112 protein-coding genes and 3 tRNA genes (1 of these 115 only partly in view) are annotated in these 111,174 nt (G+C 64.0%); 69 read left to right on the forward strand and 46 right to left on the reverse strand.

Features of this window, described 5'->3' with window-relative positions; all coding sequences use genetic code 11:
- Window positions 1–100 precede the first annotated feature (100 nt).
- The 3 genes from RID11_RS01450 to RID11_RS01460 all read right to left on the reverse strand — a co-directional run bounded on the left by RID11_RS01450 (window position 101) and on the right by RID11_RS01460 (window position 2,241).
- Window positions 101–478 (reverse strand): hypothetical protein, encoded by a 378-nt coding sequence (locus RID11_RS01450; protein ID WP_350135328.1) that lies wholly within the window; start codon window positions 476–478, stop codon window positions 101–103.
- Window positions 479–802: 324 nt separating this feature from the next.
- Window positions 803–1,762, reverse strand: a complete 960-nt coding sequence (locus tag RID11_RS01455) for a DUF2971 domain-containing protein (RefSeq protein WP_350135330.1) — start codon at window positions 1,760–1,762, stop codon at window positions 803–805.
- 389 nt (window positions 1,763–2,151) lie between these two features.
- Window positions 2,152–2,241, reverse strand: a tRNA-Ser gene (locus RID11_RS01460).
- A gap of 118 nt (window positions 2,242–2,359) precedes the next feature.
- Between RID11_RS01460 and RID11_RS01465 the strand changes: the two genes are divergently transcribed.
- From RID11_RS01465 to RID11_RS01495, 7 genes are all read left to right on the forward strand, one after another.
- Entirely contained in the window at window positions 2,360–3,214 is an 855-nt protein-coding gene (locus RID11_RS01465; RefSeq protein ID WP_350135332.1) for a DUF2059 domain-containing protein, read from the forward strand.
- A 211-nt stretch (window positions 3,215–3,425) separates the two neighbouring features.
- Window positions 3,426–4,070: a 50S ribosomal protein L21 gene (locus RID11_RS01470; RefSeq protein WP_350135334.1), complete on the forward strand. Its 645-nt coding sequence runs from the start codon at window positions 3,426–3,428 to the stop codon at window positions 4,068–4,070.
- A gap of 11 nt (window positions 4,071–4,081) precedes the next feature.
- On the forward strand, window positions 4,082–4,351 hold the full coding sequence (rpmA, locus tag RID11_RS01475; protein ID WP_350135336.1) for a 50S ribosomal protein L27: 270 nt from the start codon (window positions 4,082–4,084) through the stop codon (window positions 4,349–4,351).
- 189 nt (window positions 4,352–4,540) lie between these two features.
- Window positions 4,541–5,080 carry a GNAT family N-acetyltransferase gene (locus RID11_RS01480; RefSeq protein WP_350135338.1) on the forward strand — a complete coding sequence of 180 codons (540 nt, stop codon included), beginning with the start codon at window positions 4,541–4,543 and terminating at the stop codon, window positions 5,078–5,080.
- Between the two features lie 38 nt (window positions 5,081–5,118).
- Window positions 5,119–6,156, forward strand: a complete 1,038-nt coding sequence (obgE, locus tag RID11_RS01485; RefSeq protein WP_350135340.1) for a GTPase ObgE — start codon at window positions 5,119–5,121, stop codon at window positions 6,154–6,156.
- Window positions 6,144–7,250: a glutamate 5-kinase gene (proB, locus tag RID11_RS01490; protein WP_350135342.1), complete on the forward strand. Its 1,107-nt coding sequence runs from the start codon at window positions 6,144–6,146 to the stop codon at window positions 7,248–7,250. Before obgE ends, proB begins: the two co-directional genes overlap by 13 nt.
- A gap of 24 nt (window positions 7,251–7,274) precedes the next feature.
- A complete protein-coding gene (locus tag RID11_RS01495; protein WP_350135345.1) occupies window positions 7,275–8,540 on the forward strand; it encodes a glutamate-5-semialdehyde dehydrogenase in 1,266 nt (421 codons plus the stop codon).
- Here the strand turns inward: RID11_RS01495 and RID11_RS01500 are convergent.
- The gene (locus RID11_RS01500; protein WP_350135347.1) at window positions 8,537–9,139 is read right to left on the reverse strand and encodes a histidine phosphotransferase family protein; all 603 of its coding nucleotides are present in this window, start codon (window positions 9,137–9,139) and stop codon (window positions 8,537–8,539) included. The genes RID11_RS01495 and RID11_RS01500 overlap by 4 nt on opposite strands.
- A gap of 29 nt (window positions 9,140–9,168) precedes the next feature.
- Between RID11_RS01500 and RID11_RS01505 the strand changes: the two genes are divergently transcribed.
- From RID11_RS01505 to RID11_RS01520, 4 genes are all read left to right on the forward strand, one after another.
- Window positions 9,169–9,351, forward strand: a complete 183-nt coding sequence (locus RID11_RS01505; RefSeq protein ID WP_050661273.1) for a DUF3553 domain-containing protein — start codon at window positions 9,169–9,171, stop codon at window positions 9,349–9,351.
- 106 nt (window positions 9,352–9,457) lie between these two features.
- A complete protein-coding gene (gene olsB, locus RID11_RS01510; protein ID WP_350135350.1) occupies window positions 9,458–10,225 on the forward strand; it encodes an L-ornithine N(alpha)-acyltransferase in 768 nt (255 codons plus the stop codon).
- Complete coding sequence (gene olsA, locus RID11_RS01515; RefSeq protein WP_350135352.1) at window positions 10,222–11,055, forward strand: lyso-ornithine lipid O-acyltransferase; 834 nt, start codon at window positions 10,222–10,224, stop codon at window positions 11,053–11,055. Before olsB ends, olsA begins: the two co-directional genes overlap by 4 nt.
- Before the next feature lie 120 nt (window positions 11,056–11,175).
- Window positions 11,176–12,327, forward strand: coding sequence for a hypothetical protein (locus RID11_RS01520; protein WP_350135354.1), 1,152 nt, complete (start codon window positions 11,176–11,178; stop codon window positions 12,325–12,327).
- Window positions 12,328–12,490: 163 nt separating this feature from the next.
- Here RID11_RS01520 and RID11_RS01525 read toward each other — a convergent pair whose 3' ends face one another.
- From RID11_RS01525 to rocF, 3 genes are all read right to left on the reverse strand, one after another.
- Entirely contained in the window at window positions 12,491–13,027 is a 537-nt protein-coding gene (locus RID11_RS01525) for an isochorismatase family protein (RefSeq protein WP_350135356.1), read from the reverse strand.
- A 150-nt stretch (window positions 13,028–13,177) separates the two neighbouring features.
- A complete protein-coding gene (ocd, locus tag RID11_RS01530; protein ID WP_350135358.1) occupies window positions 13,178–14,227 on the reverse strand; it encodes an ornithine cyclodeaminase in 1,050 nt (349 codons plus the stop codon).
- Window positions 14,228–14,236: 9 nt separating this feature from the next.
- Window positions 14,237–15,166 (reverse strand): arginase, encoded by a 930-nt coding sequence (gene rocF, locus RID11_RS01535; protein WP_350135359.1) that lies wholly within the window; start codon window positions 15,164–15,166, stop codon window positions 14,237–14,239.
- A gap of 119 nt (window positions 15,167–15,285) precedes the next feature.
- Between rocF and RID11_RS01540 the strand changes: the two genes are divergently transcribed.
- Window positions 15,286–15,714, forward strand: a complete 429-nt coding sequence (locus tag RID11_RS01540) for an Lrp/AsnC family transcriptional regulator (protein WP_050661268.1) — start codon at window positions 15,286–15,288, stop codon at window positions 15,712–15,714.
- Between the two features lie 309 nt (window positions 15,715–16,023).
- Here RID11_RS01540 and RID11_RS01545 read toward each other — a convergent pair whose 3' ends face one another.
- Window positions 16,024–16,443 (reverse strand): disulfide bond formation protein B, encoded by a 420-nt coding sequence (locus RID11_RS01545; RefSeq protein ID WP_350135361.1) that lies wholly within the window; start codon window positions 16,441–16,443, stop codon window positions 16,024–16,026.
- Window positions 16,443–17,021: a YqaA family protein gene (locus tag RID11_RS01550; protein ID WP_350135363.1), complete on the reverse strand. Its 579-nt coding sequence runs from the start codon at window positions 17,019–17,021 to the stop codon at window positions 16,443–16,445. The genes RID11_RS01545 and RID11_RS01550 overlap by 1 nt, the downstream gene beginning before the upstream one ends.
- Window positions 17,022–17,154: 133 nt before the next feature.
- Between RID11_RS01550 and RID11_RS01555 the strand changes: the two genes are divergently transcribed.
- Window positions 17,155–17,240: transfer RNA gene (locus tag RID11_RS01555), tRNA-Leu, on the forward strand.
- A gap of 710 nt (window positions 17,241–17,950) precedes the next feature.
- Window positions 17,951–20,425, forward strand: coding sequence for a Hint domain-containing protein (locus RID11_RS01560; RefSeq protein WP_350135365.1), 2,475 nt, complete (start codon window positions 17,951–17,953; stop codon window positions 20,423–20,425).
- 149 nt (window positions 20,426–20,574) lie between these two features.
- Here the strand turns inward: RID11_RS01560 and RID11_RS01565 are convergent, their stop codons facing one another.
- From RID11_RS01565 to RID11_RS01610, 9 genes are all read right to left on the reverse strand, one after another.
- On the reverse strand, window positions 20,575–21,651 hold the full coding sequence (locus RID11_RS01565; protein WP_350135367.1) for a 2'-deoxycytidine 5'-triphosphate deaminase: 1,077 nt from the start codon (window positions 21,649–21,651) through the stop codon (window positions 20,575–20,577).
- A gap of 79 nt (window positions 21,652–21,730) precedes the next feature.
- Window positions 21,731–21,807, reverse strand: a tRNA-Pro gene (locus RID11_RS01570).
- Window positions 21,808–21,863: 56 nt separating this feature from the next.
- Entirely contained in the window at window positions 21,864–22,766 is a 903-nt protein-coding gene (locus tag RID11_RS01575; RefSeq protein WP_350135369.1) for a MerR family transcriptional regulator, read from the reverse strand.
- 14 nt (window positions 22,767–22,780) lie between these two features.
- Window positions 22,781–23,083 (reverse strand): integration host factor subunit alpha, encoded by a 303-nt coding sequence (gene ihfA, locus RID11_RS01580; protein WP_050661265.1) that lies wholly within the window; start codon window positions 23,081–23,083, stop codon window positions 22,781–22,783.
- A gap of 390 nt (window positions 23,084–23,473) precedes the next feature.
- Complete coding sequence (locus tag RID11_RS01590) at window positions 23,474–23,845, reverse strand: hypothetical protein (RefSeq protein WP_350135374.1); 372 nt, start codon at window positions 23,843–23,845, stop codon at window positions 23,474–23,476.
- Window positions 23,846–23,919: 74 nt separating this feature from the next.
- Window positions 23,920–24,894: a beta-ketoacyl-ACP synthase III gene (locus RID11_RS01595; RefSeq protein WP_350135376.1), complete on the reverse strand. Its 975-nt coding sequence runs from the start codon at window positions 24,892–24,894 to the stop codon at window positions 23,920–23,922.
- Entirely contained in the window at window positions 24,891–25,997 is a 1,107-nt protein-coding gene (gene plsX, locus RID11_RS01600) for a phosphate acyltransferase PlsX (RefSeq protein WP_350135378.1), read from the reverse strand. Before plsX ends, RID11_RS01595 begins: the two co-directional genes overlap by 4 nt.
- A 22-nt stretch (window positions 25,998–26,019) precedes the next feature.
- Complete coding sequence (gene rpmF, locus RID11_RS01605; RefSeq protein ID WP_050661262.1) at window positions 26,020–26,226, reverse strand: 50S ribosomal protein L32; 207 nt, start codon at window positions 26,224–26,226, stop codon at window positions 26,020–26,022.
- 167 nt (window positions 26,227–26,393) lie between these two features.
- Complete coding sequence (locus RID11_RS01610; RefSeq protein ID WP_350135380.1) at window positions 26,394–26,951, reverse strand: YceD family protein; 558 nt, start codon at window positions 26,949–26,951, stop codon at window positions 26,394–26,396.
- An 88-nt stretch (window positions 26,952–27,039) separates the two neighbouring features.
- On the opposite strand from RID11_RS01610, the gene RID11_RS01615 reads away from it, so the two are divergent.
- The 19 genes from RID11_RS01615 (at window position 27,040) to RID11_RS01705 (ending at window position 43,461) form a co-directional block, all read left to right on the forward strand.
- Window positions 27,040–27,507, forward strand: a complete 468-nt coding sequence (locus tag RID11_RS01615; protein ID WP_350135382.1) for an outer membrane protein assembly factor BamE — start codon at window positions 27,040–27,042, stop codon at window positions 27,505–27,507.
- A gap of 77 nt (window positions 27,508–27,584) precedes the next feature.
- Entirely contained in the window at window positions 27,585–28,316 is a 732-nt protein-coding gene (locus RID11_RS01620) for a GNAT family N-acetyltransferase (protein ID WP_350135384.1), read from the forward strand.
- A 41-nt stretch (window positions 28,317–28,357) separates the two neighbouring features.
- Window positions 28,358–30,175, forward strand: a complete 1,818-nt coding sequence (locus tag RID11_RS01625; protein ID WP_350135386.1) for an ABC-F family ATP-binding cassette domain-containing protein — start codon at window positions 28,358–28,360, stop codon at window positions 30,173–30,175.
- Window positions 30,176–30,239: 64 nt separating this feature from the next.
- Window positions 30,240–31,004, forward strand: a complete 765-nt coding sequence (locus RID11_RS01630; RefSeq protein WP_350135388.1) for an ion channel — start codon at window positions 30,240–30,242, stop codon at window positions 31,002–31,004.
- A 160-nt stretch (window positions 31,005–31,164) separates the two neighbouring features.
- Window positions 31,165–32,358, forward strand: a complete 1,194-nt coding sequence (locus tag RID11_RS01635) for a phage portal protein (RefSeq protein ID WP_350135390.1) — start codon at window positions 31,165–31,167, stop codon at window positions 32,356–32,358.
- Window positions 32,351–32,590 (forward strand): GTA head formation protein, RCAP_rcc01685 family, encoded by a 240-nt coding sequence (locus RID11_RS01640; RefSeq protein WP_350135392.1) that lies wholly within the window; start codon window positions 32,351–32,353, stop codon window positions 32,588–32,590. Before RID11_RS01635 ends, RID11_RS01640 begins: the two co-directional genes overlap by 8 nt.
- A gap of 25 nt (window positions 32,591–32,615) precedes the next feature.
- Window positions 32,616–33,167, forward strand: coding sequence for an HK97 family phage prohead protease (locus RID11_RS01645; RefSeq protein ID WP_350135394.1), 552 nt, complete (start codon window positions 32,616–32,618; stop codon window positions 33,165–33,167).
- A 36-nt stretch (window positions 33,168–33,203) separates the two neighbouring features.
- Complete coding sequence (locus RID11_RS01650; protein ID WP_350135396.1) at window positions 33,204–34,382, forward strand: phage major capsid protein; 1,179 nt, start codon at window positions 33,204–33,206, stop codon at window positions 34,380–34,382.
- A 153-nt stretch (window positions 34,383–34,535) separates the two neighbouring features.
- Window positions 34,536–35,135: a head-tail connector protein gene (locus RID11_RS01655; RefSeq protein ID WP_350135398.1), complete on the forward strand. Its 600-nt coding sequence runs from the start codon at window positions 34,536–34,538 to the stop codon at window positions 35,133–35,135.
- Entirely contained in the window at window positions 35,135–35,470 is a 336-nt protein-coding gene (locus RID11_RS01660) for a head-tail adaptor protein (RefSeq protein WP_502949332.1), read from the forward strand. Before RID11_RS01655 ends, RID11_RS01660 begins: the two co-directional genes overlap by 1 nt.
- The gene (locus RID11_RS01665; RefSeq protein ID WP_350135402.1) at window positions 35,467–35,880 is read left to right on the forward strand and encodes a DUF3168 domain-containing protein; all 414 of its coding nucleotides are present in this window, start codon (window positions 35,467–35,469) and stop codon (window positions 35,878–35,880) included. The genes RID11_RS01660 and RID11_RS01665 overlap by 4 nt, the downstream gene beginning before the upstream one ends.
- A gap of 23 nt (window positions 35,881–35,903) precedes the next feature.
- On the forward strand, window positions 35,904–36,317 hold the full coding sequence (locus RID11_RS01670) for a phage major tail protein, TP901-1 family (protein ID WP_350135404.1): 414 nt from the start codon (window positions 35,904–35,906) through the stop codon (window positions 36,315–36,317).
- Between the two features lie 2 nt (window positions 36,318–36,319).
- The gene (locus tag RID11_RS01675) at window positions 36,320–36,643 is read left to right on the forward strand and encodes a gene transfer agent family protein (protein WP_350135406.1); all 324 of its coding nucleotides are present in this window, start codon (window positions 36,320–36,322) and stop codon (window positions 36,641–36,643) included.
- Window positions 36,640–36,846, forward strand: coding sequence for a rcc01693 family protein (locus RID11_RS01680; RefSeq protein ID WP_350135407.1), 207 nt, complete (start codon window positions 36,640–36,642; stop codon window positions 36,844–36,846). The genes RID11_RS01675 and RID11_RS01680 overlap by 4 nt, the downstream gene beginning before the upstream one ends.
- Window positions 36,839–37,498 (forward strand): RcGTA-type gene transfer agent tail tape measure protein, encoded by a 660-nt coding sequence (locus RID11_RS01685; RefSeq protein WP_350135409.1) that lies wholly within the window; start codon window positions 36,839–36,841, stop codon window positions 37,496–37,498. The genes RID11_RS01680 and RID11_RS01685 overlap by 8 nt, the downstream gene beginning before the upstream one ends.
- Before the next feature lie 13 nt (window positions 37,499–37,511).
- Window positions 37,512–38,144 carry a phage distal tail protein, Rcc01695 family gene (locus tag RID11_RS01690; RefSeq protein ID WP_350135411.1) on the forward strand — a complete coding sequence of 211 codons (633 nt, stop codon included), beginning with the start codon at window positions 37,512–37,514 and terminating at the stop codon, window positions 38,142–38,144.
- Complete coding sequence (locus tag RID11_RS01695; RefSeq protein ID WP_350135413.1) at window positions 38,141–39,016, forward strand: phage/gene transfer agent baseplate hub protein; 876 nt, start codon at window positions 38,141–38,143, stop codon at window positions 39,014–39,016. The genes RID11_RS01690 and RID11_RS01695 overlap by 4 nt, the downstream gene beginning before the upstream one ends.
- On the forward strand, window positions 39,013–39,456 hold the full coding sequence (locus RID11_RS01700) for an NlpC/P60 family protein (protein ID WP_350135414.1): 444 nt from the start codon (window positions 39,013–39,015) through the stop codon (window positions 39,454–39,456). Before RID11_RS01695 ends, RID11_RS01700 begins: the two co-directional genes overlap by 4 nt.
- A 3-nt stretch (window positions 39,457–39,459) precedes the next feature.
- Entirely contained in the window at window positions 39,460–43,461 is a 4,002-nt protein-coding gene (locus RID11_RS01705) for a baseplate multidomain protein megatron (RefSeq protein ID WP_350135416.1), read from the forward strand.
- 295 nt (window positions 43,462–43,756) lie between these two features.
- On the opposite strand, the gene RID11_RS01710 is transcribed toward RID11_RS01705, so the two are convergent.
- The 3 genes from RID11_RS01710 to RID11_RS01720 form a co-directional block, all read right to left on the reverse strand.
- The gene (locus tag RID11_RS01710; protein WP_350135418.1) at window positions 43,757–44,689 is read right to left on the reverse strand and encodes an ABC transporter permease; all 933 of its coding nucleotides are present in this window, start codon (window positions 44,687–44,689) and stop codon (window positions 43,757–43,759) included.
- A complete protein-coding gene (locus RID11_RS01715; protein ID WP_350135420.1) occupies window positions 44,682–45,689 on the reverse strand; it encodes an ABC transporter permease in 1,008 nt (335 codons plus the stop codon). The genes RID11_RS01710 and RID11_RS01715 overlap by 8 nt, the downstream gene beginning before the upstream one ends.
- Window positions 45,690–45,765: 76 nt before the next feature.
- Window positions 45,766–47,472, reverse strand: a complete 1,707-nt coding sequence (locus RID11_RS01720; RefSeq protein WP_350135422.1) for a peptide ABC transporter substrate-binding protein — start codon at window positions 47,470–47,472, stop codon at window positions 45,766–45,768.
- Between the two features lie 291 nt (window positions 47,473–47,763).
- Here RID11_RS01720 and RID11_RS01725 point away from each other — a divergent pair, with 291 nt between their 5' ends.
- Together RID11_RS01725 and argE are read left to right on the forward strand one after the other, a co-directional pair.
- Window positions 47,764–49,584 (forward strand): ABC transporter ATP-binding protein, encoded by a 1,821-nt coding sequence (locus RID11_RS01725; protein ID WP_350135424.1) that lies wholly within the window; start codon window positions 47,764–47,766, stop codon window positions 49,582–49,584.
- Between the two features lie 2 nt (window positions 49,585–49,586).
- Window positions 49,587–50,750 carry an acetylornithine deacetylase gene (gene argE, locus RID11_RS01730; RefSeq protein WP_350135426.1) on the forward strand — a complete coding sequence of 388 codons (1,164 nt, stop codon included), beginning with the start codon at window positions 49,587–49,589 and terminating at the stop codon, window positions 50,748–50,750.
- A gap of 65 nt (window positions 50,751–50,815) precedes the next feature.
- On the opposite strand, the gene RID11_RS01735 is transcribed toward argE, so the two are convergent.
- Entirely contained in the window at window positions 50,816–51,718 is a 903-nt protein-coding gene (locus RID11_RS01735) for a pirin family protein (protein WP_350135428.1), read from the reverse strand.
- 156 nt (window positions 51,719–51,874) lie between these two features.
- Here RID11_RS01735 and RID11_RS01740 point away from each other — a divergent pair, with 156 nt between their 5' ends.
- Complete coding sequence (locus RID11_RS01740) at window positions 51,875–52,357, forward strand: hypothetical protein (RefSeq protein ID WP_350135430.1); 483 nt, start codon at window positions 51,875–51,877, stop codon at window positions 52,355–52,357.
- A 9-nt stretch (window positions 52,358–52,366) separates the two neighbouring features.
- Here the strand turns inward: RID11_RS01740 and RID11_RS01745 are convergent, their stop codons facing one another.
- Genes RID11_RS01745 through RID11_RS01755 form a run of 3 tightly spaced genes read right to left on the reverse strand, consistent with a single transcriptional unit; the run spans window position 52,367 to window position 55,312 of the window.
- Complete coding sequence (locus RID11_RS01745) at window positions 52,367–52,975, reverse strand: TadE/TadG family type IV pilus assembly protein (protein WP_350135432.1); 609 nt, start codon at window positions 52,973–52,975, stop codon at window positions 52,367–52,369.
- Between the two features lies 1 nt (window position 52,976).
- A complete protein-coding gene (locus RID11_RS01750; protein ID WP_350135434.1) occupies window positions 52,977–53,513 on the reverse strand; it encodes a TadE/TadG family type IV pilus assembly protein in 537 nt (178 codons plus the stop codon).
- Window positions 53,510–55,312, reverse strand: a complete 1,803-nt coding sequence (locus RID11_RS01755; RefSeq protein WP_350135436.1) for a pilus assembly protein TadG-related protein — start codon at window positions 55,310–55,312, stop codon at window positions 53,510–53,512. Before RID11_RS01755 ends, RID11_RS01750 begins: the two co-directional genes overlap by 4 nt.
- Before the next feature lie 343 nt (window positions 55,313–55,655).
- Between RID11_RS01755 and RID11_RS01760 the strand changes: the two genes are divergently transcribed.
- The 10 genes from RID11_RS01760 to RID11_RS01805 all read left to right on the forward strand — a co-directional run bounded on the left by RID11_RS01760 (window position 55,656) and on the right by RID11_RS01805 (window position 67,411).
- Window positions 55,656–57,086: a Glu/Leu/Phe/Val family dehydrogenase gene (locus RID11_RS01760; RefSeq protein ID WP_350135438.1), complete on the forward strand. Its 1,431-nt coding sequence runs from the start codon at window positions 55,656–55,658 to the stop codon at window positions 57,084–57,086.
- Between the two features lie 132 nt (window positions 57,087–57,218).
- Window positions 57,219–58,472, forward strand: a complete 1,254-nt coding sequence (locus RID11_RS01765) for a sarcosine oxidase subunit beta family protein (protein WP_350135440.1) — start codon at window positions 57,219–57,221, stop codon at window positions 58,470–58,472.
- 9 nt (window positions 58,473–58,481) lie between these two features.
- On the forward strand, window positions 58,482–58,928 hold the full coding sequence (locus RID11_RS01770) for a hypothetical protein (protein WP_350135442.1): 447 nt from the start codon (window positions 58,482–58,484) through the stop codon (window positions 58,926–58,928).
- Between the two features lie 15 nt (window positions 58,929–58,943).
- Window positions 58,944–59,201: a sarcosine oxidase subunit delta gene (locus RID11_RS01775; protein ID WP_350135444.1), complete on the forward strand. Its 258-nt coding sequence runs from the start codon at window positions 58,944–58,946 to the stop codon at window positions 59,199–59,201.
- A complete protein-coding gene (locus RID11_RS01780) occupies window positions 59,198–62,128 on the forward strand; it encodes a sarcosine oxidase subunit alpha family protein (RefSeq protein WP_350135446.1) in 2,931 nt (976 codons plus the stop codon). The genes RID11_RS01775 and RID11_RS01780 overlap by 4 nt, the downstream gene beginning before the upstream one ends.
- Window positions 62,106–62,678, forward strand: coding sequence for a sarcosine oxidase subunit gamma (locus tag RID11_RS01785; RefSeq protein ID WP_350135602.1), 573 nt, complete (start codon window positions 62,106–62,108; stop codon window positions 62,676–62,678). Before RID11_RS01780 ends, RID11_RS01785 begins: the two co-directional genes overlap by 23 nt.
- 61 nt (window positions 62,679–62,739) lie before the next feature.
- Window positions 62,740–63,027 carry a DNA primase gene (locus RID11_RS01790; protein ID WP_350135448.1) on the forward strand — a complete coding sequence of 96 codons (288 nt, stop codon included), beginning with the start codon at window positions 62,740–62,742 and terminating at the stop codon, window positions 63,025–63,027.
- Between the two features lie 39 nt (window positions 63,028–63,066).
- Entirely contained in the window at window positions 63,067–65,016 is a 1,950-nt protein-coding gene (gene dnaG / locus RID11_RS01795) for a DNA primase (protein ID WP_350135449.1), read from the forward strand.
- A gap of 120 nt (window positions 65,017–65,136) precedes the next feature.
- Entirely contained in the window at window positions 65,137–67,122 is a 1,986-nt protein-coding gene (rpoD, locus tag RID11_RS01800; protein ID WP_350135451.1) for an RNA polymerase sigma factor RpoD, read from the forward strand.
- A 10-nt stretch (window positions 67,123–67,132) separates the two neighbouring features.
- Complete coding sequence (locus tag RID11_RS01805) at window positions 67,133–67,411, forward strand: HlyU family transcriptional regulator (protein ID WP_350135453.1); 279 nt, start codon at window positions 67,133–67,135, stop codon at window positions 67,409–67,411.
- 51 nt (window positions 67,412–67,462) lie between these two features.
- Here RID11_RS01805 and RID11_RS01810 read toward each other — a convergent pair whose 3' ends face one another.
- The 4 genes from RID11_RS01810 to RID11_RS01825 all read right to left on the reverse strand — a co-directional run bounded on the left by RID11_RS01810 (window position 67,463) and on the right by RID11_RS01825 (window position 71,860).
- Complete coding sequence (locus tag RID11_RS01810) at window positions 67,463–68,806, reverse strand: pyruvate dehydrogenase complex dihydrolipoamide acetyltransferase (protein ID WP_350135455.1); 1,344 nt, start codon at window positions 68,804–68,806, stop codon at window positions 67,463–67,465.
- A 13-nt stretch (window positions 68,807–68,819) separates the two neighbouring features.
- The gene (locus RID11_RS01815; protein WP_350135457.1) at window positions 68,820–70,196 is read right to left on the reverse strand and encodes a pyruvate dehydrogenase complex E1 component subunit beta; all 1,377 of its coding nucleotides are present in this window, start codon (window positions 70,194–70,196) and stop codon (window positions 68,820–68,822) included.
- 15 nt (window positions 70,197–70,211) lie between these two features.
- On the reverse strand, window positions 70,212–71,222 hold the full coding sequence (gene pdhA / locus RID11_RS01820) for a pyruvate dehydrogenase (acetyl-transferring) E1 component subunit alpha (protein WP_350135459.1): 1,011 nt from the start codon (window positions 71,220–71,222) through the stop codon (window positions 70,212–70,214).
- Between the two features lie 341 nt (window positions 71,223–71,563).
- The gene (locus RID11_RS01825) at window positions 71,564–71,860 is read right to left on the reverse strand and encodes an FtsB family cell division protein (RefSeq protein ID WP_074786008.1); all 297 of its coding nucleotides are present in this window, start codon (window positions 71,858–71,860) and stop codon (window positions 71,564–71,566) included.
- 130 nt (window positions 71,861–71,990) lie between these two features.
- Here RID11_RS01825 and RID11_RS01830 point away from each other — a divergent pair, with 130 nt between their 5' ends.
- A complete protein-coding gene (locus tag RID11_RS01830; protein ID WP_350135461.1) occupies window positions 71,991–73,613 on the forward strand; it encodes an acyl-CoA dehydrogenase family protein in 1,623 nt (540 codons plus the stop codon).
- Between the two features lie 118 nt (window positions 73,614–73,731).
- Window positions 73,732–74,169 carry a DsrE family protein gene (locus RID11_RS01835; protein ID WP_350135463.1) on the forward strand — a complete coding sequence of 146 codons (438 nt, stop codon included), beginning with the start codon at window positions 73,732–73,734 and terminating at the stop codon, window positions 74,167–74,169.
- Window positions 74,170–74,340: 171 nt separating this feature from the next.
- Here RID11_RS01835 and RID11_RS01840 read toward each other — a convergent pair whose 3' ends face one another.
- Window positions 74,341–76,029, reverse strand: coding sequence for a chloride channel protein (locus RID11_RS01840; protein WP_350135465.1), 1,689 nt, complete (start codon window positions 76,027–76,029; stop codon window positions 74,341–74,343).
- 87 nt (window positions 76,030–76,116) lie between these two features.
- Between RID11_RS01840 and RID11_RS01845 the strand changes: the two genes are divergently transcribed.
- Window positions 76,117–77,493, forward strand: coding sequence for an FAD-binding oxidoreductase (locus RID11_RS01845; RefSeq protein WP_350135467.1), 1,377 nt, complete (start codon window positions 76,117–76,119; stop codon window positions 77,491–77,493).
- Window positions 77,494–77,733: 240 nt separating this feature from the next.
- Here the strand turns inward: RID11_RS01845 and RID11_RS01850 are convergent, their stop codons facing one another.
- The gene (locus RID11_RS01850; protein WP_350135469.1) at window positions 77,734–78,075 is read right to left on the reverse strand and encodes a DUF427 domain-containing protein; all 342 of its coding nucleotides are present in this window, start codon (window positions 78,073–78,075) and stop codon (window positions 77,734–77,736) included.
- 60 nt (window positions 78,076–78,135) lie between these two features.
- The gene (locus RID11_RS01855; protein ID WP_350135604.1) at window positions 78,136–79,938 is read right to left on the reverse strand and encodes an aminopeptidase P family protein; all 1,803 of its coding nucleotides are present in this window, start codon (window positions 79,936–79,938) and stop codon (window positions 78,136–78,138) included.
- Between the two features lie 184 nt (window positions 79,939–80,122).
- Between RID11_RS01855 and RID11_RS01860 the strand changes: the two genes are divergently transcribed.
- Window positions 80,123–81,088: an NAD(P)H-binding protein gene (locus tag RID11_RS01860; protein ID WP_350135471.1), complete on the forward strand. Its 966-nt coding sequence runs from the start codon at window positions 80,123–80,125 to the stop codon at window positions 81,086–81,088.
- A gap of 10 nt (window positions 81,089–81,098) precedes the next feature.
- Here RID11_RS01860 and RID11_RS01865 read toward each other — a convergent pair whose 3' ends face one another.
- Window positions 81,099–81,707 (reverse strand): cytochrome b/b6 domain-containing protein, encoded by a 609-nt coding sequence (locus RID11_RS01865; RefSeq protein ID WP_350135473.1) that lies wholly within the window; start codon window positions 81,705–81,707, stop codon window positions 81,099–81,101.
- Entirely contained in the window at window positions 81,707–82,000 is a 294-nt protein-coding gene (locus RID11_RS01870) for a PepSY domain-containing protein (RefSeq protein ID WP_350135475.1), read from the reverse strand. The genes RID11_RS01865 and RID11_RS01870 overlap by 1 nt, the downstream gene beginning before the upstream one ends.
- A 133-nt stretch (window positions 82,001–82,133) precedes the next feature.
- On the opposite strand from RID11_RS01870, the gene RID11_RS01875 reads away from it, so the two are divergent.
- From RID11_RS01875 to RID11_RS01920, 10 genes are all read left to right on the forward strand, one after another.
- A complete protein-coding gene (locus RID11_RS01875) occupies window positions 82,134–82,427 on the forward strand; it encodes a PepSY domain-containing protein (RefSeq protein WP_350135477.1) in 294 nt (97 codons plus the stop codon).
- Complete coding sequence (locus RID11_RS01880) at window positions 82,427–83,092, forward strand: response regulator transcription factor (RefSeq protein WP_350135479.1); 666 nt, start codon at window positions 82,427–82,429, stop codon at window positions 83,090–83,092. The genes RID11_RS01875 and RID11_RS01880 overlap by 1 nt, the downstream gene beginning before the upstream one ends.
- A complete protein-coding gene (locus tag RID11_RS01885; protein WP_350135481.1) occupies window positions 83,089–84,432 on the forward strand; it encodes a sensor histidine kinase in 1,344 nt (447 codons plus the stop codon). The genes RID11_RS01880 and RID11_RS01885 overlap by 4 nt, the downstream gene beginning before the upstream one ends.
- 196 nt (window positions 84,433–84,628) lie before the next feature.
- On the forward strand, window positions 84,629–85,702 hold the full coding sequence (locus RID11_RS01890; RefSeq protein ID WP_350135483.1) for an MHYT domain-containing protein: 1,074 nt from the start codon (window positions 84,629–84,631) through the stop codon (window positions 85,700–85,702).
- Window positions 85,703–85,837: 135 nt separating this feature from the next.
- Entirely contained in the window at window positions 85,838–86,671 is an 834-nt protein-coding gene (locus tag RID11_RS01895) for an FAD binding domain-containing protein (protein WP_350135485.1), read from the forward strand.
- A gap of 8 nt (window positions 86,672–86,679) precedes the next feature.
- A complete protein-coding gene (locus tag RID11_RS01900; protein WP_350135487.1) occupies window positions 86,680–87,177 on the forward strand; it encodes a (2Fe-2S)-binding protein in 498 nt (165 codons plus the stop codon).
- Complete coding sequence (locus RID11_RS01905; RefSeq protein WP_350135489.1) at window positions 87,174–89,594, forward strand: aerobic carbon-monoxide dehydrogenase large subunit; 2,421 nt, start codon at window positions 87,174–87,176, stop codon at window positions 89,592–89,594. Before RID11_RS01900 ends, RID11_RS01905 begins: the two co-directional genes overlap by 4 nt.
- Before the next feature lie 45 nt (window positions 89,595–89,639).
- A complete protein-coding gene (locus RID11_RS01910) occupies window positions 89,640–90,509 on the forward strand; it encodes an AAA family ATPase (RefSeq protein ID WP_350135606.1) in 870 nt (289 codons plus the stop codon).
- Entirely contained in the window at window positions 90,509–91,696 is a 1,188-nt protein-coding gene (locus RID11_RS01915; RefSeq protein WP_350135491.1) for a vWA domain-containing protein, read from the forward strand. The genes RID11_RS01910 and RID11_RS01915 overlap by 1 nt, the downstream gene beginning before the upstream one ends.
- Before the next feature lie 10 nt (window positions 91,697–91,706).
- Complete coding sequence (locus RID11_RS01920; RefSeq protein WP_350135493.1) at window positions 91,707–92,510, forward strand: XdhC family protein; 804 nt, start codon at window positions 91,707–91,709, stop codon at window positions 92,508–92,510.
- A gap of 212 nt (window positions 92,511–92,722) precedes the next feature.
- On the opposite strand, the gene RID11_RS01925 is transcribed toward RID11_RS01920, so the two are convergent.
- Window positions 92,723–92,977 (reverse strand): LysR substrate-binding domain-containing protein, encoded by a 255-nt coding sequence (locus RID11_RS01925; RefSeq protein ID WP_350135608.1) that lies wholly within the window; start codon window positions 92,975–92,977, stop codon window positions 92,723–92,725.
- A gap of 5 nt (window positions 92,978–92,982) precedes the next feature.
- Between RID11_RS01925 and RID11_RS01930 the strand changes: the two genes are divergently transcribed.
- Window positions 92,983–93,111 carry a hypothetical protein gene (locus RID11_RS01930; RefSeq protein ID WP_350135495.1) on the forward strand — a complete coding sequence of 43 codons (129 nt, stop codon included), beginning with the start codon at window positions 92,983–92,985 and terminating at the stop codon, window positions 93,109–93,111.
- A gap of 95 nt (window positions 93,112–93,206) precedes the next feature.
- Window positions 93,207–93,755 carry a hypothetical protein gene (locus RID11_RS01935; protein WP_350135497.1) on the forward strand — a complete coding sequence of 183 codons (549 nt, stop codon included), beginning with the start codon at window positions 93,207–93,209 and terminating at the stop codon, window positions 93,753–93,755.
- On the opposite strand, the gene RID11_RS01940 is transcribed toward RID11_RS01935, so the two are convergent.
- Together RID11_RS01940 and RID11_RS01945 are read right to left on the reverse strand one after the other, a co-directional pair.
- Window positions 93,681–95,159, reverse strand: a complete 1,479-nt coding sequence (locus tag RID11_RS01940; RefSeq protein WP_350135499.1) for an ABC transporter substrate-binding protein — start codon at window positions 95,157–95,159, stop codon at window positions 93,681–93,683. The genes RID11_RS01935 and RID11_RS01940 overlap by 75 nt on opposite strands.
- Window positions 95,160–95,239: 80 nt before the next feature.
- A complete protein-coding gene (locus RID11_RS01945; RefSeq protein ID WP_350135501.1) occupies window positions 95,240–96,025 on the reverse strand; it encodes an IclR family transcriptional regulator in 786 nt (261 codons plus the stop codon).
- Between the two features lie 98 nt (window positions 96,026–96,123).
- On the opposite strand from RID11_RS01945, the gene RID11_RS01950 reads away from it, so the two are divergent.
- Complete coding sequence (locus RID11_RS01950; protein ID WP_350135503.1) at window positions 96,124–98,253, forward strand: malate synthase G; 2,130 nt, start codon at window positions 96,124–96,126, stop codon at window positions 98,251–98,253.
- 14 nt (window positions 98,254–98,267) lie between these two features.
- Window positions 98,268–98,693 (forward strand): GlcG/HbpS family heme-binding protein, encoded by a 426-nt coding sequence (locus RID11_RS01955; RefSeq protein WP_350135505.1) that lies wholly within the window; start codon window positions 98,268–98,270, stop codon window positions 98,691–98,693.
- A gap of 103 nt (window positions 98,694–98,796) precedes the next feature.
- On the opposite strand, the gene RID11_RS01960 is transcribed toward RID11_RS01955, so the two are convergent.
- From RID11_RS01960 to RID11_RS01975, 4 genes are all read right to left on the reverse strand, one after another.
- Entirely contained in the window at window positions 98,797–99,303 is a 507-nt protein-coding gene (locus RID11_RS01960) for a hypothetical protein (protein WP_350135507.1), read from the reverse strand.
- Window positions 99,303–100,298: a DUF4123 domain-containing protein gene (locus tag RID11_RS01965; protein ID WP_350135508.1), complete on the reverse strand. Its 996-nt coding sequence runs from the start codon at window positions 100,296–100,298 to the stop codon at window positions 99,303–99,305. Before RID11_RS01965 ends, RID11_RS01960 begins: the two co-directional genes overlap by 1 nt.
- Window positions 100,288–100,695, reverse strand: a complete 408-nt coding sequence (locus RID11_RS01970; protein WP_350135510.1) for a PAAR domain-containing protein — start codon at window positions 100,693–100,695, stop codon at window positions 100,288–100,290. The genes RID11_RS01965 and RID11_RS01970 overlap by 11 nt, the downstream gene beginning before the upstream one ends.
- A 135-nt stretch (window positions 100,696–100,830) precedes the next feature.
- Complete coding sequence (locus RID11_RS01975) at window positions 100,831–101,211, reverse strand: carboxymuconolactone decarboxylase family protein (protein ID WP_350135512.1); 381 nt, start codon at window positions 101,209–101,211, stop codon at window positions 100,831–100,833.
- 317 nt (window positions 101,212–101,528) lie between these two features.
- Here RID11_RS01975 and RID11_RS01980 point away from each other — a divergent pair, with 317 nt between their 5' ends.
- The 5 genes from RID11_RS01980 to RID11_RS02000 all read left to right on the forward strand — a co-directional run bounded on the left by RID11_RS01980 (window position 101,529) and on the right by RID11_RS02000 (window position 107,493).
- Window positions 101,529–102,785 carry a DUF4123 domain-containing protein gene (locus RID11_RS01980; RefSeq protein WP_350135514.1) on the forward strand — a complete coding sequence of 419 codons (1,257 nt, stop codon included), beginning with the start codon at window positions 101,529–101,531 and terminating at the stop codon, window positions 102,783–102,785.
- A 168-nt stretch (window positions 102,786–102,953) separates the two neighbouring features.
- A complete protein-coding gene (locus RID11_RS01985) occupies window positions 102,954–104,756 on the forward strand; it encodes a hypothetical protein (RefSeq protein WP_350135516.1) in 1,803 nt (600 codons plus the stop codon).
- A gap of 1 nt (window position 104,757) precedes the next feature.
- Entirely contained in the window at window positions 104,758–105,780 is a 1,023-nt protein-coding gene (locus tag RID11_RS01990) for a hypothetical protein (RefSeq protein WP_350135518.1), read from the forward strand.
- Between the two features lie 19 nt (window positions 105,781–105,799).
- Entirely contained in the window at window positions 105,800–106,582 is a 783-nt protein-coding gene (locus tag RID11_RS01995) for a hypothetical protein (RefSeq protein ID WP_350135520.1), read from the forward strand.
- A gap of 23 nt (window positions 106,583–106,605) precedes the next feature.
- Window positions 106,606–107,493, forward strand: a complete 888-nt coding sequence (locus RID11_RS02000; RefSeq protein WP_350135522.1) for a hypothetical protein — start codon at window positions 106,606–106,608, stop codon at window positions 107,491–107,493.
- Between the two features lie 10 nt (window positions 107,494–107,503).
- Here RID11_RS02000 and hemA read toward each other — a convergent pair whose 3' ends face one another.
- The 5 genes from hemA to puhC all read right to left on the reverse strand — a co-directional run.
- Window positions 107,504–108,718, reverse strand: coding sequence for a 5-aminolevulinate synthase (gene hemA, locus RID11_RS02005; RefSeq protein ID WP_350135524.1), 1,215 nt, complete (start codon window positions 108,716–108,718; stop codon window positions 107,504–107,506).
- Complete coding sequence (gene puhE, locus RID11_RS02010; protein WP_350135526.1) at window positions 108,708–109,520, reverse strand: putative photosynthetic complex assembly protein PuhE; 813 nt, start codon at window positions 109,518–109,520, stop codon at window positions 108,708–108,710. Before puhE ends, hemA begins: the two co-directional genes overlap by 11 nt.
- 90 nt (window positions 109,521–109,610) lie before the next feature.
- Window positions 109,611–110,735 carry a magnesium-protoporphyrin IX monomethyl ester (oxidative) cyclase gene (gene acsF, locus RID11_RS02015; protein WP_350135528.1) on the reverse strand — a complete coding sequence of 375 codons (1,125 nt, stop codon included), beginning with the start codon at window positions 110,733–110,735 and terminating at the stop codon, window positions 109,611–109,613.
- On the reverse strand, window positions 110,732–111,028 hold the full coding sequence (locus tag RID11_RS02020) for an O2-dependent cyclase accessory protein (RefSeq protein WP_297770323.1): 297 nt from the start codon (window positions 111,026–111,028) through the stop codon (window positions 110,732–110,734). Before RID11_RS02020 ends, acsF begins: the two co-directional genes overlap by 4 nt.
- A 15-nt stretch (window positions 111,029–111,043) precedes the next feature.
- Window positions 111,044–111,174, reverse strand: the final stretch of a protein-coding gene (gene puhC / locus RID11_RS02025; protein WP_350135530.1) for a photosynthetic complex assembly protein PuhC. Its footprint extends 337 nt past the window's final position; 131 of the gene's 468 nt are visible here — the last part of the coding sequence; its start codon lies off the right edge, out of view — the gene reads right to left on this strand; its stop codon occupies window positions 111,044–111,046.

Here is a 111,174-nt window from a genome sequence, read left to right on the forward strand (position 1 = left end):
GCGCACTTCGCGCCGGCCTCATGCTCGGTCAGGATGCCGATGATCTGTTCTTCGCTGTATCTCGTTCGCTTCATTGTCCGTCCCTTCGTTGGGTCGGACTCTAATTCCAAATGGAGGAAAAATCCCGTGGCAGGTCAGTTGCACTCACGCTTCCTACATATTGCCCGACGGTATTTGGTTGGAAGCCCACCGTTATCAAGCAGTTGTCAAAGGAGCCCACACAACTCCCTCCGAACGCGGTTTCTTGAGAAACAACCCAAAAACCCGATACGTCGATAGAAAGCCATACATCGAGAAAGGTACTAGGGTCGTCGATAACTGGAAAGATTTCAAATGTGAGTTCAGCACGCTCACCCAATTTAATGTTTCCGAAATCAAGTGGATCTGGATCCGACGAAATCGTCGCCGCCTGTCCTGCGGTAGCAAAGCTCAGAAACAATGCAGTTAACGTAGCAGTAAGAGCAAAACGTAAGCCCACGTCAATCCTCCTTTTAATCACTTCGATCCCGAGGCTACTGCTGAGCTGCTGCTACGTCAACGGCAGAGACAAAACCCGAAGTTTCTCTATATTAAGCAAGCGTTTATTTGTGTGGTGCTTGATGTGGGGTGTTCGCATTTAATGCCAAGATTTCTGTTTGACAACGAATTTAATTGGCGGAGCGGACAGGACCGGGGTCGAACGTTCTTTCGGCGGTCGAGAAGAAGCGCAGGCACTTGCGGTGATGCTCAATGGCTTGGGTGCCATCAAGCATTTGTTGCTCTGTCGGATTGAGCAGCGGCGGCCCAAGCTGGCCACGGCCAGCTACGACCTCATATCTACAACTTGAAACTCAGATTCACCCGGTAACACTTCAATCTTTGCGAACTTGAGTTGTCCAGAAAACTCACCGGTTATTTCCGTGATTAGGTCATCAGGAGTTGCCGCTCCGAATATTATCCTGCGCAGTTTCAGAAATGGCCACTGCTTGTAACCACTCTCATTTCCGAAGTCGACGACGCGGAATTCTTTTTGATAACTCCAATCTTCAGATTTGGTCAGTAACAGCTTTTTAACGGCTGTGACTCTCGGATCATCGATGGAAGAAATAGAAAAAGGCCCAGCTTCTATTCTGCTAGAGTAGTTCAAGAATGCCAAGGCCTCCCAAATGTCATACCTATCCAATATTCTTTTGCTGCTCGAGTACTCTACTGGCTTTGGCGAAAGCAAATTGAAGATCTGGAAGTCATAGTTGTAATAATCGTTATACTCAAGGCAGCACCCTTGATGCTCGGACGCATAACTAGCCCACATGGGCTGCGAGAGCGGCGTTGGCGCGAAACAAGCACAACGAAGGTTCGAACGCGCTTCCTGAATAAGGTCAGGCAAGCGCTCGTCTTCTGCAGTCAGGAATTGATCTAACATTTCAGTTCTAAACGATGATTTGATTTCTTCATCTACCCAAGAATTCAGTTCAGCACCAGAAAACGCAGATCCGGATTTTTGCTTTTCCATCATCGTGTTGGACTGGATAATGAAAGTTATCAGCCTCCTAGTGGCCCGCAATGTTCTTTCTTGTTCCTCAGAAAAATCTGTGGGCCGCCTTTTTGCTACTGAAGCCTCAAGAAGATCATCTTGAGATGAAAGCGGTGTCATCCAGAGCGCTTTCCGTTTCAATGCTTTCTCGATTGAATCCACCAAATGTTCGTTTTTTGGGCGATATCTATAGGCGGCAATTGGGTGCTTAACTGTCAACCCACCCCACCAGTTTGCGTTCTTTGGCATGGTTTCTATCCCCAGTCTTGGTCGGAAACATATCGAGTACACGCAGCGAAGTGAAACGAATGGTGTTGGAATTTAAAAGCGAAACACTCATGCCGTCCGGATCGAGACCGCCCAATCGCTGCACATCCCGCGCACCAGCTGACTAATCAGACCTCCACGTTACCGCGCGTAACTTGTCCTGAAGCGTTACGGTAAGCCGCCGAGAGGCCAGACAGGGGGCCTTCTAAAATTCACAAGGTGACAAACTGGAACCGGCGGCAATAGTCATTTTTTCTTCCGGGCAGTTTGAAGGAAAAAAGCAAAACACCCTTAAGCGCTTTTTCTATGTGGGGCTTAATGTGGGGAATCGTTATAATTTGCCAATTTTACCCAGTAAAATCAAGGGTAACTGGCGGAGAGACAGGGATTCGAACCCTGGGACCCCGTGAAGGGTCATCGGTTTTCGAGAACGCCCAGTTCGACCACTCCTGCACCTCTCCGCGGGGGTCTGGACGTGGCGTTTAATCGCCTTTGGCTGGAGGGGCAAGGGGGATTTGCATTGTTTGGCATAGGAATTTGCCTAGGTTGAACACCGTGACTGGAAGAAAGGAATCTGTGATGCAAAACCCGCTCCTTGCTACGAAGCCACTTTTGCGCGCGGTGGTCTTTGCCGTGGGTTTTGTGGCCGTTGTGGGCACTATCGCCGCACTGCCCGCGCGTGCCGCTGATCGCGACCGGCTGGAGGCCTATCTGGAGGTCACCGGCTTTGGCGTGGCGCTCGATTCCATCGCATTGGCTGCGGCCGACGCGCCCGCGATGCTGGGCCTCGAGGCCAGCGATTTCGGGTCCGAGTGGGAGCGCGTGGCCAAGGAGGTGTTCGACACCGACAGGATGCGCGAGATGGCGCTCGACATGCTGAGCGAGACGCTGAGCGACGAGATGCTGAGCCATGCAGCCGAATTCTACGCGTCTGATCTCGGGCAACGGCTGGTGGCGGTCGAGAATGCCTCGCACATGCGCGAGGACGACGATGCCAAGCGCGCCGACGGACTGGATCTGATGACCGAGATGCCGGAGGATCGGCGCGAGGTTTTGCGCGACATGAACGCCGCCGTGGACAGTGCCGGGACGGGGGTGCGCGCGGTGCAGGAAATCCAGGTGCGGTTCCTCTTGGCCGCGTCCTATGCCGGCGTGCTCTACTACGACCTCGACGAACAGGCGCTGCGCGCGCTTATGGCCGAGGGCGAGGCGGAGTTGCGGGCGCAGATCGAGGCCTCGGCGCTGGCCAATGCTGCGGCGACCTATGCGAGCCTCTCGACCGAGGACTTGCGCGCCTATGTCGAGGCGCTGGAGCATCCCACTATGGCGCGTGTCTATGAGCTGATGAACGCGGTGCAGTACGAGATCATGGCCAACCGCTTCGAGGTGCTGGCGGCCCGGATGGCCGAATTGCAGCCCGCGCAGGAATTGTGAGACCGCGCGCGCCCGGATTTACGCAGCTTTGCCCTGACCGGGCCTTGACTTTGCGGCCCCGCTGTCGCATACGCCCGCAACCCGGCGGGATGATCTTGCCGGGTTCGTTGTTCATGACACCCTTGACGGGTGCGCCGTTCGAGGTGGCCAAGGGGCCGGAAACGCCTGCCAGGGCAGGGACCACAGAGCGCGGAAGAAAAAGGAAGAGCCCATGTTTGCGGTCCTCAAGACCGGTGGCAAGCAGTACAAGGTGCAGTCGGGTGACATGCTCCGTGTCGAAAAGCTTGCAGCGGATGCCGGTGAGACAGTTCAATTCAACGAAGTTCTGATGCTGGGCGGTGACGCGCCGGTGATCGGTGCGCCGCTTATCGAAGGTGCCGCCGTTCAGGCCGAGGTCGTCGATCAGGTCAAGGGTGACAAGGTCATCCACTTCGTCAAGCGGCGCCGCAAACACGGCTCGCAGCGCACAAAGGGCCACCGTCAGCAGCTGACCCTGCTGCGCGTGACCGAGATCCTCGCCAAGGGTGGCGACAAGTCGGGCGTCAAGGCCGCCATCGGTGCCGGGTCCGTCGGGGCCGTGGCCGTGGCCGCCACCGAGACGAAGGCACCCGCCAAGAAGGCAGCCGCCAAGGCCGAGGCGCCCAAAGCCGCAGCCGGTGATGACGATCTCAAGAAACTGTCGGGCGTTGGCCCCGCGCTTGAGAAGAAGCTGCACGAGGCCGGTGTCACGTCCTTTGCCCAGATCGCGGCATGGACGGAGGCCGACGTTGCTGATATGGACGAAAAACTGTCGTTCAAGGGTCGGATCGAGCGTGAAGGCTGGATCGCGCAGGCCCAAGATCTGGCCAAAGGCTAAGGAGAGACCAAATGGCACATAAAAAAGCAGGCGGTTCATCCCGTAACGGTCGCGACTCTGCCGGTCGCCGCCTTGGCGTCAAGAAATACGGCGGAGAAGCCGTGATTCCCGGGAACATCATCGCGCGTCAGCGCGGCAACAAGTTCTGGCCGGGAGCGGGCGTAGGGCAGGGCAAGGATCACACGATCTTTGCCACGGCCGAGGGTGCCGTGAAATTCCACAAGGGCATCAAGGGCCGCACCTTCATTTCGGTTCTGCCAGTGGCGGAGGCCGCCGAGTAAGCCGTCCTTGACAGGTCAATGACACGAGGGGATCGGCGAAGCTGCCGGTCCCCTTTTCCGTCTAAGGGCCAAGGCGCGGTCAAGGATGCGTCACAATCGGGTGCGAAGAGGAGCGCGCATCTTGTGACGCGGGCCGGAGTCCCCAACTGGATGAGACACGCGACGCGCCCGAAGCATGAGGAGGAGCGCATGAAACTGGACACAATCGTCAATCAGCCGGTGATCGAGGCCGAGCGGTTTGACCTGCGGCCCTTGCGGGTGTCGGATGCAGGGCTGATCTCGCACAATGCAGGTGACGAGCGGGTGGCGCGGGCCACGTCTTCGATCCCGCACCCCTTGCCGCCGGGCAGCACCGAGGCGCTGATCGCGAGGGCGCAGGCCGAGGGCTGGGTCGAGGATATCTGGGCCATCGACGGCACCAAGTCGGGCCGCACCGAGGTGATGGGGCTGATCAGCCTCGCCCGCGTCGATGTGGGCCGGTCGGAGATAGCCTATTGGGTGGCCCCGGCCTATTGGAATACAGGCGTCGCCTCGGCGGCGGTGGAGGCGGTGCTGGCCGCCAATCCGCACGAGGCGCGGGCGATTTTCGCTAGCGTATTTCAGGACAATGCCGCCTCGGCCCGGGTCTTGACGAATTGCGGCTTTCAGTATCTTGGGGATGCAGAAAGCTATTCCGTGGCCCGTTGTGCCAATGTGCCGACATGGACCTATAGCAAGAAGATGACATGAGGCGCGCCCGCGGCGTGGCCTTTGCGTAAGGACGACACATGAAATTTCTCGATCTCGCAAAGGTTTATATCCGCTCCGGTTCGGGCGGTGCGGGCTGTGTCAGCTTTCGGCGCGAAAAGTTCATCGAATATGGCGGGCCCGACGGCGGCGATGGCGGGCATGGCGGTTCGGTCTGGGCCGAGGCGGTGGACGGGCTCAACACGCTGATTGATTTCCGCTATCAGCAGCATTTCTTTGCCCAGAACGGTCAGCATGGCATGGGCCGTCAGCGCACCGGTCATACGGGTGATGATATTGTTTTACGGGTGCCGGTGGGCACCGAGATCCTCGATGAGGACGAAGAGACGGTGATCGCCGACATGACCGAGATCGGCCAGCGTGTGCAACTGGCCAAGGGTGGCAATGGCGGCTGGGGCAACGTGCGTTTCAAGACCTCGACCAACCAGGCCCCGCGCCGGGCGAATCCGGGGCAGGAGGGGGTTGAGCGCACGATCTGGCTACGGCTCAAGCTGATTGCCGATGTCGGGTTGTTGGGGCTGCCCAATGCGGGCAAATCGACCTTTCTTGCGACCACGTCCAACGCCCGGCCCAAGATCGCGGATTATCCGTTCACCACGCTGCATCCCAATCTGGGCGTTGTTGGCGTGGACAATGTCGAATTCGTCGTGGCCGATATTCCGGGGCTGATCGACGGCGCGTCCGAAGGACGGGGGCTGGGCGATCTTTTCCTCGGCCATGTCGAGCGTTGCGCCGTGCTCTTGCATCTGGTGGATGGAAGTTCGGGTGATCTCGTGGCCGATTATCAGACCATTATCAATGAGTTGGAAGCCTATGGTGAAGGGTTGGCGCACAAGCCGCGCCTGACCGTGCTCAACAAGATCGACACGCTGGACGGGGAGGAACGCGCCTTCCTGAAGGAGGAGTTGGAGGCCGCCTGCGGCACGCCGGTGATGCTGATGTCGGGGGTGTCTGGCGAGGGTGTCACAGAGGTGCTGCGCGCGTTGCGGGAGCGGATCGACGCGAACCGGCTGCGCCACAAGACGGTAGAGGACGACGACGCGCAGTGGCAACCGTAAGAGACGCGAAACGGCTGGTGATCAAGATCGGCTCGGCCCTTTTGGTGGACCGGGCGAGCGGCGCGTTGCGAGCCGAGTGGCTGGCCTCACTGGCCGAGGATGTGGCACGGCTGCGGGCCCGGGGCACGGATGTGATCCTAGTCTCGTCCGGCTCAATCGCGCTCGGGCGCGGGGTTCTGGGACTGCCTGCGACCGACCTGAGCCTGGAGCAAAGCCAGGCTGCTGCTGCCGTGGGGCAGATCCGCCTTGCCGGGGCCTATGATGCGGCGCTTGCGCGACACGGGCTGACCTCGGCGCAGGTGCTGGTCACGCTGGAGGATAGCGCCGACCGACGCCGCTATCTCAATTCCCGCGCCACGCTGGAGCAGTTGTTGCGTCTTGGGGCGGTGCCGATTGTCAATGAGAACGACACCGTCGCCACCGATGAAATCCGCTATGGCGACAATGACCGGATGGCGGCGCAGGTGGCGGTTACGGCAGGGGCGGATCAGCTGATCCTGTTATCGGATGTGGACGGGTTCTATTCCGCAAACCCGATGCAGGACGCGGCCGCTCATCGGCTTGATGTGATCGACGCGATCACCCCCGAGATCGAGGCGATGGCGGGCGATGCCGGATCGGGTTTGAGCAAGGGCGGGATGAAGACCAAGCTGATGGCCGCCAAGACCGCTACGGCGGGTGGCTGCGACATGGCGATCACCCAAGGGGCGGTGCTGCATCCGGTGCGGGCCCTGGAAGAGGGGGCCCCGGCGACGTGGTTTCTGGCGCAAGGCGATCCGCAGCAAAAGCGCAAGGCGTGGATCGCGGCGATGAAGCCCAAGGGGCGGATCACCGTTGACGCAGGCGCGGCGGGCGCGTTGGCCAAGGGCAGCAGCCTCTTGCCTGCCGGTGTCATGCAGGTCACGGGCCGGTTTGGCCGGGGTGATCCGGTCGAGGTCGCCGATGAGATGGGCCGCGTGCTGGGACAGGGTCTCACGCGCTACGACGCGGGCGATGCCGACCGGATCAAGCACCTGCGCTCGGACCAGATTGAGGAGGTGCTGGGTTATCCGGCGCGCGGCCCTTTGATCCACCGCGACGATATGGCAATCTGAAACGTGTTTGCAGGGGGCGAGACCATGAAGGACCAGACCGATATTGCCGCGCTGATGGCCGGGATCGGCGCGCGGGCGCGTGCCGCCGCCGCAGAACTGGCCGTGGCCGATCCCGCCACCAAGCGCCATGCGCTGGAGGCCGCCGCCGATGCGGTCTGGCAGAGGCGTGAGGCGATCCTGACCGCGAATGCAGAGGATCTGGCGCTTGGCCGCGACAAGGGGCTGTCAGCGGCAATGATGGACCGGCTGGCGCTCGATGAGGCCCGCATCAAGGCCATGGTCGAGGGGCTGCGCGCCGTGGCTGCACAAGAGGATCCGGTGGGCGAGGTTCTGGCGGAATGGGACCAGCCGTCGGGTATTCATATCCGCCGCGTGCGCACGCCCCTGGGCGTGATCGGGGTGATCTACGAGAGCCGCCCCAATGTTACGGCGGATGCCGGGGCGCTCTGCCTGAAATCCGGCAATGCGGTGATCCTGCGCGGCGGTTCCGAGAGCTTTCATTCATCGGGCGCGATCCATGCCTGTCTGGTCGAGGGGCTGCGCGCGGCTGGCCTGCCAGAGGACGCGATTCAGCGTGTGCCGACCCGGGATCGCGCGGCGGTGCAGGAAATGCTGACCATGACCGACACGATTGATGTGATCGTGCCGCGTGGCGGCAAGGGGCTGGTCGGCCTCGTGCAGCGCGAGGCGCGGGTGCCGGTCTTTGCCCATCTCGAAGGGATCGTGCATATCTATCTAGATGCGGCGGCGGACCCGGAGAAAGCCCTGCGCGTCGTGCTCAACGCCAAGACGCGGCGCACCGGGATTTGCGGCGCGGCGGAATGCCTGCTGATCCACCGCGATGTGGCGGGCACCATCGGGCAAGGGGTGATCCGCGCGCTGATCGACGCGGGCGTCGAGGTGCGCGCCGAGGAGGCGCTGTTGGGGATCGACGGCACGGTGCCCGCTAAGCCTGAGGATTGGGGCTGCGAGTATCTCGACAGCATCATCGCGGCCAAGGTGGTCGAGGATATCGATGGCGCGATTGCCCATATCCGGCTCTACGGCTCGAACCACACCGATTGCGTCATCACAGAGGATGACGCGGCGGCGGAGCGGTTCTTTGCCCGGCTCGACAGCGCGATCCTGATGCGCAACGCCTCGACGCAATTCGCCGATGGGGGCGAGTTTGGTATGGGGGCCGAGATCGGCATTGCCACCGGTAAGATGCACGCGCGCGGCCCGGTTGGTGCGGCGCAACTGACGAGTTTCAAGTATCTTGTCGAGGGTGATGGTGCGACGCGGGCCTAAGCCGAGACGGTGAACGCCCCCTCGGTCAGCGCGTGGTCAAGCGCCAGCCCCTGCACGGTAAGGCAGTAATGCAGCATGTTGAATTGCGCGGTGCGGGGGTCCGGTGCGGGTGGGGTGTTGCCAAACTTCATACCATCCCAAAGTGTCAGATCCGGGGTCAGCGTGTTGCCGAAGGCCGAGACTTCAATGCGCGGGTGCGCGCTTGCTGCGCGAAGTTTCCCGCCACGCGGCAAGGCCCGCTCCACACCCAGGCAGATTAGCGCGATGATCTGTGCATGGGTGCGGACGAGAGGGCCGGACACTTGCCATTCCAGCGTCAACCTGGGCCGGCTGGCATAGTAGGCCGCGAGGGTGGCGTGCAGATCTTGCGCATCCATCATGTCACCCGGGTCGGCGCGGCCAAAGGCAAGGCGAGACAAATCAAGCGTGGCCATGGCACCGCGCAGGCTGTCCTGAATGAGTGCCATTTCTGCGCTCTTGCCGAGGCCGGAAAGCGAGAGCAGTTCGAGGCCATTGGCAATCGCGCCAAGAGGGCTTGCCAGATCGTGACAGATGCGCGAGCCTATCATCGCGGAGAGCGGTGGATCATCCTGCACCATGCGGTCGGGCTTTCACGTCAGGGGGTGGCATGAGCGATATGAATTCGATTCTCGAGCCAGGGATGCTGGTCGAGCACCCCGGTCGCCCGGATTGGGGCGTGGGACAGGTGCAATCGAATATCGGCGGGCGCATAACGGTCAACTTTCGTGAAGAGGGCAAGGTTGTGATCGACGGATCACGAGTGGAACTGCTTCCCGTTCTTGATCCCTGATCAAGGTTATCAAATCGTTAACATCCGCCAAGCCCGCATGCGCGGGCGGCGTTGCACTTTGTCGTGAGCTTGCCTAGAACCGCGACAGAGCGCAGAGACGAGGCCGATGACTGCCAACGCCCCCCAATTCCGTGTCAAACTCGCTGAGACCGAAGACGACGTGCGCGCCGCGCAACGGCTGCGATACGAGGTTTTCGTGGCGGAACTGGGCAGCGACGGGCCGATGGTTGATCATGATGCACGGCTGGAGCGGGACCGGTTCGACGCCTATTTTGACCACCTGCTGCTGCTCGACACGGCGCAGGCGGATGCTGTGGTGGGTGTCTACCGGCTGCTGCGCGCCGATCAGGCCACCGGCGCGGGGCAGTTTTATTCCGAGGACGAATATGATTTGAGCGCGTTACGGCAGAGCGGGCGGCGTTTGCTGGAACTGGGGCGGTCGTGCCTGGCCAAGTCCTATCGTGGCGGGCCCGGCATGTATCACCTCTGGCAGGGTCTTGCCGATTATATCGAGGCCCACGGGATCGAGATCCTGTTCGGCGTGGCAAGCTTTCACGGTACAGATCCGATACAGTTGGCGCAACCGCTATCGCTGCTACATCACCGTCATCTGGCACCGGTCGAGTTGCGGGCGCGTGCCCGGCCCGACCATTTTCAGCGGATGGATCTGATTGCGGAAGACGCGCTCGACCGACGCGCCGCGATGTTGCAGGTGCCGCCGCTGATCAAGGCCTATCTGCGGCTTGGCGGCCATGTCGGCGAGGGGGCTTATGTGGATCATGCCTTCAACACCACCGATGTGTGCCTGATCATGGACACCGCGCGGCTGAGCCCGACGCAACGCGCGATCTATGCCAAGGGGGCGACGCGGTGAGCGTGACCTGGCGGTCGGGCGCGCCGCCGCCCGTGGTGCCGCGCGGCGCGGGGCACTGGCCTCGGGTCGCGTTGCGCGGGACGCTCTTGATGCTTTTGCTGCTGGCCGGTGTGCTGGTCACCCTGCCGCTGCGGCTAATTGAGCGGCCGGTCTATGGTCAGCACAGGCCCTGGACGCCCTCAATCACCAAATGGGTAAGCCGCTGTGTTTTCGCGATCCTCGGCATGGCGCATCGCATCGAGGGGCAGCCGATGACCGGCCCCGGCGCGGTGGTCTGCAACCATGTCTCCTGGCTTGACATCTTCGCGCTCAACGCGCGCAAGCGGGTGTATTTCGTGTCAAAATCTGAGGTCGCAGGCTGGCCCGGTATCGGCGCGTTGGCGCGGCTCACCGGCACGGTTTTCATCAAGCGTGACCGACGCGAGGCGCGCGGGCAGACCACGATTTTCGCAGAGCGTTTGGGGCTGGGGCACAGGCTGCTATTTTTTCCGGAAGGAAGTTCGACCGACGGCATGCGAGTTCTTTCTTTCAAATCAACGCTTTTCGAGGCGTTCTTCACCCTAAACAAGGCGCAGACTATGCAGGTACAGCCGGTGACAGTGATTTACCGTGCGCCGTCTGATCAGGATCGCCGGTTCTATGGCTGGTGGGGTGACATGAGCTTTGGCGGGCATCTTGTGCAGGTGCTTGGCGCAGCAAGGCAGGGCGGCGTGACTCTGCTCTATCACGCGCCGCTGCGGGTTACGGATTTCACGGATCGCAAGGCGCTTGCGGCGGCGGCGGAGGCTGCGGTGCGCGGCGGCATGCCGCAGGACCGCCGCGGGGTGTGAAACATCTCGTTAGCACGCGGAAGTAGATCGAATTCTGCCGTTAGCATGGCGTTCTGCGTGGACTGGTGCGAGAAATTGCGATAGTTGCTCAACGTCCTGAGTAAGGGAGTACCACGGCAAATGATAGTATTTGAGAAGTATCTGGGCGTTTCTGGAGGCCATGAACACACGCAAATGAATGCGATCCATTCTTTGACACCGGAACGTGAGAAAATCTACGTGACAGGCACCGATTTCTCTCCCCTTGCAAGTGATCAATGCCGAATTGCCAATATTCTCTCGACGCGCAAAGACCACAAACACCGTCCGGAGTGGTCAGTCAAACATGATGCCGATGCGATCCGGCGACTGGTTTCTGAGCGCTATGGTGACCGGTGGCCACCGATAGTTGTTCCGACTGTTGGCGCGCACGATTTTCTTGTATTTCTCAACGTCGTTGCTCAAGCACCAGATCACTTCAAGGTCAGTTTTAGAGTGCTTGAAGAGCGGCATATTCTAGATCTTTCCAATGACGAACGTAGGCAAGTGTCCGTGCTTGTCGAAAATGGAAAGTTCGTCTTGGTTACGGAGACCTCCAACCTTTCCGAGCACCTGTCGCGTTGCTACGGCCTGAAGAGCGATGACTGTCTCATGCTTCCGGGGATTATGTCTCTGGACAGTGATCAGGAGTCGCTCGAGCCTGGGAGATCTGCGCGGCACCTCCGGGTTGGCTGCCTTGGGGGGTTTCGCAAGGAAAAGGGCGGTTTTATCCTTCCCAATATAATACACCAACTCAGTAATGCCCTGAACGGGCATCCGTTAGAAAAACGCGTTGAGTTCTTGATGCAGCAGCCTCCGGTTAAAATGAGAAAGCGCTATATCCGCTATCATTCAAAGTTTCTCAGACTGCGGACAACGACCTTTATCTCTGGCGCTTTGTCGATACGAACCCTGCCGTTGGCAATGGACGCTGCTGCTTTTCGGATGGCTATGGCGGAAGTGGATGTGCTCTTATTGCCGTATGATGGACTTGCTTATAGCAACCGAGGATCTGGAATTGTGATTGACGGGGTCTGCGCACGGAAACCTTTCGTTCACACTGCCACTATGAAGATGTCTGATCTTTTGGACCATGGAAATGCCGAGCCCTGTGACGGATCAATCACTGATTACGTGGGCAAAACCCTCAAGGTTCTCAGTCATCTTGACCAGTATGACGATCCAACGCGTGAAGCGGCTAAATCCTTGCGACATCACTTTCAGCGATCAAGAGATTTCTTGCTATCATTGTAAGAGCTGATCTGACCTTTTGGACAGTCTGCGTGAACCTTGCCACTAGAGAAGAACATATGAACTACGCTTGAACGTCGGCAGTGGTCTCTCGACGTTAGAGGTAAGCCAGAAAGTTTCACTGCCATTTTGTTATGCCGCAGGACCCGTACGTGGGTTGAGATAGTTACTTGATCAGCTGCTTAATGTCGCGGAATTTGCTGTGTTCAGCGGTGCCCAGCCATTCGAAGAGCACCATTTCGGTTGTCACGATCTCAGCCCCATGCGCGGCCATGCGGGCAAGTGCTGCGTCGCGGTTGGCGGGCGTGCGTGAGCCTGTGGCGTCTGCCGCTACCGCTACGCGTTTACCCCGGTCCAGCAGGCCCAGAACCGTTTGCAGCACGCAGACATGTGCCTCACAGCCTGCGACGATCAGGGTCGCGTTATCTGAGAGGTCTTCGGCAACTGCGCTATCGCGACAGGCATCGAAACTCATCTTTGAGAGCACGGTTTCGCCCTGCTCCGGTGCGAGACTGGTCACGGTGCCGCCCAGTTTTTCGGAGTTCTGTTCGGTATAGCTGCGCGGCAGGTCCAGGAGACGCGCCGCCGAGAGCAGTTTCGACGCCTGCGTGGTCACCGCATCGCCGTCATGGATCGCGGGCATCAAACGTGCCTGAAAATCGATGAGCAGGAGGTGGGAGGAGGACGCATCAAGGATCGGCATGGGGTGTCCTTAAGCTTTGGTTTGACATCGGATCGCTGTGGCCGGGTTGTGGACCAGAGTGTGTGCAATCCGGGCAGGTTGCAAGTTCTGTCCGGCGTGGCAGTTTGGTCAGATTGCAATCTGTGGCGTTTGATCGCTGTCCTTGATCGTTCAGGGCGCGGCGCGTTGCAGCATGCCGAACAGGTCGCGCGGATCGTCCGGGTCGGCCAGCAGGTCGAGATTCATGTAGTAATCGGTGCCGCCGATATGGTCGCGGATATAGCGCAGGGCGCTGAAATCCTCGATCGCGAAACCGACGCTGTCGAAGAGCGTGATCTGCTCGGCAGAGGTGCGGCCCGGGGCCTCGCCCGAGATGACCTGCCACATCTCGGTCACCGGGTGGTCCGGGTCAAGCTGCTGGATCTCGCCCTCGATGCGGGTCTGTTCGGGATATTCCACAAAGATCGTGGAGCGGTGCAGCACCCCCGCCGCCAGTTCCGTCTTGCCCGGGCAGTCGCCGCCGATGGCGTTGATATGCACGCCGCTTCCCACCATGTTGTCTGACAAGATCGTGGCATATTGCTTGTCGGCGGTGCAGGTTGTGATGATCTGCGCGCCTTCCATGCTTTCCTCCGGCGTGCGGCATTGCACGACCTTCAGCCCCATGCCGGTGAGATTACGCGCGGCCTTTTCGGTTGCCTTCGGGTCGATGTCATAGAGCCGCACCGATTTCAGCCCCACCAGTGCCTTCATCGCGAGGCTCTGGAATTCCGACTGCGCGCCGGCGCCGATCATCGCCATCGTGTCAGCCCCCTTGGGTGCCAGATGCTTTGCCACCATCGCCGAGGTGGCCGCCGTGCGCAGCGCGGTGAGCACGGTCATTTCCGACAAAAGCACCGGATAGCCATTGCCGACATTGGCCAGCAGCCCGAAGGCGGTGACGGTCTGCAAGCCGGCCTTGGTGTTCTTGGGGTGGCCGTTGACGTATTTGAAGCCGTAGACCTCGCCATCCGAAGTGGGCATCAGTTCGATCACACCTTCCTCGGAATGCGAGGCGATGCGGGGGGTCTTGTCGAAGAGCGCCCAGCGGCGGAAATCGGCCTCGATATAGTCGGCGAGGCCCGCAAGCATCGGCTCGATCCCGATGTGATACACGAGTTTCATCATGTTGTCGACGGACACAAAAGGCACGAGCGCCTTGTCGGAGGGGGCGAGTGTCATGGGCTATCCTCAGCTATAGGCCAATGTGGGGCGGTCAAAGACACGGCGGCCAAGCGCCGAGGCCGCAAGATCGACCATCACCTGCGCGGTGCGACCGCGATCATCGAGAAAGGGGTTCAACTCCACGAGGTCGAGCGAAGTCATGAGGCCGCTGTCGCAGATCATCTCCATCACTAGATGCGCCTCGCGGATGGTGGCGCCACCCGGCACGGTGGTGCCGACGGCGGGGGCGAAGGAGGGATCGAGAAAATCCACGTCGAGCGAGACATGCAGCGCGCCGCCCATGGCCGCGACATGATCGAGAAAGGCGGCGAGCGGGCGTGAGATGCCCTGCTCGTCGATCACCCGCATGTCGTGATACCGGATCTGCGTGGCCTGCAGCGCCTCGCGTTCGGCGGCATCGACCGAGCGCAGCCCGAGAATGCAGATGTTCTCCTCTGGCACCGGATGGGCGACGGGCGGAAAGCCGTGAAAGCCCGCGCGCCCGGTGACATAGCCGAGCGGTGTGCCGTGCAGGTTGCCCGAGGCGGTTGTCTGCGGGGTATGGAAATCGCTATGGGCGTCGAGCCAGAGGACGAATTGCGGGCGGCCCGCTTGGGCGGCGTGATTGGCCGCACCCGCGACCGAGCCGAGCGACAGGCTGTGATCGCCGCCGAGGAACACCGGCAGGCCGCTTTGCAGCGCGTCCTGCGCCGCCTCGGCAAGCGTCGCGGTCCAGCCTGCGGTCTGCTCTGGCGCGTAGACATGCGGTGGCAGCGCCGGATCGGGCGTGGCAGGCCGCGGCGTGAGATTGCCGGTATCAGAGACGCGGTGGCCGAGATCCATCAGCGCCTCGGCAAGGCCGGCGGTGCGATAGGCGTCGGGACCCATCAGGCAGCCGCGCCGATCCTTGCCGCTATCGACGGGGGCGCCGATCAGGATGATGTCTTGGGGGATCATGGAAACCTCTGATGATTTGCGTATCTTGGTTAGGGTGCTGCCGAAACGGGTTGAATTGAAGCGGCTGTTTTGCACTAATCGGGGGATATCTGTGCGAAACGAAATCAAGGACCTGCAAAATGGACGATACCGACCGGCGGCTTATCTCGATGCTGCGCCACGATGCGCGGGCCTCGCTGTCGGATCTGGCGATCGGGCTGGGGGTGTCGCGCACCACGGTGCGGGCGCGCATCGAGCGGCTGCGGCAGAGTGGTGAGATCGTCGGTTTCACGGTGGTGCTGCGCGGCGATACGGCGCGCGACCCGGTGCGCGGGCTGATGATGCTGGGGATCGAGGGGCGCGGCACCGAGCGGGTGATCCGGCAGCTCAACGGGTTGAGCGCCGTGCGCGCGACGCATACCACTAACGGTCGCTGGGACGTGATCGTGGAGATCGGCACCGAGACGCTGGAAGAGCTTGACCGCGTGCTGGCGCAGATCCGGCGCTTCGACGGGATTGCGAGCTCGGAGACGAGCCTGCTGCTGAATACCTGGAAATCGGGGGGGTAGGTGGGGTGCAAATGGCCTCGGGCGGACATTGGATTGGCAGACCCGGCGCGGAATCGAGGGCGAAGCCCGCCGCGCCATCGCATGTCCGCCCCCCGGACAGGCGATGTGTCGAAGTCTGCGCGCCGGTTAGATCTTTTGCGGGAAAGCAGACATAAAGCGCACTGAAATACTGTCGGATCGCCTGCCCGCGGACATGCGATGGCGCGGCTCACTCCAACTACCGCGACGGGCCCGCACAAGACCCGTTCGCGCCGGACGCATCTATCTCAGCGCGCGCAGGGCCATCAGCCAGAGTGCCGCGAGACCGAGCTACACCAGCATCTTCCCCCTTGCCATCCCCAGGCCGAGCATCTCCCACGGCACCTCGTCGCAGCGCACCAGTGGCGCGGCCATGATCTGGTTGAACAACTCATCGGAGCTGAGCCCCGCCGCGCCGGACGAGGAGCATTCCGATGGCCCCTCCCACCAGCCACGCTCGACCCCGGTGTGATAGCCACCGAGCGCCGCCGTGGAGAGGGCGGCGAGCAACCCGCCAAGCGCCATCAGCCGGGGCAGGGCGAGCAAGGCCGCTGCCCCGAGCGCAATGGCTATGACATGCGGCCAGCGTTGCCAGAGACAGAGCTTGCACGGGGCCATGCCGCCTATGTGCTGAAAGGCGAGCGCGCCCAGCATCAGCGCGGCAGAGCCGCAGGCGGCGAGCAGGATCAATTGGCGTTGACTGAGGCGCATCACAGGAACCTTGTGGCATAAAAGCCGCCGAAGAGCAGCAGCACAAAGAGAATGGTCATCAGCCCCAGGCGGCGTTCGATGAAATCGCGCACTGGCGTACCGAACTTCCAGAGCAGGCCGGCCACGAGAAAGAAGCGGATGCCGCGCGCCAGGATCGAGGTGGCGATGAAGGTGCCGACCGGCATCGCCGTCCAGCCTGACATGATGGTGATCACCTTGTAGGGAAAGGGTGTCACCCCCGCCGTCAGAACTGCCCAGAAGCCAAAATCGTTGAATCTTGTGCTGAACGCCTCCATCGCGTCGCCCTTGCCCAATGCGGCCAGAATGGGCTGGCCAATTTCCTGATAGGCGAAGGCGCCGATAGCGTATCCAAGCATGCCGCCGAGGACCGAGGAGAGGAGTGCTATGCCCGCGATCAGCCAGGCGCGCGAGGGGCGGGCGAGAATCATCGGGATCATCAGAACATCTGGCGGGATCGGAAAGATCGAGCTTTCGATGAAGCTGATAAAGGCCAGCACCCAGAGCGCGTGGCGATGTTCGGCCATGCGCAGTGTCCAATCATATAGGGATCTGATCATATGGCCTGTCCTGAGCGGGTTTTCTGCGAAACAGCATGGGTGGCCCCCCGGGGTCAAGCCCTGTACAGAAAGCGATCTAAAATCACCGGGGCCTCTGGACGAAGCCTCTGCGCTCGGCTAAGCACTGCGCCGGGCCCAAGTGGCGGAATGGTAGACGCAGGGGATTCAAAATCCCCCGGTAGCAATACCGTGCGAGTTCGAGTCTCGCCTTGGGCACCAGCCTCTCAAATTCGATGACGTGGTGACGGCAGCACGCGAATCAGGCGCGCCACGTATTGCGCCTTTCAGATTGTTGATCCTTTGGAAACGTTTCGCCCCAGAAGTGAAAATTGATCAATGATCAGAATAAGTCTGTTTGACCGAATTTCGCCACGATTTGTCAGATATATGGCCTGCGGGTCTGAGCCCGTTATTGAAACAATGTATGACCGGCGCGAGGAAAACTGCGCCAGAAAATGCGTATCACAAGGCCGTTAGTGCTAATTTCAACGCAGTTTGATGCAAATTTCGAGAAACAATGCCGAATCAAGATTGTGGCGAAGCCATGGTAAATGCGGCGAATTTTGGGGTGCGCGAACATTGTTTCGGCACTTTTTGGCCCAAATTCCCCTTGGGCGTTCGCGAGGGCTGACGTAGAAAGAATGCAGCCCAACTGGGGGGTGATGTTGCTAGGTCTGGGGGCGACCGCACGTAATCGGCGCGTGAATGTCACGTGTGCAAAAGTGTGATCGCTGTGTAGTTGGTTGGATAACCGACATTTCGATGGGACGTCGGGATCCGAAAGAGACCCGTTCGGTCATGGGCTATGCTGTCATTCTCCTTGCAATTCGGTTGCGACGGTCGTCCCGCGTGGTGGCATCGCCAGCTTTGGGAAATTGATTTTAGCACTTCGGGGCACGTGCCGACCCCGGGAATAGTGGGAGAAGAACATGGCGACGAACAGGGTTGAAGGCGATAACAGCGACAACCGCATCGATGCGACATTTGCTGCCGATCCGGAAGGTGAGGCCATTGATGCAGGCAATGGTCCGGGTGGCACGAACAACGACGTCGTCGATGGTTTCGGCGGATCGGATACCATCCTTTCGGGGGACGGCGATGATTCTGTTTTCGCAGGTTCCGGCAGCGACTCGGTCGAGGGCGGCGCTGGCAATGACCTTCTGGTCGGGGACAGCAGCGACCCCGGGGCCGGGCGTGAGGTGTTTCAATGGGACCTCGCACCCGACCCGAACGACGCCGACCCGATCGAGATGGGCGATCCGATCAACGGCTTTGTGCAGGATACCGGAAGCGTAGATGTGACGTTTTCCGTGTTGCAGGCCACTGGACCGGTGAGCACCACCTTTGCCGACAACCCTCAGAACGTGGACCGCGTCGAGACCGGCGGCACTCCGGCCGATGCCAGCAGTTCGATGGCAGCGTCCTTGCCGAGTGCGGGGACGACCGACCTCAAGCTGGAGTTTTCGGCCCCGGTCAATGATGTGTCTTTCCAGATCAATGACCTCGACGGCACTGAAAACGTGCAGATATTCGCCTTTGATGGCGATGACAACCTGATCCCGGTGGCGTTGACTGGTGGCACCGATGTCTCGGTCTTGAGCGGTGAAGAGGCGACCGGCAGCGGGTCTGGCACGGATGCCGATGCGGCCAACGCGCTTTCAGTCAGCATTGCCGGGCCGGTCGCGCAGGTCGTCGTCCGCTACACGGATGCGGATGGCAGCGGTGATGGCATCAACCTGACGGATGTGTATTTCAACCCGATCGGCGGTGTGGTTGATGGCGGCGCGCCGGGCGACGACACGCTGATCGGCGAGGACGGTGACGACACCCTGCTTGGCGAGGACGGCAATGACGTTCTGGATGGCGGTCCCGGCAACGACTCCATTGAAGGCGGCCCCGGCGACGACACGATCACGGGCGGTGCGGGCAACGATACGGTGTTTGGTGGTGACGGCAACGATCTGATCGATACAAGCGCCCCTGTATCGGGCACCCCGCCGCCATTGCCTGACCTCGGCTTTCCGGGGCTGTTTCCGGCCGACAGCGATCCCGAGGATGACAGGGATTTCGTATCTGGCGGTGACGGCAACGACACCATCTTTACCGGTGATGATCGCGACACGATTTTTGGTGACGCAGGGAATGATTTCATCGACGGCGGCATTGATGCAGATGAGATTGATGGCGGCGACGGCAATGATACGATAATTGGCGGTGAAGGCTCCGACACGATTACAGGCGGTGCCGGGGATGATCTTATTTTCGGGGGACTCGACCCGAGTTTGCCGGACGAGTTGAACATCCCCGATGACACGGACCTCGTCACCGACAACGGGCGTGATTTCATTGACGGCGGGGATGGCAATGACACCATCTTCGGCCAAGATGATGATGACACGATTCTCGGTGGTGCCGGAGATGACATGATCGACGGTGGAATCGATGATGACTCGATCGGTGGCGGGTCAGGCAACGATACGCTTATCGGTGGTACCGGTGATGACACAGTACTGGGGGGAGCCGGCAATGACCTGATCAGCGGCGGAGAGGGCGCTGACAGCCTCATGGGCGGTGATGACCGCGACGTGTTCCTCGATGTTGGCGCGGGTGACACGATCGACGGTGGCACCGGGGACAGCACCGATGACGGTATCGACGATGATTTCGACACGCTTGATCTGCGCGGTCTTGGCCGGTTCGAAATCGTGGGTGAGACGGTTGATCCGGATGGTGACTCGACCAGCGGAACGGTGAATTTCCTTGCCGCTGATGACAGCGTCAGCGGCACGCTGGAATTCAGCGAGATCGAGAACCTGATCCCCTGCTTCACGCCCGGCACGCTGATTGCCACGCCGCGTGGGGAAAAGCTGGTGGAGGAGTTGCAGCTTGGCGACCGGGTGATCACCCGCGACAATGGCTTGCAGGAAATCCGCTGGATCGGGCATCGGGCGCTTGGCATGCAGGATCTGCAGAATGCGCCGCATCTCAAGCCGGTTCAGATCCGGGCCGGGGCGCTTGGTCATGGCCTGCCCGAGCGCGATATGCTGGTCAGCCCGCAGCACCGTCTGCTGCTCAATTCCGAGCGCGCCGCGCTCTATTTCGAAGAGCGCGAGGTTTTGGCGGCCGCCAAGCACCTGACCGGTATGGAAGGTGTCGATCAGGTCGATGCCAGCGGCACGACCTACATCCACTTCATGTTCGACCAGCACGAGGTGGTCCTGTCGAACGGCGCTTGGACCGAAAGCTTCCAGCCCGGTGAGCAGGTGCTGGATGGCATGGGAATCGAGCAGCGGGATGAGATTTTCGACCTGTTCCCGGAACTGCGCGAGGCGCACGGCATCGAAGCCTATCAGGCCGCACGCCGCTCCCTCAAGAAGCACGAGGCGCGTCTGCTCGTGGAATAACGATCCTTTGCAGCCGGTCGGCCCTCCATAGGGGCCGACCAAAGAAATCGGTTGCGGGGGCTTACCCGGTTTCGAATGGGAACAATCCTGGCCAATGCGCCGGGATTGTTTCTTTATGGGAAACAAAGTCGCTGTGGCTGGCGCGGGGCTCAGCTTTTGAAGTGCTTGGACAGCTTCAGGCCCTGACCCTGATAGTTGGACGCGATCCCCGCCCCGTATAGCTGATCGGGGACCTGATCCATCTTCTCATAGACAAGCCGTCCGACGATTTGGCCATGTTCGAGCACGAACGGGGCCTCGTGGCAGCGCACTTCGAGCACACCGCGCGATCCGGCCCCGCCTGCGGCCGCATGGCCGAAGCCAGGGTCGAAAAAGCCTGCGTAATGCACGCGGAACTCGCCCACCATGGCCACGTAGGGGGCCATCTCGGCTGCGTATTGGGGCGGGATATGCACTGCCTCGCGGCTGACGAGGATGTAAAAGGCGCCAGGGTCGAGGATGATGTGGCCATTCTCGGCATGCACCTCCTCCCAGTAGTCCGCAGGTGCATAATGTCCGATCCGGTCCAGGTCGATCACGCCTGCATGTGGTTTGGCCCGGTAACCTACAAGGGTGCCGGTTGCAGGTCGCAGATCGACTGAAAAGCCGAGACCTTCATCGATCACGGCGCTGTCTCCATCGACGAGCGGTGTGGCGGAATGCAGCGCACGCAGCGCGTCGTCACAGAGCACCGCCTGACCTGCGCGAAACCGGATCTGGTTGAGCCGCATGCCGGGGCGGACGAGTACGGAAAAGGAGCGCGGGCAGATTTCAGCGTAAAGCGGTCCTGCATAGCCCGGCGCAACGCGGTCAAATTCCACTCCGCCGTCGGTGATGACCCGAGTCAGAAGGTCGAGCCGCCCGGTGGAGGATTTGGCGTTTGCCACGGCTTGCACGCCTTCGGGCAACGCGAGCTGTTCCATCAGCGGGACCACATAGACGCATCCCTTTTCCAGAACAGCCCCCGGTTCAAGGTCGATGCGATGCATCTCGAATTCGCCGATCCGGTCGGTGACGGTGCGGCCGGTGCCGGTCAGGAAGGATGCGCGCACGCGGTAGGCGACGGGCCCGAGACGCAGATCAAGGCTGGCCGGTTGGATCTGTTCAGGAAGTATCTCGGAAGAGGCCGAGAGTATGCCTGCGGTGATCATGTCCCTGATCTGCTGGCTTGAAACAACCCCGGTCATCGCCGTCACCCTCTCGTCATGCCCCGCATCCGTGTTGCGGTGCCCGAGGGGCCGAGGCGGGCGGGATCGTCGGTAAATTTGGTCGGGCTAGCAGGACTCGAACCTGCGACCTTCCGTCCCCCAGACGGACGCGCTACCAGGCTGCGCCATAGCCCGACGATGCGCTGTTCATACTGGTTTTCCGGGTAGGGACAAGGGGGGAATCCCAATTTTTATTCCTTGCCTGCCCTGTAAGCGCCTTTTGACGTCCCGCTTTTGCGCAGGCGGACCGCCAAGCTCGCGAGTTCGGCGGCGAAATCGCTGGACACTGGCCTTTTGAGCGTTCCGAGTGACGTCAGAGCACCGGTCGGACAGGGTGTGCTGTCCGACGGGTCGTCGGGCAGGGTGGGCAGCGGCGCGAGCGTGGCCGGTGGCTCACCCGCGTTGTCTTGGGGGGCGGATGCGTTCCCGGGCGCTTTGAAGAGGTTATCCGATTCTGCCGACAGCCCCGGTTCAGAAGCTTGCTCCTGTTCGTAGGTCGGAGGCGGTTCGGGCGATGTCGTGTCTTCTGAGAACAAGTTGGGTGTCGGTTCGTTGGCGCCGTGTTCGGTTTCGGCATCCGTCGGCTCAGACGTGTCGTCCGTTGTTGCCTCAGTCGCGGCGTCATCCTTCTCGACTTGGTTCTCAGAGGGCGCGTGCTCTTCAGGCTCCGTCTCCGGCTGCTGACGGATATCTGCGGTAACCCCACGCGTGTCCTTGGTGCTCGCGCTTTCTGTCGGGCGCTCGAATGAGAGGACCTGCGCGGGTGGCTGGGGCTCAGGGTTAGCGGCGATATCGAGTGCTTGGTCGTCGGCCTCGTCGCCCAGCCCTCGCGACAGCGCCGCAACGTGCTGCACCCCCTCTTCGCGCAGGATTTTTTGCACGCCCTTGATGGTCATGCCCTCATCATGCAGTAGTAACTTGATGCCGCCCAAAAGCCGCATGTCGGCGGGGCGGTAATAGCGTCGCCCGCCCGCGCGTTTCACGGGTTTGACCTGCGTGAACTTGCTCTCCCAGAACCGTAGCACATGCGCCGGAACCTCCAGCCATTCGGCAACCTCGCTTATGGTTCGAAAGGCGTCGGCGGATTTTGCCATATTGGGCGGTGTCCTCAGCTCTTGTTGCCGGCAGCGACCCGGTCTTTCATCAGATGCGACGGCCGGAAGGTCAGCACGCGGCGCGGGTTGATCGGAACCTCTTCGCCGGTCTTTGGGTTACGGCCCACGCGAGCGGTCTTGTCTCGGACCGAGAACGTGCCGAAGGAAGAAATCTTGACCTGCTCCCCCTCGACGAGCGCATCGGACATATGGTCCAGAACGCTCTCGACCATTTGGGCTGCGTCATTGCGCGAAAGGCCCACTTCGCGAAAAATTGCTTCGCTCAAATCCATTCTTGTAAGTGTCTTGTGTCCCATTACATCCCCGCTGTTTTTCGCAATACTTTGCGGCGAAGCAATTTCCGAGTCAATGTCAACGACTTAGCCGTTGCCGTTCAAGTGCGGTTTTTTGCGCGTTTTTGTGGAATCCTACGGCTGAGACGCGGCCCGCGCGGCCAAAATGCGGTTGAACGGGGCGCGGACGGCAAATCTCAGGCCGGGCCCGGCGCGACCATGGGTCGATCTTCCTGGATCCGATCCGGGTCGGAGATGTCATTAAGCACCGCCAGGTCTGATGTGATCGTGCCGGTGCGGCGGGCTATGCCCGAGAGCGTATCTTCTTTTCGAACGGTGCAGGCTCCTTCCGGCATGTCGCGCGACTGTTCTTGCTCGAACCGTTTGAACTACGCCGCGTCTTTGGTGAGCAAGTTAGCCGAGTCCCGTCCATTGCAGCCAGGCAAACACAACTGCGGCACTTGTGAACAGCCCCATCAGAACGAAACCGAGCGTCTGTGCCGTGTCGCGCAGTTCGGTGCGCAACAGCCACTGTGCCATATCGCTATGGGAGCCGCCCTGCGCCACGCGGGTTTGCACGAGATGCGACAGGCCGCGCCAAAGCGCCGGTTGCGCCAGAGCGAGGGCCAGCCCCCCGAACAGGCTGAACGTGGTCAGCATCACGCGGGCCGCAAGGGACCTGTCGCCACCAAAGAGTGGCAGCGTTCGTTCGTTCAGAGCGGCAAGTACGATCAGGACGCCGATCAACGCGCCCGAGACGATCAATAGCTTTCCGGCGATGCTCACCCGCGCGCTCCTGCTGTGCCTAGCAAAGTCGTAGCAGGACGGGCCGGGCAAAACAACTCAGAGCATGGCCGGGATCACCATCGCAGGACGACGGCACCCCAGGCCAGGCCGCCGCCGATCGCTTCGGAGAGTACTAGGTCGCCGGGTTTGATCCGGCCTTCGGCGACACCCACCGACATGGCCAGCGGGATCGAGGCGGCAGAGGTATTGCCGTGATCCTGCACGGTGACGATCACACGGTCCATAGGCAAGCCCATCTTCTTGGCGGTGCCCTGGATGATGCGGATATTTGCCTGGTGGGGTACGATCCAGTCGACGTCGGGGCCGGTGAGACCTACCTCCGCAAGGGCTGTCTCAGCGGTTGAGGTGAGTTTCTCGACGGCCTGCCGGAACAGCGGGTTGCCCTGCATCCGCAGTTTCCCCGCTGTGCCGGTTGTCGAGACGCCGCCATCGACATAGAGCATGTCGCGATACCGCCCGTCGGAATTGAGATCGGAGGACAGGATGCCGCGATCCGCGTTGGTGCCATCGCCGTCTTGCGCCCCGAGCACAATCGCGCCTGCACCGTCCCCGAACAGCACGCAGGTGGAGCGATCCGTCCAGTCCATGATGCGGCTGAAGGTCTCGGCACCGATGACCAGAAGCCGGGTGGCCTGACCCGTGAGAATGAGCGCGTTGGCGGTGGTCAGCGCGTAGATGAACCCGGCGCAGACCGCCTGTACGTCGAAACCAAAGCCGTGCGTCATGCCCAAATCCTTCTGCACCATCGTGGCGACAGAGGGAAAGGTCAGGTCGGGCGTAGAGGTGGCGACGATGACACCGTCGATGTCCTCGGCCGTCAGCCCCGCCTGTGCCAACGCGGCCTTTGCGGCGCGAAGGGCGAGATCCGATGTTGTCTGGCCTTCGGCGGCGAAGCGCCGACGCTCAATGCCCGACCGGGTGCGAATCCATTCGTCCGACGTATCGAGTGTCTTTTCGAATTCGGAATTGGGAACGATGCGGTCCGGCAAGTAATGACCGATCCCCTCGATGACGGCACGGCGGGTCATTGGGCCTCCTCATCCGGGGTGTTCTCGGCACTGTCGCCCTGATCCAGGAGCGCCGCAGATGCCACGCGCGCGGCAAGTCTCTCGGTGAAATTCGATTGCGCCAACTCAAACGCGAGCTTGATCGCCGAACTGACGCCTGTTGCGTCTGCCGATCCGTGCGATTTGACGACGGTGCCGTTGAGGCCGAGGAACACGCCGCCATTGGCGCGGCGCGGATCGACCCGTTTCTTCATGCGGCGCAGCGACGTGTAGGCCAGCACCGACGCAAGGCGGGAGAGCGGCGAATAGGCGAACGCCTCGCGCAGCAGATCGCCGACCAGCTTGGCGGTGCCTTCGCCGGTCTTGAGCGCCACGTTGCCGGTAAAGCCGTCGGTCACGATCACGTCGCAGACGGTGCCGGGCAGGTCGCGCCCCTCGACGAAGCCGACGAACTCGAAATCCGCAATGCGGGCGTTGGCCGCGATGAGGTCATACGCTTCGCGCAGTTCGGCACGGCCCTTGTGTTCTTCTGTGCCCACGTTCAGCAGGCCGATGCGCGGCCGCTCCAGCCCGAAGCCGTTGCGCGCGTAGGACGCCCCCATCAGCGCGTATTGCATGAGATCCTTTGCGTCGGCGCGAATATCCGCGCCACCGTCAAGCATGATGTTGTGTTCTTGGGGGTTCTGAGATGGCCACATGACGGCGATGGCCGGGCGGTAGATGCCGGGCAGTTTGCGCAGTCGCAGCACCGACATCAGCATCAACGCTCCGGTATTGCCGCAGGATACGCAGACCGTGGCCTCGCCGTTGCGCACCGATTCGAGGGCAGACCACATCGAGGTCTCGCGTCCGTGTCGCACGACGCTGCTCGGCTTGTCATCCATGGTGACGACGTCCGGGGCGTGGCGGATTTCGCAGCGGTTCGCCAAGCCCTTACGCTTGGCGACAAGACGCTCCAGCTCGTCGCCCGGGCCATGGACGATAAAGCCGATTTCGGAGTTCTTCTGTGCGGAATAGGCAATGCCCGCGACCACTGCCGCGGGCCCCTGATCGCCGCCCATGGCGTCAACCGAGATGATTGTGCGGGCAGGGCCCGTCCTCGTCTGGTCTGTCCGAGCGGTCATTCGGCATATCGCCTTCGAGTGCTTAAGCCGCGTCGTCTTCCAAGTCGATCTCGTCAACGAGGCTCACGACTTCGCGATCAGCGTAGTGGCCGCAGGCGGCACAGACGTGATGCGGGCGCTTCAGCTCGCCGCAATTGGGGCATTCGTTCGGGTTGCCCGCAACCAGCGAGTCATGCGCGCGGCGGTTGTTGCGGCGCGATTTCGATACTTTGTTCTGTTGGACGGCCATGTCACAACCTCAATTCCTGTGGGCCAGATGGCCCGGTTTCACGGGTGTCCGCGGCTCTTAATCCGTAGTGAGCCGCCGGTTCAACCCTCAATTCCGATGAGAGCGCGAAAATACAGAGATTTGTTGCCGGGGCAAGCGATTCTTGACGCGTCGCAGCGAAGCTATCGTCACTCTTCCCCCTTGAGTTGATCGCGCAGTGTCTTGAGGCCGGCAAAGGGTTTGGTATCCTCATCGGTAAGAGGTTCTGCGCCCTCGGCGGTTGCGGTCATCTGGCCCAGTTCCGCGCCATCACTGCGCGGCCATGGCGGCAGTGCAAGGCTGAGCGCCTCGATCATCACGCGGCGCAGATCGATCTCTTGACCCAAGGGTTCCAGCGTGTCGTCCTCGGGCATCTCCATCTCTTCTCCGGGGGCGAGCTCCGGCGCTTCGGCGTCGGGTGAGAAGCGGCGTGTGACAGGCTCGTCGATGCGGGTCGTGACGGGATCGAGCGTCACGACGCAACGCTGCACGACTGTGGCCCCCAACGAGGCCGTGAGGAGCCAATCTGTGCTGCCCTCTGCCGAAATGCTCCCGCTGAGGCGCAGTTTGCGCAGGTCGAGAAGCCCGAGATCCTCTGCGATCTGCGTGCGCGCGGCGGCATCCGGTGTGATCTCGAACGGCACCTCGTCCTTGCCGCGCAGGTGCGCGACGCGGACCACTTCGGGATTTTGCGTCTTATCCGGCATGTTTCCCTCTGCTTCCTTTCTTGAACCTGCAGGCCACCTTGATGTAAGCGGGATAAAAGCCGCGCGCGGCCATGACAAGAGGGCAGACATGACAGGTAACACATCCCGACTGCTTCGCGGCCTTGTGCTGTGTGGTCTGCTGACCGTTGCGGCGTGTAGCGCCACCTACAAGAACCACGGCTATGTGCCGCCCGAAGACGACCTGCAGAACCTTATCGTCGGTGTGGATACACGCGCTACGGTGGATGACGTCGTGGGTCCGCCGTCGCTTTCGGGGATGTCGGACGAGGGTGATTACTACTATGTCCGCTCGCGCAAGCGCACCTGGGGCATGTTCCGCCCGCAGGTGGTGGAACGGACCGTGCTCGCGATTTCCTTCAACGATGATAACACCATCGCCAATATCGAGACATTCGGGCTCGAGGACGGCAAGGTTGTGCCGCTCACGCGCCGTGTCACCGATAGCTCGGTCGTCGATAACGGCTTCTTGCGGCAGATCCTTGGCAACCTCGGGAACATCAATCCGTTCGCGAACGACACCGAATTTGGCAGCTAGCGCCGTCACGCGCCTGTCATGGCTTGTGTGCTAGCGGGGGCTTGGCTAGGCTCACGCTGGCATGTGAAGAGGCTGCGATGACAGGCGAGAGGCGGTATCTGGCGCGGCGGGGCGCCGGCGGCGAGGATACCCGGCGGGCACAAGCCCTGCGGGCAGTCGCCTTTCTGGGTCAGGACGGCGGGCTCGATGTCGATCCCTTCGATGATATCTGCGAACACATATTGGTCGAGGAGAGTGCGACGGGACGTCTGGTCTGCTGTTTCCGTATTCTGACCCTCAACGATGGCTGCGAGATAGCGCAGAGTTATTCGGCGCAGTTCTACGAATTGTCGGCCCTTGAGGAGTTTGACGGCAAGATGGCCGAGATGGGCCGGTTTTGCATCGCACCGGGCCTGAACGACCCTGATATCCTGCGCGTTGCCTGGGCTGCGATGACGCGGTTCGTGGATGAGCAGGGCATCGGGATGCTGTTCGGCTGCTCGTCGTTCAAGGGTGTGGATACGGGCGATTATCTCGACGCTTTTGCTGTGCTGCGTGAGCGGCATCTGGCCCCGCGGCGCTGGTGGCCGCGCGTCAAGGCGCCAAGCGTCTTTCGATTCGCGCAACGCCTGAAGCGGCATAAGCCCGATCTGAAACTGGCGATGCGCCACATGCCGCCTTTGTTGCGCACCTATCTGATGATGGGGGGCTGGGTCAGCGATCATGCGGTGATCGACCGCAACCTTGGCACGTTGCATGTCTTTACCGGGGTCGAGATCGGGGCCATTCCCGATACCCGAAAGCGGCTGTTGCGGGCGATGGCGGGCTGAGGGTGCTTGACCGCGACGGGGCGGCGGGATAGCCCGCGCTCATGGCACGTGCACCGCTTCTCCAACTCAACGACATTTCCCTCACCTTCGGCGGTGAGCCGATCTTTGACGCGCTGTCGCTGGTGGTGCAGCCCGGTGACCGGGTGGCGCTGGTCGGGCGCAACGGATCGGGCAAATCGACGCTTATGAAGGTCATGGCTGGGCTGGTGGAGCCGGACCGGGGCGAGCGCATCGTGACGCCGGGCACGAGTGTGGGCTATATGGAGCAGGAGCCCGAAATGAAGGGCTTTGCCACCCTGGGCGAGTTCGCGATGAGCGAGCTTGACGCGGGCGAGATGTACCGGGTGGAGATGGCCGCCGAGGGGCTGAAATTCGACCCCGACCGTCCTGTCGAGACCGCCTCGGGCGGGGAGCGGCGGCGCGCGGCGCTGGCCAAGCTGATGGCCGAAGCGCCCGAATTGATGCTGCTCGACGAGCCGACCAACCACTTGGACATTGAGGCCATCGGCTGGTTGGAGACGCAATTGCGCGAGACGCGCAAGGGCTATGTCCTGATCAGCCATGACCGTGCGTTTCTACGTGAACTTAGTCGTGCAACCCTCTGGATTGACAGGGAAATGGTGCGCAGGCAAGAGCGCGGCTTCGAGGGCTTTGAGGCCTGGCGCGACAAGGTCTGGGAGGAAGAGGACCAACAGCGCCACAAGCTCAACCGCAAGATCAAGGCCGAGGCCCGATGGGCGGTCGAGGGCATCAGCGCGCGGCGCAAGCGCAATCAGGGCCGGGTGCGCGCCTTGCAGGAGCTGCGGGCCGAACGCAGCAGTCAGATCCGTCGTCAGGGCACGGCGGCGATGGCGCTCGACTCGGGTCCTTCCTCGGGCCGCAAGGTAATAGAAGCGGACGGTATTTCAAAGCGTTACGATGACAAGCTCATCCTGAGTGAATTCAGCATCAAGATCCTGCGCGGCGATCGCGTGGCCTTTGTCGGGCCCAACGGGGTGGGCAAGACGACGCTCTTGAAGATGCTGATGGGCGAGGTCGAGCCGGATACTGGGCGGGTGACGCATGGCACCAACCTCATGCCCGCCGTGTTCGATCAGGCCCGCGCGCAGCTTGCGCCCGAGATGAGCCTGTGGGAGAGCCTGACGGGCGATATCGACATGCGTGTTTCGGGGCAGGCGGATCAGGTGCTGGTGCGCGGGCAGCCGCGCCATGTGGTGGGCTATCTCAAGGATTTTCTGTTTGACGAGCGGCAGGCACGCGCGCCGGTCAAGTCCCTGTCCGGTGGGGAAAAAGCGCGGCTCTTGCTGGCCAAGCTGATGGCGCGCGAGAGCAATCTGCTGGTGCTGGACGAGCCGACCAACGATCTCGATATCGAGACGCTGGACCTGTTGCAGGAGCTGCTCGACGATTATGACGGAACGGTGCTGCTGGTCAGCCACGACCGGGATTTCCTCGATCGGGTGGCGACCACGACCATCGCGATGGAGGGTGACGGGCGCGCCACCGCCTATGCTGGCGGCTGGAGCGATTACCGGGCGCAGCGGGGCCGGGACGGGGCCGCGCCGGTTGAGAGAAAAGTAGAGAAAACAGAGAGTAAGGCGGCGAAGTCAAAGCAGGATAAAGCCGCGAAGTTGAGCTTTACCGACAAGCACCGGCTGGAGGAATTGCCGGGGGTGATCGCGCGGCTGGAGGCCGAGATCGCCAAGCTGGAAGGGCTGCTTGCCGATGCCGATCTCTTCACTCGAGAGCCAGTGAAATTCAAGAAGGCGACCGAGGCGCTGACCGCACGACAGGAGGCTTTGGCGCAGGCCGAGGACGAGTGGCTTACGCTGGCGGAAAAGGCCGAGACCGAGGGCTGATTTCACCTGTAAGTCGCGGGGTTGCGCGGCTATGCTCGACCTCATGAGTGCATCGGATCGCAGCATGAAAGATCGTGTCAGGCTTCTCTACGAGGGCCGCTCAACACGTGCGACGCGGTTTCGTTATGCGCTTTTGACCTTTGATGCAGTCACCATTATCTTTTTCCTCGCCACAGCGACCATGCCGCTCGGCCCGGGGCTGATTGCGGCGGATGCGGGGATTGCCGTGATCATCCTTGCGGATTTTGCCTGCCGGTTGTGGATCGCCGAGAACCGGCTGCGGCATTTACGGCAAGTCTATGTTATCATTGATGTTCTGGTTCTGGCCTCGCTGATCGCGGCGCCGTTTCTTGGGCAGGGCTGGGCGGCGCTGCGGTTGTTGCGGGCGCTGCGGCTGGTGCATTCCTATCACCTGCTCAAAGACCTGCGGCGCGATGTGCGGGTCTTTCGGTTGCACGAGGATGCGATTGTCGCGGCGGTCAATCTGCTGGTGTTTATCTTTGCGATGACGGCGCTGGTGCTGGTGCTGCGCGGTGGGCAGGAGCCCGGGCTAAACACTTATGTTGACGCGCTTTATTTCACGGTGACGACGCTGACCACGACCGGCTACGGCGACATTCTGATGACCACCGGCATCGGCAGATTGCTGGCTGTCGGGATCATGGTGGTCGGGGTCGGGCTGTTCCTGCGATTGGCGCGGGCGATCTTTCTGCCGGCCAAGGTGCGGCAGAAATGCGAGGGCTGCGGGCTGCTCAGGCATGACCCGGATGCGATCCATTGCAAGCATTGCGGGCGTGAAATCAAGATCGAGACCGAAGGCTCTGATTAGCGGGCTGTATCGCGTCGGTATTCTGTCGGTATTGCGTCGGTGCGTTTTGGCGGCGCGCGGTGCGCGCGCTCCGGTTCACTTTCCTTAAACCTTTCGGGGTCTGATCCTCATCAAGCGGGCAAGAGGCCTGAACCGATGCGGGATCAAGGAGAGTGGCGCGATGATACTGGATTTCTTCCGGCAGGGGGGTGAGGCCGAGGCGCAGGCCGTTCCCGAGCAGAAGGCGAGCGCCACGGGTCGCGTCGTCGCCTGGGGCGGGGCCGGTCGTGTGGCCTGGAGCCCGCGCGACGTGGTGAGCCTTGCGCGCACCGGCTTTGCGGGCAATCCGGTGGGGTTTCGCTGTGTCAAGATGATCGCCGAGGCCGCCGCCGCCCTGCCGCTGGTGCTGCAGGATGCCGAGCAACGCTTTGCAGTGCATCCCGTGCTGAGCCTGATCAAGATGCCGAACCCGGCGCAGGGGCGGGCGGAGTTGTTCGAGGCGCTTTATGGTCAGTTGTTGCTGACCGGCAATGCCTATGTCGAGGCCGTGGGTGCGGGCGGCGTTCCGGTGGAGTTGCACGTGCTGCGCTCGGACCGGATGAGCGTGGTGCCGGGCGCGGATGGCTGGCCGGTGGGGTATGAATATGCCGTGGCCGGGCGCAAGCATCGGTTCGATGTCACCGAGGGTGCGCCCTCGATCTGCCATATCAAGAGCTTTCATCCGCAGGACGATCATTACGGGCTGTCGCCGTTGCAGGCGGCGGCGCAGGCGGTAGATGTGCATAATGCTGCGAGCCGCTGGTCGAAGGCGCTGCTGGACAATGCGGCGCGGCCGTCGGGGGCGATCGTCTACAAGGGGGCCGAGGGGCAGGGTGCGCTTGGCTCTGATCAGTATGACCGGCTGGTCGCCGAGATGGAGGCGCATCATCAGGGCGCGCGCAATGCGGGCCGCCCGATGCTGCTGGAAGGCGGGCTTGACTGGAAGCCGATGGGGTTCAGCCCGTCGGACATGGAATTCCAGAAAACCAAGGAGAGTGCGGCGCGCGAGATCGCACTGGCCTTCGGGGTGCCGCCGATGCTGCTGGGCATTCCCGGCGACGCGACATTCGCCAATTACCAAGAGGCGAACCGGGCGTTTTACCGCCTGACGGTGTTGCCGCTGGCCACGCGCGTCAGTGCTGCCGTGGCGGCGTGGCTGGCGCGGATGGCGGGGGAGGCGTTCGAGCTGCGCCCCGATCTCGATCAGGTGTCGGCGCTGTCGGCGGAGCGTGATGCGCAATGGGCGCGGGTGGCGCAGGCGGAATTCCTGACCGCAGCGGAAAAGCGCGACTTGCTGGGCCTGCCCGCATTGGCACCGGGGGATGCGGATGGCTGAGGGGGCGCCGCCGCCGCGCTATGGGTTCGAGCCGTTCGATTGCGCGCCCGCGCTGCGGCTGGAGGCTCATGAACGGGTCTCGGAATTGCAGGTGAAGGCGACGCAAGAGCGGCTGGAGCGGCTGGAGGCGGCGCTGGAGCGGTTGGAGCGGCGGCTGTGGCTGGCGGTTTATGGCGTGGTCGCGGCGATATTGGTGCAGGCGTTTCAGCCGATCCTGGCGGCGTTGCCGTGAGTTTGACAAAGAAAGGATGAGGTGGATGGAGAACGGACTTGAGCGCAAGTTCGCGCGCGCCGAAGGTGCGGCGCTGAGCGTGACCGAGGAGGGGCGGATCGAGGGCTATGCGAGCCTCTTTGATGCGCCCGATCAGAGCGGGGACGTTGTGGCCAAGGGGGCCTATGCCGCGAGCCTGAAGCGGTTGGCCGCCGAGGGGCGGCGCGTCAAGATGCTGTGGCAGCACGATCCGGCGCAGCCCATCGGCATCTGGGACGAGGTGCGCGAGGATGCGCGCGGCCTGTATGTGAAAGGCCGCTTGCTGGAGAGCGTGGGCCGCGCGCGCGAGGCGGTGGCGCTGATCGCGGCGGGGGCGATTGACGGGCTGAGCATCGGCTACCGCACGCTGCGCGCGACCAAGGGGGACAAGGGCCGCAGGCTCTTGCAGGAACTGGAGCTTTGGGAGGTGTCGCTGGTGACCTTCCCGATGCTGCCCAGTGCGCGGGTGGCGGCCAAGGGCGAGCGCCCGGCGGACGAAACCTTGCGTGATTTGGCGGCTGTGTTCGACGCGGCCCGCCGGGAGATGGCGCGGACGTAACCCCCGCGCGACCAGACCAAGCTGAAGGGAAAAACGATGACAACCCAAGCGCAGGCTCGGGCCGGGGAAGATCTGTCTCCGGCGGCAGAGGTGGGCACCGCCGTGGCGGGGTTCCTGAGCGAATTCAAGGGCTTTCAGTCCGATATTCACAAACGGCTTCAACAGCAGGAAGAGAAGATGACCATGTTTGAACGCAAGACAATCGCCATGGCGCGCCCGCATCTGGTCGCGGCTGCCGAAGCAGGTGCCCCGCATCGCAAGGCGTTTGATGCCTATCTGCGGGCGGGCGACGATGACGGGCTGCGGGGGCTGGAGCTCGAGGGCAAGGCGCTCAACACCTCGGTCGCCGGTGAGGGTGGGTATCTCGTCGATCCGCAGACCGCCGAGACGATCCGCTCGGTGCTGAGTTCGACCGCGTCGATCCGTGCCGTGGCCAACGTGGTGGCCGTCGAGGCGACAAGTTTTGACGTGCTGATTGACCATGCCGATGTGGGCCATGGCTGGGCGACCGAGACCGGCCCCGTGGCCGAGAGCGACACGCCGGTGATCGACCGGATCAGCATCCCGCTGCACGAATTGAGTGCGCTGCCCAAGGCGTCGCAGCGGCTGCTTGATGACAGTGCGTTCGACGTCGAAGGCTGGCTGGCGGGGCGCATCGCCGACAAGTTTGCGCGCGCCGAGGCGGCGGCGTTCATCGCGGGCGACGGGGTGGACAAGCCGCGCGGGTTCCTCACGCATCCGGCGGTCGATAACGAGGTCTGGGCCTGGGGCAACCTCGGCTATGTGCCAACCGGCGTGGATGGGGATATCGGCGGGCCCGATCCGATCATCGACCTGGTCTATGCGCTGGGCGCGCAGTACCGCGCGCATGCGACCTTTGTTATGAATTCGCGCACCGCCGGTGCCGTGCGCAAGATGAAGGATGCCGATGGGCGGTTCCTGTGGTCGGACGGTCTGGCCGCCGGAGAGCCTGCGCGTCTGCTGGGCTATCCGGTGCTGATCGCCGAGGACATGCCGGATATCGCGAGCGGGGCGGATGCGATTGCATTCGGTGATTTCGGCGCGGGCTACACGGTGGCCGAGCGCCCCGATCTGCGGGTGCTGCGCGATCCCTACAGCGCCAAGCCGCATGTTCTGTTCTACGCGACCAAGCGCGTGGGCGGTGATGTGAGCGATTTCAAGGCGATCAAGCTGTTGCGCTTCGCCGTCTCGTAAGGGGCGGTGATCGGGGCGGGGGCGGTTTGGCCCCCGTCCGGGGCGCGCGTGGCCTGTGATACGGCGTTGTTCAGTCACCCCCCTCCGTCCGTGCAACGCCGGGCGGCGCGCGCCTCACTCACCGGAGGGGTCCGGGATATATGGAGTAGGTCCATGATGTTGATGGAAGAGACCGCGGTGCCCCTGGCCGCGCTGCCGCTGGCGGAATTCAAGGCGCATCTGCGGCTGGGGACGGGGTTTTCGGATGGCGATATCCAGGACCCCGTATTGGAGAGTTTCCTGCGGGCCGCGCTGGCGGCGATCGAGGCGCGCACCGGCAAGGTGCTGCTGGAGCGCGAGTTTTCCTGGGTGCTGAGCGGCTGGCGCGATGCGCAAGGGCAGGCCTTGCCGGTGGCCCCGGTGAGTGCGATCCTGCGGCTGGCGTTGCGCAATCGCGACGATGAGGAAGAGGTGATCGCGCCTTCGCTCTACCGGCTGGAGCGGGACGCGCATCGCCCGGTATTGCGCCCGGCGGGCACGCTCCTGCCGTCGATCGCGCCGGGGGGCGTGGCCGAGATCGTGTTCCGCGCGGGCTATGGCGCGGGCTGGAAAGATCTGCCGTCGGATCTGGCGCAGGCGGTGCTGATGCTGGCGGCGCATTACTATGAGTATCGCCACGAGACCGGGTTGAGCGGCGGCTGCATGCCCTTCGGCGTGTCGAGCCTGATCGAGCGCTATCGCACCGTGCGTTTGCTCGGTGGGGGGGCGCGGTGATGGCGGTGCGGCTCAACCGGCCGCTCGTGCTGGAGGTGGCGGCGCGCAGCCCCGACGGGGCGGGCGGGTTCATCGAGACCTGGGAGGCGCGCGGCACGCTTTGGGCGGAAGTGCGCGCGCGCACGGGCCGCGAGGCCGAGGGCGAGGGGGTGAGCGTCGCGCGGACGGCGTTCAGGATCACCGTACGTGCCGCGCCGCAGGGCAGCCCGCAGCGCCCCGAACCGGGGCAGCGGCTGCGCGATGGCGCGCGGATCTTCACCATCCTGTCGGTGACCGAGCAGGACGCAGGGGCGCGGTTTCTCACGCTCTGGGCCGAAGAGGAGGTGGTGACATGAGTTACGGCGTGGCGGCGGCGTTGCAGCAGGCGCTGTTCGAGCGGTTGCGCGGGGATTCGGCCTTGGCGGCATTGGTGGGCGGCGCGATCTATGACGCGGTGCCCAACGGTGCTGTGCCGCCGCTTTACGTGACGCTTGGCCCCGAGGATGCGCGGGCGCGCGGTGATGGCACTGCGGCGGGCGCATGGCACCGGTTGACGGTGACGGTGGTCAGCGAGGCGGCGGGGTTTCTGGAGGCAAAACAGGTGGCGGGTGCGGTGAGCGACGCGCTGGAGGGGGCGGAGATGACGCTGGCCCGGGGGCGCGCCGTGGCGGTGCAGTTCTGGCGGGCCCGGGCCCGGCGCGAGACCCGTGGCAGCCGTCGTCGGATCGACCTGACTTTTCGTGCGCGTGTCGATGACGGCGCCTAACCCAAGATGATGGAGTAAGACCAATGGCAGTGCAGAACGGCAAGGACCTGCTGATCAAGATCGACATCAACGGCAGCGGCAATTTCCAGACGGTGGCGGGGCTGCGGGCGACGCGGGTGAGCTTCAACGCCGAAAGCGTGGATGTGACAAGCCTCGAGTCGGCCGGGGGCTGGCGCGAATTGCTGGCGGGCGCCGGTGTGAAATCGGCGAGCATCAGCGGCTCGGGCATCTTTCGGGATGCGGCAAGCGATGAGCGCGCGCGGCAGATCTTCTTTGACGGGGAGATGCCGGATTTTCAGGTGGTGATCCCGGATTTTGGCACCATCGAGGGGCCGTTTCAGGTGACGGCGATCGAATATGGCGGCACCCATGACGGCGAGGCGACCTATGAGCTGGGCCTCGCCTCGGCGGGGCGGCTGAGCTTTACGGTGCTCTGAGCATGGCGAACCCCTGGGCAGGCGAGGTGGCGCTGGTGATCGGCGGCGAGCGGCATGTGATGCGGCTGACGCTGGGGGCGCTGGCCGAGTTGGAGGCGGCGCTGGAGCAAGGCTCGCTCGTCGATCTGGTGGCGCGGTTCGAGGAGGGGGCGTTTTTGACGCGTGATGTGCTGGCGCTGATCGTGGCGGGGCTGCGTGGCGGCGGCTGGCGCGGGTCAGCGGCGGACCTGCTGAGCGCCGAGATCGAGGGCGGGCCACTGGCGGCGGCGCGGGCGGCGGCGGAATTGCTGGCGCGGGCCTTTGCCCTGCCCGAGGTGGGCGGATGAGGGACCGGTTCGACTGGCCTGCGCTGATGCGGGCGGGGATGCAGGGGCTTGGCCTGCGACCGGCTGAATTCTGGGCGCTGACGCCGGTGGAGTTGCGGCTGATGCTGGGCGAGCGGGAGGGCGTGCGCCCGATGGCGCGGGACGGGCTGGAGGCACTGCTGCGCGCCTTTCCCGATGAGCAAGGAGAGATGAGCGATGGATGAGCTGGAGCGCGCCGACGATCTGGAGGCGCAGATCACCGCCCTTGATGATGCCCTGGGGCAGGCCACCGGCATGGCGGCGGCGTTCAACGCGGAACTGGGCCGGGTGCGGGGCGGCTTTGCGAGCGCGGGCCAGGATGTGCAGACCCTCGACCGGGGGCTGAGCCGGGGCCTGCGCTCGGCCCTGCGGGGCGCGGTGGTGGAGGGGGACAGCCTGTCCGACAGCCTGCGCAGGCTGGCGACGATCATGGTCAACACCGCCTTCAACGACGCGACGCGGCCCGTGACGGACCAGTTGGGCGGGCTGATCGCGCAAGGGGTTGGGGGCCTCGTGCAGGGGCTGTTCCCGTTTGCCAAGGGCGCGAGTTTTTCGCAAGGCCGGGTGCAGCCCTTTGCCACTGGCGGGGTGGTGAGCGGGCCGGTGAGTTTTCCGATGCGCGGCGGCACCGGGCTGATGGGCGAGGCGGGGCCGGAGGCGATCATGCCGTTGAGCCGTGGCCCGGACGGGCGGCTGGGCGTGCGTGCGCAGGGCGGCGGCGGCGTCAGCGTGGTGATGAATATCCAGACGCCCGACGTGGACGGGTTTCGCCGCAGCCAGGGGCAGATCGCGGCGCAGCTGGGCCGCGTGATCGGGCGCGGCGGGCGCAATCGCTGAAAGGGAGCGGGACATGGGATTTCACGAAGTCAGATTTCCGGCGAGCCTGAGTTTCGGCTCGCTTGGCGGGCCGGAGCGGTTGACGGATATCGTCACGCTCGCCAACGGGTTTGAGGAGCGCAACACGCCCTGGGCACAGGCGCGCAGGCGCTATGACGCAGGGGTTGCGCTGCGCTCGCTCGATGATGTCGAGGCGCTGATCGCGTTTTTCGAGGCGCGGCGCGGGCAGTTATTCGGGTTTCGCTGGAAGGACTGGACCGATTTCAAATCGGGCCGGGCCAAGGCCACGCCGGATTACCGCGAACAGGAGATCGGGGTCGGCGACGATGCCACCGTGGCGTTTCAACTGGTCAAGACCTATCGCTCGGGCGAGCAGGTGGCGGTGCGGCCCATCGTCAAGCCGGTGCAGGGCAGCGTGCGCATGGGGCTCTCGAATGTCGAGATGCGCGAGGGCGTGCATTACGAGGTCGACATCACGACCGGCACTGTCACGTTTTCAGAGCCGCCCAATCGTGATGTGGCAATCACCGCGGGCTATGAGTTCGACGTGCCGGTGCGGTTCGATACCGACCGTATCCAGACCAGCCTTGCCAGTTTTCAGGCCGGAGAAGTGCCCAATGTGCCGGTGGTGGAGATCCGGGTATGAGCGGGCTTTTGGCGCATCTCGGGACCGGGGTGACGACGACCTGCCGCTGTTGGGCGCTGACCCGGCGCGACGGGGTGGTGATGGGGTTCACCGATCACGACCGGGCGCTGGCGTTTGAGGGCATCGCGTTTCGCCCCGATACCGGGCTGAGCGCGCTGGCGTTGCAGCAGACGACGGGGCTGTCGGTGGACAATACCGAGGCGCTGGGCGCGCTGAGCGACGCGGCCATCCGTGAGGTGGATATCGAGGCCGGGCGCTATGACGGGGCAGGGCTGCGCGCCTGGCTGGTGAACTGGCAGGACGTGGCGGCGCGGGCGCTGATCTTTGCCGGCACGATGGGCGAGTTGAGGCGCGCGGGTGGGGCGTTCGAGGCGGAACTGCGCGGGTTGACCGATGCGCTCAACGTGCCGCTGGGGCGGGTCTATCAGAAGAGCTGCAGCGCGGTTTTGGGGGATCGCGACTGCACGTTCGATCTGGATACGCCGGGGTATGTTGCGGAGCGGCCTGCCGAGGTGGTGGAGGAGACCCGCGTGTTTCGCTTTGGCGAGATGGGCGGGTTTGAAGAGGATTGGTTTCGCCATGGCGTGATCCGGGTGTTGAGCGGGGCCGCCGCGGGGCTGATCGGGTTGATCAAGCGCGACCGTATGGAGGGCGCGGGCCGGGTGATCGAGCTGTGGCAGCCGCTTGGGGCGACTGTGTTGCAGGGCGATGCGCTGCGGATCGAGGCGGGCTGCGATAAGCGGATGTCCACCTGTCAGTTCAAGTTCGACAACCTGCTGAATTTTCAGGGCTTCCCGGACATTCCCGGCGATGACTGGACAATCACCGATCCCACCAAGAGCCCGGCACTGGATGGCGGGAGCCGCAGATGAGCGGGCAGGGCGCGCGGATTGTTGCGGCGGCGCGGGGCTGGCTGGGCACGCCCTACCGGCATCAGGCGGCCTGTCGCGGGGCGGGTTGCGATTGCCTGGGTCTGGTGCGGGGGATCTGGTGCGAGGTCAAGGGGGCCGAGCCCGAGCGCCCGCCCGCGTATTCGATGGACTGGGCGGAACCGGCCCGGCAGGAGGCGCTGTGGCAGGCCGCCGCGCGGCATCTTTGGCTCAAAGACGTGCGCGACGAGGCGGCGGGTGACGTGATCCTGTTTCGCATGCGCGAGGGGTCTGTGGCCAAGCATCTGGGCATCGTGGCCGAGACCGGCGCGAGTGCCACGTTCATCCATGCCTATTCGGGGCATGGCGTGGTCGAGACCGCACTGAGCGCGCCCTGGCGGCGGCGTGTCGTGGCGCGATTTCAATTTCCCGAGGAGGGCTGAACCATGGCAACCATTCTGTTATCCGCCGCAGGGGCGGCGATTGGCGGGGCCGTGGGCGGCTCTGTCCTGGGGCTGTCATCGGTGGCGATCGGGCGGTTTGCCGGGGCCGTCATCGGCCGGTCGATCGATCAGCGGCTGCTGGGGCAGGGCTCTGAGGTGGTCGAGACAGGCCGCGTCAGCCGGTTGCGCCTGACCGGTGCGGGTGAGGGCGACGCGATCCCACAGGTTTACGGGCGCATGCGCGTGGGCGGGCAGGTGATCTGGGCCACCGAGTTTCGAGAGAATGTCACCGTGACGCAAGGCAACCGGGGTGGCGGCAAGGGCACTCCGCGTCCCGCCACGCCCGACACGCGACAGGTCAGCTATTCGGTGAGCCTGGCACTCGCGCTGTGCGAGGGGGAGATTGCCCGCGTGGCGCGGGTCTGGGCGGATGGGACGGAAGTGTCGTTTTCGGGGCTGAACATGCGCGCCTATCCGGGCACGCGCGATCAACTGCCTGACCCGCTGATCGAGGCGGTGGAGGGGGCGGGCAATGTGCCTGCCTATCGCGGCACCGCCTATGTGGTGATCGAGGATCTGGATATTAGCCAGTTCGGCAATCGCGTGCCGCAATTCAGTTTTGAGGTGTGCCGCCCGTCGCAGGCCGAAACACCGGGCGCGGACCTTGATCCGGTGCGCGCGGTGCGCGGCGTGGCGCTGTTGCCGGGGAGCGGGGAATATGTGCTGGCGACCAGCCCGGTCACGATGAATTTCGGGTTCGGGGCGTCGGGCGTCGCCAATGTCAACACGCCCTCGGGGCAGCCTGATTTCGTGACCGCCCTCGAAGCGCTGACCGGGGAATTGCCCGCTTGTCATGCCACGTCGCTGATCGTGAGCTGGTTTGGGGATGATCTGCGTTGTGGAGACTGTCGCATTCGCCCGCGCGTGGAGCAAAAGCAGTTCGATGCCTCAAACATGCCGTGGGAGGTGTCGGGGCTGCGGCGCGCGCAGGCGGGCGAGGTGCCGAAGGATGCCGAAGGCCGCGAGGTCTATGGTGGCACGCCCACCGATCAGGCGGTGATCGAGGCCATTCTCGCCCTGCAACAGGCGGGGCAGGAGGTGCTCTATTATCCGTTCATCCTGATGGAGCAGATGCCGGGCAACGGCTTGCCCGATCCGTGGAGCGATGCAGGCGATCAGCCGGTGCTGCCCTGGCGCGGGCGGATCACCACCTCCAAGGCACCGGGGCAGGACGGCAGCCCGGATCAGACCGCGGCGGCGGAGGCCGAGGTGGCGGCGTTTTTCGGGACCGCGCGGGCGGTGGATTTTACCGTGACGCCGATTGCAGCGCAGCCGGTGGAACAGGCGGGGACCGGGGTGCTTGACCTGCTGAGCTTTGGTGGCGCGGTAAAGCGCAGCCCGGTGGCCTATCACGGGCCGGAGGAGTGGTCCTACCGGCGGTTCATCCTGCATCAGGCGGCGTTATGTGCCGCCGTGGGCGGGGTGGAGAGCTTTTGTATCGGCTCGGAAATGCGCAGCCTGACGCAGATCCGGGGGGAGGCGAACAGCTTTCCGGCGGTGGCGCAGTTGGTTGATCTTGCCGCCGAGGTGCGCAGCCTGTTGGGGCCGGAGGTGAAGATCAGCTATGCCGCCGACTGGTCGGAATATTTCGGCTATCAGCCGGGGGGAGGCGACCGGTTCTTTCACCTTGATCCGCTGTGGGCGGACGAGAATATCGATTTCATCGGGATCGATAATTACATGCCGCTGAGCGACTGGCGTGAGGGGTATGAGCATTTTGACGCGCAGGACTGGCCGTCGATCCATGATCTCGAGTATCTGCAATCGAATATCGAGGGTGGCGAGGGCTATGACTGGTTCTATCCCAGCCCCGAGGCGCGGGCGGCGCAGCGCCGCGTGCCGATCACCGACGTGGCCTATGATGAGCCGTGGATCTGGCGGTTCAAGGATCTGCGGGGCTGGTGGGCAAATCGGCATTTCGACCGGGTGGGCGGCGTGCGCGCGTCCGAGCCGACTGCATGGGTGCCGCAAGCCAAACCGATCCGCTTTACCGAATATGGCTGTGCGGCGGTGGACAAGGGCACGAATCAGCCCAACAAGTTTCTCGACCCGAAATCGTCGGAGTCGAGTCTGCCGCGTCATTCCACCGGGCAGCGGGACGAGTTGATCCAATTGCAATATCTGCGGGCGATGGCGGGGTATTGGGGTGATCCCGCGCGTAACCCTGTGTCAGAGGAATTCGAAGGGCGCATGATCGACATGGATCACGCCTATGTCTGGGCCTGGGACGCGCGGCCCTATCCCTATTTTCCGGCCAATCTCGACCTGTGGTCGGATGGGGAAAACTATGCGCGGGGGCACTGGATCACGGGCCGGGTGAGCGGGCGCAGGCTGGCCGATGTGATCGCGGAAGTCAGCGGGCGGGCGGGGCTGGATGCGCCCGAAACCGGCGCGGTCCCCGGCTTTGTGCGGGGCTATCTGGTCGATCAGGTGAGCGAGGCGCGCTCGGCGTTGCAACCGCTGATGCTGGCGCATGGGGTGGATGCGATCGAGCGCGGCGGCGTGCTGCAATTCCGCCGCCGCGACGGGCGGGCCGATCACATGGTCGATCTGGCGCGCGTGGTGCGCGACCCGGAACTGGGCGGCGTGATCGAGGAGACGCGGGGCAGCGATCTGGAACTGGCGGGCCGGGTGCGGTTGCGGTTTCTGGAGGCGGACGCTGATTTTGAGGCGGTCTCGGAAGAGGCGATCCTGCCGGATGAGGCGACCCATGCGGTGGCGATGTCGGAAATGCCGCTGGCGCTGACCCGAGCCGAGGGGCGGCAGGTGGTCGAGCGCTGGCTGTCGGAGGCGCGGGTGTCGGTGGACACGTTGCGGCTGACTTTGCCGCCGTCGCAGCTGGCCACCGGGGCGGGAGATGTGATCGCATTGCCCTTGGCCGAGGGCGGTGCGCGGTTTCGCATCGACCGGGTGGAGCAGATGGGCAATGCGCAGCGCGTCGATGCGGTGAGGGTCGAGCCTGAGAGTTTCCGCCCCATCCTGATCGAGGACGCTCCGGCCCGCTTGCGCCCGTTCAGCGCGCCGGGCCCGGTGACGCCGCTTTTCCTCGATCTGCCGTTGCTCACGGGCGAGGAGGTGCCGCATGCGCCGCATATCGCGGTGACCGCCGATCCCTGGCCCGGCACGGCGGCGGTTTATGCCTCAAACGAGGATGCCAATTACCGGCTGAATACGCTGATTGCGGCGCGCAGCACGGTGGGGCTGACCGAGACGCCGCTTTTCCCGGCCTGTGCTGGGTTGGTGGACCGGGGCGCGGGGCTGTTCGTGCGGATGCGTCACGGCACGCTGGAGAGCGTGAGCGAGGCGGCGCTGCTCAATGGGGCCAATCTCTGTGCCATCGGGGATGGCACGCCGGGGGGATGGGAGCTGTTTCAGTTCCGCGATGCCGAACTGGTGGCGCCCGAGACCTATATCCTGCGGCACCGGCTGCGCGGGCAGTTGGGGACGGAAGGGGCCGGGCCATGGCCGGTGGGCTCGATCCTCGTGCGGATGGATGGCGTGCCGCAGCAGATCGAGCTCAACGAGGCGCAGCGCGGGCAGGCGCGGCATTTCCGGATCGGGCCGGGCGCGCGCCCGGTGGACGATCCGAGTTTCGGCCATGCGGTGATTGCCTTTGACGGGGTTGGGCTGCGGCCCTATGCGCCGGTGCATCTGCGGCTGGTCGAGGCGGCAGGGGATTTGCGGGTGACGTGGATCAGGCGCACGCGCATTGGTGGCGACCGGTGGGATACGCCCGAGGTGCCGCTTGGTGAGGAGAGTGAGGCGTATCTGCTGCGGGTGCGGCGGGGGGGGCAGGTGTTGCGTGAGGACACGGTGCCGGTGGCGGAATGGATCTACACCGCCGCTGCGCGGGCTGGGGACGGGCCGGAGGCGGGCAAGCGGATCGAGGTGGCGCAGCTCTCGGCCAGTTTCGGGCCGGGGCGGTTTGCGGGGCGGGATCTGTGAGGAGGCGGGTCGGATGGGATGGGATGGCCTGAAGCTGGCATCCGATTGAATCACCTTGCGCGGAACGCGGCCGAAGGCCGCCGCGCATCGCCGTGCCGCCCCCCGGCGCGGCGATTTGGCTGCAACCTGCTCTGCGATCTATTCTTTTTCGGACTGGGCTGGCATAAAGCACTGTCGAATGGACGTTGGATCGCCACACCGCGGCACGACGATGCGCGGCTTACGACAACGGCAGCAACAGGCCAGAACCGCCCCGCGCCCGGCACTATTGGCCCTGTGCCAGGCATCATCCCCGTCAGCGCCCCCGGATGCGCGGGTCGAGCGCGTCGCGCAGGCCGTCGCCCATATAGTTGATCGACAGCACCGTGAGCGAGATCGCGAGGCCGGGCCAGAACACCCGTTCGGGGTAGTCCTGCAGATATTGCGTTGCGTCGTTCAGCAGACGCCCCCAGGTTGGGAAATCGGGCGGGAAGCCTAGGCCTAAAAACGACAGCGCGCTTTCGGTGATGATCGCGTTGGCGATGCCAAGCGTGGCTGAGACCATGATCGGCGACATCACGTTGGGCAGGATATGCCGGGTGATGAGGTTGAAATTCGTGGTCCCGATGGAGCGCGCGGCGAGTATGAATTCGCGCTCCTTGAGGGCCAGAACATCGCCGCGCACGATCCGTGCCGTGGGCATCCAGCTGGTGACGCCGATGGCCACCACGATCAGGATGAAGATGCCCATTTCCGGGCCGAACATGCCGTTCAGCGCCTCGCGGAACAGAAGCACCATCACCAGCAGAAGCGGCAGCAGCGGCAGCGACAGGAAGAGGTCGGTAAAGCGCATGAGCGGCCCGTCGAGGCGGCGGAAGAACCCGGCCAGAACGCCGATCAGAGAGCCCAGCACCAGCGCCAGCAGCATCGCCGTCAGCCCGACGGCGACGGAGGTCCGGCCCCCCTCCAGCATCCGTGCCAGCGTGTCGCGGCCCAGCTGATCGGTGCCGAAAGGATGCGCGAGGCTCGGCCCCTGATTGCGCGAGCGGATGTCGATATAGGTGGCGTCATAAGGCCAGATGTACGGCCCCAGAAACACAGCGAGGATGATGAAGAGCAGCACGATACCACCCGCAAGCGCGCCGCGATGCGATTTGAACTGGTCCCAGACATCTCGCCAGTGGCGGCGCGGCGGGGCGGTCGGGCCTTCGTCGGCGAGGGCGGTGATCGGTTTGGGGGTCTCAGTCATAGCGGATCCTCGGGTCGAGCACGCCATAGAGCACGTCGGCGACGATATTGAAGAACACGATGAGCACCGCGATCATGAAGGTCACGGTCTGCACCATCGGCAGGTCATTGGCCTGAATGGCGGTGATTAGCAGCTGGCCAAGCCCGTTCACCTTGAAGATCTGCTCGGTGATGATCGCGCCGCCGAAGATGTAGGGCACCCCGAGCGCGATCACCGTGACCACCGGGATCATCGAGTTGCGCAGCACATGCACCATGACGACCGCCCATTCCGACAGCCCCTTGGCGCGAGCGGTGCGCACGTAATCCTGGTTGAGTTTGTCGAGCATCGTGGCGCGCATGAAGCGGCTGATCTGCGCCGTGGTCTGCAAGGCCAGCACCATCACCGGCATGACCATTTGCAAGATCTGTTTCTTGAAGGTCTCCCAGTCGACCACCTCGAGCGTGGTGTCGTAGATCGAGGGCAGCCAGCCAAGCTGCACCGAGAAGATCACGATCACCAGCACGCCCGAGAAGAACGGCGGCACCGAATAGCCCACCATGGTGATGAACGTACCCGCCTGATCGAAAAGCGAGTATTGCCGGTAGGCGGAATAGATTCCGATGGGCATGGCAATGAGGATGCCCACCACGTAGGACATCGCCACGACCCAGAGCGTCTGCGGCATGCGCTGCACGATCACGTCCATGACCGGCGAGCGGAACTGCCAGCTGAGCACGCGCTGCTGGCCTTCGGCCAGGGCCGTGCCGAAGATATGGTCGAAGAGCAGCATCGGCTCGACCACGAAGAACTGGTACATCCATTTGAAAAAGCGCACATGCGTCGGCTCGCCCAGGCCAAGCGCCTCGCGCATGCGTTCCTTGACCTCGGGCGGCACGGTCAGCGGCACCTGCGCCATCGGGTCGCCGGGGGCAAGCTCCAGCAGCAGGAAGATCACGAGGCTGATGAACAGCAGCGTCGGAATCGAGAGCACGAGCCGTCGGATCGTATAAGTCAGCATGCGCGGCGCCTCTGCGGGGTATTCAATGAAAAGAGGGGCCGGGCATGCGCCCGGCCCTTATCCGGCAATGGCCGGATCACTCCTCGATGCGGTACCAGTCGGCTGCGTTCCACAGCTCGGTATCCCACACGTTCAGGATCACGCCGCCCAGGGTGTTGGACTTGGCAGAGACCCGGCCACGGTGGACGAGGGGGATGATCACGTTTTGCTCTTTGGTGATCATGTTGTTGAGCTTGATGGCGATCTCGGCCCGCTCGTTCAGGTCCGCCGTGCGGCCCAGTTCCTTGACCAGTTCGTCATATTCCGGGTCGCAGAAGCGGTTGATGTTCTCGCCCTGCCACTGGCTCTCGGGGCGCGGGGCCTTGCCGCAGGTGCGCGAGGCGAGATAGTTCTGCGGGTCGGTGCCGTCGAAGAGGTTCGCATACATCTCCACGTCGGCATAGAACTTCTGGAAGGTGTCCGGGCTGCCCGGATCGCCGCCGAAGAAGACGGAAGCTGAAACATTGCGCAGCTCGGTCTCGACGCCGATTTCCGACCACCACTGCTTGATCAGCGCCTGGAAATCCTGGCGCACGGCATTGGTCGAGGTCTGGAACAGCAGCGAGAGTTTCACGCCGTCTTTCTCGCGCACGCCGTCGCCGTTGCTGTCGGTCCAGCCAGCCTCTTCCAGAAGCGCCTTGGCGCCCTCGAGGTCGTGCTCGAGGCAATGAGTGTTGTCGGCGGCGTAAATGTCGGGGCCGGGCACCCAGTCACAGGTTGGGCGGCCCGCCTTGCCATAGCCGATCTCGGTCAGCAGGACGCGGTCGATTGCCATCGAGAGCGCCTGGCGCACGGCCGGATCGGTCAGGATGGGATGCGGATGCGCCGCGGTGGCGCGCTCGCCCTCGGGCAGGTCGGGGGACGGGTCGGTCAGGTTGACCTCAATCCGCTCGACCAGAGTGCCGAAGGCGGCAAGCGCCTCGCCTTGCCCCGCCTCCTCCATGTTGGCGATCACGTCGGGGGCGAGTTGCAGGTTCCAGGCGTAGTCGAACTCGCCGGTTTCCAGCACAGCGCGGCCCGCCGCCGTGGCGTCGCCGCCGCCCTTGAAGGTCATGGTTGCGAAGGCCGGCTTGTCGGGGTCGCGATACTCGGGATTGGCCGAGAGCGAGATCACATCATTGGGGCGGAATTCGTCCACCACGAAGGGCCCTGTGCCGATCGGGGCAAAGTTCTCCTCGGCGCATTCCGAGGCGCGCGCGCCGGTGCATTCGGCGTATTGCGCAGCCTGAATGATCGGGGATTGGCCGCCCATGAAGGGACCGTAGGGGTTGGGCTGGGCATCGGCGAAATTGACCTTGACGGTCAGGTCATCGATCACCTCGACCGAACTGACGCCCTCGTATTTGGCCAGCTGGGCGCAGCCGCCTTCGGGATTCATGCAGTACTCGGCGGTGAATTTCACGTCCGTGGCGGTAAAAGGCGTGCCGTCGGACCATTTCAGCCCCGGCTTGATCTTCCAGGTGATCGACTTGAGGTCTTCGGCCACGCCGCCGTTTTCGACGGTGGGAATTTCCTCGGCGAGGTAGGGGACCATCTCGCCCTTTTCATTGTAGCGCCCGAGCGGCTCGATCACGAGGCTTGCCGCCTCGATCTCCTTGGTGCCGCCGGACAGGTAGGGGTTCATGATCGACGGCGCCTGCCAGTAGATCACGTTGACATGGCCATCCGACCCGCGTTCGGCATGTGCCGCAAGGCCAAGGCACGACGCGGCGGTTGCCCCGAGAAGTAAGGATTTCAGGGTCATGGGGTTTGATTCCTCCGGTGTTGGACAGCTCTGGTTCGGCCATCTCGTTTTCGGTTTTGCCGACTTGTGCCGGGCTTGGTGTGGCGGAAAAAGGCTGTCGGGCGCATGTAAGCACCCGCACCGCATCCCCGCCGGTTCGCGCATCACAGACCGGATTCGGGCAAAAAGCAAGGGGCGCATTCCGCGAATTCGACAATCGCGCGGGATCACCCGGACATGGTTTGACACTGGTGCGTCAAAGTGAGTAGCGTTTCACCATTGCCCGTCATGGATGAGAAAAGGCCGCGCCGCATGCTGGACACCCCGATTGCCCGGATCGAGAATCTTCGGGTCACCTTCGAGACCAAGGATGGCCCCGTTGTGGGGGTCGAGGATGTCTCTTTCAAGGTCAATCCCGGCGAGACCGTCTGCATCGTGGGCGAATCGGGATCGGGCAAGTCGGTGTCGTCGCTGTCGCTGATGCGGCTTATCGAATATGGCGGCGGCACCATCGCGGGCGGGCGGATGCTGTTCGACCGCCGCGAGGATGGCGAGGTCGATCTTGCGCAAACCGAACAGGGGTTGATGCGCACGATCCGGGGCAACGAGATCGGGATGATCTTTCAGGAGCCGATGACCGCGCTCAACCCTGTGTTCACCGTGGGGCGGCAGCTGTCCGAAGGGCTGCGCGTGCATCGCGGGATGGACAAGCGGCAGGCCCGTGCGCGGGCGCTGGAACTCTTGAAGGAGGTGCGTATCCCCGAGCCGGAGCGCCGCCTCGATCAGTATCCGCATGAGCTGTCGGGGGGGATGCGGCAGCGGGTGGTGATTGCCATGGCATTGGCCTGCAAGCCGCGACTGCTGATCGCGGACGAGCCGACGACGGCGCTCGACGTGACCATTCAGGCCGAGATCCTGGCGCTCATGGACCGCTTGAAGCGCGAGACCGGGACGGCGGTGATCTTCATCACCCATGACATGGCCGTGGTGGCGCAGATGGCCGACCGGGTGGTCGTGATGTTCCGAGGCAACAAGGTCGAGGAGGGGCCGGTCGAGCAGATATTTGAGTCGCCTCAGCATGATTATACCAAGGCGCTGCTGGCCGCTGTGCCCAAGCTGGGCGAGATGCAGGGCAAGGCCTATCCCGAGCCGATGAAGCTGGTGGGCGCGGATGCGCAGGAGATCAAGCCGATCAAGGGCCAAGACGAGGAACTGTTGCACGTCAAAGGGCTGACCACGCGGTTCGCCGTCAAGGGTGGCTTCTTTCGCCGCACGGTGGCCAATGTGCATGCGGTCGAGGATCTGTCCTTTTCGCTTGCCAAGGGCCGCACGCTGAGCCTTGTGGGTGAATCGGGCTGCGGCAAATCAACCGCCGGGCGCTCGATCCTGCGGCTGGTGGAGCCGATGGCGGGCGAGGTGGTGCTGGATGGCACCGATATCATCGCGCTCGATCCCGGCGCGCTGCGTAAGGCGCGCGTCGATATGCAGATGGTGTTTCAGGACCCGTTTGCGAGCCTCAATCCGCAGATGAAGCTGGCCGATCAGGTGGCCGAGCCGATGCGCAATTACGGCCTTGTGAGCCGCTCGGAAATGGATGACCGCGTGGCGATGCTGTTCGACCGGGTGGAATTGCCGCGCTCGTTCCTGCGGCGGTTCCCGCATGAGCTCTCGGGCGGGCAGCGGCAGCGGGTGGCGATTGCGCGTGCGCTGGCATTGAACCCCAAGCTTATCGTGGCTGACGAGGCGGTGAGCGCGCTTGACGTGAGCGTGCAGGCGCAGGTGCTGAACCTGATGATGGAATTGCAGGCCGAACTGGGGCTGAGTTATCTCTTCATCAGCCATGACATGGCGGTGGTCGAGCGTGTGAGCCATGATGTCGGCGTGATGTATCTGGGCCGGATCGTCGAACGCGGCCCGCGCGCCGCCGTCTTCGAGAACCCGCAGCACCCCTATACGCAGGCCCTGATGAAGGCCGTACCGGTGGCCGATCCGCGCCGCCGCAAATCCGAGAAGGATCTGAATTTCAAGCCGATCCCCTCGCCGATCCACCCGGTCGGATACGAGCCGGGGCCGTCGGAATATCAGGAAGTGGACCCGGGCCATTTCGTGCTGACCTCGGAAAGCGGCTATTGATCATGACCCAAAGACTGACGCCGGTCGAGCTGATGACACAGCTCGTGAGCTTTCCCACCGTGAGCCGGGACAGCAATCTGCCGTTGGTGGATTGGGTCGAGGATTATCTGCGCGGACATGGCATCACCGCGCATCGCCATTATGACGAAACCGGCGAGAAGGCCGCGCTGTTCGCCCATGTCGGACCTCAGGTCGAGGGCGGTGTGGTGCTTTCGGGGCATACCGACGTGGTGCCGGTGGATGGCCAGCCCTGGACCTCTGACCCGTTTACCGTGACGGAGCGCGACGGCAAGTATTTCGGGCGTGGTTGCGTCGATATGAAGGGCTTTGACGCGCTTGCCATCTGGGCGCTGGTCGAGGCGCATCATGCGGGTGTTGCGCGGCCCCTGCAACTGGCGCTGAGCTATGACGAGGAAGTGGGCTGCGTCGGTGCGCCACCGATGATCGAGCGGATGCTGGAGGTGTTGCCGAAGGCGGAGCTGGCGATCATCGGAGAGCCGTCGACCTTGCAGGCGGTGACCGGCCACAAGGGCGGGCTGGGCTATGACGTGCATGTGGTGGGCTTTGAGGTGCACAGCTCGATCATGCACCGGGGCGTCAACGCGATCATGGCTGCCGCGCCGCTGATCGACTGGGCCAATCAGCAGAACGCCGAGAACCGGGCGCGCACGCCGTCGGAGCTTGGGTCAATGTTCGAGCCGCCCTGGACGACGCTGCATGTGGGCACGATCTCGGGCGGCACGGCGCATAACATCACCGCCAAGGATTGCCGCTTCGGGATGGATTTCCGGGTCGTGCCGGGCGAGGACCCCGAGGAGTGGGGCGCGCGGTTCGAGGCGAGGGTCGCCGAGGCCGAGGCCGAGATGCAGGCGGTGCATCCCGATACGCGGATCGAGTTGCGGCGCAAATTCCGTGTGCCAGGGTTGCAGCCGGAAGAGGGCGGTGCCGCGGAAGGGTTGGCGCGGCAGATCACAGGCGACAATGGCCGTCACGTGGTCAGCTACGGCACCGAGGCGGGGCAGTTTCAGGAGCGCGGCTATTCGGCGGTGATCTGCGGGCCCGGCGACATTGCGCAGGCGCATCAGCCGGATGAGTTCATCACCGTGGCGCAGTTCGAGGCCGGGCATGATTTCATGCGGCGGCTGGTGGAGAAACTGCGCGGCTGAGGCCTGCCCTGGTCGATGCGCGAATGGCCCGGAAATCCCGGGACCGATCCGCCGCATCAAACGCGTTACTTGATGAAACTGCCATTGCGCAACTCTCGCATGGCCTGACGCAATTCATCTTGTGTGTTCATCACGATCGGGCCATGCCATGCCACCGGCTCTTGCAGCGGTGCGCCAGAGATCAGAAGAAAGCGCACGCCGTCTTCGCCCGCCTGCACGGTAACCTCGTCTCCGGTGCCGAAGCGCACCAGCGTGCGGTCGCCGGACGGGTCGCGCAGATGGAGTTCGCGGCCCGCCACTTCCTTTTCCAGCAGCACGCCGGTCGGCGTCGAGGCATCGGCAAAGGCCCCGGACCCGGCAAAGACATAGGCAAAGCTGCGCCGGTAGGTATCGACCCGAAAGGTCTTTCGCACCCCCGGCGGCACCGAGATGTCGAGATATTGCGGATCGGCGGCGATGCCGTCCACCGGGCCGCGCTTGCCCCAGAATTCGCCCACGATCACCCGCACGCGGGTGCCGTCATCGTCGATGATCTCGGGGATGTCGGGGGATTTCACATCCTGATAGCGCGGTGCGGTCATCTTGAGCGAGGCGGGCAGGTTGGCCCAGAGTTGAAAGCCGTGCATCTGTCCGGAGGCGTTGCCGCGTGGCATTTCCTGATGCAGGATGCCCGACCCGGCGGTCATCCACTGCACATCGCCCGCGCCCAGAGTGCCCGTGTTGCCGAGGCTGTCGCCATGCGCGACGTCACCCGCGAGGACATAGGTGATCGTCTCGATGCCGCGATGCGGATGCCATGGGAAGCCCTTGGCATAGCGCGCCGGATCGTCGTTGCGAAAATCGTCGAACAGCAGGAACGGGTCCAGCTCCGACGGGTCGTGAAAGCCGAAGGCGCGGTGCAGGTGAACGCCGGCACCCTCCATCGTGGGCTGCGCGGGGCGGGTTTCGAGAACGGGTCTGATCGACATGAGCGGTCTCCTTTCACCCGATTAGATAAGCATGCGCGCCGCGCATGGGCAGGGGGCGGTCTGTTCGCAGGCAAAGAGAGGCTGTGCGTTTTTGACGATCCCCCTCGCCAAGCCGGAATAGGCGGGGTAGATGCGCGGGGCAAAGGGAGACGCGCGATGATTGACGATGATGACGTGCAGGTGGTTCTGGCTGCCTCGGCAGGGCGCAGGATGATCGGTGTGGGATCGGTGGCCGGGCTTGGCCTGATCCTGCTTTATCTCGCGCTGGTGCAATCCCCGAGCCTGGGCTGGCAGGTCTTCATGGTGGGGTTCGGAACCGGGGCGCTGTGGCTGGCGCAGCGCATGTGGCGCGCGACCACGTTGCGGCTGGTGCTGTCGCCTGCGGGCCTGCGGTGCAGCGATGGGCGCGTGTTGGCCGAAATGGACGAGATCATCGGGGTGGACCGGGGGGCGTTCGCCTTCAAGCCGTCCAACGGATTCATGCTCAAGCTCAGCCGCAAGGGGCCGTTTGCCTGGGAGCCGGGCATCTGGTGGCGGATCGGGCGGCGCGTGGGGGTGGGGGGTGTCACACCCGGCACCCCGGCCAAGGTCATGGCCGAGATGATTCAGGAACGTATCACGCAGCGCGGCAACGACTGACCCGGAGGCCTAGCTGGTCGTATTGCTGGTGTTGCAGATGTCGATGTGGCATAGCTGCGGTGCGAAACGCAGCGTCATGAACATCCGCGCCTCGATCGGAAATTCACGGAACACACCGCCGAGCGTGACGGACGGTCGGTAGAGCGACCGGCTCTCAACGAGAATCATCTCCTGCCCGTTGAGCATGGCCGGAAAGAAATCATCCGCATTCTCGACCATCTCCTGCGTCATCTCCTCGAACGCACCCTGGCCGCGCAGTTCGGACCAGCGCAATTCGAAGAAATCGACATTGTTGTCAGGGTCGAGGTGACGGCGCACGACGGTGATCCGCAACTGGCCGATATCGGAACGTGTCAGATCGTTGAACAGCGTCTTTGCGTTGTCGATATAGGTGTCGTCGATCGGCGAACTGTTGTTCTGCTCTCGCGAGAGGATGTCGGCGATCGTGTAGGTCGCCTTGTCGGTCAGGCTTTGCTGGCGGTAGGCACCATAGGCCTCATACGAGAAGAACAGGCCAATCGTCAGGAACGGGGCCATGATCACGGTCTCGAGGGCGGCGGTGCCGCGTTCGTCCGACCAGAATGATCCGAACAGTCGCTTCAAAAGGGAAGGTTTCATATCAAATCGGCTCCTGCACAAAGGCACTGGTGGCAACGATAAGCGCCTCGCCATTGGGATCCTTGAATACCGCGCGTCCCAGCCATTGCGACGGGTAAATCGGTGTGTACTTGGCGCAGGCGCGCAGCATCATCAGCTGGTTTTCGCCGCCGGATGTAAATTCACGCAGCGGCTTGGATTCGTCGGCGGCATCGGTGCAATCCGGGGAGGGATCAAGCTGGGTAAAGTTGCGCAGATCGGTCGGGATCATTTCGAGGCGCAGCTTGTTCGCGCAATCGGGGATGATCAGCGAGTTGTCGCAGATGATATCCTTGATGTCGTCATGCTGCGGTGCGCTTCCGGTGCCGAGGCGAATTTCGCGGACCGCGATGTCCAGACCGCGCTCGAGCATGGTGGCGCGCAGGGTCACGAAACCCAGTTCAATCGAAAAGAACATGAACGAGAAGAAGAGCGGGGCCACCATCACGAATTCAAGTGAGGCGGTGCCCTTTTCGTCCCGCAGGTATCGGCGTACCCGCCGTGCGAACGACCGGATCATTGGGTCAGCCTCAACTGTTTGACGTTGACCGCGATGGTGTTGAACACGGTCTTGATGTTGAACGTGGTTGCGTTGAAGTGGTGCGATGTGGTGGAGGCACAGGCCCGCAGTTTGTTCGCCGCGCTGGCCTGACTGCCCATTTCGAAGGCCACTGTGTAGATCGTGATACCCGCAGCGTTGGCGGCGTCGCAGATGTCCTCCATCTGCGCGTCCTTCTTGCCCGGGGTGATCGCTTTGCTCCCGGAGGACCCGAATTCGTTGTAAGGGCCCCAGCTGCCTGTCTTGTTCTTGTAGTATTCGGGCGTCATCAGGCCCCACGCGATATCCCAGTCAATGCGCTCATGCGAGATGTAGCCAGGCATGCTGGTAATGTCGCTGTTCTGGTAGGTCGCGCCGGTTTCCGTGTTGTAAAAGTCATTATAGTGCGGGCTGTAGAGAAAGAAGGAGGTGGTTTCACCGCCAGATGCCCGATACTTGCAGTCGTAACGTGACCAGCTGCAGTATTGCTCGTACTGGCTTCCATACCAGCGGCGGCTGGTATCGTAACGGTCATAAAGGTAGTGAAACTCCTGGTCCTGGTAGGTCACCTCGTAGAGGTTGGAGTTTGCGCCACGATACTGAGCCGGTAGCCGGTAACTATAGTCGTTCTTGCCGTCGCTCATGACCAGCATCACCTTGAGGGTGTCGCCGGTGTCATAGGTGGCGGGCATGTTGCTCAGCAGCGGATCAACATCGTGATATGCCACCGTATTTCCGTATTCGTCGATCTTGGTCTTGGCGGCCTGCAAGGCGGTCACGACCGGTGCGAAAGCGGGGTCGAGCAGGGCAGAGCCCCATTTTATGCCCTCATTCGTGCTGGTACTGCCGGCGGCCTGCAAGGCATTGATCTTGGTTTCGAGCACGGACTGCTTTGTGGCGTAGGGCAGGATCTGAAAGAAGTCCTCGGGGTAGCAGGTCTGGTTGTAGGTGTCGCCTGACCCCCACGCGAACGAATCGTTGGACAGATCCCCGAACGTGGTGCCTCGCTTGGAGGTGTAGAGCATCTGTTGATAGATCGCGTTCGGATCCATTGCGGCGTTGTCGTAATCCGCGTCGCTGAATTCGAGGCACCGCGAATATTGATGGGTCGTGCTGACGTTGAGCGCCTCGAAAAGGCTCTTCGGGGGCGACACGGACCAGCTATACGGCACGATGGAAATAACAGCATCCCGTTCTTCGGTATTTTCCATCACAGTCTGGATGAACTCGATCGCGGCAGGACGAAGGGCTTCGATGCGCGTGCCTTGCATCGAGCCGGAGTTGTCGAGCACCATTGCGACCTCGAGTTTCGGGATCGTGACCTCGGCGGTGGCACCGGCGGCGGATTGGAGCTGGTCGACATTGGCGAATTTCATCAGATAGGTGTCGACGATGCGTTCCGCGCGGGCGCTGACCTTGGCGGAGTTGAGCTTGATGTCGATTTCATCTTCCTGTTCGGCCAGCAGGTACGCGCCGAGCCCGGCCTTGTCGAAGTAATCCTCGATCACGTCGCGCGCCTGGGCGTTGGTACTGGCCTGTGCGCCGGCAAGCACCGCCCGGTCGAGCGTGGCCTGGAGACTGGCACGGGCCGTTTCCTGACGCATCGTATCAAGGGCGATCCCGCCCATCACGAGCATCATGATGAACACGACGAACGAGAAGGCCGTGACGGTGCCGTCCTCGTTGTTCAGAAACTTGTGAACGGGCCGCGAGGCAAGTGCGGTCCCATTTTTCAACAGGGCGGTCAGGCCCGGTTTCCTCGGAGCTTGCTCTACACGCATTCTGATCACCTCTTAATGACCTCAAGGGCCCCCGAAACCATAAATCGGCACACCCAATGCACCATTAATCTCTATCCCAGTTCATTATGGTCGAATTATGGCCGAAAGGGGACAGAAATCGAAAGTTAACGCATTTAAATCAACAATATAGAATGGCGAGCCGTATCGTTTCCGGGGGCGCGACAAACCGGGCGTTTCGGGATTGTGAAAGACCACAGGCACCGTGGATCAGGTTACGGGTGGACAATCGTGGCTCAGCCCTTAACCATCCCATCAGCCACATGCCAGAGACTCGGAGCCTATAGTGTTCGCGCGACTGTGGCACAAAAGGGAGGGAGTTGTAATGACCGCCAAGAGAGAACCGACATTCCGCGAAAGCGTGGATCTGATGTTCAACCGCGCCGTGGCACTGATGGAATTGCCGCCGGGGCTGGAGGAAAAGATCCGCGTCTGCAATGCCACCTACACCGTGCGATTCGGCGTGCGGCTGCGCGGGCAGATCCACACGTTCACCGGCTATCGCAGTGTCCATTCCGAGCATATGGAGCCCGTCAAGGGCGGCATCCGCTATGCCATGGGGGTCAATCAGGACGAGGTCGAGGCGCTGGCGGCGCTGATGACCTATAAATGCGCGCTGGTCGAGGCCCCGTTCGGTGGCTCCAAGGGGGGGCTGCGCCTCGATCCGCGCGAGTGGGAAGAGCATGAGCTTGAGATGATCACCCGGCGCTTTGCCTATGAGCTGATCAAGCGTGATCTGATCCACCCCGCGCAGAACGTGCCCGCCCCCGACATGGGCACCAGCGAGCGCGAGATGGCCTGGATCGCGGATCAGTACAAGCGCATGGCCACCACCGATATCAACTACCGCGCCTGTGTCACCGGCAAGCCCATTCATGGCGGCGGCATCCAAGGCCGGACCGAAGCGACCGGACGCGGCGTGCAATACGCCCTGCGCGAGTTCTTTCGTCACCCCGAGGATGTCGCGGCGGCGGGCATGTCGGGCAAGCTCGACGGCAAGCGGGTGGTGGTGCAGGGCCTTGGCAACGTGGGCTATCACGCGGCGAAGTTCCTGAGCGAGGAGGATGGCTGCAAGATCACCGCGATCATCGAGCGCGACGGTGCGCTGATCGACGAGAGTGGTTTTGACGTGGAGGCGGTGCGCAACTGGATTGCGCGGCATGGCGGCGTCGATGGCTATCCCGACGGCAAATATATCGCGGACGGCACCAAGGCGCTGGAGAACGAGTGCGAGATCCTCATTCCGGCGGCGATGGAAGGGGTGATCAACCTCGAGAATGCCGATCGCATCAAGGCGCCGCTGATCATCGAGGCGGCGAACGGGCCGGTCACCGCCGGGGCCGACGATATCCTCCGCCAGAAAGGCACCGTGATCATCCCCGACATGTTTGCCAATGCGGGCGGTGTGACGGTGTCCTATTTCGAATGGGTCAAGAACCTCAGCCATATCCGCTTTGGTCGCATCGGGCGGCGTCAGGAAGAGGCGCGCCACCAGCTGATCGTGGACGAGTTGGAGCGGCTCGACGCGCATCTGGGCGACAACTGGCAGATGAGCCCGCATTTCAAGCAGCAATATCTGCGCGGTGCGGGTGAGTTGGAACTGGTGCGCTCCGGTCTCGACGACACCATGCGCAGCGCCTACCAGTCGATGCGCGAGGTCTGGCACAGTCGGCAGGACGTGACCGATCTGCGCACGGCGGCGTATCTGGTGTCCATCGCCAAGGTCGCGGCCAGCTATCGCGCCATGGGTCTGTAACGGGGCTCTGACGCGCGCAGGTCGCGCATGGGCCGGGAAATGGCGGGAAAGATGGCAGAGCTTCGGCTCTGCCATTGCTATTGAAGATGAGACTTGGTTCAGTCGCATCACATCACGGGCAAGGGGGCAGGCATGCGGTTTTCGGGGCTGCGGGTTCTGAAGGAAGGGCTGACCGGCAACAAAGGCTGGCAGGCGCATTGGCGCGATGCGGTGCCCAAATCCGACTATGACGTGGTGATCATCGGTGGCGGCGGGCATGGCCTCTCGACCGCCTATTACCTGGCCAGCCGGTATGGGATCACCAATGTCGCGGTGCTGGAAAAGGGCTATCTTGGCGGTGGCAACGTGGGCCGCAACACCACCATCGTGCGGGCCAATTATTTCCTGCCGGGCAATTCTGAATTCTACAGCCATTCGCTGAAACTGTGGGAGGGGTTGGAAGAGGATCTGAATTACAACGTCATGCACTCGCAGCGCGGGCAGATCGTGCTGTTTCACTCCGACGGGCAGCGCGATGCGGCGGCACGGCGCGGCAACGCGATGCGCAATCAGGGCGACGATGCGGAACTCTTGAGCGTGGCGGAGCTCAAACGCATGGTGCCCTATCTCGATTACGAGCAGGCGCGGTTTCCGATCTATGGCGGCCTCTTGCAGCGGCGCGCGGGCACCGCACGGCATGACGCGGTGGCCTGGGGCTATGCGCGGGGTGCCAGCGACCGGGGCGTCGACCTCATCCAGAATTGCGAGGTCACGGGGATCGATATCGAGAATGGCCGGGTGAAAGGCGTGCAGACCACGCGCGGTGCCATTCGCGCCAAGAAGCTGGCCATTGTCGTCGCTGGGCGCTCAAGTCAGGTGGCGGCGATGGCGGGCATGCGCCTGCCGATCGAGAGCCACGTGCTGCAAGCCTTTGTCACCGAGGGGCTGAAGCCCTGCATCGACCATGTGATCAGTTTCGGCATGGGGCATTTCTATATCAGCCAGTCCGACAAGGGCGGGCTGGTCTTTGGCGGCGATCTGGACATGTACGCGTCTTACGCCGCGCGCGGCAACCTGCCGCTGGTCGAGCATGTGATGGAGGCGGGCATGACCCTGATGCCGATGATCGGCAATGCCCGCGTGCTGCGCAGCTGGGGCGGGATCATGGACATGTCGCCCGATGGCTCACCCGTCATCGACCATGCGGGGATCGACGGCCTCTATCTCAATTGCGGCTGGTGCTATGGCGGGTTCAAGGCGGTGCCGGGATCGGGGGATGCGATGGCGCATCTGATCGCCACCGACCGCCCGCATCCAGCGGCCACGGGATTTCGGCTCGACCGCTTTGCGACCGGGCGGGGGCTGATGGACGAGGAAGGCACCGGCGCGCAGCATAACCTGCACTAGGAGTTAATCATGGCGAGATCTATTATGTACGCCTTTGCACTTATTTTTTTGGGAACCGGAAGCTCTTCTCTCAGTGCAGCGGAATTTTTGTGCCGTCCAAACTCCGTCAGTGATGATGTATGTGAGAGGGCAAGAGAAATTGAAGACGAGATGCGGCCACAGCTACCATTTACTACAGCAGATGGCACGTTGATTACGCGCATTTACTCTCACGACTCAACGGTATCTTTAGAGGGGCGTTGGAGTTGGTCAGATGCCGTATTCAAAGACAGGCTACTGAAGTCTGGCCTGACGCTGAGTGAATTTAGAGCCAAGGCCGCACAAAGCACTAACGAGATGGTATGTAGCACCGAAGTTCTGGCAGCTTTTGTTCGTCTCGGAGGTCAATTTCGATACAAATACTCCACCGAGGACAACACGCCTGTCGTCGAAGTTCTTGTCGTTCACTGTGAATAAATTGGGGGCGGTCAGATGAGGATCAACTGTCCGGTCTGCGGCGAGCGGGATCGTCGCGAGTTCTATTATCAGGGCGCGGCGCTGGCGCGGCCCGAGGGGGACGCTTGGGGGCCGGATTGGGACGACTACCTGCATAACCGCGACAACGCGGCGGGGGTGACGCGCGATCTGTGGCAGCATGAGCAGGGTTGCGGGGCCTGGCTGATCGTGACCCGCGATACGGTCACGCATGAGGTTCTGGCTGTGGCGCTGGCGGCGGAGGCGGGCGCATGAGGGTTGCGGGCAAGGGGCTGATCGACCGTGACCGTCCGGTTTCGTTTCGTTTTGACGGGCGGGACTATCAGGGGTTTGCGGGCGATACGCTGGCCTCGGCGCTTCTGGCCAATGACGTGCGGATGGTGGCACGGTCGTTCAAGTATCACCGCCCGCGCGGCGTGATGACTGCGGGCAGCGAGGAGCCCAATGCGCTGGTCACGCTGGGGCTGGGGGCGGCGCAGGAGCCCAACCTCCGGGCGACCACGGTCGAGTTGCACGAGGGGCTCTGGGCGCGCAGTCAGAACCGCTGGCCGACGCTTGGGGTCGATCTGCTGGCGGCGAATGATCTTCTTGCGCCCTTTCTCGGGGCGGGGTTCTACTACAAGACCTTCATGTGGCCGCGCGCCTTTTGGGAGCGGGTCTATGAGCCGGTGATCCGCCGCGCTGCCGGTCTGGGCGCGCTGTCGGGCGAGCCGGCGCAGGATCGTTATGAGCGCGCCTTTGCCCATTGCGATGTGCTGGTGATCGGTGGCGGGCCTGCCGGGCTGATGGCGGCGCGCGCGGCGGCGGAGGCGGGCGCGGATGTGATCCTCGCCGAGGAGGACACCCGGCTTGGCGGGCGGCTTCTGGCCGAGAGCGAGGAGGTCGACGGGGTGCCCGCCGTGGCGTGGGTGGCGGAGATCGCGGCGGAGCTCGCCGCCATGTCTAATGTCCGGATCATGACGCGCACTGCCGTGACCGGGGCCTATGATCAGGGCACCTATGGCGCGTTGGAACGGTTGGCGCCGGATGTGGCGGATCGCGCCCACGCACCGAAGGGCGCGTTCTGGCGGATCGTGGCAAAGCGCACGGTGCTGGCGGCGGGGGCGCTGGAGCGGCCGGTGGCATTCGCGGGCAACGACCGGCCCGGGGTGATGATGGCGGGCGCGGTGCGCGCCTATCTCAATCGCTGGGGCGTGGTGCCGGGGCAGAGCACGGTGGTCTTTGGCAACAATGACAGCGCGCATCGCACCGTGGCCGATTTGCAGGAGGCGGGGGTGCATGTCGCGGCGCTGGTCGATTCGCGGCATTATGCGCGCTGCGATCTCGACGTCCCGTTCTACCCCGGCGCGCAGGTCTGTGGGACGAGCGGACGGCGCGGGCTGGAGGCGGTGACGATTGCCACGGCCAAGGGAGAGGAGCGGATTGCCGCGGAGTGTCTGGCGGTCTCGGGTGGGTGGAACCCGTCGGTGCATCTGGCCTGTCACATGGGGGCGCGACCGGTCTGGGACGCGGACCGGCTGGCCTTTCTGCCGCCCGAGGGGGCTGTGCCGGGGCAGCGCGTGGCGGGCGCTGTGAAGGGGGAGTTTTCGACCCGCGCCTGTCTGGAGAGCGGATTGGCCGAGGGGCTGCGCGCGGCAAGCGATCTCGGGTTGAAGCAGCCGGAGATCAGCGTGCCGTCGGCGGGAGACGCCGCCTATGATATTTTCCCGCTGTGGCAGGTGCCGGGCAAGGGGCGCGCCTGGCTCGATTTTCAGAACGATGTGACGGTCAAGGACGTGGATCTTGCCGCGCGCGAAAACTTTCGCTCGGTCGAGCATATGAAGCGCTACACGACCCAAGGCATGGCGCCCGATCAGGGCAAGAACTCGAACGTCAATGCGCTCGCCGTGCTGGCGGACGCGACCGGGCGCGGTATCCCCGAGACCGGCACCACTACCTTTCGCCCGCCCTATGTGCCGGTGCCGATTGCGGCCATGGGCGCGGGGGCCAAGGGCAAGGGCTTTGCGCCCGAGCGGCTGACCACCTCGCATGCCGAGAGCGTGGCGTGCGGCGCGCCGATGATCGAGGCGGGGCTGTGGTATAGGCCCAGCTATTTCCCGCGCAAGGGCGAGAGCCATTGGCGGCAATCCTGCGACCGTGAGGTGGAGATGGTGCGCGGGTGCGTGGGGGTCTGCGATGTCTCGACCCTCGGCAAGATAGATATTCAGGGCCCGGATGCGGCGCGGTTTCTGGATTTCGTCTATACCAACACGTTATCGACGCTGAAGGAGGGCCGCGTGCGCTATGGCCTTATGCTGCGCGAGGACGGGCATGTCATGGATGACGGCACCTGCGCGCGGCTGGGGGAGCGCCATTACCTGATGACCACCACCACGGCGGCTGCGGGACAAGTGATGCGGCATCTGGAGTTCGTGGCGCAGGTTCTGCGGCCCGGTTGGGACGTCCGGATGGTGTCGGTGACGGAACAGTGGGCGCAGTTCGCCGTGGCGGGGCCGCAGGCGCGCGATCTGCTCAATGGTCTCTTGGATGCGCCGATTGACGATGCGGGGTTTCCCTTCATGGGTTGTGGTCCGGTGAGTGTGGGCGGCGTGGCGGCGCGGCTGTTCCGCATTTCGTTCTCGGGTGAGCATGCCTATGAGATCGCGGTGCCCGCGCGTTATGGGGCGGCGCTCTTCAAGGAATTGGTGGCGCGCGCCGAGGCCATGGGCGGCGGTGCCTACGGGATGGAGGCGCTGAATGTATTGCGGATCGAGAAGGGCTTTATCACCCATGCCGAGATCCACGGGCGGGTGACCGCCTATGATATCGGGATGCAGGGGATGATGAGCGGCAAGAAGGATTTTGTCGGCAAACCGGCGGCGTCGCGGGGCGGATTGATGGACCCGGAGCGGGAGCGGCTGGTGGGGTTGAAACCCGTGGGCGCGGTCAAGGAAATGTTGCCCGGCGCGCATCTGTTCGAGGAGGGGGCCGAGGCCGTGAGCGCCAACGATCAGGGCTATATCACCAGTGCGTGCTATTCGCCGACGTTGGGCCATGTGATCGGGCAGGCGTTTCTGCGGCGCGGGCCGGAGCGGATCGGCGAGCGGGTGCGCATGGTCGATCACCTGCGCGGCTCGGAGACGATCTGCGAGGTGACGGGCGTCGTGCAGAATGACCCGGATGGAGGGCGGTTGCGTGGTTGAGTTGCAAGCCGAGAGCCCCGGAGAGGGGCGGTTGCCGGTGGCGGCGGGCGAGTTGCGGCTGAGCGCGGCTGTGCCGGAGCGCCTGACAAGCCTTGCGCCCTATAACGGGCAGGCCGCCGCGCTGTCGGAAGCGATGCAGGCGGCGCATGGGATGGGCTGGCCTGGGCCCGGACGGATGACCGGGCGCAAGGGCGCGCGGGCGATGTGGTTCGGGCGCGAGATGGCGCTTTTGATCGGGCCGGAGCCTGATCCCGGGCTGGCGGCGCATGCCGCCCTTGTCGATCAGTCTGACGCCTGGGCGGTGCTGGTGCTGGAGGGGCCGGGGGCGGCGGAGGTGCTGGCGCGGCTCTGCCCGCTCGACCTGCGCGATCATGTGTTCAAGCGCGGCCATGTCGCCCGCACGGAGGTGGCGCATATGGCCGGGGCGATTGCGCGCATGGGCGCAGACAAGTGGCGGATCATGGTGTTTCGCTCGATGGCCGGGACATTGATCCACGAGGCGGAGACGGCGATGCGACGGGTTGCGGCGCGGCGAAATTCCCCGGTGTGAGGCGCTGACAGGGCGCGCGATTTGCCCTAGATACGTCCATAGTTGAAAGGGAGAGACCGCCATGCGCCTGATGTTGATTGCCGCCCTGAGCACCGTGCCGCTGAGCGCCACGGCGCAGAACCCGATCTGTGCCCCCACAGGAGAGATCGTGGCGCGCGCGGTCGAGGCGCGCAAGGACGGGCAGGAGGCGCCGCAGACCATCAAGGCGATCAGCGCCGACATGACCGGGCAGATGGCTCCCTATGAGCCTGCGGTGCAGCCGCTGGTCGATTGGGTCTATACGCTCGGCGAGGCGGAATTGAGCAAGGACGTGGCGGGCAGCTATGTCACGCAATGCGAGGCGCAGTAGACCACTGGACTCTGAGCGTCACGCGCCCAATATAGGGGTATGAGCCTGCCCCCCGGATTCCTCGATGAGTTGCAAAGCCGCCTGTCGCTGTCTCAGGTCGTCGGGCGCAAGGTCATGTGGGACACGCGCAAGTCCAATCAGGCCAAGGGCGACATGTGGGCACCGTGCCCGTTCCATCAGGAAAAAACCGCGTCTTTTCATGTCGATGACCGCAAGGGGTTTTATTACTGCTTTGGCTGTCACGCCAAGGGTGATGCGATCTCATTCGTGCGCGAGACCGAGAATGTCGATTTCATCGAGGCGGTGAAGATCCTAGCCACCGAGGCGGGCATGAGCGTGCCCGAACGCGACCCGCAGGCGCAGAAAAAGGCCGACCGGCGCGCGCAGCTGGTCGAGGTGATGGAGCAGGCGGTCAAGTATTTCGGCCTGCAATTGCGGTCAGGGGCCGGGACTGCGGCGCGCGATTACCTCAAGGGGCGCAGGCTGGATGAGGCGACTTTGTCCAAGTTTGACATCGGCTTTGCCCCTGATGGCTGGCAGGGGCTGTGGGATCACCTGACGGGCAAGGGCGTGGCGCCCGAGATGATCCTTGCCTGTGGTCTGGCCAAGGAAAGCACGCGGGGCGGCAAGCCCTATGACACGTTCCGCAACCGGATCATGTTCCCCATCCGAGACGCGCGCGGGCGGTGCATCGCCTTTGGCGGGCGGGCGATGGACCCCAACGACAACGCCAAATATCTCAACTCGCCCGAGACCGAGATATTCGACAAGTCGCACACGCTTTATAACCATGGCCCTGCCCGTGAAGCGGCGGGCAAGGGGCAGCTGCTGATCGTGGCCGAGGGTTATATGGATGTGATCGCGCTGGTGGCGGCGGGCTTTGGCGCGGCGGTGGCCCCGCTGGGCACGGCGGTGACCGAGCATCAGATGCAACTCCTGTGGCGGATCGCACCCGAGCCGGTGATCATGCTGGATGGCGACCGGGCCGGGCTTCAGGCCGCCTACCGGGTGGTCGACCTTGCGCTGCCGCTGCTTGAAGCGGGCAAATCGTTGCGCTTTGCGCTTATGCCCGAGGGGCAGGACCCCGACGATCTGCTCAGGGCCGAAGGGGCGGGGGCGGTGCAGGCGCGGATCGACGCGGCGCTGCCGATGGTGCGCCTGCTGTGGCAGCGCGAGACCGAGGGTCGCGATTTCGACAGCCCCGAGCGCAAGGCGGCGCTGGAGCGTGTCTGCCGCGAGAAGACCGGGCTGATTCGCGACCCGTCGCTGCGCAACTACTATGATCAGGAACTCAAGGATCTGCGCTGGCAGCTCTTCAATCCGCGCCGTGCGGCGTCGAGCAAGTTCACACCCCGTCCGCGCGGTGGCAAATGGCCCCCGCCGGAGCCTGCGCGCGCGACCACGAAATCCTCGCTGCTGGTCACGGCGGCGGGGGATACGCAGCTGCGCGAGGCGGTAATTCTGGCGACCCTCATCTGCTGCCCCGAGGTGATGGAGACATTCGAGGGCCAGATCGAGCGCATGGAGTGTCAGGACCCGGACCATGCGCGGCTGCGCGCGCTGATCCTGCGCCACGCGCCTGCGGGCGCCGACACCCTGCGCGCGCAGATTGAGGACGAGATGGGGGCCGCGCCCCTTGAAAAGCTGCTGGCGCTGCCCCATGTCGCGCTTGCCCCGCCGGTGCGGTATCTGGGCGATACCGAGCTTGCCAACCTGACCCTGAGCGAAGAATTGGCCAAGCTGATGGCGCAGCGGGGCGTGCTGGCCGAGATGCACGAGGCCGCCGAGGACATGGCCGGACTGGCCGACGAGGCGATCACATGGCGGCTTGCACAGGCGGCGGAGGCGCGCAACAAGGCGCTGCGCAGCCAGCAGGAAGACAAGGCCGAATACGAGCTGGGTGAGAACGGAGCGGCGATCAAACGTGACGAGAAAGAGCAGTTTGCCGCGCTCCTGGGTAAGATAAGCTTTTCCAAACAGAGGCGATAACCGCATTTTGGGGAAGAATGGACAATAAAATCGGGGTAAACGGGTGTGCGAATCACCTGATCGCGCTATTGATTCGGGTTAACCGAATCACCTGCACCGTCCCTAACTGAGGAGTCTTTCATGGCCGCCAAGGATACCGAGGACCAAAAGCCCGACGACGCCGAGACCGAAGTCTCGCTCGACATGTCCCAGGCGGCGGTCAAGAGGATGATTGCCGAGGCGCGTGAGAAGGGGTTCATCACCTACGATCAGCTTAACGAGGTGCTGCCGCCCGATCAGGTCAGTTCCGAGCAGATCGAGGACGTGATGTCGATGCTTTCAGAGATGGGTATCAACATCATCGAGGCCGAGGACGCCGAAGAGGAAGAGAGCCGGACCACCGCCGTCGCCGAAGTGGGCAAGCGTGGCGAGATCACGCTTGGCTCGGGTAAGGAAGAAAAGCTCGACCGCACGGATGACCCGGTGCGGATGTATCTGCGCGAGATGGGCTCGGTCGAACTCTTGAGCCGCGAGGGCGAGATCGCCATCGCCAAGCGCATCGAGGCAGGCCGCAACACGATGATCGCGGGGCTCTGCGAAAGCCCGCTGACCTTTCAGGCGATCACCATCTGGCGCGACGAACTTCTCGGCGAAGACATTCTGCTGCGCGACGTGATCGACCTTGAGGCCACGTTCGGCAATCAGCCGGGCGAAGAGGGGGCGGAGCCGGTCGTCGAGGCGGCCAACGTGACCAGCCCGCCGGCCAACCGCAGCGAGAGCAGTGACGAGCCGGAACTCGATGCCGACGGCAACCCGATCCAGAGCGAAGATGATGAGGACGATGACGAGCAGGCCAACATGAGCCTTGCGGCGATGGAAGCCGCGCTCAAGCCGCGCGTCCTCGAAACGCTCGACCGCATCGCCGAGGATTTCGCGCAGCTGAGCGAAATGCAAGATAGCCGGATTTCCGCGACGCTCAACGAGGACGGATCGTTCTCGGCTGATCAGGAAGTGAAATACCAAAAGCTGCGGTCGGAAATCGTCAAGCTTGTCAATGAGTTGCACCTGCATAACAACCGTATCGAGGCGCTGATCGACCAGCTTTACGGGATCAACCGCCGGATCATGCAGATCGACACGGCGATGGTCAAACTCGCCGATCAGGCGCGGATCAACCGCAAGGAATTCGTCGAGGAGTATCGCGGGCGCGAGCTTGATCCCAACTGGCTCGACGATATGGCGGCGAAATCCGGGCGCGGCTGGCAGATGTTCATGGAACGCAGCCCCGAGAAGGTGGCCGAACTGCGCGCCGACATGGCGCAGGTGGGCCAGTATGTGGGCCTGGATATCTCGGAGTTCCGCCGCATCGTCGGGCAGGTCCAGAAGGGCGAGAAAGAGGCGCGTCAGGCCAAGAAGGAAATGGTCGAGGCGAACCTGCGTCTGGTCATCTCGATTGCCAAGAAATACACCAACCGTGGCCTGCAATTCCTTGATCTCATTCAGGAAGGTAACATTGGCCTGATTAAGGCGGTGGACAAGTTCGAGTATCGCCGGGGCTACAAGTTCTCGACCTACGCGACATGGTGGATCCGTCAGGCGATCACCCGCTCGATCGCCGACCAGGCGCGCACCATCCGTATCCCGGTGCACATGATAGAGACGATCAACAAGCTGGTGCGCACGGGGCGCCAGATGCTGCATGAGATCGGCCGCGAGCCGACGCCGGAAGAGTTGGCAGAGAAGCTGCAAATGCCGCTTGAGAAGGTCCGTAAGGTGATGAAGATCGCCAAGGAGCCGATTTCTCTGGAGACGCCGATCGGCGATGAGGAAGACAGCCAGCTTGGCGATTTCATCGAGGACAAGAATGTCATCCTGCCGCTTGATTCAGCTATTCAGGACAATCTCAAGGAAACCACGACGCGGGTGCTGTCCTCGCTCACCCCACGCGAGGAACGGGTGTTGCGCATGCGCTTCGGCATCGGAATGAACACCGACCACACGCTTGAAGAGGTGGGGCAGCAGTTCAGCGTCACCCGTGAGCGTATCCGCCAGATCGAGGCCAAGGCGCTGCGCAAGCTCAAGCATCCCTCGCGGTCGCGCAAGCTGCGGAGTTTCCTGGATCAGTAAGGAGGCCCCCATGTCGATCCTGTCACGCCTGTTCGGAGGCGGTACCAAGCCCGAGGCGCGGGCGGAGGTGTCTGAAACTTACAAGGAGTTTCGGATCATTGCCGCGCCGCAGAGCGACGATGAGGGGTATCGCGTCGGCGCGCGGATCGAGAAAGAGGTGGACGGCGAGGTGAAGGTGCATCATCTGCTGCGCGCTGACACGTTGCGCAGCCTGGACGAGGCCGAGACGTTTTCGATCCGCAAGGCGAAACAGGTCATCGACGAGCAGGGCGAGCGGATTTTCCGCTGAGTTCCGCGTCACGGAAGGCGCGTGCCCCGGCCCGGAGGCCGGGGCGTTTTGTCAGGCTAGCATGACCATCGGGTTTTCGAGGTTCTCGACGATCTGCTTGAGGAGGTCCGCGCCCATCGCGCCGTCGATCACCCGGTGATCGACCGAGAGCGTCACCGACATGACCGTGGCAACGGTCAGTTCGCCATCAGAACCCACCACCGGCTTTTTCTGGCCCGCGCCGACGGCGAGGATCGCGCCATGCGGGGGGTTGATCACGGCGTCGAAATTCTCGATCCCGAACATGCCGAGATTTGAGATCGCGAAGGTGCCGCCCTGATATTCATGGGGGGCAAGTTTGCGGTCGCGGGCGCGGGTGGCGAGGTCCTTCATCTCCGCCGACAGCGCCGACAGCGATTTCATCTCGGCATCCTTGAGCACCGGCGTGAACAGCCCGCCCTCGATGGCGACAGCGACGGCCACGTCCGAGGGTTTGAGCTTGAGCACCTTGTCGCCCGCCCAGACGGCATTGGCGTCGGGCACGGCCTGCAACGCCAGGGCACAGGCCTTGATGATGAAGTCGTTGACGCTGAGCTTTACGCCGCGCGATTCAAGCTGCTTGTTGAGGTCACCACGGAATTTCATCAGCGCGTCGAGCCTGATCTCGCGGCGCAGGTAGAAATGCGGCACGGTCTGCTTGGCCTCGGTGAGACGCGCGGCGATGGTCTTGCGCATCCCGTCGAGCTTGACCTCCTCGAACTCGCGGCCCTCGTACATCGCCATGACGGCATCTGACGAGGGGCCCGAGGCCGGGGCAGGGGCCTTGTCCGCCGGTTTGACGGCCTCCTTGGCGGGCGCGGCGGCGGGCTTGGCCTCCTCCACATCGGCGCGCACGATGCGGCCATGCGGGCCGGTGCCCTTGATCTGGCGGAGATCCAGCCCTTTTTCCGCAGCGATCCGGCGGGCGAGGGGCGAGGCGAAGATACGCTCGCCACTGTCATCCTTGGGGGCTGCCGGGGCGGGGGTGTCGGACTTGGCAACCGGCTCGGTGCTCTTGCCTTTGCCGGAGCCTTCGCCGCCCTGTTTTTCGCTGGTCTTGTCGTTCTTGGCAGGCTCTTCCGCGTCCGCCGATTTCGGGGCGCTTGCTGCGGTGTCGATATCGTCGGCGCTTTCGCCTTCCTCCAGCAACACGGCAATCAGTGTGTTGACCTTGACGCCCTCGGTGCCGTCCTCGATCAGGATCTTGCCGATGGTGCCTTCGTCCACCGCCTCGAATTCCATCGTGGCCTTGTCGGTCTCGATCTCGGCCAGCAGGTCGCCCGCGTTGACGGTATCCCCCTCCTTGACCAGCCATTTGGCGAGCGTGCCCTCTTCCATGGTGGGCGAGAGGGCGGGCATGAGTATTTCGGTTGGCATCGCGTCGCTCTCCTTACCGGTAGGTCACTTGGCGCACGGCGTCGATCACCTCGGTGGTCGAGGTCAGCGCCAGCTTTTCGAGATTGGCCGCGTAGGGCATCGGCACGTCCTTGCCGGTGCAGTTGATGACCGGCGCGTCGAGATAGTCGAACGCCTTTTGCATCAGCACCGAGGAGATGTAGCTGCCGATGGAGGGTACCGGCCAGCCTTCTTCGACGGTGACGCAGCGGTTGGTTTTCATCACCGATTTGATCACCGTGTCGGTGTCCATTGGACGCAGGGTGCGCAGGTCGATCACCTCGGCGTCGATACCGTCCTCGGCGAGTTTCTCTGCGGCCTCGAGCGCGTAGGTCATGCCGATGCCGAAGCTGACGATGGTCACGTCCGCGCCCTCGCGCCAGATCTTGGCCTTGCCGAAGGGGATGGTGAAATCATCCATCTTGGGCACCTCGAAGGACTTGCCGTATAGGATCTCGTTTTCGAGAAAGATCACCGGGTTGGGGTCGCGGATTGCGCTTTTCAACAGACCCTTGGCACAGGCAGCGGAATAGGGCTGAACCACGCGCAGGCCGGGCACCTGGGCATACCAGGCGGCGTAGTCCTGGCTGTGCTGGGCGCCGACGCGGGCGGCGGCACCGTTGGGGCCACGGAAGACGATGGGGCTGCCCATCTGGCCGCCCGACATGTAGAGCGTTTTGGCGGCGGAGTTGATGATCTGGTCGATCGCCTGCATAGCGAAATTCCAGGTCATGAATTCGACGATGGGACGCAGCCCGCCCCAGGATGCGCCCACCCCGATGCCGGCAAAGCCGTGTTCGGTGATTGGCGTGTCGATCACGCGTTTGCCGCCGAATTCATCCAGCAGGTTCTGGGTGATCTTGTAGGCGCCCTCGTATTCGGCCACCTCTTCGCCCATGATGAAGACCGTGTCGTCGCGGCGCATCTCCTCGGCCATGGCGGCGTTGAGGGCCTCGCGGACGGTCTTGTTCTCCATCTCGGTGCCCTCGGGCCAGTCGGGGCTGGTGTCGGATTTGGGGGCGGCGGGGGCCTTGGTCTCAGCGGATTTCGGGGCTTCCGCGTCGTCGCCGTCGTCCTCGGCCTTGGGGGCCGGGGCGCTTGATGCGGTGTCGATATCGTCGGCGCTTTCGCCTTCTTCCAGCAGGACGGCGATCGGGGTGTTGACCTTGACGCCTTCGGTGCCGTCTTGAATCAGGATCTTGCCGATGGTGCCTTCGTCCACCGCCTCGAATTCCATCGTGGCCTTGTCGGTTTCGATTTCGGCCATGATGTCACCGGCATTGACGGTGTCGCCTTCCTTGACCAGCCATTTGGCGAGTGTGCCTTCCTCCATCGTGGGGGAGAGGGCGGGCATGAGAATTTCGGTAGCCATTGTCGTCTCTCCTCCTCAGGCGTTCTGCGGTGCCACGTCGGCGATGATGTCGGTCCAGAGTTCGTCGGTTGCGGGCTCCGGGCTTTCCTTGGCGAAATCGGCGCTGGCGTTGACCACTTCCTTGATTTCCTTGTCGATGGCCTTGAGATCCTCCTCGGAGGCGTGGCCGCCGGAGATCAGCAGCTCGCGGACATGTTCGATGGCGTCTTTCTCCTCGCGCATTTTCTGCACCTCTTCGCGGGTGCGGTACTTGGCGGGGTCGGACATCGAATGGCCACGGTAGCGGTAGGTCTTGATTTCAAGGATGTACGGTCCCTTGCCGGAGCGGCAGTGCGCGACGGCCTTGTCGCCCGCTTCTTTCACCGCGAGCACGTCCATGCCGTCAACCGCCTCGCCGGGAATGCCGAAGGCCTCGCCCCGGGTGTAGATGTCAGGGGTGGAGGTGGAGCGTTTCTGCGAGGTGCCCATGGCGTATTGGTTGTTCTCGATCACGAAGACCACCGGCAGGTCCCAGAGCGCAGCCATGTTGAAGGTTTCGTAGACCTGCCCCTGATTGGCCGCGCCATCGCCGAAATAGGTGAAGGTGACGCGGTTGTTTTCAAGGTACTTGTCGGCGAAGGCGAGCCCCGCGCCAAGTGGCACGTTGGCCCCTACGATGCCGTGACCGCCGTAGAACTGCTTTTCGGTCGAGAACATGTGCCTCGAGCCGCCCTTGCCCCGGCTGTAGCCACCCTCGCGCCCGGTGAGTTCGGCCATGACGCCCTTTGGATCCATTCCGCAGGCGAGCATGTGGCCATGATCGCGGTAGGTGGTGACGCGCTTGTCGCCGTCCTCGGCGGCGGCCTCGAGACCCACGACAACGGCCTCCTGGCCGATGTAGAGGTGACAGAAGCCGCCGATCAGGCCCATGCCGTAAAGCTGGCCGGCCTTCTCCTCGAATCGGCGGATAAGCAGCATATCGCGGTAATATTGGGTGAGTTCGTCTGCGGAAACGTTTGGTTTCTTGGCGCTTTTCCGGGTGGCCATGGGCGGGCAACTCCTTGTTGGCGAATATAGTTTAGCATTAAACTATTTCATACACCAATCGTTGCGGCGTTGCGAGGATGAATTTGGGGGAGGTGAAAGTGGGGGGATTGGCCTGAAGCTGTCGTTGCCGTGAGCCGCGCGAAACGCACCGAAGGTGCCGCGCGATCGCCGGGCCGTCCCGCGGCCTGGCGATTTGAGAAGTTGCGCAACGTATCGAGGTTACAATGACTTGGCTGGCATAAAGCGCCCGCCACGAGCGTTGCATCGCCAGTCCCCGGCCCTGCGATTGCGCGGCACCTTCTACGGGAAAATCAATGACCGCTTAAGGCCACCGCCGGACCTTAACGAATGACGATCTCGTCGCCGCGCATCAGGCCGAGCACTTCGCGCGCCTGCTGGTCGAGCAGGTCCAGATCGAGATAGCCGTCCGACAGCCGGTGCGTCAGGTTTTCCATTCGGGCCACCTGTGTCTCCAGTGTCTGGAGTTGCGCCCGCAACTCGGCGCTTTGCGCCTCGATCTCGGCGCGGCGGAACAGTCCGTAATCCCCCTGCACGGCGGCGAAGGTGAAATAGGCGCCCAGAAAGAACGCCACGGTGAAAAAGATCAGCGTGCCCCAGGGGCGGCTGCGGGGGGTCATGGTGTGCTTTGCCTCGTTCTGCCGCCTCTTGTCGGGCGATCGCATGCACCATGCCACAGGTGATTCGCTTTGTGAATCCCCTTTCGCCGCGAATTACCGCGCTCTAGCATGATGGCAAAGGAGGCCCGCCATGTCCCAGATCCCTGCGCAGGAGACGCTTGCCACCCATGAGGTCCTGAACCAGCCCGCGCCGCGCGGCGATCTGGATCTGTGGGGCGATGATCCGGCCTTGCAGACCCATGCCGGGGCGGCGGGGGCGGATGCCGATCATCTGGCGGATTACGGCGCGAAGATCGGAACGCAGGCGATGCGCGCGGCGGGGCGCGACGCCAACCGGCAGCCGCCCGAATTGCTGCTGTTCGATGCGGGCGGGCGCAGGCTCGACGAGGTGCGTTTTCACCCCGCCTATCACGATCTGATGCAGGCGGGGATCGGCGCGGGCTATGCCGCACTGCCGTGGGAGGGGGCGCAGGGCGGTCATGCCACCCATGCCGCGATGGTCTATCTGACCAGCCAGGTGGAGCCGGGCGTGTGCTGTCCGATGACCATGACCTATGCCGCGATCCCGGCGCTGCGGGCCGAAAAGGCGCTGCTTGCGGAGTGGGTGCCGAAGCTGACTGCGCGGCTTTATGATCCTGTGGCCCGACCGCTGGCGCGCAAGGCGGGGGCCACCTTGGGTATGGCAATGACCGAGAAACAGGGCGGTTCGGACATTCGCGCCAATGCCACGCGGGCCGAGCGGGAGGGCGATCATTACCGGCTGACCGGGCATAAGTGGTTCTGCTCTGCGCCGATGTCGGACGGGTTCCTGACGCTGGCGCAGGCCGAGGGCGGGCTCACCTGCTTTCTGGTGCCGCGCTGGCTGGAGGGGGGGCGCAACGGCATTCATATCCAGCGATTGAAGGACAAGCTGGGCAACCGTGCCAATGCCTCGGCCGAGATCGAGTATCACGGCGCGCTGGCGCATCGGCTGGGCGAGGAGGGCGCGGGGGTGCGCACGATCCTCGAGATGGTGCATCACACCCGGCTCGATACCGCGATGGCGCCGGCGGGGCTGATGCGCGCAGCGCTGTCGGAGGCGCATCACTGGGCGGGCCACCGGTCAGCGTTTCAGAAGCGTTTGATCGACCAGCCGCTGATGCGCTCGGTGCTGGCCGATCTGGTGCTCGATTGGGAGGGGACGCTGGCGCTTGGGATGCACGTGGCGCGGGCGTTTGACGGCAGCAGCCCGCGCGACCGTGCCTTTGCCCGGCTTGGCGTCGCGCTGGCCAAGTTTCTCGGCAACAAGCTCTGCCCCGGGCTGGTCTATGAGGCGATGGAGGCGATGGGCGGCATGGGCTATGTCGAGGACACGCCCCTGCCGCTGCTCTATCGCGAGGCGCCGCTCAATTCGATCTGGGAGGGGTCGGGCAACGTGATCTGCCTCGATATCCTGCGCACGCTGGCGAAGGAGCCGCTGGCGAGCGAGGCGCTGTCGGAGGAGCTGGCGCAGGTGGAAGGGCAGGACAGGCGCTTTGACGCGGCGCTGCGCGCGCATATGCAGACCTTTCCCAAGCCACCCGAGGAGGCGCAGGCGCGCTGGTATGCCGAGAGCCTCGCCACATTGCTCACCGCTTCGGTGCTGCTGCGCCACGCGCCGGATGCCGTGGCCGGGGCCTATATCGCCACCCGTCTGAGCGATCCGCGCGGGCGGGTCGCGGGGGCGATTGGCGGGATTGATACGGACGCGGTTCTGGCGCGGCTGGGATGTTAAAATAAATTCCCAAATGTGAATATGTTTGATGTAGATCAAGGCTGCGTGGGACGAGGCGCTTTTAGGGTGCCGGTGTGAAAGAGAGATACTGAATTCACCTTAAACCCGAGAGGTTCCCATGCGTAAATTCCTGACCGCTGCCGCCCTTGGACTTGCCACGCTGGCCGCACCTGCAGCCGAGGCCGAAGAGGCCAAGCAGATGGTCACCATCCTGACCAGCGAAGAGCCGCAGACGCAGCTCATGTCGATGGTGCTGACCATGCAATCCATGCAGGCGGGGGCGGGGGCCTATGTGCTCTTGTGCGGCCCGGCGGGCGATCTGGCGCTGAGAGACGCCCCGGCGGCGGCCACTGCGCCACAGAAGCCCAAGGGCATGAGCCCGCAAGTCCTTATGCAGAAGATCATGGAGCAGGGCGCGACAGTTGAGGTCTGCGCAATTTACTTGCCCAATAAAGGGGTTGATCAATCGGCGCTTTTGGATGGTATTGGTGCAGCCAAGCCGCCTGCAGTCGCCAAACGTCTGCTGGGTGACGGGACGCGGATCATGTCCTTCTGAGGACTGGTTCGCAGGGCCGCCTCACACCGTCGCCCAATGGTATGAGTGTCTGTGGGTATTGTGAGGGGACGAGACTGCGAGGCGGCCCGCCTCATGGCATGCATCTGATGTGACGCGTGAGTGTGTCTATCCGATGTCCGCGACACGCTGGCCACGTCCGTGCCTGTGCTGTCAGCTGTGCTCTTCCTCGGACACCGCCGCCAAGGCGCGGTTATAGGCCTTGAGCGCGTCCACGTGAAAGAGCGCGCCCTGCAATTCGGGCGGCTGATCGCCCCCTGTCAGTATCACCACCGGCAGAAACGGCACGCCCGCACGCTCGAACATCGGCATCGCGGCCTCGAGCGTGGTGGTGACGTCGATATAGACCCCCTGTTCGATCAGCGACCAGCATTGCGCCTCATCCGCCGCGCGTTCGTGATCGGGGGGGCGCATCAGGGTGCGCACCCGGAACATCGCAAGAAGGTAATCCTGCGGCCCCGCCGCCAGCCGGACGCCGCGCCGCATGAGTTGGGTCAGGAAGAACGAGCGCCGCACCAGCTTGGAGCCGAGCGCGGTCGACATCGAGACCGCCACCATCACCGCAAGGCCGGTCTGCCAGTCGCCGGTCAACTCAAACACAATGAGCGTGGTCGATATCGGCGCGCCCAGCACCGCCGCCGCGACTGCCCCCATCCCCGCCAGCGCATAGAGCGTGTAGGCCCCCGACACATCGGGAAAGGCGGCCGTTGCCATGTGACCAAAGGCCAGCCCGGTCAGGGCACCGACCATCAGCGAGGGCGAGAACACCCCGCCGCCCATGCGCCCGCCGATTGTGATCGCCACTGCGGCCACCTTGAGCACGGCAAAGACCACCGCCTCGTGCCACAAAAGCTCTCCGGTCAGTGCCGCCGAGGTGGTTTCGTACCCCACGCCGATGATATGCGGAAACCAGATTGCGATCGCGCCCAGCAACAGCCCCGCGCCCGCAGGCCGGAGCCAGCGCGGCAGGCGCAGTTTCAGCTGCACGTGGCTGGCCACGTCCTCGGCCAGAAAGATCGCGCGCATGAGGGCCGCCGCGACCACGCCGCAGACAAGCCCGAGGATCAGGAAGGCGGGCAGTTCGGCGTAGAATTCCAGTGCGCTGGCCTGCGGCAGGGCGAACTCGGTCACATCGCCAAATTCAAGCCGGTTGATCACTGTGCCTGCCACGCTCGCGATCACGATAGGGGCAAAGGCGTGCAGCGCGAAGTGCCGCAGCACCACCTCGAGCGCGAAGAGCGCGCCGGCAATGGGGGCGTTGAACGAGGCCGAGACAGCGGCGGCCACCGCGCAGCCCAGAAGGTCGCGCCCGGTCACCCCGTTGGCGTCGATCCGATCGCTGACCCAGCTTGAGATCACGCCCGCGAGATGCACCACCGGCCCCTCGCGCCCCGACGAGCCACCGGTGCCCAATGTGATCAGCGAGGCGGCCGCCGAGGCCAACCCCTCGCGCCGCTCCACCCGGCCCTCGGCCATCGCCGCGCCCTCGATCACATCGGCCACCGAGCGCACCCGCGCGTCATCCGTGAAATGATGCAGGATCAGCCCCACCACCAGTCCGCCCGCCACCGGCAGTATCAAAATCCAGTACCAGGGCATGTGTTCGGCAAGGCTGTGCAGGCGCGCCACGTCCTCGGTGCCGTAAACTAGGCCCTGAAGGGCGATGATCCCCTTGCGGAAGAACAGCGCGGCAAAGCCCGCCGCGATGCCGATCATCAGCGCGATCAGCCAGAACTGGAACTGGCTTGGCCCGCGTTTGCGCAGCACCTGCCAGCCATCGCGCAGCCCCTGTGCCGCCGCGCGGCACAGTTGACGTAAAAACGACGCGTCCTCTGCCTGCATCTCCACCTCTTGACCGTCCGGACCGCGCTTTCGTCTCGGGCGCGCATCGCCTAGTGTGGCATCACACTCACGAATGAAAGCCACGACATGGACATCGAAACCGCAATCGCCGAACTCCAATCCTGTCTAGGACAACGGGTGACGCGGTCCAAGTCCGATCTTGACCTGCACGGGCGCAGCGAGTCGTATTTTCCCGAAGCTCCGCCCGATGCGGTCGCCTATCCAGAGACGACCGAGGAGGTGGCGCAGATCGTCGGCATCTGCGCGCGGCATGGACTGCCGGTGATCGGCTGGGGCACGGGCACCTCGCTGGAGGGGCAGGCGCAGGCCTTCGTGGGCGGTGTCGCCGTGGATTTCAGCCGCATGAACCGGGTGCTGGAGATCGCGCAAGAGGACATGACCGTGCGGGTGCAGCCCGGTGTCACGCGCGAGGCGCTGAACGAGGAATTGCGCGCCACGGGGCTTATGTTCCCGGTCGATCCCGGGGCCAATGCCTCACTTGGCGGGATGGCTGCGACGCGTGCCAGCGGCACCACCGCCGTGCGCTATGGCACGATGCGCGACAATGTGCTGGCGCTTGAGGTGGTGACGGCGGCGGGCGAGGTGATACGCACCGGGACAGGGGCACGCAAATCCTCGTCCGGATACGATCTGACGGGGCTTTTCGTCGGCTCCGAGGGCACGCTGGGGTTGATGACGGAACTGACCCTCCGGCTCTATGGGCAACCCGAGGCGATATCGGCCGCAGTCTGCAGCTTCGAGACGGTGGACCAGGCGGTGCAGACCGTGATCGACACGATCCAGTGCGGGGTGCCGATGGCGCGGATCGAGTTGATGGATACCGACAGCGTGCGTGCGGTGAACGCCTATGCGCGCATGGACCTGCCGGAAAAGCCGCATCTGTTGCTGGAGTTTCACGGCAGCCCTGCCGGCGTGACCGAACAGGCCGAGAGTTTCGGCGCATCGGCCGCCGATTATGGCGGATCGGGTTTTGACTGGGCGACACGGACGGAGGCGCGCAATGCGCTCTGGACGATGCGGCACAACGCCTATTACGCGATCCTCGCCGCACGACCGGGGGCGCGGGCGGTGGTCACCGATATCTGCGTGCCGATCTCGAAGCTGGCGCAGGCCATAGAGGAGACCCGCGCCGACCTGCACGAGGCGGGTGTTTCGGGGCCGATCCTGGGTCATGTGGGGGATGGCAATTTTCACGCGGTGCTGTTGGTAGATGAGAACAACCCCGAGGAACTGGCCCGCGCCAAGGCCGCCGCCGTGCGCATGGTGGAGCGCAGTCTGGCCCTAGGCGGAACGGCCACCGGCGAGCATGGGATCGGCGTGGGTAAGCTTGATTACATGACGCGCGAGCACGGGCCGGGTTGGGCGATGATGGGCGCGATCAAGGCGGCGCTCGACCCCAAGGGCATCATGAACCCCGGTAAGTTGGTGCCGCCGGTGGGGTAGGTGGGCGTCTTGGCCTGGAGCAGTCGTTGCCGTTATGGCCCTGCGCGGAATCAAGGGCGAAGCCCGCCGCGCAGCGCCCGGCCGCCCCCCGGAACGGCGTTTTGGGTGCAACCTGCTCTTTGCTCTGATGTTCTTCGGGCTTGGCTGATATAAAGCGCTAAACAACTGAGGTAGGATCGCCGCACCGCGGCCCGTCGATGCGCGGCTCACGGCAATGTCGGCTCAAGGCCAGAACCTACCTCAGATCTGCTCCACCGCGACGCGGTCGCTGGAATAAAACGCGATGTGATCCTTGATCTCGGCCACCTCGGGCTTGGGGTCTTCGTAGCTCCAGGCCGCGTTTTCCAGCGTCTGGCTTTTGGTGACAATGGAATAATAGCGCGCGTCGCCCTTGTGCGGGCAATGGCTGCTCTGTTCGCTCTCATCAAGAAAGGCCATCGCGATGTCCTCGCGCGGGAAATAGATCACGAAGGGATAGTCGCCCTCGGTCAGTTCGAGCGCATTGCGGCTCTCGGCCAGAACGGCGCCTCCGGCGCGCACGGTCCATGTTCCTGTCGCCTTGCGTATCGTGATCTTCGGCATCATCCATCCCTCTCGTTTCGTCTTTTCATTGCTTTGACGCAGGAACCTAACAGGAATATGTCAGCATGTCTGCGTCACTTTTTCCAACCATAGCCGCGCGTTTGGTGAAAGCAGAGGTCCCAACTTGTCGCGGCAGGCGGCGTGATAGGTCTTGAGCCAGTCGCGCTCAGACGCGCTGAGCAGGGCTGTGTCGATCAGGCGATGGTCGATCGGCGCGAATGTCAGCGTCTCGAAGCCGAGATGCGTGGCCCCGTCGCCGTGGGGCAGCGGCGTCAGCTCTTCGACCACGATCAGGTTCTCGATGCGGATGCCAAAGGCCCCCTCGCGGTAATAGCCCGGCTCGTTCGACAGGATCATGCCGGGTTCCAGCGGCACGGTCCCGCTGCGCGACAGGCGCTGCGGCCCTTCGTGGACGCAGGAATAGACGCCGACGCCGTGCCCCGTGCCATGGCCATAGTCTAGATCGGCGAGCCACAGGTGATAGCGGGCGAGCGCGTCGAGATCGCGTCCCGCGAGGCCGCGCGGAAAGCGCAGGCGCGAGATGGCGATCATGCCTTGAAGCACGCGGGTGAAGGCGGCGCGCTCGGCCTCGCCGGGCGTGCCCACGGGCAGGGTGCGGGTGATGTCGGTGGTGCCGTCGATATATTGCCCGCCGCTGTCGAGCACGATCAGATCACCGTCGAGGAGGCGGCGGTTGCTGGCCTCACTCACCCGGTAATGCGGCAGCGCGCCATTGGGACCGGAGCCCGCGATGGTGTCAAAGCTGATATCGAGCAATTTGCCGGTGGCGGCGCGGCTGGATTCCAACTGGCGCACCACGTCGATCTCGGTCAGCGTGCCGGGGGGCTGGTCGTCGAACCACGCCAGAAATTCGCACATCGCGGCACCGTCGCGCAGATGGGCGGCGCGGGTGGCGGCGATCTCGGCTTTGGTCTTGCGGGCTTTGGGCAGGATACAGGGATCGCTGCCCCAAGCAGTCTCCACGCCCGCCGCCTCGAGCCGCTGCACCACCCAGAGCGGCACGCTCTCGCGGTCGAGCCGCACCGGACCGGTGAGCGCATCGAGCGCAGCGCCGAAATCCCCGGGCGCAGCGAGTGTGACCGCGTCGCCCAGATGGGCACGGGCGGCACTATCGAGCTTGGCGGGGTCGGTGAAGAGCGTCACGCGCCCGTCGCCCTGCAGAATGGCAAAGCCCTGCGGTACGGGGTTGCGGGGGATGTCGTCACCGCGAATGTTCAGGAGCCAAGCGAGCGAATCCGCAAGCGTTATCACCGCCGCGCTGTGCCCGGCGTCGCGCAATGCTTGTCCGAGGGTGTTGCGTTTCTCGGCGTGGCTCTGCCCGGCATAGGCGTCGGGCCAAGGCTTGATGGCACCTTGCGGCGGGGCCGGGCGGTCGGGCCAGACGGCGTCAATCAGGTTGCTGCCGGGCACCAGCCGGACCCCGCTTTGACCTAATGCGGCGCGCGCGGAGTCGATTTGCTCGGGTGTGTAGAGCCAGGGGTCAAACCCCACATCGCCGCCCTCGGGCAGATGTGCGTTCAGCCAATCGGCAAGCCGTGTTTCGGGCCAGTCGACGGGGGTGAAATGTGCGGTATCGACCTGCGCGCGGGCTTGCACGCGGTAGCGGCTGTCCACGAAGACCCCCGCCGCGTCGTTCAGCACGGCGCAGAACCCCGCCGAGCCGGTGAAACCCGTCAGCCATTCCAGCCGCGCGTCGCAGGGGGCCACGTATTCGCCCTGATGCGCGTCGGCGCGCGGCACCAGAAAGCCCGCGAGCCCCGCCGTCCGCATCGCGGCGCGCAGACGCGCGAGGCGCGGCGGGCCCTGATCGGGGCGGGCGGTCTCGGTGAAACTCTGGAACATGGCCGGGCCTTTCGCGGGGATGGTCTCGGGCATCTTGCTAGAGAACGGCGGGCCGAATGGCAATCACCCGGTCGTGAGAGGGGGCGCTGCCCCCGTCGCCTGGCGGCGACTCCCCCGGAATATTTTCGGCAAGATGAAGCCGGGGCGGGTTGATTTCTGCGCGCGCCCGGTGCCCCATCAGCGGATGACCGAGGCGGATCAGGCAAAGACGCGTGTGCTGGTGCTGGGGGCGACCGGCACAATCGGGCGCGCGGTGGTGGCGGTGGCGCTGGAAGAGGGCCACGCGGTGGACTGCGTGTTGCGCCCGCATCACGCGCAGGGCGCGCATGGCCTGCCCGAGGCTGTGGCGTTGCATTTCGGCACGGTGGCGCAGGCGCTGGAGGCGGGCGGCGCGGATGTGGTGATCTGCTGCATGGCCTCGCGCAATGGCGCGCCCGCCGATGCCTGGGAGGTTGATCATGCTGCCACCGTGGCGGCGGTGGAGGCGGCGCGGGCAGCAGGCGTGGGGCATTTCGTGCTGTTGTCGGCGATCTGCGTGCAGCACCCGTTGCTGGAGTTTCAGCGCGCCAAGCTGGCGGCGGAGGCGGCGCTGATGGCGTCGGGGCTGCGCTATTCGATCGTGCGCCCGACGGCGTTTTTCAAATCCCTGTCCGGGCAGTTGCAGCGGCTGCGCGCGGGCAAGCCGTTTCTTTTGTTCGGGGACGGGCGGGGCACCGCCTGCAAGCCGATCAGCGACGGCGATCTGGCGCGCTACATGCTGGGCTGTGCGGGGGATCCGGCCCGCTGGAACCGGGTCTTGCCGATCGGTGGGCCCGGTCCCGCGGTCACCCCGCTGGAGCAGGGTGGTATGCTGTTTCGCGCGCTTGAGAGGGAGCCGGAGTTTCGCCATGTGCCGGTGCGGCTGATGGATGCGATCGTGGCGGGGCTGAGCCTTGGCGGCCGGGTGTCGGACCGGCTCGCGGCGACGGCGGAACTGGCGCGGATCGGGCGCTATTACGCGACGCAGTCGATGCTGGTGCTCGATCCGGTGACCGGGCGCTATGATGCTGAGGCGACGCCTGAAACTGGGCAAGAGACGCTGGAGGATTTTTACGGCAGGCTTGTGCGTGGCGAGACAGAGGCACCGCGTGGCGCGCACGCGGTGTTCTGAGGGCCTGCTGTCAGGCCCGTTTGCGCCCGGTGACCATGGCGCGGGCGAGGTTTTCGCGATGCGCGTAGCTGGCCAGCGCCACGCCGCCCAGATGCAGGAAGATCAGGATCAGCGTCAGGTTGGCGGCGATCTCGTGGGTCTCTTCCCAGAGTTCTGCGCCGTCGTCCTCGTTGTGCTCGTCAAGCCCGGCACTGTGTTCGCTTGCCTGTGCAACGATCCCCGAAAGCGGGCCGTGTCCCTCTTCGGCGGCGAGGTTGCCCATGCCGGTAAAGGCGGTGGCGGCCAGCGCCACGAGAAGGACCACGGTCATTGCGCCGCCTGCCGGGCTATGACCGGGATGACGTTCGGACTGACCGGTCAGCAGCCCCTTGAGATAGGCCAGAACGCTGCCCGGCCCGGTGACGAAATCCGAGAACCGCGCGTGGCGCGGGCCGGCAAAGCCCCAGATCACGCGAAGCCCCACGATCCCGGCGATGGCGTAACCGGCATAGGTATGGAGCCATTCCGGATCGCCCTCGGAGAGGTAGGCGGTGGCAAACGCCACCACCAGACCCCAGTGTCCGAGACGTACCAGAGGATCCCAAACCGCCACGGTCTTGGGTTTGGATGGTCGTTCCATCAGTCGTCATACCCGCGATATTTGACGCGCTCGCCGGTGACGAGGTCGAAATAGCCCTCGACCTTGTAACCTCTGTCATCGAACATCTCGACATCGTAGACGCCGTGTTCGACCTCAATCTCGCGGATCTTGTAGCCCTCGGTTTCGAGGCGCGAGGCGAGGTCGGCGATGCTCATCCATTCGGCGCGGGGGGGCAGGTCGGCGCTGTGGCGATAGTCGTCGTCGCTGGCGAGGGCCGCGCCCGCGCCGATGCTGAGGGCGGTGGCGGTGATCAGGATGTGCTTGAAGGTCATGTCGTGTCTCCTTGGTTGATGTGGGCGGCGGGTTTGCCGCGGTAACATCTGGGGTATGACCGATTCGCCCTGACGCGAACCTGACGGCGATTGTCAGCTTGCTGTCAGGTCGGTCCGGGTAGAGAGTGATGCCATGACACGCATGTTTCTCGCCCTTCTCGTGCTTCTGGCCGCCCCGGTCCAGGCCAGCGATGACGATGATCACGACCGCGCCCGCGCCGCATTCGAGCGCGGCGTGATACTGCCGCTGTCGCAGATCACCGCGATTGCCACCGACCGGTTCGGCGGTCGCGTGATCGAGGTGGAATTCGACGAGGATGACGGGCGCTACCTCTACGAGCTGGAGATGATCACCGGGTCTGGCCGGGTGATCGAGGTCGAGATTGACGCCGGGACCGGTCGCATCCTCAAGGTCGAGAACGACTGATGCGCGCGCTGGTGGTCGAGGATGACCCGCGCATCGCTGCCGATCTCGGAGCGGCGCTCGGACAGGCCGGGTTTCGGGTGGAAGCCTGCGGCGATGGCGAGGAAGCGTGGTTTTTGGGCGACACCGAAGACTATGATCTCGCGGTTCTGGATCTGGGCCTGCCGGGTCTGGACGGGCTGTCGGTGCTGCGCCGCTGGCGGGCGGCGGGGCGGGTGATGCCGGTGCTGGTGCTGACCGCGCGCGGCGCGTGGCAGGACCGGGTCGAGGGGATTGAGAGCGGCGCCGATGATTACCTGCCCAAGCCGTTCCGCATGGAGGAACTGGTCGCACGCGCCCGGGCGCTGGTGCGCCGAGCGGCGGGCCATGCGGGGGCGATGATGGAGGTGGGGGCGCTTGCGCTCGACACCAACCGGATGCGGGTCGCGGTGCATGGCGCGCCGGTGCAGGTGACGGCGCTCGAATACCGGCTGCTGGCCTATCTCGCGCTGCACCGGGCGCGGGTGGTGCCGCCGTCCGAGTTGCTGGAGCATCTTTACGGCGACGAGGATGCGCGCGAGGCCAACGCTCTGGAGGCGGTGATCGCACGGCTGCGGCGCAAGCTGGGGGCCGGCGTGATCGGAACGCGGCGGGGCTTTGGCTATTTCATTGAAGGGACGGAGGTGTGACGCGGCTCTCGCTCCGACTGCGGCTGGCGATTGCCGGGGCGGTCGCGACAGCGCTGGCGCTCGGGCTGGCCGGAGTTGGTCTGGTGGCCTTGTTCGGCACCCATGTAGAGCGGCGGGCGCTGGCCGAACTTTCGGTGCATCTTGATCAGGTGATCGCGGGGCTTGAACGGCGCGGCGATGCGCTGGTCTTGGTGACCCCGCCCGCCGATCCGCGCTTTGCGCGGCCCTATGGCGGGCTGTACTGGCAGATCGAGGCGGGTGCGACCGATTTGCGCGCGCGGTCGCTGTGGGATTACGAACTGCCCCTGCCCGAGGACACGCCGCAGGATGGTGCGCCGCATGTCCATGAGGTGCCCGGGCCGCAGGGCGGTGCGGTGCTGGTGCTGGAGCGGCGCGTCAGCCTGCCGGACAGCCTGGGCGGCGGAGCGGCCCGTGCGGCGGTGGCGATGGAGGCTGCTGATCTGGTGCAGGCGCGGCGCGATTTTGCCCGCGACATGACTCCCTATCTGGCGCTGCTGGCGCTGGTGCTGGTGGCGGCGGGCTGGGCGCAGCTTGTGGTGGGGCTGCGGCCGTTACGGCGGCTGGGTGCTCGGTTGAGCGACCTGCGGCGGGGCGATAGCGCCCGCATAGGCACCGACTGGCCCGGCGAGGTGCAGCCGCTGGCCGCCGGGATGGACGCGCTTCTGGCCGAGCGCGAGGCCGATATCGAGCGGGCGCGGGCGCGCGCCGGTGATCTGGCGCACGGGCTCAAGACGCCCTTGCAGGCGCTGATGGGCGAGACGGCACGGCTGCGCGATGCGGGGCAAGGTGCGGCGGCGGACGCGATCGAGAGCGTGGCCGATACGATGCAGCGGCACGTGACGCGCGAATTGGCACGCACCCGAAGCGCGGCGCGTGCGCGCCACGCCCGGGCCGATGTCGGGCAGGTTGTGGAGCGGGTTATCTCGGTCCTGCGGCGCACGCCCGAGGGCGGGCGGATTGAGTGGCAGGTGAGCGGGGCGCATGGGCTGATGGCGGTGATCGACGAGAGCGATCTCGCCGAGGCGCTCGGGGCGCTGGCCGAGAATGCCGCGCGCCATGCGGTGGCCCGGGTGACAGTACTGGTGTCGAAAAGCGATGACGGGGGCGTGCATCTTGAACTGGCTGATGACGGGCCGGGCATTCCCGAGGCGCGGCTGGCTGATCTGATGCGCCGGGGCACGCGGCTTGATGAGAGCGGGCCGGGCGAGGGGCTGGGCCTTGCGATTGCGCGTGACATCGTCGAGGGCGCGGGCGGGCGGTTGCGGCTGGAGAATGGCGCGGGCGGGCTACGTGTGACGGTGGTGCTGGGCGCGGGGTAGGGGGATTGGCCTGGAACGGGCTACGCCCCTCCCGCGCGGCGCCTTCTGGCGGTCACTCAATGACCGCTGCAGACCACTTGTCGCCCCGATGAGTTGATACGCGCGCCCCTCACATTCCCGCGCCCCATGCGTGATAAAATTGCGTGTGCCGCCGCGCCTTGCTAGGCTTTGCCTGCAGGGCCGGGGGATCACGCAGGTGCTGGACTATTCGCATAATCCGTGGCTGGTGGCCGCGTCGCTCGCGGTGGCGCTGATGGCCGGGTTTACCGGGCTGTCGCTGACGCGCGGCGCGTCGCATCTCGACGAGGGGCGGCGCAAGCTGGTGGTTGCTCTGGCCGCCGTGGTGCTGGGTGGCGGCATCTGGTCGATGCATTTCGTGGCCATGCTGGGGCTGCAACTGCCGATCCTCTATTACTACGACGCGCTCATCACGCTGATCTCGGCGCTGGCGGCGATCCTGATGGTGGGCCTGGCGCTCTTGCTGCTGCATTTCCGCAGGCGCACGCCCGGCGTGATCCTCGGAGCGGGGGTGATCGTGGGTCTGGGGATCGTGGTGATGCATTACATCGGCATGGCGGGGATGCAGATGTGCCGCGCCGTGTCTTCTGTATGGCAGATGATGAGCGCGACGCTGGCCTCGGTGGTCCTGTCATCATTGGCGATCTGGGTGGCTTATGATGCGCGTACGCATCGCAATATCCTGCTGGGCACGGTCTGCTTCGGCTGCGCGGTTTTCGCGGTGCATTTCGTGGCAATTGCACTGACCGGCTTTGTCGCCACGGATCAGGCGGGCGGGGCGGGGCCGGTGCTCGACAACCGTATCCTTGCGATGGGGGTCACGGTGTCGGTGTTCCTGATCTGCGGCGCTTTCCTGTTGACCGGGGTGACGTTCCTGAAACCAGCCGAGGCACCGCCCGTGCCACAGGCTGCGTCGCGCCCCGCGCGGTTGCCCTATGAGCGCGAGGGGCAGACCCACTTCGCCGATGCTGCTGCCGTGGCCGCGATCCGTGCCGAGGGGCATTACACGGTGCTCTATCAGGGCGAGGACAAGCTCTTTTGCCCCTGGTCGATCACCGAGGCTGAGGCGCGGCTGCTCCCGTCGGGGTTCCTGCGCGTGCATCGCAGTTACCTGGTCAATCCGGCGCATGTCTCGCGGTTCGAGCGGCACAAGGATAACGGCACTTGCTATTTTGAGGCTGTGCCCGCGCTCTCCAAGGTGCCGGTCAGCCGCTCGCGCCTGACGGCGATCCGTGAGGCACTGGGCCTCTGATCGCAGTTCGTGCGGATAATTCGCATTTCGTGAAATGAACCGCGCGGATTGTTCCGCGTGATTTGAGCGTGAGCAGAAGGCGGCGCTTGATGGCCTTGTCCGGTCGGGGAGGACTGGCCGCAGGGAGGACAGCACATGATACCAGCCGGGTTCGAGTATCACCGGCCGACCGATATCGCGTCGGCCATCGGGATTTTGCAGCAGCATGGCGATGAGGCGCGGGTGATCGCGGGCGGTCACAGCCTCATTCCGATGATGAAGCTGCGCATGGCCGATCTGGCGCATCTGGTGGATTTGCAGGCCATCGACGATTTGCGCGGCATCGAGATCGCAGGGGGAGAGGCGCGCATCGGCGCTATGGTCACGCAGCATGAGCTGATCACCCATGAGGGGCTGGCCGGGGCGCTGCCTATCCTGCGCGAGGCGGCCTTGCAGATCGCCGATCCGCAGGTGCGCTATCTGGGTACGGTGGGCGGTAATGTCGCCAACGGCGATCCGGGCAATGACATGCCGGGCCTGATGCAATGCGTGGATGCGCGGTTCGAATTGGTGGGGCCGGAGGGTGCCCGCGAGGTGGCGGCGCGCGCGTTCTATGAGGCGGCCTATTTCACCGCGCGGGGCGACGAGGAGATTCTCACGCAAATCCGTATCCCGCTGCCCGCGCAGGGCACCGGTTATGCCTATGAAAAGCAGAAGCGCAAGATCGGCGACTATGCCACAGCGGCGGCGGCGGTGCTGATCGGCCATGGCACGGCCTCGGTCGCGATGACCAATTTGGCCGATACGCCGATCTGGTCCGAGGATACAGGCACGGCGCTGGCGGGGGGCGATGTCGAGGGAGCTGTCGCGGCGATGCTGGGCGCGATCGAGCCGATGGCCGACAATCGCGGCCCGGTCGCGTTCAAGCAACATGTGGCGGGCGTGATTCTGCGCCGCGCCATCGCGCGGGCGCAACAGCGCGCCGGTTGAGGGAGGGGATGATGACGAAAATGCATGTGAAACTGAACGTCAATGGCCGCGCGGTCGAGGGGCTGGCGGAGCCGCGCACGCTGCTCATCCATTTCCTGCGGGAAAACCTGCGCATCACTGGCCCGCATATCGGCTGCGAGACCAGCCATTGCGGCGCCTGCACCGTGGACATGAACGGCAGGTCGGTCAAATCCTGCACGGTCTTCGTGGCGCAGGCCGACGGGGCCGAGATCACCACGGTCGAGGGGCTGGTGAACGAGGATGGCAGTCTTGGCGTGATACAGGAGATGTTCCGCGAGCATCACGGGCTGCAATGCGGCTTTTGCACGCCGGGGATGATCACCCGCGCGCATCGCCTGTTGCAGGAGAACCCGACACCCACTGAGGAGGAGGTGCGTTTCGGCATGGCCGGGAACCTGTGCCGCTGCACCGGCTATCAGAACATCGTCAAGGCGATCCTCGCCTCCGCCGAGATGCTCAATGCTCAGAAGGAGGCCGCGGAATGAAGGACGACGTCGCAACCCCCGAAGACCGCAGCGCCAGCCTCAAGGGGATGGGCTCGTCGCGCAAGCGCGTGGAGGATGTCCGTTTCACCCAGGGCAAGGGCAATTACGTCGACGATATTCGCATGGAGGGCATGCTGTTCGGTGATTTCGTCCGCTCGCCCTACGCTCATGCGCGTATCACCGGGATCGACGCCGAGGCGGCCAAGGCCGTGCCCGGCGTCATCGCCGTGCTGACCGCCGCCGATCTCGAGCCGTTGGGCCTGCACTGGATGCCGACGCTGGCGGGCGACAAGCAGATGGTGCTGGCCGATGGCAAGGTGCTTTATCAGGGGCAGGAGGTGGCCTTTGTCGTGGCCGAGGACCGCTATATCGCCGCCGATGCGGTGGAACTGGTCGAGGTGGAATACGAGGAACTGCCCGTCGTGGTTGATCCGTTCAAGGCGCTGGAGCCGGATGCGCCGGTGCTGCGCGAGGATCTGGAAGGTCAGACCGAGGGCGCGCACGGGCCGCGCCGCCATCACAACCATATCTTCACCTGGGAGCAAGGCGACAAGGACGCGACCGAGGCGGTGCTCTCGGAGGCCGATGTGGTGGCCGAGGAGATGGTCTATTACCACCGCACCCATCCCTGCCCGCTGGAGACCTGCGGCTGCGTGGCGAGCATGGACAAGGTCACCGGCAAGCTGACCGTCTGGGGCACCTTTCAGGCGCCGCATGCGGTCCGCACCGTGGTCTCGCTGATTTCCGGTATCGCAGAACACAACATCCGCATCATCTCACCCGATATCGGCGGAGGCTTTGGCAATAAGGTGGGGGTCTATCCGGGCTATGTCTGTTCGGTCGTGGCCTCGATCGTGACCGGCAAGCCGGTCAAGTGGGTCGAGGACCGGATGGACAACTTGATGACCACCGCGTTTGCCCGCGACTACTGGATGCAGGGCAGGATTGCGGCGACGAAAGAGGGCAAGATTACCGGGCTCTGGTGTCACACCACCGCCGATCACGGCGGCTTCGATGCCTGCGCCGATCCGACCAAGTTTCCGGCGGGGTTCATGAATATCTGCACCGGCAGCTATGATATCCCGGTGGCCTATCTGGCGGTCGATGGCGTTTATACCAACAAGGCGCCGGGTGGCGTGGCCTATCGCTGTTCCTTCCGCGTGACCGAGGCCGCCTATTTCATTGAGCGGATGGTCGAGGTGCTGGCGATCAAGCTGGGGATGGATGCCGCCGAATTGCGGCGGATCAACTTCATCCGTGCCGATCAGTTCCCCTATCAGTCAGCCTTGGGTTGGGAATATGACAGCGGCGATTATCACACGGCGTGGGACAAGGCGCTAAGGGCCGTCAACTACGACGCGCTGCGCGCCGAACAGGCGCAGCGGCTGGAGGACTTCAAGGCCGGAAAGACGCGCAAGCTGATCGGCATCGGCCTCACGCATTTCACCGAGATCGTGGGCGCAGGGCCGGTAAAGAATTGCGATATTCTGGGCCTCGGCATGTTCGACAGCTGCGAGATCCGCATTCACCCCACCGGCAGCGCCATCGCGCGCCTTGGCACGATCAGCCAGGGGCAGGGGCATGCCACGACCTTTGCGCAGATCATCGCCTCGGAGATCGGCATTCCGGCGGATGACATCACGCTGGAGGAGGGCGATACCGACACCGCGCCTTACGGCCTCGGCACCTATGGCTCGCGCTCGACGCCTGTCGCGGGGGCGGCGACCGCCATGGCCGCGCGCAAGATTCGCGCGAAGGCGCAGATGATCGCGGCCTATCTGCTCGAAGTCCACGACGACGACGTGGAATTCGACGTCGACCGTTTTGCGGTCAAGGGCGCGCCGGAGCGGTTCAAGAGCATGAAGGAGATCGCCTTTGCCGCCTATAATCAGGCGATTCCGGGGCTGGAGCCGGGGCTGGAGGCGGTGAGTTACTACGACCCGCCCAACATGACCTACCCGTTCGGGGCCTATATCTGCGTGATGGAGTTCGACGTCGATACCGGCGAGCATGAGGTGCGGCAGTTCTACGCGCTCGACGATTGCGGTACCCGGATCAACCCGATGATCATCGAGGGGCAGGTGCATGGCGGTGCCACCGAGGGCTATGCCATCGCCATGGGGCAGGAGATCGCCTATGACGAGATGGGCAATGTGATGACCGGCACGTTGATGGATTTCTTCCTGCCGACCGCGTGGGAGACGCCGCATTACACCACCGATCACACCGTGACCCCCTCTCCCCATCATCCCATCGGAGCCAAGGGCGTGGGCGAGAGCCCGAATGTCGGTTCGGTGCCGTGCTTTTCCAACGCTGTGCATGATGCGTTCCGGCCCTTTGGCCTGACGCAGAGCCATATGCCGCATGACCATTGGCGGATCTGGCGCATTGCCAATCAGTTGGGCCTGCATGGCTGAGCGTGGGATCGGAGTATTTCGGGAAAGGTGAAACAGCGGGGCGGCATGCAGGACTGGCAGGATATGCAGGAGGCGATGGCGGGGCAGGGCTATGTCGCGGGTGAGCGGCTGGCGATGGCGCTGCATTTGGCCGAGCGCATGGGGCGTCCGCTGCTGCTGGAGGGTCCGGCGGGCGTGGGCAAGACAGAGGTGGCAAAGGCGCTGGCCGGGGCGCGTGAGACTCGTTTGATCCGGCTGCAATGCTACGAGGGACTGGACGCTGCACAGGCGATCTATGAATGGAATTACCAGCGGCAATTGCTGTCCATTCGCGCGGCGGATGCGCGCGGCGGCGTCGATGAGGCGGCACTTTTTTCGGAAACCTACCTGCTTAAGCGGCCCCTGCTGGAGGCGATTTCTCAAGAGGAGGCCCCGGTACTGCTGATCGACGAGATCGACCGCGCCGACGAGGAATTCGAGGCCTACCTGCTGGAGGTGCTGTCGGACTTCCAGATCACGATCCCGGAACTGGGTACGATCTCGGCGCGTGCGCGCCCGGTGGTGATCCTGACCGCCAATGGCACGCGAGATCTGTCGGACGCGCTCCGGCGGCGGTGTCTTTATTCCTATCTCGATTTTCCCGATCGCGACACCGAACTGGCGATCCTGCGGGCGCGCATGCCCGGTCTGGAGGCGCGGCTGGCGGCGCAGATCGTGGGCGTGGTGCAGGCGCTGCGGCGCGAGGAGTTGGAGAAGGTGCCGGGGGTTGCCGAGATGCTCGACTGGGCGGCGGCGCTGTCGGGGCTCGGGGTGAACGATCTTGCGCAATCGTCCGAGGCGGTGCAGGCGACGCTGGTGTGCCTGCTCAAAACCGCTGCCGATCACGATGCCGCGCCACCTGAGGTGATGGACCGGCTGATCGGCCGGGTGGCGTGATGCGCGTCACCCGATTTGCCGCGCGGTCCGGGGGCATGGCCGACCGGATGGCCGATTTCGTGGCGCATCTGCGGGGTAACGGGATGAAGGTGGGAGCGCCCGACACCGGGGCGGCGCTGGAGGCTTTGACGCAGGTGCAGGCAAGCGTGCCTGATGAGGCGCGCGCGGCGCTCGCCGCCGTGCTGGCACGCGATGCCGAGGAGTGGCGGCGCTTCGACGATCTGTTCAATGCCTTTTGGTTCAATGCCGGGCGCACCCGGCAGGACCGCGCCGACAACACCCATGTTCGGGTGCAATCGGCGCGCCCGGTCCTGTGGCACAGCCATCTGGACGAGCAGGACGGCGGTGTGCCGGATCAGACTGAGGCCGATGTGCCCGACGCGGGCGAGGACGAGGCAGAGGGCCGAGACGGGCGGCTGATGGCGACGCGGACCGAGGCGCTTGGCCGTCGCGACCTGCGCGAGGTTATGGACGAGACCACCCTGCGCGAGGCCGAGCGCGTGGCGGCCAGCCTCGCCCGCGCGATCCGCGACCGCACCTCGCGCAGGCGCAAGCGGGCGCGGCGTGGCGGCCCGCTCGATCTGCGGCGGGTGCAGCGGGCGAGCCTTGCGCGCGGCGGCGAGCCGATGGAGCTTTTTCACCGCCGCCGCCCGCCGCGCCCTATGCGCATCGTGGCGCTCTGTGATGTGAGCGGCTCGATGAGCGTGCATGCGCGGGTGTTCCTGGCCTTTCTGCGCGGGCTGGTGGGGCAGGATATGCGCACCGATGCCTATCTCTTTCACACGAGGCTGATGCGGGTGACCGATGCGCTGCGCGACCATGATTCCTTGCGTGCCGCAAGCCGGTTGTCGCTGATGGCCGAGGGGTTCGGCGGCGGCACGGATATCTCGGGCGCGCTGGAGCGGTTTCTGGATGGCTATGGCGCGCGGGCCTTGGGCGGGCGCACCGTGGTGCTGATCCTGTCGGATGGCTATTGCACGAGGTCGCCCGAGGCGCTGGCGGCGGTGCTGGCGCGGCTCAGGCGCAAGGCGCGTCGGATTATCTGGCTCAACCCCTTGGGTGGTTGGCAAGAGCATGCGCCGGTGGCGCGGGCGATGGCGGCGGCGCGGCCCCATCTCGATGCGCATCTGCCTGCTGGCAGCCTTGCGGCGCTGGCCGCGCTGGAGGCGGAATTCGCACGGATCTGAGGAGGGACCGATGGCCGGATTCGACATATTCGAGGAAATCGAGCGCTTACGTCGGGAGGGCGCGCCGTTCTGCGTGGCCACCGTCATCCGCACCGCCGATGCGACCTCGGCCAAGGCCGGGGCCAAGGCGGCGGTCACGGGCGCGGGCGAGATCATCGGCCATCTGGGCGGGGCCTGCGTGCAACGCGCGGTGTGTGCAGCCTCAACCGAGGCGCTGAGCGAGGGCGCGCCGCGTCTAATTTCGGTGCGCCCCTCAGAGACGGTGGTGACATTGGAGCGCGAGGCCGAGATGCAGCTTTACAAAAGCGGCTGCCCCTCGGGCGGCACGGTGGATCTGCTGATCGAGCCGTGGCGCGCCGCTCCCTGCCTGATGATCCATGGAGCGACCCCGATTGCGCGGGCGCTGGCCGAACATGCTGCCCTGATGGGCTTTCGCGTGATCATGGAAGAGGGGGCAGAGGCCGGGCAGGCCGAGGTCGCATGGCTGGTAGAGGGGCAGATGCCTGCGCTGGAGCCGCGCGACTTCGTCGTTGTCGCCTCGCAGGGCCGGGGCGACATTGCGGCGCTGCAAGCGGCGTTGGCTACACAGGCTGGGCGGGTGACAATGGTTGCGAGCTGTCGCAAGGCTGAGGTGCTGCGCGAAAACTTGGCCGCGCAGGGCGTCGATGTGGCGCGGCTCGCGGTGCTCAAATCGCCCGCCGGGCTGAATATCGGTGCAGTCGACCCGCATGAGATCGCGCTGTCGATCCTGGCCGAGATCGTGGCCTGGAAGAACGCGCATGCGGCCCATCCGGCAGGGCGAAAGTCGGGCTGAGCAACGCGTCGCCTAGCCTAGCCTAGCTGGTATCAAGCACCGTCTCGACGGCGCGGGCAGCCTGATTCACCGCCATCTGCCGATCGGTGATGAAGGCCCCCGCCGCCACGAATTGCAAACCGGGTAGGAAGGTGCGCAATTCCAGCCGCTTGTTGAAGCGGCAGCCGACGGCGCGGAACGCCGCCCCGATCTGGAGCGCGGTGTTGTGCGTGTCAAAAAAGCACCGCCATGGGACGCCCTTCGAGATCGGCGGGCGTGATCACCCGGGCGCGTGCAAGGGCATCTTCGGCGCGCGGCACGGGGGTCTCGGCAAGGCCCACATCGTATTGCTGAGAGGCGATCAGATCTTCGATCATGTCCGAGGAGGGCATGATCAGCGACAGGTCGAGATCGTCGTGATCCTGACGAAAATGCGTCAGAAGGCGGGGCAGGAAATGCGCTTGAAGCTGCCGGGTGGCTGGCGATATTGAGCTTGCCTGATTGCAGGGTGCTGATCCGGCTGGGTGTGCGGATCATGGTGGCCTTTTCGGTGATCAACATCGTAATGAGCCGCAAGTTCGACCTCGTGGTTGATGACAAGCCGTCGTTTTCGGAGTTGTAGAGCGTGGCGCGGCGTCGTGCGGCAGGCCTGCATGATGGAGGCGGCCGAGGGGCTGGAGACCGCCCACCCGCATGAGGGCGCGCGCATGACACGCTATGATCGGGCCATCATCGGCGCGGTATCTGGGCGGTGCTCTGCGCGGCTCGCGCTATCTGCTCAAGGGTTTGGACCTATCGTCGGAGATCGTCCACGTGCCGGACACACAGGCAGCGCGCCCCTCTTTCGACGCGGGCTATCCGCGCTTTCCCGGGGGTATCGCGCCTGACAATGCCACCGTGATCTGCCGCTGCGAAGAGGTGACGGCGGGGGTGATCCTGAGTTATGCCAAGCTGGGCTGTCTTGGGCCAAACTACGCCAAGGCGTTCGGGCGGTCCGGGATGGGGCCGTGCCAGGGGCGCTATTGCGGATTGACCGTCACCGCCCTGTTGGCTGAGGCGAATGGTCAAACGCCCGACGAGACGGGATATTGCCGTATCCGTCCGCCGCTGAAACCGGTGACGTTGGCGGAACTGGCGGCGATGGACGAGGGCGCGCGGACAGGTGGAGAAGGCAGCGGAGTGAGCGCGCGCCTAGTCTACGACCGCCACGAGATGCCAGCGCAGCGCGTCGTTGGGCACGGGATCAAAGTGCGTCACCCGGTTTGACAGCACCACAAGCTGCGTGACGTGGAACGGAATCAGCGTGCCCGATGTCTCGGCCAGATATTCCTGCGCCTTGATGTAGAGCGCGCGGCGCTTGGCGAAATTCAACTCGGCGCGCGCGGCTTCCAGCAGGCGGTCGAATTCGGGATTGGAATAGTGGCTCTCATTCCACTTGGCGCTGGAATGGAACGCCTCGTTCAGGGCCTGATCGGCGGGCCGCTCGCCCCAGCTCGTGGTGAAGGCGGGCTTTTTCATCCAGACCGTGGACCAGTAGCCATCGGCCGCGGCGTTGACCACGTTGACGCGAATACCTGCCTCGGCGGCCTGTTCCTGATAGGCGACGCCGATCACCGGCCAGCTGGGATCGAGCGATGAGACGTGGATATCCACGTCGATTCCATCCGGATGGCCTGCCTCGGCCAAGAGCGCGCGGGCGCGTTCGGGATCGGGCGGGCATCGCATCTCGGCGCGGTATTGGTCATTCGGAGAGACCGGCGTATCGCAGGCCACCACCCCGCCGCCGTCAAGTGCCAGGTCAAGCATCTCGTCGCGATCCACCACCAGCCGCAGCGCGCGGCGCACGCGCGGGTCGTCGAACGGGGCCATGTCGGTGCGGAAGGCAAGGCCCATCCAGTTGCCGGTGGGAATTTCCAGCAACTGGTAGCGCAAGGACTTGTCGAGCGCCCGGCGCAGGACGGGGGCGATTCCGCGCTCCATGTCCAACTGCCCGCTGAGAAAGGCCTGAAGCCGTGCCTGTGCATCCGGCACGCCGATCACCTCGATCCGAGCCAGCGCCGGCGGGCCTTCCCAATAGCCCTCATAGGCGCTCAGCACGGTGATGCCATCGGGGTCGAATGTCTCGACCTTGAACGGCCCGGTGCCGATGCCGCTCTGGTCTACCGTCTCGCCCGCGCCTTCGGGGATGATCCGCAGGCGCGGGTCCATCAGTTGCAGGGGTAGGTCGGCAAAGGTGGATTCGAGCCGCATGCGCACGGTCAGCGGCCCGGTCGCCTCGATATGCTCGATCATCTTGACGGCGGCGCGGGCGGGGCTGCCATAGTCGGGGTCGATCACGCGCTTGATCGAGTAGACCACGTCGCCCGCGTCCAACGCGGTGCCATCGTGAAAGCGCACGCCTTCGCGGATATGAAAGGTCCAGACTGTGCCGTCTTCATTGGGCTTCCACGCGGTGGCGAGATCGGGTTCGGGCTTGCCGCCGCGGCCCGGGCGCACAAGGCGGCTCTGGACCTTCTCGATGATCTGGAGCACGCGGCCCTTGGAGGCGGGATCGAGGCTTGATTGCGCGCCGAAACCGACGTTGTGGGCATGGCGGAAGGTGCCGGTGGGTGCGGCATGTGTCAGGGTCGCGCAGAGTGCGACGAGAGTGGCAAGGATCGGGCTGCGCATCGGGTGGGCGTCTCCGTGTCGTCGCGGCCATTCTTGGCAGGTGCGCGTGCAAATGCAAACCTTTCGGCATAGGTGGCCGATCACGTTTCCTGCGGTGGCGCCCCACCGAGACGCATCGTCAGTTCATCCGCCGCGCGGCGTACGGTGCGGCCCACGGCCTCGATCTTGTCGTCGGGCAGGCGGGTGGCCACGCCCGAGATCGAGATGGCGCAGGCGGCCTCGCCCTCCGCCGACCACACCACGGCGGCGACACAGCGCAACCCCGCGACGTGCTCTTCGTCATCGAGCGCATAGCCGCGCGCGCGGATGTTCGTGATATCAGCCATCGCCGTCTCAAGGTCGCGATGCGAACGGCCGGTGAGGGGACGAAACCCGGTGCGTGCGACGAAGGCCGCGATATCGGCATCGCGCCAGGTGGCGAGAATGGCCTTGCCCATGCCCGAACAGAACGCCGGGACCCGCCCGCCGGGGGCGGAAATCGCGCGCATGATCTCGCGGCTGCCGACCTGACCGAGGGTAATCAACTCGTCGCGGTCGAGCAGCCCGAGATTGGCGGTCTCGCGGGTGGCATCGCGCAGCCGCCGTAATAGGGGCAGGGCCGGGGCCACGAAATTATGCCTTCGTCCGAAGGCCGCGCCGACGCTGAACGCCTCGCGCCCCACATGCCAGAGCGCGCGCTCTGGCTCAAACTGCACGAAATCCTCGATTTCCAGCGTGGTCAGCAGCCGGTGCGTGGTCGAGAGCGGCAGCCCCGCCGCGCGCGCAATGTCGCTGACCCGCATGCCCTCGTCATGTTGGCTGAGCAGCCGCAACAGGCCAAGCGCGCGCTGCACCGATTGCACGCCGTCGGGTTTCGGATCGGCCATTGCGGTATACCTTTCCATACAATGGAAAACATTTTCCCGCTTGTTACAATTTTCAACCCCGTGCGCTAGCCCTCCGCCCAATCAAATGGAGATCGGATATGACCCAATACGTAGACCGCCACGGGCTGTCTGTGGCCCAACCGCTTGCAAGCCTGATCGAGGACGAGGTGCTGACGGGCGTTTCGCCGGATCAGTTCTGGTCCGGCTATGCCGCGCTGTTACGCGATCTGGCCCCGCAGAACGCTGATCTGCTGGCACGACGCGCCGAGTTGCAGGGCAAGATCGACGACTGGCATATCGCGCGCCGGGGCCAGCCGTTCGACGGCGAGGCGTATCGCGCCTTTCTGGCCGAGATCGGGTATCTGGAACCCGAGCCTGGCCCGTTTGCCATGACCACCGAAAACGTCGATCCCGAGATCGCAAGCATTGCCGGGCCGCAGCTTGTGGTGCCGGTGATGAATGCGCGCTTTGCGCTCAACGCCGCCAATGCGCGGTGGGGGTCTCTGTATGATGCGCTCTACGGCACCGACGCAATCGAGGGTCAGCCGCAAGGTGCGGGCTATGACGCCGCGCGCGGGGCGCAGGTGATCGCACGGGCGCGCGCGCATCTTGATGATGTGACACCGCTGGCGCAGGCAAGCTGGGCCGATGTCAGCGCGCTTGCGGTGCGGGATGGCGGACTTTGCGTGACCGTGGGCGAGACCGAGACCACCCTTGCCGATGCAGAGCAATTCGCGGGGTATACCGAGGGCGGCAACATCTTCCTGCGGGCGCATGGCCTGCTCATCGAGGTTGTGATTGACTGCGCCTCGGCCATCGGCACGGACGATCCGGCGGGCATCGCCGATATCCGGCTGGAAAGCGCGCTGACCGCAATCCAGGATTGCGAGGATTCCGTCGCCGCTGTCGATGCCGAGGACAAATGCGTGGTCTATGCCAACTGGCTGGGCCTCATGCGCGGTGATCTGGAAGAGACGCTCGAGAAGGGCGGCAAGCAGATCACCCGCCGTCTGAACCCCGATGTCAGCTATCTCGACCCGCAGGGAAATCCCGTGACGCATCCCGGCCGCGCGCTGATGCTGGTGCGCAACGTGGGCCATCTGATGACCACCGACGCGGTTCTGTTGGACGGGGCAGAGACGCCCGAAGGCATGCTTGATGCTGCCGTGACGGTCGCCGCCGCGATGCATGATCTGAAGAATGACGGGCCATGCAATTCGCGCGCGGGATCTGTCTACGTGGTCAAGCCCAAGATGCACGGCCCCGAGGAAGTGGCATTTGCCGATGCACTTTATGGCCGGGTCGAGGATATGCTTGGTCTGCCGCGCAATACCGTCAAGCTGGGCGTGATGGACGAAGAACGCCGCACCTCGGCGAACCTGCTGGCCTGCATCAAGGCGGTCAAGGATCGCTGTGTCTTCATCAACACCGGCTTTCTCGACCGCACCGGCGACGAGATCCATACCTCGATGCAGGCCGGGCCGGTTGTGCCCAAGGGCGAGATGCAGAAAGAGGCGTGGCTTGCCGCCTATGAGGCGGGCAATGTCGATGCGGGGCTTGCCGCAGGCATGTCCGGCAAGGGCCAGATCGGCAAGGGCATGTGGGCCAAGCCCGACGCCATGGCCGAGATGCTGAATGTCAAGATCGGCCATCCGAAGGCCGGGGCCAACACCGCTTGGGTGCCGTCGCCGACGGCCGCCACATTGCATGCCACGCATTACCACCGCGTCGATGTGGCGGCGGTGCAGGACGAGATGAAGAGCCGTGAAACGGCGTCGCGCGCGGCGCTTTTGACACCACCGCTGATGATCGGGCGCAACCTGTCGGGCGAGGATGTGCAGCGCGAACTCGATAACTCGTGCCAGTCGATCCTGGGCTACGTGGTCCGGTGGGTCGATCAGGGTGTGGGCTGTTCCAAGGTGCCCGACATCAACGATGTGGCGCTGATGGAGGATCGCGCGACGCTGCGCATTTCCTCGCAATACCTTGCCAACTGGCTGTTGCACGGCATATGCACGCCTGAGGAGGTCGAGGCATCTCTGCGCCGGATGGCCCCCAAGGTGGATGCGCAAAATGCCCATGATCCGGCATACCTGCCCATGGCCCCCGGTTTCGACGGCGTGGCGTTCAAGGCCGCGCATGACCTGATTTTCAAGGGTGCGGAGCAGCCCTCGGGCTACACCGAGCCGCTCTTGCATGCCGCGCGTCGCCGCGCCAAGGCCGCCTGAGGAGGGCCTGAAGTATGATGACAGTGAAACGGCTCGATCTGGCCGATGCGGGTGTCCTTCTGGAAGGAGCCCGCGCCAAGGCCGCCGAGATCGGCGTGCCGATGTGCATCGCCATCACCGATGAGGGCGGCAACCTCGTGGCGTTCGAACGTATGGATGGCGGCAAGGTGACGTCGATCACCATCGCCATCGACAAGGCGTTCACCGCGGCCGGTGCCAAGAAGGCGACGCATGAATATGGTGAAGTCAGCCAGCCCGGCAAGCCGGTCTATGGCATCGCCTCGGCCATCGGCGGTCGTCTTATGGTGGTGGGTGGCGGCCTGCCTGTTGTTGTGGGTGGCGACGTGGTGGGCGGCATCGGCGTCAGTTCCGGCACGCCCGCGCAGGACCGCGAGGTCGCGCAGGCGGGTATTGACGTGTTCCTCGCGGCTCAGGGCTGAGGGTTGTTGTTGCCATTAGAGGCGTTTTAGCCTGCGTTGCCAAACGGTGCCGCACTCGCGAAAAGCGCCGGGGCGAGGCTGACGTGCATGTCGCCGAGATGCGTCAGTATTGCTGGGTCAGCCCGCCCACATAGGCCGAATTGGAATTATGAGGTGTCACGTCCATCGAGACGTGGCTCGCGCTTCCGGCGGGTGCGTAATCATAGGTGCCCATTGCGCTCGAGGTGTCGTCTAGCGTGCCGTTTTGATAGCGGCATTGCCATCCACCGCGTCCGCCGCTTGCAACGATAGAAACGCGAAACGTCATGTTTTCGTTGTCGCGAAAGCCCGGTAACGGATCGTCATGGAACCACCAGGCGGTGACGGCATTGTCGGGCTCCCACAGGTTCCCTTCGTTGTCGGTCCAGTGCAGAAGCACCCGCCGCGTGCCCCACAGCCGTCCGGGTTTGTCGTAATAGACCGGAATTGGTGGCGTGGACGGGCAGCGGTTGCAGCGGTTGCGCTCGGTGTGTAACGCAGAGGACGGGCTGATCGGGTCGCCGACAGTGACACTCCGGCAGTCAGGTTCATTTCCGCATTTCCCGGTCGGACAGTCGAAATCCTGCGGCATCAGAACTCCTCGGTCCAGAAACGGTTGAGCCGTGCAAAGAACGCCGAGCGTTCATCAAGCGTCTGAAAGTCGCTGGTCAGGATTCCCAGCAACAAGCCGACGCGCTGATTGGGGTGCGCCGCGAGCGGGTGATCGACCATGACCTGCTTCATCACATAGGCGTCTTCGAGCAAGTCGGGGCGCAGCAGCCGGATCACCACCAGACTAAGGACAGACCCCTGCCGCTTGTCGCCAATCCGGTCGGCGTCGGCGATGGCCGCGTCGATCAGGGCGTGCATCTCTTCATCCGACATATCGCGTGTCTCGGGCGAGAATTCGGAACGTAAATAACGCGCGAGGTCTGTGCGAAACGTGTCCCCGGTCAGCTTGGCTAGAATGGCGTACTGGGTTTCGCTGATCCGGTACAGCCCATCCGGAGGAAAGGTGCTGCGCGGCGTGGCGCGGGCGATGTCGGTCAGGCTGAAGGCCTTTGCAGCCCGGGTTTCGACGGTGACGATACGTTCGATCGGACCAAAGAATGCCGCCGCGTCGGCAGGTGTTAGCGTGCCTAGAAAGGCGGCAAGGATCGCAGGGTCGTAGAACCGGAACAGCACGGGTTTGTCCTCTCTGGAATGACCCTTGGGCAGATGCACCGACAGCCATTTGCGCAGATGCGTGCGCTGCCGGTCGAGTTCCACCGGGGCATGCATCAGGATGGCACCCGCACCCGAACCGATGACAAAATTCAACAGGCTGCGAGACGCGGTTGCATTCTGGGGGTCGAGGGTTGCGAGATAGGGGGCCTCTTCGGCCAGGGTTTCGGCATCGGGTCCGGAAAACAGGCACGTATGCGGCAGGCCGGACCGCTCGAGCCGCGCAGGCAGGCCGTCATGTGCACTGGCATCCAGAAGGAGCGCCGCTGGCATGCCCTCGCCGCTCCAGAGCGTGTGAGGGTCCGAATTCTGCGCAGCTTCGGTGACGCCCTTGCCGGGCTGCGGGATGGTCTCAGCCGACAAAGGATTGTTTTCGCTTTTGCGCCGATTTGATGCAGTCGCGGGCGCAGGGGCCTGCTGCGGAATAGACTCCGGATGCGGTCGGGGTGGCGCGGCTCAGGACCGGTTCCAGCTCATCGGCGTAGACATCGCCCGAGGCTTGCTGCATCTTGCCGCCGCAATTGATCGCATCGCCCAAGCGCGCCAGCGGCTTGCCGTTCACGTAGACCGAGGGCGACCCGCCCGAAACAGCGCGGGCATGCGGCGGGCAGTTGCTGCAGCCGTGTGGCGCGAGTGCGTCGCCCTGACGCAACGCATTGAGATCATTTATGAAGACGTCTGGGCTGCCCTCGATGGCGGGGCTGGGCGGGAAACATCCGTGCCCTGACCCCAGATCGGTGATGCGGCTTGTGCGGGGCATGTTTTTACAACCTTAACTGTTACTCTGGGCCGGTAGGCGTGTTCTGCGCATCAACCCCGTTACACGTCTGTACCGGCACGATAGCGCGTCACACACGGCCGTTCAACTCTCACGTGCGAGCGTCGATACTGCATCTCATTCCGCGTCCAGCACCTTGCGGGCTGCACGGAAGCATTCCAGCGCTTGCGGCACGCCGCAATAGATGCCGATGACGTGGATGATGGCGCGCAGTTCCTCCTGGGTCACGCCGTTGCGGCGCGCGCCGCGGCAGTGGGTTTCCCATTCCTGCATCTTGCCGAGCGCACCGATCATCGCGAGGTTCATCATGCTGCGGGTCTTGGCGTCGATCACATCGTCGCCCCATCCGAAGCCCCAGCACCAGGCGGTCATCGCCTGCTGAAAAGGGCGGGTAAAGTCATCCGCTGCGGCGAGGTTTTGCTCCACATATTCCGCCCCGAGCGTGGCCTTGCGTTGCTCCAGCCCCTTGAGGAACAGGTCTTCGTCGAACAGGCTCATCTGTGTCTCCTTCGCTGTTGTCCACCGCCGGGAGGGGCGGGGCCTGACGTAGGTGATAGGCGAGATGCGGCATTGGCCAAAGCGATTCCTGCAAGCAGCGCGCGCCCGTCTGAGAACGCCCTTTCGGACCGTCGGTAAATGGTCGGTATTACGTCGGTATTCGGTCGGTGCCGCAGTCGGGGCCGCAGACGGGGCAGGGCTGACCAGACAGGTGCCTGCCAGTTGAGCGTGGCGGCATGTCGCTTGTGCCGGACCTGCGCGATCTCTGCCCGTGTCGCGTCTTGCGGCGTGTTGCAGGGTGGGCTTGCGTTGCTATAGTGCACTCACGAAAGCGTGAGGGTTTGGGCGTGGCGGGCAACGGACACTGGATCGGATATCTGCACATGGTGGCGCGGTCGCCCGAGGCGCGGTTCTGGTCGGTCCCGTCGGATGCAGTGCTTGGGCGGCTGGCCCTCAAGGCGGACAGCGCCGACGACTTTGTCAGCGGCATCAGCCGCTCGCTTGACGCACGCGGGCTCGGGCTGGCGGAGATGATGGCAGTGGCCCGCGTGCCCGATGCACCGGGACCGGAACTTGCGGCGGCACTGTCGACCGGCGCGGAGGATCAGCCGGTTCTGGTGGGTCGTCTTGTTTCCCCCGAGCGTCAGCCACCCGTTGCCCTGACAGACATCGACTGGTTGGCATTGCCGCAGGATGACAGGCTTTTTGCGTTGCTCGACGGGGCAAGCTGGCCGGGCCTGCCCGCGCTTCTGGCCGAGAGCGGGGCGGAACATTACTGCCTCAACGCCTCGCTTGATGCGTCGATGCAGGCGGGAGCACCGTGGCTGGTGCGGCTGCGCGCGGGCGACCCGCTGCGAGAGGTGCTGGGGGCGCGGCCCGCTGATGCGCATGTGGGCGTGTTTTTTCGCAGTGAACATAGTGGCCGCGACCTGCGCGCGCATTTCCGCCGCTTCACGATGGTGCGCCTGCCGGATGCCCCGGAAAGCCCGGTCTACTTCCGGTTTTTCGACCCGCGCGTGATGCTCGACATGGCGGTGGCGCTGGTTCCCGAAAAGCTGGCCGCGCTGATGGAGGCGATCGAGCGGTTCTACATCCCGATAAGCCCGATGTGCCTGTTGCCCGACGGCGCGCCGATCGCGGTGCCGGTGTCGGTGTTCGATCCGGTGGAGCCGCTCTCGGCGCGGTTGATCGAGATGGCCCCGCCGGTCGATGCGACGCTGGAGCGGGGCGGGCTGTCGCTCAGCGACGAGGAATATGCGATCTTTGACCGGTTGCAGAAAAAGCGCGCGCAGCGGGCGCTGGTGCGCCTGCTGCACGAGGAGTTCCCCGATGTCGAATTGCAGACCTGTCGCACGGTGGCCCAATCCGCCCCTGCCGCCGCCGCCCGTTTCGGGCTGAGTTCGGTCAAGCAGGTGCGCGTGATGGCACGGCTGATCCTGCAACTCGGCCCCGAGTTCTGGGAGCGTGAACCCGAGGCGGCTGCGATCCTCAATCGCCACGATCTGAGGCCTTGGCAGAAGAAGGACGCCTTGCTGCGCTGGATGGTGCGCCGCCCGGCGGACGTGGCGGGGTAGCAGGAGAGTGGTCGCGATGTTGACAGGTTTTCGGTTTCCGCCGCACAGTCTCTGCGGCACTATTGGATGCAGCGATTTTGATGGGCGTTCCCCGGTGAGTTTGATGGATTTTTACTGTATTGCACGACGAGACCGGGGGTCGGGCGCTGTGGCATGCGGGGGCATGTCATGAGCCTGATGCAGGAAGTCGAAGATGCAATGGTCGCGATGTATGACGCGGGCCAGCAGAACAGCTATCAATACGAGCAGCTTGCCCGCGCGCGCAGCGGCCTGCTGAGTGAACCCGAAGGCAGCCCCGGCTATGACCGATATGCCACCACGGCGCGCAACAACCTGCCCGCGTCGAGCCCGATGGCGTCGGTGAATGATCCTGGGTTCGGCTCCGCGCAGTGCGATTGCGAACCCGGACAACCCTGTTGCCTGACCAGTGGTGAGCTATCCGACAGTTCCGCGCCTGACCGAAAACTGACATGGCCGTCGAACGGTGATGCGCCGCCAACCCGATTGTTTATCATCGCGGATGACAAGCAAGGCATGAACCTTGTCGGTAAGGTCAAAAGCAAGGCCGATGGACAGCAATGTCAGATGCGGCCCGCCCGACCTCAGGGGTTCAATACGCGTGGGCTGGTGTCAGGCGAGTCGCTGCTTCCGAAAACGGAAACCGAGCAGTCGGTCGCTGCCCCTCAGACAGCGAATTTTCAAGTGCTTGGTGATTCCATTTTGCCGCAGGATTTCGTCGTGGCGATGAGTGCGGTGGACATGCTGATATCCGGCATGGATTCGTTCGAGAACAACCAAGGTGCACGGTATACACCGCGGATGTGTTTGCCCGAATCCGGAATGGTGGCAACCTACACGGTGCATGCGTTTCCAGAGGTGGATATCAACGGCAGGATCATAGCCGATGTTACGCTCGACTTTCGCACCAGTCGCTTTGGGGCAAGCACGGGCATCAGCGGCGAGATGACGGGCAAGGTTGGTGATAAAACGATCGATGTGAAGAGCGAAGCCGGGGCAACGAAGCATACTGCTGCGGCGGCCCCTCCGTCGAACCAGGCAGCCTCCCGGGGAACGTCCGGCCTATTGAGCAAGATGATCTCGACCATGGGCTCTTTTGTACACGGGCGCGAGGCCGAGGGCTTTGAGGCGGAGGTGGTTGACGGCTCTGGGGTGACGCTTGTGGTGGAACTGACGCTGGAAGCGAGCGCGTTCAAACTGGAAAAAGTCGATGCAAGCCCGGACCTGAAATTCAAGGTCGACAAGTTCGAGTCGTCCCTGTCCGTGAAAGCTGAAGGGACAATTGACGTCGTCGAACTTGCCGTTGCAGGCCTTTTGTCACCGGCGGCTTCCGAGTTGGTGCAACGCGCGCGCGCAGAAGCGATGCGCGAGGGCCGCGCGATCCGGGGGCGCGTCAGGGCCGATGTCGTGTTGAGCGCCGGTGGTGAGTTGTCCTACAAGTACGGGTCCGGTCTGGCGTACCGCTATGCCGCCAATGGCGAGAACGGTTTTGAGAAAGGTGAGGGCTCGGACACGTTCGGGGGGAAAGTCGATATCAAGGGGGATGCGACGGTCGAGATTCATGCCGAGGGCGAGATTTGGATCGTCCAGGCTGAAGCTGGTGCGCGCGGCTCGATGCATACGGCGTGGTGCTGGGAGATGCGCAAAACCGACGCGGGTCGCGAGAAGAGGTATTATTTCGAAGGTTTGCGCGCACGGGTGAAAGGCTATGTGAGCGTGGGGATAACCAGCCGCGGCGACACGCTTGACCCGCCCGCACCGGGGGATCCGAATTTTGAGCGCTCTACCGGTGGCACGGCTTCGCGGAGTACAGGCGAGGTGTCGCAGTCGATCGCAGAGGTCGGTAACGGTGATGAAGAGGACTGGAGCAAGCCCTCTGGAGATGAAATCGAACTGCTCGAACCGACGGTTCCCGAGGTTACCGGGGAAACCCCCCCATGGGAGCCGTATTGACATGATTGACCAGATGAACCGACGTTTTTTCGTTTGCGCGGCAACCGCCTTGTCCGCCTTTCCAGGAGCCTCTCTCATGGCACAGACCAGCGATCCGCATTATTATTACCTTCGGTTCCGCACGGTCGCCTGCTGGCATATCGTGTCCGTCAATGACGTGCCGGTGTCGATAAAGCCGGCAGCCGAGCGGCAGGAATGGACGGTGCCGATCAACACGCTGCTGCGGGCGGGAACGAATACGCTAGCGTTCAACTTCGTGCCGGTCTGGGGTGAGGCCTATCCGGCGGGCGCTCCGAACCCGGAATTTGCCGTCCGGATCGACCTGGTGCGTTACAATCTGCGGACCGAAACGGACGAGGACTACACGGCCTTGCACCTGGCCTTCGACATGGAAACCGGTCACCTTGCGCCGGTGGAGCAAACGTCACTGGGGGCAAGCCGTGGGCAGGGCAGGGCGGTCTTCGGCAGCACCGGGCGTTTCACGGTCGAGGACGGGGAATACCGCGATATCTACGGCCCTGCCGTTCCATCGCGGGTGGTCACGTTCGATGTCACGGTGCCCGACGATTTGCCACCGCTCACATGGGAGGGCGCGCCAGTGCTGCCAGGGGCGGAAGTGCTGCGAGAGGAACTGCTTGCAGCTTATCGCGGTGTACATGCCGCCCTGATAAGCGGCGATGCTGCCCGCGTCAGGCAGGCCTATCTTCCCGCCTGGGAACGGACCGCGACGGTCATGCACTACCGGGACGTCACCGAATTCATGAGCGTGAACGACGCCGCGCAAAAGCTGGCGCCGACATTGCCGGAAGGCGAGACGTTGCAACCGGCGCGGTTCTGGCCATCGCCCGGAGAGGCCCAGATTTTCCATGCGGCTGAGGGCCGTCTGGCATTCATACTGCCATCGCCCTTGCGGTGGGCCGACCCGGCAACACCGGACAAGACCGCCGTTCAATCCGCGGTCGCCTTCATGCGCAACCCTGCCAGTGGGGGGCTTGTCGTTGCGTCCGTTCTGTATCTCGTCTGAGGTTGGTGTGGCGCATGCGATGATACGCGGGCTGGCCGGGTGCCATGTGGTTCAGCGTCGTCTGGCCGTGGCGATCCTACTTGCGGCAAGCTCTGCTGGGCCTGTTCTGGCGCAAACTGCCGATCCGGCCAAGACGGCATTCGGTGTCGAGATGGATCTGACCGGCGTCGATCTCGATATTCGGAACAATGACGTTCCGTTGTTCGGGGTGGTCGAACCGGCGAACCCGTTCGATGCGAGAGGGGTTCACTTCCTGCACTTCAACGCGGCGCTTTTGCCGGGGCTGAACGAGATATCGGTTCGCTATTCCGAAATTCCGGAACCGATGATGGATGGAATGTGGGTCAAGCTGCGCCTGAGTTACCGGGAGGCGGGGACATTTCCCGACCCGTTTTCGAGTGACGACTACGCGATCGACATTCCGCCGGCAGCCTCGCCCGATGGTCGTGTGCTGGCGCGGGGTATGTCTACGCAAATCGCCGTCGAGGCGGCCATGCGAAGGGCTCATGACGCCTTTGCCGAGGGGCGCGGGTCCGTTGTGGCGGAACTCGGCCCCAAGCTAGAGCGGATGGCGGCGTGTTTGGACATGCCGCGCGAGGCGATGCTGGACACGACGTATGTGCCGTTCCTGGACCCATCCTATGGATTCGCGTTGCACCCCTATGACGCCGACGAGGCCAGGATCGTGCTGATCGGGAACGGGCGGTTCGCGACGCTCGTGCCGCCGCCTGTCACCTTTCGGAACCCGGAGACGGGCGAGGTTCTCGCGCCTGACCTTGCATTCTTCCCTGATGAGGCGTGACAGTGGCACGTCGCGCATTAAGGATGTTGCCGCTGGTTGCGGTCTGCGCCGCGCCTGCTCTGGCCGACGGAGCCGATCCGGGCAGGACGGAATTTGCGATTGACCTGCAGGCGAATGCGGTGGTGCTGGATATCCGGCTGAACGACATACCGCTCTTTGGGGTCGAGCAACCGGCCAAACCGTTCCGGGCGCAGGTGCTGACCAAGGTGCCGATCAATTCCGGCCTGCAACCGGAGCGCAACGTGGTGACGGTGCGCCATTCCGAGGTGAGTGAGCCGGTGATGGAGGGGATGGTGGTGCGGCTGCGCTTTACCCATCACGAGGCGGGCAGTTTCCCGGACCCGTTCTCGGGTGACGCCTATGCGCTCGATCTCTCGATTCCGGGGGCGGAGGAGCAGCCCTTTGTCGCGCGCCCTGGAGAGACGCCGTTCATCTCGGTGGTGGAGCGGCCGGAGGTTGCCGATGCGGAGGGCACCATCGCGCTGACCCTCGATTACGCGATCGACATGCCTGCGTCGGCATGGCCGGGTGGCGAGGTGCTCGAAAAGGACATGGCGACCCGGGTTGCGGTCGAGGGCGAGATGCGCCGTGCGCATGCGGCGTATCAGGCGGGGCGCGACGGTGTCCTGACCGAACTCCGCCCGATGATCGACCACCTGTCGGCCAGCTATGGCATGACGCCAGAGACGTTTCTTGACACGCTCTATGCGCCGTTCGTCGATCCGTCGCAGGGCTTTGAGCTGCGCCCGTTCGATGCAGAGGAGGCGCGGCTGGAGCTGTTCGGCAACGGGCGGCTGGCGACGCTGGTGCCCTCGCCGGTGGTGTTCGAGAACAGTGAGTTGAACGAGTCCTTCGCGCCGGACCTGTTCTACTGGCGCGACGGGTCAGGGACGTGGAGGCTGATCGACTAGGATGGGCGCGTCAGGCCACCGCATGCGCCAGCGCGCATTGCTTCCACAACGTCGTGAGCGCCGTCACCAGATGGTCGATATCGGCATCCGAGTGCAGCGGGCCGGGGGTGAAGCGGAGCCGTTCGGTGCCCTTGGGCACGGTGGGATAGTTGATCGGCTGCACATAGATGCCCCAGTCGCGCATCAGGATATCGGCGAGCATCCGGCATTTGACCGGGTCCTTGATCATCACCGGGATGATGTGGCTGTCATTATCAAGATGCGGGATGCCGCGCGCGTCGAGTAGGCTACGCAGCCGGGCCACTTGCGCGCGCTGCGCCTGCCGCTCGTCGTCCGACTGCTTGAGATGCGCGATGCTGGCGGTCGCGGCGGCGGCCACGGCGGGGGGCAGGGCGGTGGTGAAGATGAAGCCCGACGCGAAGGAGCGGATGAAATCGCACAGGCTGGCGGAGCCGGTGACATAGCCGCCCATGCAGCCATAGGCCTTGCCGAGCGTGCCCTCGATCAGGGTGATGCGATCCGCCAGGCCGCGTTCTTCGGAGACGCCGCCGCCGCGCGGGCCGTAGAGGCCCACGGCATGCACCTCGTCGAGATAGGTCAGCGCGCCGTGTTTCTCGGCGACTTCGACGATCTCCTCCATCGGGCTGATGTCGCCATCCATCGAATAGACCGACTCAAAGGCCACGATCTTGGGTGCGTTGGCGGGCAGGCGGGCCAGCTTGCGGTCGAGATCCTCGGGGTCGTTGTGTTTCCAGATCACCTTTTGCGCGCGGCTGTGGCGGATGCCTTCGATCATGCTGGCATGGTTGAGCTCGTCCGAGAGGATCACCGCGTCGGGCAACCGGCTGCCAAGGGTCGAGAGCGCGGCCCAGTTCGACACGTAGCCGGAGGTGAAGAGGAGCGCGTCCTCCTTGCCATGCAGGTCGGCCAGTTCGCGCTCGAGCAGCAGGTGGTGGTGATTGGTGCCCGAGATGTTGCGGGTGCCGCCCGCGCCGGTGCCGCATTGGTCGATCGCGTCTTTCATGGCCTGCCGCACGACCGGGTGCTGGCCCATGCCGAGATAGTCGTTGGAACACCAGACTGTCACCTCGTCAGGGGCCTCGGCATCATGGCTCTTGGCCTTGGGAAACTCGCCGCAGCGCCGCTCCAGCTCGGCGAAAACGCGGTAATTTCCCTCTTCGCGCAGGGTGTCCAGTTGCGCGTCGAACATGGCGTCAAAATCCATGATGTCCCTCCGGTCTTGTCTTTTTAGGTGCATGTTTGGGCGCGGGCAGCATCCAGCGCCAGAGTTTCGCGTCAGGCACGGGCAGCACCATCAGCCAATGTTCGAGAAGTGCCAGCGCGGTGATCGCCGACAGGAGCGCAAAGCCCACCACCTCGCCGGGCTGGCCTGCGGAATAGAGCCGCTCCAGCCAGCAGGCCACGGCGAGGCTGAGCGCGGTGACTGAGCCGGGGAAGAACCAGCCCACCGGCGCGATGCGGAAATGGCTGCCCAGATGCGACAGCGCGCGGGGGATGAACTCGGTATTGATGCGCGGCACGCCGAAATAGAGGTTCAGCTTGGCGGTGACGCGGGCGAAATAGAGCACCGTGAAGGTCCAGAGGCCAAAGGTATTGGCAGCCTCATAGCCGAAGATCCAGACAAGGATCAGCACGCCGGTGAGCAGCATCTCGTGATAGGCGACGGTGCCCCAGGCGCGGAGGAACCGCTCCCATTCCGGCAGATGCGTGGGGCAGGGGCGGCGGTTTGGCCCGGTGATGGCGCCGGTGAGAAAGCTGAGCTCGATCCAGCCCCAGATCGCCAGCGCCGAGAGGAACGCGCCATAGGCGGCCCCCACGCCGGTCAGGCCCAGTGTCGCCTCATAGCCCCAGATCCCCGCGCCCAGAACCGGCAGCGCCAGGATTACCGCGCGGCGGCCCGCCGCATCGCCGCGCCGTTCGCAGAGGCGCACGACAATCAGGATCGCCCCGGTGGCGAACCACCAGAGAAAAAGCGCCATCAGGGCTGCGATCCAGGGGCTATGCACGTCTATTCCTTCATCTTGCCGGAAATATTCCGGGGGGTGTGGGGGGCTGGCCCCCCACATCGGTCGGTGCCACAGGCACCGAAACCGGGGTCAATAGGCCGGCTCCAGGCGGGTGCTGGCGGGCACCGTATGTTTCTTGGCCGGGATGGTGTAGAGCCCCACGAAAGCCGCCGCCGCGCGTGTCTGCGCGCCGAGGCTCCTCAGCCATGCTCCGACACCTTTTTCCGCCTTGGCGCGGGCCAGATCGGCATTCGCCTTTTGCAGCCGGACCAGCCCCGCAGCCCACCGCGGGTTGTCGATATCGAGCGTGATCGGGAAGATCTGCTTGGTCAGCTCAGACGTCTTAGTGAAGACCTCGTTGGCGTACCAGTCGGGCTCGACGCCGAGGGCGGCGTGGAATTTGGGCCGCTGGTGGTCGCGCACATACATCGTGGCGTAAACGGCGGTGAGGAAGAACTTGATCCAGAGCACGTTCTTGCCGGAGGTCAGCTTGGGGTCTGTCTTCATCAGCAGGGCAAAGGCCTCGCCGTGGCTGAATTCGTCATTGCACCACTCGTGGAACCACTTGAAGATCGGGTGAAAGCGATGCTCGGGATGCTGTTCCAGATGCCGGAAGATCGTGATGTAGCGGGCATAGCCGATCTTTTCCGACAGATAGGTGGCGTAGTAGATGAATTTGGGCCGGAAGTAGGTGTATTTCTTCTTCTGGGTCAGAAAGCCCAGATTGACCGCCACCCCCGCCTCGCGCAGGGCGTCGTTGATGAAGCCCGCATGGCGGGCCTCGTCGCGCGCCATCAGTTGGAAAAGCTGCGTGATGTCCTTGTTGTTGCCGCGCCGCTTCATTTCCTTGTAGAGCACGCAGCCCGAGAATTCGGCGGTGCAGGAGGAGATCAGGAAGTCGATGAACTCCTTTTTCAGCCCCGGCTCCATCCCGTCCCAATCGACGTGATCCCAGTCCTCGTTCTTCTTGAAATGGCCCTTGTTGGGATCAGACTCCATCTGGTCGATGAGCTTGTCCCAATCCTCGCGGACGGAAGAGACGTCGATCGCGTCAAGCTCGTCGAAATCGGTGGTATAAAAGCGCGGCGTCAGCAGCGTGTTCTGCATCGCCACCTCGGTTGCGGCCTTGCTGTCGAACTTGGCCTGCTCTTCCTGGATGGCGAGGCCTTCTTCGACGGTGGTCGCGTCGGCGGAATGTTTCACGAGGGCATTCATAGCGTCACCTCCTCGGAGAACGAGAATTCGCAAAGCTCCATGACCTCGAAATCCCCGGTCATCCGGGTCCAGAGGCGCTCGAGCCCGCTGGCGCGGACGATGGTGGCGTCGCGATCCTCGGAGACCACCTCGCCGAAGGGGGCCATGATCTCGGGGCCGTGCACCTTCACCTCGTCGCCCGGATAGACCGTGGCGCCGTTGTTGAAGCGTACATGCGCGTGGAGCGATTCAAACTTGTGACTGATTTCAACCGTACAGGGCGCGTGTTCGATTTCCTTGGTAAGCCATCCCATTATTGGCCTCCTTTCTCAGTTTGCCAGCAGCTTTGCGAAGGCTGCCGCGTTATCCGCGCCAAACCCCATGAGGTCAGCGCGCCAGCCTGTGCTGGGGTCGTGGATCGAGAGGCGGCCGTTTTCGTGCTGCCTCACGGTGACGGGCC

This window comes from Roseovarius sp. (assembly GCF_040219995.1).
Lineage (GTDB): Bacteria > Pseudomonadota > Alphaproteobacteria > Rhodobacterales > Rhodobacteraceae > Roseovarius.

Excerpts from the sequence above, each read along its gene's own strand:
- RID11_RS01455 (WP_350135330.1), bottom strand. The coding sequence starts at position 1,762 with ATGCCAAAGAACGCAAACTGGTGGGGTGGGTTGACAGTTAAGCACCCA.
- RID11_RS01465 (WP_350135332.1), top strand. The coding sequence starts at position 2,360 with ATGCAAAACCCGCTCCTTGCTACGAAGCCACTTTTGCGCGCGGTGGTC.
- RID11_RS01470 (WP_350135334.1), top strand. The coding sequence starts at position 3,426 with ATGTTTGCGGTCCTCAAGACCGGTGGCAAGCAGTACAAGGTGCAGTCG.
- rpmA (WP_350135336.1), top strand. The coding sequence starts at position 4,082 with ATGGCACATAAAAAAGCAGGCGGTTCATCCCGTAACGGTCGCGACTCT.
- RID11_RS01480 (WP_350135338.1), top strand. The coding sequence starts at position 4,541 with ATGAAACTGGACACAATCGTCAATCAGCCGGTGATCGAGGCCGAGCGG.
- obgE (WP_350135340.1), top strand. The coding sequence starts at position 5,119 with ATGAAATTTCTCGATCTCGCAAAGGTTTATATCCGCTCCGGTTCGGGC.
- RID11_RS01495 (WP_350135345.1), top strand. The coding sequence starts at position 7,275 with ATGAAGGACCAGACCGATATTGCCGCGCTGATGGCCGGGATCGGCGCG.
- RID11_RS01500 (WP_350135347.1), bottom strand. The coding sequence starts at position 9,139 with ATGGTGCAGGATGATCCACCGCTCTCCGCGATGATAGGCTCGCGCATC.
- RID11_RS01505 (WP_050661273.1), top strand. The coding sequence starts at position 9,169 with ATGAGCGATATGAATTCGATTCTCGAGCCAGGGATGCTGGTCGAGCAC.
- olsB (WP_350135350.1), top strand. The coding sequence starts at position 9,458 with ATGACTGCCAACGCCCCCCAATTCCGTGTCAAACTCGCTGAGACCGAA.
- RID11_RS01520 (WP_350135354.1), top strand. The coding sequence starts at position 11,176 with ATGATAGTATTTGAGAAGTATCTGGGCGTTTCTGGAGGCCATGAACAC.
- RID11_RS01525 (WP_350135356.1), bottom strand. The coding sequence starts at position 13,027 with ATGCCGATCCTTGATGCGTCCTCCTCCCACCTCCTGCTCATCGATTTT.
- ocd (WP_350135358.1), bottom strand. The coding sequence starts at position 14,227 with ATGACACTCGCCCCCTCCGACAAGGCGCTCGTGCCTTTTGTGTCCGTC.
- rocF (WP_350135359.1), bottom strand. The coding sequence starts at position 15,166 with ATGATCCCCCAAGACATCATCCTGATCGGCGCCCCCGTCGATAGCGGC.
- RID11_RS01540 (WP_050661268.1), top strand. The coding sequence starts at position 15,286 with ATGGACGATACCGACCGGCGGCTTATCTCGATGCTGCGCCACGATGCG.
- RID11_RS01545 (WP_350135361.1), bottom strand. The coding sequence starts at position 16,443 with ATGCGCCTCAGTCAACGCCAATTGATCCTGCTCGCCGCCTGCGGCTCT.
- RID11_RS01550 (WP_350135363.1), bottom strand. The coding sequence starts at position 17,021 with ATGATCAGATCCCTATATGATTGGACACTGCGCATGGCCGAACATCGC.
- RID11_RS01560 (WP_350135365.1), top strand. The coding sequence starts at position 17,951 with ATGGCGACGAACAGGGTTGAAGGCGATAACAGCGACAACCGCATCGAT.
- RID11_RS01565 (WP_350135367.1), bottom strand. The coding sequence starts at position 21,651 with ATGACCGGGGTTGTTTCAAGCCAGCAGATCAGGGACATGATCACCGCA.
- RID11_RS01575 (WP_350135369.1), bottom strand. The coding sequence starts at position 22,766 with ATGGCAAAATCCGCCGACGCCTTTCGAACCATAAGCGAGGTTGCCGAA.
- ihfA (WP_050661265.1), bottom strand. The coding sequence starts at position 23,083 with ATGGGACACAAGACACTTACAAGAATGGATTTGAGCGAAGCAATTTTT.
- RID11_RS01595 (WP_350135376.1), bottom strand. The coding sequence starts at position 24,894 with ATGACCCGCCGTGCCGTCATCGAGGGGATCGGTCATTACTTGCCGGAC.
- plsX (WP_350135378.1), bottom strand. The coding sequence starts at position 25,997 with ATGACCGCTCGGACAGACCAGACGAGGACGGGCCCTGCCCGCACAATC.
- rpmF (WP_050661262.1), bottom strand. The coding sequence starts at position 26,226 with ATGGCCGTCCAACAGAACAAAGTATCGAAATCGCGCCGCAACAACCGC.
- RID11_RS01610 (WP_350135380.1), bottom strand. The coding sequence starts at position 26,951 with ATGCCGGATAAGACGCAAAATCCCGAAGTGGTCCGCGTCGCGCACCTG.
- RID11_RS01615 (WP_350135382.1), top strand. The coding sequence starts at position 27,040 with ATGACAGGTAACACATCCCGACTGCTTCGCGGCCTTGTGCTGTGTGGT.
- RID11_RS01620 (WP_350135384.1), top strand. The coding sequence starts at position 27,585 with ATGACAGGCGAGAGGCGGTATCTGGCGCGGCGGGGCGCCGGCGGCGAG.
- RID11_RS01625 (WP_350135386.1), top strand. The coding sequence starts at position 28,358 with ATGGCACGTGCACCGCTTCTCCAACTCAACGACATTTCCCTCACCTTC.
- RID11_RS01630 (WP_350135388.1), top strand. The coding sequence starts at position 30,240 with ATGAAAGATCGTGTCAGGCTTCTCTACGAGGGCCGCTCAACACGTGCG.
- RID11_RS01635 (WP_350135390.1), top strand. The coding sequence starts at position 31,165 with ATGATACTGGATTTCTTCCGGCAGGGGGGTGAGGCCGAGGCGCAGGCC.
- RID11_RS01640 (WP_350135392.1), top strand. The coding sequence starts at position 32,351 with ATGGCTGAGGGGGCGCCGCCGCCGCGCTATGGGTTCGAGCCGTTCGAT.
- RID11_RS01645 (WP_350135394.1), top strand. The coding sequence starts at position 32,616 with ATGGAGAACGGACTTGAGCGCAAGTTCGCGCGCGCCGAAGGTGCGGCG.
- RID11_RS01650 (WP_350135396.1), top strand. The coding sequence starts at position 33,204 with ATGACAACCCAAGCGCAGGCTCGGGCCGGGGAAGATCTGTCTCCGGCG.
- RID11_RS01655 (WP_350135398.1), top strand. The coding sequence starts at position 34,536 with ATGATGTTGATGGAAGAGACCGCGGTGCCCCTGGCCGCGCTGCCGCTG.
- RID11_RS01660 (WP_502949332.1), top strand. The coding sequence starts at position 35,135 with ATGGCGGTGCGGCTCAACCGGCCGCTCGTGCTGGAGGTGGCGGCGCGC.
- RID11_RS01665 (WP_350135402.1), top strand. The coding sequence starts at position 35,467 with ATGAGTTACGGCGTGGCGGCGGCGTTGCAGCAGGCGCTGTTCGAGCGG.
- RID11_RS01670 (WP_350135404.1), top strand. The coding sequence starts at position 35,904 with ATGGCAGTGCAGAACGGCAAGGACCTGCTGATCAAGATCGACATCAAC.
- RID11_RS01675 (WP_350135406.1), top strand. The coding sequence starts at position 36,320 with ATGGCGAACCCCTGGGCAGGCGAGGTGGCGCTGGTGATCGGCGGCGAG.
- RID11_RS01680 (WP_350135407.1), top strand. The coding sequence starts at position 36,640 with ATGAGGGACCGGTTCGACTGGCCTGCGCTGATGCGGGCGGGGATGCAG.
- RID11_RS01685 (WP_350135409.1), top strand. The coding sequence starts at position 36,839 with ATGGATGAGCTGGAGCGCGCCGACGATCTGGAGGCGCAGATCACCGCC.
- RID11_RS01690 (WP_350135411.1), top strand. The coding sequence starts at position 37,512 with ATGGGATTTCACGAAGTCAGATTTCCGGCGAGCCTGAGTTTCGGCTCG.
- RID11_RS01695 (WP_350135413.1), top strand. The coding sequence starts at position 38,141 with ATGAGCGGGCTTTTGGCGCATCTCGGGACCGGGGTGACGACGACCTGC.
- RID11_RS01700 (WP_350135414.1), top strand. The coding sequence starts at position 39,013 with ATGAGCGGGCAGGGCGCGCGGATTGTTGCGGCGGCGCGGGGCTGGCTG.
- RID11_RS01705 (WP_350135416.1), top strand. The coding sequence starts at position 39,460 with ATGGCAACCATTCTGTTATCCGCCGCAGGGGCGGCGATTGGCGGGGCC.
- RID11_RS01710 (WP_350135418.1), bottom strand. The coding sequence starts at position 44,689 with ATGACTGAGACCCCCAAACCGATCACCGCCCTCGCCGACGAAGGCCCG.
- RID11_RS01715 (WP_350135420.1), bottom strand. The coding sequence starts at position 45,689 with ATGCTGACTTATACGATCCGACGGCTCGTGCTCTCGATTCCGACGCTG.
- RID11_RS01720 (WP_350135422.1), bottom strand. The coding sequence starts at position 47,472 with ATGACCCTGAAATCCTTACTTCTCGGGGCAACCGCCGCGTCGTGCCTT.
- RID11_RS01725 (WP_350135424.1), top strand. The coding sequence starts at position 47,764 with ATGCTGGACACCCCGATTGCCCGGATCGAGAATCTTCGGGTCACCTTC.
- argE (WP_350135426.1), top strand. The coding sequence starts at position 49,587 with ATGACCCAAAGACTGACGCCGGTCGAGCTGATGACACAGCTCGTGAGC.
- RID11_RS01735 (WP_350135428.1), bottom strand. The coding sequence starts at position 51,718 with ATGTCGATCAGACCCGTTCTCGAAACCCGCCCCGCGCAGCCCACGATG.
- RID11_RS01740 (WP_350135430.1), top strand. The coding sequence starts at position 51,875 with ATGATTGACGATGATGACGTGCAGGTGGTTCTGGCTGCCTCGGCAGGG.
- RID11_RS01745 (WP_350135432.1), bottom strand. The coding sequence starts at position 52,975 with ATGAAACCTTCCCTTTTGAAGCGACTGTTCGGATCATTCTGGTCGGAC.
- RID11_RS01750 (WP_350135434.1), bottom strand. The coding sequence starts at position 53,513 with ATGATCCGGTCGTTCGCACGGCGGGTACGCCGATACCTGCGGGACGAA.
- RID11_RS01755 (WP_350135436.1), bottom strand. The coding sequence starts at position 55,312 with ATGCGTGTAGAGCAAGCTCCGAGGAAACCGGGCCTGACCGCCCTGTTG.
- RID11_RS01760 (WP_350135438.1), top strand. The coding sequence starts at position 55,656 with ATGACCGCCAAGAGAGAACCGACATTCCGCGAAAGCGTGGATCTGATG.
- RID11_RS01765 (WP_350135440.1), top strand. The coding sequence starts at position 57,219 with ATGCGGTTTTCGGGGCTGCGGGTTCTGAAGGAAGGGCTGACCGGCAAC.
- RID11_RS01770 (WP_350135442.1), top strand. The coding sequence starts at position 58,482 with ATGGCGAGATCTATTATGTACGCCTTTGCACTTATTTTTTTGGGAACC.
- RID11_RS01775 (WP_350135444.1), top strand. The coding sequence starts at position 58,944 with ATGAGGATCAACTGTCCGGTCTGCGGCGAGCGGGATCGTCGCGAGTTC.
- RID11_RS01780 (WP_350135446.1), top strand. The coding sequence starts at position 59,198 with ATGAGGGTTGCGGGCAAGGGGCTGATCGACCGTGACCGTCCGGTTTCG.
- RID11_RS01785 (WP_350135602.1), top strand. The coding sequence starts at position 62,106 with ATGGAGGGCGGTTGCGTGGTTGAGTTGCAAGCCGAGAGCCCCGGAGAG.
- RID11_RS01790 (WP_350135448.1), top strand. The coding sequence starts at position 62,740 with ATGCGCCTGATGTTGATTGCCGCCCTGAGCACCGTGCCGCTGAGCGCC.
- dnaG (WP_350135449.1), top strand. The coding sequence starts at position 63,067 with ATGAGCCTGCCCCCCGGATTCCTCGATGAGTTGCAAAGCCGCCTGTCG.
- rpoD (WP_350135451.1), top strand. The coding sequence starts at position 65,137 with ATGGCCGCCAAGGATACCGAGGACCAAAAGCCCGACGACGCCGAGACC.
- RID11_RS01805 (WP_350135453.1), top strand. The coding sequence starts at position 67,133 with ATGTCGATCCTGTCACGCCTGTTCGGAGGCGGTACCAAGCCCGAGGCG.
- RID11_RS01810 (WP_350135455.1), bottom strand. The coding sequence starts at position 68,806 with ATGCCAACCGAAATACTCATGCCCGCCCTCTCGCCCACCATGGAAGAG.
- RID11_RS01815 (WP_350135457.1), bottom strand. The coding sequence starts at position 70,196 with ATGGCTACCGAAATTCTCATGCCCGCCCTCTCCCCCACGATGGAGGAA.
- pdhA (WP_350135459.1), bottom strand. The coding sequence starts at position 71,222 with ATGGCCACCCGGAAAAGCGCCAAGAAACCAAACGTTTCCGCAGACGAA.
- RID11_RS01825 (WP_074786008.1), bottom strand. The coding sequence starts at position 71,860 with ATGACCCCCCGCAGCCGCCCCTGGGGCACGCTGATCTTTTTCACCGTG.
- RID11_RS01830 (WP_350135461.1), top strand. The coding sequence starts at position 71,991 with ATGTCCCAGATCCCTGCGCAGGAGACGCTTGCCACCCATGAGGTCCTG.
- RID11_RS01835 (WP_350135463.1), top strand. The coding sequence starts at position 73,732 with ATGCGTAAATTCCTGACCGCTGCCGCCCTTGGACTTGCCACGCTGGCC.
- RID11_RS01840 (WP_350135465.1), bottom strand. The coding sequence starts at position 76,029 with ATGCAGGCAGAGGACGCGTCGTTTTTACGTCAACTGTGCCGCGCGGCG.
- RID11_RS01845 (WP_350135467.1), top strand. The coding sequence starts at position 76,117 with ATGGACATCGAAACCGCAATCGCCGAACTCCAATCCTGTCTAGGACAA.
- RID11_RS01850 (WP_350135469.1), bottom strand. The coding sequence starts at position 78,075 with ATGCCGAAGATCACGATACGCAAGGCGACAGGAACATGGACCGTGCGC.
- RID11_RS01855 (WP_350135604.1), bottom strand. The coding sequence starts at position 79,938 with ATGTTCCAGAGTTTCACCGAGACCGCCCGCCCCGATCAGGGCCCGCCG.
- RID11_RS01860 (WP_350135471.1), top strand. The coding sequence starts at position 80,123 with ATGACCGAGGCGGATCAGGCAAAGACGCGTGTGCTGGTGCTGGGGGCG.
- RID11_RS01865 (WP_350135473.1), bottom strand. The coding sequence starts at position 81,707 with ATGGAACGACCATCCAAACCCAAGACCGTGGCGGTTTGGGATCCTCTG.
- RID11_RS01870 (WP_350135475.1), bottom strand. The coding sequence starts at position 82,000 with ATGACCTTCAAGCACATCCTGATCACCGCCACCGCCCTCAGCATCGGC.
- RID11_RS01875 (WP_350135477.1), top strand. The coding sequence starts at position 82,134 with ATGACACGCATGTTTCTCGCCCTTCTCGTGCTTCTGGCCGCCCCGGTC.
- RID11_RS01880 (WP_350135479.1), top strand. The coding sequence starts at position 82,427 with ATGCGCGCGCTGGTGGTCGAGGATGACCCGCGCATCGCTGCCGATCTC.
- RID11_RS01895 (WP_350135485.1), top strand. The coding sequence starts at position 85,838 with ATGATACCAGCCGGGTTCGAGTATCACCGGCCGACCGATATCGCGTCG.
- RID11_RS01900 (WP_350135487.1), top strand. The coding sequence starts at position 86,680 with ATGATGACGAAAATGCATGTGAAACTGAACGTCAATGGCCGCGCGGTC.
- RID11_RS01905 (WP_350135489.1), top strand. The coding sequence starts at position 87,174 with ATGAAGGACGACGTCGCAACCCCCGAAGACCGCAGCGCCAGCCTCAAG.
- RID11_RS01910 (WP_350135606.1), top strand. The coding sequence starts at position 89,640 with ATGCAGGACTGGCAGGATATGCAGGAGGCGATGGCGGGGCAGGGCTAT.
- RID11_RS01915 (WP_350135491.1), top strand. The coding sequence starts at position 90,509 with ATGCGCGTCACCCGATTTGCCGCGCGGTCCGGGGGCATGGCCGACCGG.
- RID11_RS01920 (WP_350135493.1), top strand. The coding sequence starts at position 91,707 with ATGGCCGGATTCGACATATTCGAGGAAATCGAGCGCTTACGTCGGGAG.
- RID11_RS01935 (WP_350135497.1), top strand. The coding sequence starts at position 93,207 with ATGATCGGGCCATCATCGGCGCGGTATCTGGGCGGTGCTCTGCGCGGC.
- RID11_RS01940 (WP_350135499.1), bottom strand. The coding sequence starts at position 95,159 with ATGCGCAGCCCGATCCTTGCCACTCTCGTCGCACTCTGCGCGACCCTG.
- RID11_RS01945 (WP_350135501.1), bottom strand. The coding sequence starts at position 96,025 with ATGGCCGATCCGAAACCCGACGGCGTGCAATCGGTGCAGCGCGCGCTT.
- RID11_RS01950 (WP_350135503.1), top strand. The coding sequence starts at position 96,124 with ATGACCCAATACGTAGACCGCCACGGGCTGTCTGTGGCCCAACCGCTT.
- RID11_RS01955 (WP_350135505.1), top strand. The coding sequence starts at position 98,268 with ATGATGACAGTGAAACGGCTCGATCTGGCCGATGCGGGTGTCCTTCTG.
- RID11_RS01960 (WP_350135507.1), bottom strand. The coding sequence starts at position 99,303 with ATGCCGCAGGATTTCGACTGTCCGACCGGGAAATGCGGAAATGAACCT.
- RID11_RS01970 (WP_350135510.1), bottom strand. The coding sequence starts at position 100,695 with ATGCCCCGCACAAGCCGCATCACCGATCTGGGGTCAGGGCACGGATGT.
- RID11_RS01975 (WP_350135512.1), bottom strand. The coding sequence starts at position 101,211 with ATGAGCCTGTTCGACGAAGACCTGTTCCTCAAGGGGCTGGAGCAACGC.
- RID11_RS01985 (WP_350135516.1), top strand. The coding sequence starts at position 102,954 with ATGAGCCTGATGCAGGAAGTCGAAGATGCAATGGTCGCGATGTATGAC.
- RID11_RS01990 (WP_350135518.1), top strand. The coding sequence starts at position 104,758 with ATGATTGACCAGATGAACCGACGTTTTTTCGTTTGCGCGGCAACCGCC.
- RID11_RS01995 (WP_350135520.1), top strand. The coding sequence starts at position 105,800 with ATGATACGCGGGCTGGCCGGGTGCCATGTGGTTCAGCGTCGTCTGGCC.
- RID11_RS02000 (WP_350135522.1), top strand. The coding sequence starts at position 106,606 with ATGTTGCCGCTGGTTGCGGTCTGCGCCGCGCCTGCTCTGGCCGACGGA.
- hemA (WP_350135524.1), bottom strand. The coding sequence starts at position 108,718 with ATGGATTTTGACGCCATGTTCGACGCGCAACTGGACACCCTGCGCGAA.
- acsF (WP_350135528.1), bottom strand. The coding sequence starts at position 110,735 with ATGAATGCCCTCGTGAAACATTCCGCCGACGCGACCACCGTCGAAGAA.
- RID11_RS02020 (WP_297770323.1), bottom strand. The coding sequence starts at position 111,028 with ATGGGATGGCTTACCAAGGAAATCGAACACGCGCCCTGTACGGTTGAA.